Here is a 112415-nt window from a genome sequence, read left to right on the forward strand (position 1 = left end):
AGCCATCAGCGATATTCATGTCAGGAGAACGGTCTGGAAAGGCCGGCAGTAAAGGGTGACAGCCCCGTATCCGAAGGCGTGCGTATTGTGAGCTCGAAGAGTAGGGCGGGACACGTGGTATCCTGTCTGAATGTGGGGGGACCATCCTCCAAGGCTAAATACTCCTGACTGACCGATAGTGAACCAGTACCGTGAGGGAAAGGCGAAAAGAACCCCGGCGAGGGGAGTGAAAGAGAACCTGAAACCGTGTACGTACAAGCAGTGGGAGCCCTGATTTATCAGGGTGACTGCGTACCTTTTGTATAATGGGTCAGCGACTTATATTCTGTAGCAAGGTTAACCGTATAGGGGAGCCGGAGGGAAACCGAGTCTTAACTGGGCGTTAAGTTGCAGGGTATAGACCCGAAACCCGGTGAGCTAGCCATGGGCAGGTTGAAGGTTGGGTAACACTAACTGGAGGACCGAACCGACTAATGTTGAAAAATTAGCGGATGACTTGTGGCTGGGGGTGAAAGGCCAATCAAACCGGGAGATAGCTGGTTCTCCCCGAAAGCTATTTAGGTAGCGCCTCGTGAAGTCATCTCCGGGGGTAGAGCACTGTTTCGGCTAGGGGGTCATCCCGACTTACCAACCCGATGCAAACTGCGAATACCGGAGAATGTTATCACGGGAGACACACGGCGGGTGCTAACGTCCGTCGTGAAGAGGGAAACAACCCAGACCGCCAGCTAAGGTCCCCAAGTCATGGTTAAGTGGGAAACGAAGTGGGAAGGCTCAGACAGCCAGGATGTTGGCTTAGAAGCAGCCATCATTTAAAGAAAGCGTAATAGCTCACTGGTCGAGTCGGCCTGCGCGGAAGATGTAACGGGGCTAAACCATGCACCGAAGCTGCGGCAGCGACACTGCGGTGTTGCTGGGTAGGGGAGCGTTCTGTAAGCCGTCGAAGGCGGGCCGTGAGGTCTGCTGGAGGTATCAGAAGTGCGAATGCTGACATAAGTAACGATAAAGCGGGTGAAAAACCCGCTCGCCGGAAGACCAAGGGTTCCTGTCCAACGTTAATCGGGGCAGGGTGAGTCGACCCCTAAGGCGAGGCTGAAAAGCGTAGTCGATGGGAAACAGGTTAATATTTCTGTACTCGGTGTTACTGCGAAGGGGGGACGGAGAAGGCTATGTCATCCGGGCGACGGTCGTCCCGGTTTAAGCGGGTAGGTGGGATAACCCGGCAAATCCGGTTATCCGCAACACTGAGGCGTGATGACGAGGCACTACGGTGCTGAAGTGACAGATGCCCTGCTTCCAGGAAAAGCCTCTAAGCACCAGGTAACACGGAATCGTACCCCAAACCGACACAGGTGGTCAGGTAGAGAATACTCAGGCGCTTGAGAGAACTCGGGTGAAGGAACTAGGCAAAATGGTGCCGTAACTTCGGGAGAAGGCACGCTGGCGCCAGGTGAAAAGACATGCTCTTGGAGCCGAGGCCAGCCGCAGATACCAGCTGGCTGCAACTGTTTAATAAAAACACAGCACTGTGCAAACACGAAAGTGGACGTATACGGTGTGACGCCTGCCCGGTGCTGGAAGGTTAATTGATGGGGTCATCCTCAGGGAGAAGCTCTTGATCGAAGCCCCAGTAAACGGCGGCCGTAACTATAACGGTCCTAAGGTAGCGAAATTCCTTGTCGGGTAAGTTCCGACCTGCACGAATGGCGTAATGATGGCCAGGCTGTCTCCACCCGAGACTCAGTGAAATTGAACTCGCTGTGAAGATGCAGTGTACCCGCGGCAAGACGGAAAGACCCCGTGAACCTTTACTATAGCTTGACACTGAACCTTGAGCCTTGATGTGTAGGATAGGTGGGAGGCTGTGAAGTGCGGACGCCAGTCTGCACGGAGCCATCCTTGAAATACCACCCTTGAATGTTTGATGTTCTAACGTAGGCCCGTTATCCGGGTTGCGGACAGTGTCTGGCGGGTAGTTTGACTGGGGCGGTCTCCTCCCAAAGCGTAACGGAGGAGCACGAAGGTCAGCTAATCACGGTCGGACATCGTGAGGTTAGTGCAAAGGCATAAGCTGGCTTGACTGCGAGCGTGACGGCGCGAGCAGGTACGAAAGTAGGTCTTAGTGATCCGGTGGTTCTGCATGGAAGGGCCATCGCTCAACGGATAAAAGGTACTCCGGGGATAACAGGCTGATACCGCCCAAGAGTTCATATCGACGGCGGTGTTTGGCACCTCGATGTCGGCTCATCACATCCTGGGGCTGAAGTAGGTCCCAAGGGTATGGCTGTTCGCCATTTAAAGTGGTACGCGAGCTGGGTTTAGAACGTCGTGAGACAGTTCGGTCCCTATCTGCCGTGGGCGCTGGAAGATTGAAAGGGGCTGCTCCTAGTACGAGAGGACCGGAGTGGACGCACCACTGGTGTACGGGTTGTCATGCCAATGGCACTGCCCGGTAGCTAAGTGCGGCAGAGATAACCGCTGAAAGCATCTAAGCGGGAAACTTGCCTTGAGATGAGTCTTCCCTGACTCCTGGAGAGTCCTGAAGGGCCGTCCGAGACGAGGACGTGGATAGGCTGGGTGTGTAAGCGTTGCGAGACGTTGAGCTGACCAGTACTAATGCCCCGTGCGGCTTAACCTGACAACACCGAAGGGGTTTTGTGGGTTTGAGAGACGAGAGAAAGACAGGGTTTCAGGTATATTTTCGATAGACGCGGAAGCGGTGACGGACGAAAATAACAAGCAGCTTGTTCGGGATTGAATACAGGATTTGTCTGGCGGCAACAGCGCGGTGGTCCCACCTGACCCCATGCCGAACTCAGCAGTGAAACGCCGTAGCGCCGATGGTAGTGTGGGGTCTCCCCATGTGAGAGTAGGGCACTGCCAGACATCAATTCAGTCAGAGAAGCCATCCGTCCCCGGATGGCTTTTTTGCGTTATGAGAGTAGTTCATAAATATAATTATCAGACTACTTATGCAGGTCATTCTTTTTATGTAAATCGTAAGGCTCCGGTGATCTCACCTTGTTCCGTCTATTCGGCTCATGCACGCTACAGCGGCTCTGTCGCATTAAGAACAGATCGGTTAACATACTCGCTTTTGCAGAGTGAGCTGTCAGTGTCTTTAATCCGGAAACGCCTTCGAACGTCTACACTATCCTGTCGATATTATCGCGCAGTGTGTCCGGTGGTATCTCGCTTATGCCCTGAGCTTACGAAACCTGGAAGAGATGATGGCTGAGCGGGGAATAACCGTTGATCATTCCACGTTATCTCGCTGGATTCACCGTTTGGTTCCATTGCTCCTCAAACGTTATCGGCGCTACAAGCCTACAATTGGAGGCCGGTGGCGAATGGATGAAACTTATATCAAAATCAAAGGCCAATGGAAATATTTGTATCGAGCTGTGGACTCAGACGGCAAGACAGTGGATTTTTTGTTGACGGCTCGTCGGGATAAGTCGGCGGCCTTGCGTTTCTTCAAAAAAGCGATGCGTCAGCATGGCCAACCGGACGTGGTGACAATGGATAAAAGTGGCGCCAATAAAGCCGCAGTGGATGAATTAAATCAAGGAAAGCCAAAAGAGGAAGCCATTGTTATCCGGCAAAACAAATACCTCAATAATCTGATTGAACAGGATCACCGTAACATCAAACGGCGAATACATCCCATGCTGGAATTTAAACATTTCCGGCGAGCTCAAACGTTATTGAGCGGTATTGAATTGGTCAGTATGTTACGTAAAGGACAATATCCGCAAGAACCAGAGTGTTTCCTTTCACCCGCCGACTTTTTCTATCAATTGGCTGCATAAAAAACAATCACATCATTTTCTCTCGCTAGCGCTCTGTTAATGCGACAGAACCCTATATGCAGGTCATTCTTTTTATGTAAAAAGCCTGATTTTTCTTGAGATAGCTAGGCTTTTTTTGGCCTATGTTGTGATTAGTTTTATTTTGAAATTGCTACAGTTGGATAGGTAAAAGAGATAGAGTTTGTAGCGCATTTAAGGTTAGGGTATACTGCTTTCCCGTCCTGTTATATTCATCATCCTTTTAAACCTAAACTTTCAGGTTCAGCATGAAAACTAATTATATTTTTGTGACCGGCGGGGTCGTATCCTCTCTGGGTAAAGGCATTGCCGCAGCCTCTTTGGCGGCCATACTCGAAGCCCGTGGACTCAATGTCACCATTATGAAACTGGACCCGTATATCAACGTTGATCCAGGTACAATGAGCCCAACCCAACACGGGGAAGTTTTCGTTACCGAAGATGGCGCTGAAACTGATCTCGATTTAGGCCATTACGAACGGTTCATTCGAACCAAAATGACACGTCGCAATAATTTCACGACAGGTCGTGTTTACTCCGAAGTTTTGCGTAAAGAACGCCGTGGCGATTATCTGGGCGCAACCATTCAAGTTATTCCTCACATCACTAATGAAATCAAAGACCGTATCATCCGTGGCGCGGAAGGTTACGATGTTGTGCTGGTAGAAATTGGCGGTACTGTAGGTGATATTGAATCCCTGCCATTCCTTGAAGCTATCCGTCAGATGGCGGTAGAAGTAGGCCGTGAGAATACGCTGTTTATGCATCTGACTCTGGTACCTTATATGGCAGCAGCAGGCGAAGTGAAAACTAAACCTACCCAGCATTCTGTGAAAGAGCTGCTTTCCATTGGTATTCAGCCGGATGTTTTGATCTGCCGTTCAGATCGCACTATCCCCGCTAACGAGCGAGCAAAAATTGCACTTTTCTGTAACGTACCAGAGAAAGCCGTTATCTCTTTGAAAGATGTTGATTCTATTTATAAAATTCCTGGCCACTTGAAATCTCAGGGTTTAGATGATTATATTTGTAAACGATTCAGCCTAGAATGCTCAGAAGCTGACTTGTCTGAATGGGAACAGGTCATTTATGAAGAAGCAAATCCATCAGGCGAAGTGACCATCGGTATGGTGGGCAAATATATTGAGCTGCCGGATGCGTATAAATCAGTTATTGAAGCACTGAAACACGGTGGTTTGAAAAAACGTCTGACCGTCAACATCAAATTGATTGATTCTCAGGATGTGGAAACTCGCGGTGTTGAAGTATTGAAAGGTCTGGATGCGATTCTGGTGCCAGGTGGCTTCGGTGGTCGTGGCATCGAAGGCAAAATTATGACGGCACGCTACGCCCGTGAAAATAAAGTCCCTTACCTGGGAATTTGTCTGGGCATGCAGGTTGCCCTGATTGAATTTGCACGCAATGTTGCAGGTATAGAAAGGGCTAACTCTACTGAATTTGAGCCTGAATGTAAGTTACCAGTTGTAGGTCTGATCACTGAATGGCGTGATGAGAACGGCAACTTAGAAGTACGCAGTGAAGAGAGTGATCTCGGCGGAACGATGCGTGTTGGTGGCCAACAGTGTCATCTGACTGAAAACAGTCTGGTACGTAAACTTTATGGCCAGGACGATATTATTGAACGTCACCGCCATCGTTACGAAGTGAACAATCTATTGTTGAAACGCATTGAAGACGCGGGCTTACGTGTTGCCGGCCGCTCAATCGACAATAAATTGGTGGAAATTATTGAGAACCCGAACCATCCATGGTTTGTGGCATGTCAGTTCCACCCTGAATTTACTTCAACGCCTCGCGATGGTCATCCGTTATTTGCCGGTTTTGTTGAAGCCGCGCGCAAATACCAGAAAGGCCAGTGAAATAAGATATGGGATGATTGATGGGGTTTCACTTGATCCTTTGAGTGACCATCAATTGCCCGGAATTTAACTTGTACTGAGGAAAACCTAATGTCCAAAATCGTTAAAGTGCTCGGCCGTGAAATCATCGACTCCCGTGGTAATCCAACGGTAGAAGCGGAAGTACATCTGGAAGGCGGCTTTGTTGGTCTGGCTGCGGCACCATCAGGTGCATCAACGGGTTCTCGCGAAGCGCTGGAACTGCGTGATGGCGACAAATCCCGCTTTATGGGTAAAGGTGTACTGAAAGCAATTGCAGCGGTTAACGGCCCAATTGCTCAAGCTCTGGTTGGTCAGGATGCGAAAGATCAGGCCAATATCGATAAGATCATGATTGAGTTGGATGGTACTGAAAACAAATCTAACTTCGGTGCTAACGCGATTTTGGCCGTTTCTCTTGCGAACGCCAAAGCGGCGGCGGCGGCAAAAGGCATGCCTCTGTACGAGCACATTGCTGAACTGAACGGTACTCCGGGTAAATTCTCCATGCCTCTGCCAATGATGAACATCATCAACGGTGGTGAACATGCTGACAACAACGTAGATATTCAGGAATTCATGATCCAGCCAGTAGGTGCGGGCACGCTGAAAGAAGCGGTACGTATGGGTTCTGAAGTTTTCCATAATCTGGCAAAAGTACTGAAAGCAAAAGGCATGAGTACTGCGGTGGGCGATGAAGGTGGTTATGCACCAAATTTAGAATCTAACGCAGCAGCACTGGCAGCTATTAAAGAAGCCGTAGAAAAAGCAGGTTATGTGTTGGGTAAAGATATCACTCTGGCGATGGACTGTGCTGCTTCTGAATTCTATAACGAAGAAACTGGTAACTATGAACTGAAAGGCGAAGGCAAAACTTTTACTTCTCAGGAATTCACTCACTATCTGGAAGAACTGACTAAAGAATACCCAATTGTTTCTATCGAAGATGGCCTGAATGAATCTGATTGGGACGGTTTTGCTTACCAGACCAAGGTACTGGGCGATAAAATCCAATTGGTTGGTGACGATCTGTTCGTAACCAATACCAAGATCCTGAAAGAAGGTATCGAAAAAGGTATTGCTAACTCCATCCTGATCAAATTTAACCAGATTGGCTCTCTGACTGAAACGCTGGCTGCAATCAAGATGGCGAAAGATGCAGGTTACACTGCGGTTATCTCTCACCGTTCTGGTGAAACTGAGGACGCAACCATTGCTGACCTGGCAGTAGGTACTGCGGCAGGTCAAATCAAGACTGGTTCTATGAGCCGTTCTGACCGTGTTGCTAAATACAACCAGCTGATCCGTATCGAAGAAGCATTGGGTAACCGTGCTCCTTTCAATGGCTTGAGAGAAGTGAAAGGTCAGGCATAATCGCTGACTGGCTTCGATAAAAAATAAATATTATTTATATTTTGGCGGAAGAGTAATACTCTTTCGCCTTTCTTAAAAAGGTAATTTTAGCTATGTGCTTTTTTTCTTTATTGCATAATAGAGGATTATTTAACCATTCGTAAAATAAGAAATGTGACATAACCTATTAAAATATGCTCTTTTTTTACTCCTTTAATTAATAATTAAGCAAATCTCGCGTGGCAGATCCCAAAATCTCACACCTTGTATTTTATTTATCGTTCAGACTCCTTATTATTTCATATGTAATGTAATTCATTAACATTTAGAGCAATGATTCATCAATTATTATTTTTACATTACAGGGTTATGTTTCATTGTTGTATGGAGTCTTCATGGATGCTTCAGAATCTTTAACCCCAGCGGTTGGGCCAATACCCTCAAGTAAAAGAGGCTTAATTATTCTCGCGCTGGATATCATTTTGCTAATTGCTTTGCTGAAGTTTTTGCCTTATAGCGAAAAAGCAAATGCCGGTTTGGCATTAATGGCATTTATCGGGGTGTTATGGCTGACTGAAGCCATTCACGTCATTATTACTGCACTTTGTGTTCCAATTCTGGCGGTCGGAATGGGATTGATGAATACAGGTGACGCGCTGAAATCTTTTGCAAACCCGATTATCTTTTTGTTCTTTGGTGGCTTTGCACTGGCGACAGCACTACATATTCAAGGTCTGGATAGACTGATAGCTAACCGTCTTCTGATGATTGCCCGCGGGCGTTTATCAGTGGCGGTCATGCTGATATTTGGTATCACGGCTCTACTTTCGATGTGGATCAGCAATACAGCGACCGCAGCGATGATGTTGCCACTGGTTCTGGGTATTCTGGCTAATCTGGATGTCCGTACTGAACGTAATACATTTGTTTTTGTGTTGCTGGGTGTGGCATATAGCGCCAGTATTGGTGGTTTGGGCACGTTGGTAGGTAGCCCACCCAATGCAATTGCAGCAGCACAGTTAGGTATGGATTTCATTACATGGATGAAGTACGGCGTACCAATGGTGATCATCCTGTTGCCAGTTATGGTAATGCTGATGTATATCATGTTGCGTCCGAATCTGAATCATAAATTTGATCTGGAACTGGAACATCTGGAATGGAATAGTAAACGTGTTATCGCCATGTTTATTTTCCTGCTGGCTGTTGTGTGCTGGATTTTCAGTTCCTTCATCAGTGACGCTCTTGGCGGTATCAAAGACTTAGATACTCTCATTGCTGTGAGTGCAGCTATTCTGATTGGCATTACTGGTATATCAACATGGTCACAGATCCAAAATAACACTGAATGGGGCGTGTTGATGCTGTTTGGTGGTGGTCTGACACTGAGCGCTGTTCTGAAAAACTCCGGTGCAAGTGAAGTTATGGCGAATGGCATGGCTGCAACATTTGGCTCAAGTTCGTGGTTTGTGGTTATTGTTGCTATTGCTACATTCATTATCTTCCTGACCGAATTTACCAGTAATACAGCCAGTGCCGCGTTACTTGTGCCTATTTTTGCCACAGTTGCAGAAGCTCTGGGAATGCCAGTTATCGTGTTGACCATGATCATCGGTATTGGTGCATCTTGTGCATTTATGCTACCTGTAGCCACACCACCGAATGCCATTGTTTATGGTACTGGCTATATCAAGCAGATTGAAATGGTGCGGGTGGGTCTTGTGCTGAACTTGGCATGTATTGCGATTATTTCTGTAATTGCCTGGTTCTTCTGGATGTAATTTGTATCAATAAATAAATTATAAATGAAATCGCTACCTAAAAGGTGACGATTTCATTTCAGACTAAGGGGCCACTAATTCACGGATGAATTCAAAATCAATGGCTGCCTCTAATTTGCGAACCGGATGATTTTTAGGCACGAGTTCGTCAAGCGAGAGAGAAAAATCTGGGGAGGGGAAGTTCTTGACATAGTGGTAAGCGCCGTTTGGTGAACGGAACTTGATTAAAGCAAAGTGCCGGATAAAAAACCGCACTTTGTCAATAACCGAAAACCGCCCCATATGTGGGCGGCTTGTTTTACTACAGCAATATATTATGTAATGTTTTAATCACAGTAATGTTTGTAGTGATATTATTTTTTATAACCAAATTTATTTGATAAATAAAGCAGATTATTTTATTGATTCGTATTTAAATATTTAGGATAGAAAGCACTTCCCGAGTGATAAGTGACTTTTCCTGAAGAAGTATCTCGTTTTATAGAAATAAAAGAAGAATGACTCAGATGTTCTGGTATTTGATGCTTACTATCACTGGAATCGAGATTCAGAAGAGAAATAGTCACTCTGCGTTTAGATTTACTTAACTTATGAGACATGCCCAACAACCTTCTTGCAGCTCTATTACTAAACATAATCAACTCCTTTTCAGTTGTAAGTGAGTCTCTCAGTATAGCAACTTATTAGAAAACCAAAATATTGTCGGCATGATTATTTATTAAGATATCGTTAATATCACATATCTCTGTAGAGAAACCAGATTAATTTGTATTAAAAAAATGAAATCTGTTTATAAATAAAAAACTGCACCTTAAATGCGTAGAAAATATAAGGTACAGTTTTTCCGAAGGATATTATCGGAGACTTAATGCTACTGAGCTACCCTTCAACACGCACAGACTCACCGTTAAAGGTAACAACTTTCCCAGAGACGATTTTGCAGCGTTTGCGGGTTTCCACCTGAGAATCAACTTCTACTAAACCCTCTGCAATCACAGTCTTCGCAGCAGCACCACTTTCACACCACCCTTGAAACTTCAGCAGATCACACAGTTCTACATAAGGGTGACTATCTAAATAAAAAATTTCCATCAGTATCCTTCAGTTGTATTTACATCATGGTATTCCTCACATGCCTGCAAGGTATTTTGAATTAATGTCGCAACTGTCATCGGGCCGACACCACCCGGCACAGGAGAAATCCAACTTGCGCATTCAGATGCCTTATCGAAATCGACATCCCCAATGACTTTACCATTTTCCAGACGGTTGATGCCGACATCAACCACAATTGCCCCGGGTTTAATCCATTCACCAGGAATGAAGTTGGGTTTACCAACAGCCACGACTAATAAATCGGCCTGTTCAACATGCTGGCGCAGATTCTTGGTAAAACGATGCGTTACTGTAGTGGTACAGCCTGCTAACAGTAATTCAAGGCTCATTGGACGCCCGACAATATTGGAAGCACCAATGATAACGGCATTCAGCCCATAGGTATTGATATTACAGCGCTCCAGTAACGTCACAATACCTCGTGGAGTACAAGGGCGCAGCTTTGGTGCACGTTGACACAATCGGCCGATATTGTAAGGGTGAAACCCATCAACATCTTTATCGGGATGAATACGTTCCAGTACCTTAACATTATCAATACCGGCAGGGAGGGGAAGTTGAACTAAGATACCGTCGATTTCTGTATCTTTGTTCAGGTTATCTATCAAAGTGAGTAATTCGGCTTCGCTGGTGGTGTCTGGTAAGTCATAAGAGCGGGAAGTAAAACCAACTTCCTCACAAGCGCGGCGTTTGCTCGCGACATAAATCTGGGAGGCGGGATTTTCTCCTACTAAAACGACGGCAAGTCCGGGGGCACGTTTTCCAGTAGCAACACGCTGTCTGACTTTTTCTGCAACTTCTTTTCTGATTGTCTGCGCAATCGTTTTCCCATCAATAATTTTTGCTGGCATATATTTAAGATTCCATCATCGGGTATAGGAACAGGAGCTATTTTGTCAGAACATGAACCGCCTGTCAGTTATTAATAATTAATCATAAAATGAGCATATGAGCTAAAAGGTCATTGACTCAAGCCATTATGCCCGTATAATCCACCACTGCATTAATTGTGCTTCTTATTTCACATCCCAATGCGCCCTTAGCTCAGCTGGATAGAGCAACGGCCTTCTAAGCCGTAGGTCACAGGTTCGAATCCTGTAGGGCGTACCATTTAAAATCAATGTGTTACGCGATTCTAAGCCCTGCCTGATTTTTCCCTTGTGTCGTATTTGTGTCGTTATCTTCAAAAAGTACATCAATTTTGCAGGCGTGTTCGCTTAAATGGTTAGGCGCTAAGTGTGCATATCTTCTAACCATTTCGATTGACTCCCAACCGCCCATTTCTTGTAGTGCAGAAAGTGGAACGCCTGATTGTATCAACCAGCTTGCCCATGTGTGGCGTAGGTCGTGAAAACGAAAATCTTCTATGCCTGCTTTCTTAAGGCCAATATTCCAAGCACTATTATCATCAACCCTCATCTTTCTTACTGCCGGAGTTAATGTTCCATCTGGTCGGTGCTTGGCTTTGGTATGCACAAATACCCATCTTGAGTGCTTACCTATCTGATCCCTTAACACTCGGCATGCGGTATCATTCAGAGCTACACCTATTGCTTTCCCGGCTTTTGCGTTCTCTGGATTTATCCATGCCACTTTCCTTTGCATATCGACCTGTTGCCACTCCAGATCGATGATGTTAGAACGTCGGAGTCCTGTTGCTAACGCAAAGATGACAATCGGCTTTATACTTTCAGGCATACATTCAATGAGTCTTGCAGCTTCATCTCTTGTCAGCCATCTTATGCGCTTACTGACCGGTTTCTTGGTTTTGATAACAGGCGCTGATTTAATCCAGTTCCACTCATTAGCGGCTGCCCTTAATAGCGATCTGATGAATGATAAGTGCTGGCTTTTTGTTGCCTGACTAACCGGAACAGCCTCATATACAGGAGGCTTTTTCCCTTTTTTCAGCGCTGCGTCTCTTTTACTCTCCCAGACTTGATAATGTTTACGATTCTTCATGCCTGAAACAGCATTGTAAATTTCATCTGCCGTGATTGTTGAAACATCTCGACCTGAAAAGTGTTGTAGGAAAAACTCAATCTTCGTTTTGTCGTCATCAAGTGACCTTTTATGCTCTTTTTCCCTAAGCCAGCGAATGCAACACTCTTCAAATGTACGAGTTGGCAGATCATCAAGTTGGTCAACTCTCCAAGCCTCAGCTCTTAGTTTGTCATACAGCTCCTGCGCTTGCTTTTTGTCCCTCGTGCCAAGAGATTTCCTAACTCTCTTTCCTGACGGTGTAAAGAAATGACAGTGCCATATTCCGTTTCTTTGGGTGATTGACATGATTTATCTCCATTACGATCACCCTTGCTCGCTCCATGAGTTTGCATCGGGCTTTTAATATAAGCAAGAACAGCGGATTTAGTTGTTTTATATCCTTTGCCGATCCGTTTACCGTCTATAACACCTGTAGCTATTAAACTGGCAACAGTTCTTGATGAGACTTTAAGCTCTTCCGCTGCCTTTTTTGTATCCCAAATGTCATCTTCAATATCCATTTCCAACTCCTTTTATTGAGCTTGATTGAAATTTTTAATTCTTATTTGAGGCAATCCCTTGCCACCTTCCTCCTTGCGTTCTAGAATTCACTACTCATAGATGCGACACGTAATATTGCCTTTATGTGACTCTCTGATGCACCCTGATCGCCTCGTATTTGTATAAAAAGGGATAGTTTGATTTATTTCCCTATCTTTTGATTTTAAGTAGTCCTGAACCGCGCCTATAGCCAAAGGAATATCTTTGCTATCTGATACATCTATTGTTATTTTCACGCTATCTTCCTCAATAGTTCGAGACCGACATTAATTAAATAATCTCGGTCAACGGTTGTTATTATTTTTCGGGGATTAGTTATTTGTTTGGGTGACGGTAGAGAGGGAATATATCGTCAGCAATATTTGGGTTAGATTTATTAACCTCATCAATCCATTCTGATACTATTATTGGTAGGGTTGTAGTATGCATAATACGAAACATACCAGTAATACGCGCCCACGCCACAGGCTCCATATTTTCATATTCGGCAAGTTTCGATTGCAGCTTGATAATTCCATCAACTAACGCAATATGGCTGAACCATTTATGTCAGCTAATTTATGTCAGTCCGCATCATCCTGATGGTACGCATTAATAATAATCTCATAATCAGCGAGGCGTTTTAATAATTCCAACAACTCTTTACCTTCTGATTCAGTAAATCTAATTTCTTCAAAATTACTCAATTGTTTTTTTATTCGGTTTTGTAACCGCTCAATCACATCATTGCTCATTATTAATTCTCCGAAATTCAATTACCCAGACCCACGGATTAATATCCCATCCATATCCTTTTTCTCGGTATATGGATGACCAAGCAACATAAAAATCCTTTAGGCTATCAAATCCTTCTTTTTTTACATCTGATATTGAAGTGTTATTCACTCGATGAATCCAGATATCAGTAATCTTAAGCAATCCTTTGATATTGCCGTTTTTATCGGTGAAGTTAATAATGTCGCCAAACTGACCATACGGGCAGTCAACATCGATAAAGCCACTTTGCCATGCGCCATTAACTACTTCTTCGAGAGTAAATCCTTCTGCTATCGAGCCCATTTGACTTAGCTTTTGTTCATCCAACTGAGGCTGTGGTTTAATTGGCCTTCGCGTCAGCGTCTTAGTTCCTGTCAAAATAGCGTCTATCATCTCAGTATTAAATTTCAGAGGTTTCACCTAAACCTCCTGCATAAATATAAATTACTCATCATCTGCTATTACCTCAATAAATCCACCACACCCATTACATTCATATTCATTTATAAATCTACCGTTTTCATTCCAATCATTTGAGCCGCATAAGCATGTTATAAATCTGACGTTTCCCCGTTTGGTATACCTCTCATAAAATGCATCTTTATGTATCATTGGTCTGCCTTCATATTTCACTGAATACACTTTGAAACTTCTGGTTTTACCGTTGTCATCTTCATATCTAAAATAACGGTCACTGGTTATATATTCATCGTCGTCGTCATAAATAATATCTGAGTTGGTTATCACTTAATCCCCCTGCATATATGCTTTTATAAATTCTTCCGCGACTGGCGCAACAATGGCATTTCCATAGGCGCGGAGGCGTCCCACTCGATTGGCAGTCCCATTAGCCAGCGGGAATGTGCGGGGTTCAATCGGCCTTTGCTTTCCATCCCGACACGCGATCCAGTCAGCATCTCGCCAGCTATTCCCTGTTCCGTTGCATAATCCAGCCTGTCGAACATCCTGTTTCTGCCATCCTGGCGAATTACAGTTGGGCCGCTTCCTTTGTAATCGTTCGCTGTTGGCGTTGGCCACCCAATAGAGCCGCTGCCTGATATGCGGCGCGCCGATGCCCGCAGCGCAGATATCGACCGCTGCTGAGGTGTAACCCGTTCCTTCCAAATCAGTTTGTACAAGGTCGAGCCAGTCGAGACCGTCTTTGCTCGCAACCTGTTCACCAAAGACAACGCGAGGTCGGCACTGTTCGATGAGGTAGTGGAAATGTGGCCATAAGTGCCGCTCGTCAGTAAACCCATTTCCTTTGCCTGCCGCGCTGAAAGGCTGGCATGGGCAACTACCTGTCCAGACCGGTTTATCGTCCGGCCATCCCGCACACCGGAGGGCATAACTCCAGACTCCGATTCCTGCAAAAAAGTGGCACTGTTTATATCCTTGTAAATCACTTGGTCTGACATCCTCGATACTCCTTTCATCAACATCGCCAGGTGCTATATGACCTGCGGCAATTAAATTCCTGAGCCATTGAACGGCGTAAGGGTCTATTTCGTTGTAATAGGCCGTCACTTAAACCCCCTGCATATATTCGCTGCCTTCTCGCACATTTCAGTATCGAACCAGCCGAAGTGGCACTTGTTGAAACTGATACCCAGTTGCCATGCTAACCATCGGTACGCATCCGCGCGTTCCCAGTTTATGATTTGTCGCATTCGTTCAAATTTTTCCTTACTGTCTTTCCTTGCTATACGTGTCTGCTTATCTGCCAAATAGCCCAATGGGATATCGGTGTAAGGGTGCATACCGACTCGCGCACCGCATGAGGCACACAGATATAACCAGGGCCATTTGTTGTTGTTATGGATACGCCCAAACACTTCTTCGTGATGGGCTATGGTGACTAATCCGTGACAGTAGTGGCATTTAGTCGGGATTGGCAGTTGATCATTGACCCGCTGTATTGCTTTGGGGTTGGGGTTCCATGGGGTGTATTGCATGAACAGCCTCCTTTGAGTCAGGAACTATTGCTGCATATTTGCCCTCTGACCATGACAAGGGATTGCTATTACGAATAACTGCATTCAGGGTATCGAAGGCCTGCTGTAATTCATGTGGCAATTCGCCATCTTCTGGCAAAATGTCATGAAAATAGTCCTCACCATTTATTTCATTGGGGTAATTAGGTTCACAGATAACGAGCTGTAATGCTAAGGGGGTTATTTCAAGCTCATCGCAATATTCATAGAGGTCATCTTGATGCCAGAAATATTGGTCAGTGTCGAAAATAACAAGAGGTGTTTCCCAATCCCACTGTTTACGCTCCATCGCAGTAAACTTTGCTTTCCGATCTTCCTCACGGCAGAGTCCGCAATAATCCCCTTTGTGAACAGCGGGGTGTTCTGGATTGTTTTTGCATTTGTGATGAGTGGAGCCAGAATGACGAGCCATGTGTTCATCATTAGCCCAAAACTTACCATCGCGAGATACCCAACCAGTAACGGTTTTAATTTGAGCCGCTTCTGGTGAGTCGTACATAACTATTTTTTCAGACACAATAATCCTCCCGGCGCATAGCCGCGTAGTGATAGGGGTATGGGGTTAAAATAGACTGAGCTGGCATTCACACATCACATTTTGCATTGCAGCATGAATGTATTGTTTTTGTGATGGCATCCGGGCGGCTAATTCAGCCCTGCTATCGTCAGAAAACATTTGTATAATGCCGTCGAATGAGTTTTTACCACGGTACATAATGAGGTCAGTTCCGTTGCGATTTTCCATTTTTCGCACTTCATTTGAGGCCAATATATCCAAAAATTGACGGGTTAATTCCGGCTCATCTTTGGCAGCCAGAGCAATTTTTTGAATGCTCTTCTTGATGCAAAAACAGCAGTTCCCAAGATGTTCTGGTATCTGTAAATCGAAAGGTTGGTGGCTCCACCAATCGATAACAGCGCACTTATCAATGTCAGAGATATCCGCCAGATAACGGGTGCGTTCCTTGCGCTTTATCCGCTTGGGTTCGTCAGCCCGAATACCAATCCATGTGTGGTACGCTTTCTTTCCAATGTGATCATCGCAGTATTTTTTGAATGGTCCTAGTTTCATCCGGTCAGTGCAGAATTCTCCACCGACATAGGGTGTACCATATTTCTTTAGCATTGCTTTCCACGGTTTGAGGTCATTCGTAATTTCATCCAGTCCCAGAATTTTATAGCTATTGCCTTTACCCAGTTCTGGATTAATCACAACCCGAAGGCAGACCAAATCAATTTTCCAGTATTGAACCAAGTCACGAATGAACTGGTATGTTTTGGGGTGTTCAGCCCCTGTATCCATAAACACATAGCGAACATCCTCACCTTGTTTGCGGCGCTGCTCCATCAGATATACGAGATAAGCCGATGTTCTGCCGCCAGAGAAACTGACAACATTGATCATGGTGGTATCCTAAAAGGGGTAGAGCTAGAAGGTTCTGTTTGGATTGCCGAGCGGCGTTAGAATGGGGAGCCAAACTCGTCATAATCAGCAGACGGGATATTCTGCTGAACGTAGAATTGAGAACCAGAACTGGCTGATTTCCGTTCATCTCTATCTTTCAGATTTGCAACCATTTTATCGATGGCGGTAGCCGTTTTCCCCTCTACTTTTTCGGCGATGGTCTGGCGAGTATCAGGATAGAACGGGATGCGGATATCCATGCCGTAAGTATCGTCACCGTTATTTTTCGTCCTGAGTACCTTTTGTAGCACCAATCCCACTCGCTTGCCTGTGAATTCGGGTGCAATCATATTGTTGACTGAAACCATGTGGCTTGTGATCTGACGAACGCCACAACATCCCATAATGGCCTGCACCATACTGTAACCAAATGTATTGACTGAACCATCTTTTTTCTTGCAGCAGATACTGAGGTAGCTTACTTTGCGTCCGTCATCCGCCTCACCAGAAAACTCGATAAACTCTGCACCGTGCTGGCTTTTGGTCAGTTTCGCTTCGCTGATGGTAATGACATAAGCCCCATTTTCATTGATAAAGCCGCCCTGACCGGCGCTCATGGCTGATTCTTGGTCATAAGTGAAAATTACATTGTTCATGCTGCTGCTTCCTCTATGTGGGGTTCAAGGCCGTAGTATTCGCAAATCGCGTTATCTATGGTGTTAAGGTCGTTTTCGATTTCCAATAAGTCAAATAAGCCCATTGGGGATTTCACGGTGTCGAATCCGTTATTTTGTGTGGTGAAGAGATATTGTCCGTCCTTCACCAGTGTTTTCAGTACGATAGTGAACATACCTTCGACCGTGATTTTCTCATCCAACATCTTGCCGATGGTTTTCATCTTTACTTTCCCTATCTGGGTTTCTTCCGTGTGTGAGAGAAAATAAATCCGTAAATCATCCGGTGTTTTGCTGATTGCCGTGTTGATCACGTTCCATGTGTGAGAACCAATCTCTGTGAATTTATCGAAAGATTTCTCTTCTGAACGGCGCATGAATTCGTTAGCCATCAAATACTGGAAGTCATCAATGACGATGATTTTCTTTCCATAGTTAGCGGCTGATTCAATGGCTTTGATGATGTATTGCCAGGTATCTGAAACAAAAATTGAGGTCTTAGTATTGTTTTTGTTCCACGGCTTCCATGCTGAGGAACGAAACGGTAATGGTTTCCTGATTGTCTGTATTAGCAAGGTTTCTTCAGCATTAAGATTACGCAGGCTGGTACTTTTCCCTGTGCCAGATTCGCCAAGAATGAGTGTTGCGGTTCCCATATCTGGCTACCTCGCTAGCCAATAATTGATGGTGAACTCAATATCAGGATCAATGTCAGGCTGCTTTAATAGCCATGCAAAATAGCTGGGATTAGTTTTCTTAACCTCTTCAAATGTCATGCCTTTGTGCTTGCCAAACCTGAACTTATGCAGTAATGAGGGCTGGTGACTAATTTCCAACATTTCCTCATCAGACCAACCTGATTCATCCTTGATGCGTTTAAATAGTGCGGCCGTGACTATGCAGTCATACAGCGCCCTGTGTGCATGTAGCCCATCCGGTACGAAAACATCCAGTTTTAGTGCATACCGTAAATATTGGTTACTGTGACTTTCCATGTCTGGCCACAAACGCTTGGCTAATTTCAATGTGCAGATAAACGGGGCGTCCATTTCCGGCATCATGCGTGAATCGAAAGCGGCATTATGTGCGACCAGAAAATCAGCGCCTTTGTATCTCTCAATGACATCATCAATTAACGGAGAATGAGCGACCATTTCATCCGTAATATGATGAATAGCCATTGCCCCGATTGAGATGGGTTTTTGAGGGTTGACGAAATGAGATTGTTTTTCGATGTAATTGATAATGTTACCCACAATATCAATACTGGCTATCTCAACAATCCCGCTCTCCATATCACAGGTTTCTGTGTCTACTACTCTGTAAATTGTCAAAATTAATCTCCTGTCCAGATGCCACCATGACGGTGGCGAGGTGAATCACCACGGTAGTGATCGTGTTCTTTACGATGTGTTGACCAGTAATTCCGCCATGCCTGACGTTCCTGTTCGATACGCTGTTCTTGCATGTGTTGAGGTAGAGGTGGGTTGAATGCAGCTTTGTGGTTGAGTTGCCCTATCCGCTCGTTGTTGACTCGTTCCGATGCTTTTTTACTTGCGGGGTGGGGGGCGTTATTGATCATGACCGCGAAGACCAGTTCTTTCAGATACGGCTCTTGCTCTTTCGGGTCTTTCGGCACATAACATCCGGGTGAGCGCCAATAATCATTGGTCATGTGAAGTCTCCCCTAAAGTCTATATCACTGGCTGGCAATCCTTCTCTGCCTAATACCTCACTTAGATATTGCAGCTCTTTGTGTCTGGTTATTTGTTCTTCCGTATATTGTTGCTGCTGAGATTTTTTGTCTGGATTGATGTGAGTGTTGTAATCGAAATTTCTCATGCGGCCTCTCTGTGCATATACTGGGCGATAGCCATAATTTCCCGATAGCTAAATCCTGCCTTTACCATCTCTTCAGCGATCCGCTCTTCATCACAATGTACTCTGGCATAAGCAAACATGTCACTAACATCGATATCCGTTCTGCTGGCATATTCTTTGAATGGGATATCAATTGTCATATCACCCATATCTGTATATGTGATATAGGTTCTACCTTTATTTACGCGCTCTTTACTTTCTACGAAGCTGTAGCTGATTGATGAATACATAATTACCTCCCAACGATTAAACGGGAATAAATACAGTTAATGAGATGAGGAAAAGTGCAATTCGGCGCTTCCATGTGCGCCTGTTCCTGATAGCTTGTGGTTTTGCGGGGACAACCGCGCATCCATCGTGCATGTTATTACGCATGTAAAAACCCCTCGTTAGTGAAAACGATTAATAAGATCCCTGGTGTTGGATTTATTTTTTAGGCTAGCGAATTAATTTAGGTAATGAAAAGCCCCGTATTCGCGAGGCTAGTGTTTGACTGTGGTTATTATTTAAAATCGATTATTCCGTTATCCAGTGCGCTGTAAATCTTCGTTCAATGCAGATGGGATATAAGACTCGCGGAACAAGAGTTCTAAATTAAAGGGAAGAGCGTGTGTCTAATGAGTGATACGAGGCCTTTGCTTCAAGGGGGAGGATATATGTCAGATATTGGGAACCAATCCGAATCTAAATAATACATTAGATACCTCGCCAAGAGGCATATTGAGCTGTCGCGCAATTATGGGTAAAGTACACCCTTCAGACGACAAGGCTTGAAGTAATTTATCTATAATAATGGATCTCTCTCTTTCCATAACTCTGTCCTCTTTCGTGCGGAATCCCCTAGCGGAAGCCTCCCTGACAAGATTGTTATACTGCCATGTCGTTAATGCTCCCACTTGCCTCATCCTATAAATTAAAGCGAACGTTGATACCTTCCAGTTATCTCTAAGCTGTGAAATTCCATCAACAGAGGGGTGTTGCATTTTGGCAGCTAAAACATTCTCTTTTGGCATGAGAAATGCTGAGGCAAATTCGTTAGCTTCAGCTTCAACATCTTTACCTTGTGGTGTTCCGTGTTTATGTAACACTAAATGCCCAAGCTCATGGGCTGCATCAAAGCGACTTCTTTCAGCGGTTTTTTGGTTATTTAAAAATACGTATGCTTTTTCATCCTTCCAAAAAGAATAAGCATCAACTTCCACTGCATTTTCAGATAACGAGAAAACTTTTATACCATTCATTTCTAACAAATGAACCATGTTTGATATGCTTTTATTACCAAGCCGCCAATATTCTCGTAATGTTCTGGCGGCCAATTCTGGCGTTTCCCCCCTCAAATCAATAAGATTTAATTCTGGTAATTTAAATTTACTCTCAAAATAATCACTGAGAATTAAACCTATCTGCCCCGCTCCAATTGCTGCACCTTCCTGCGCTGCCGTCATTTTTTTTAAGGAGCGGAAGGAAACAGTAGATGGATTAATCAATTCTATATCATCACCAAAGAAAAATTCTGCTGGATACTTTAAGGCATCAACAAGAGCAGACACTGTTTTTTCCGATGGTTCATAAAGGCAATAGTCTTTCTCATATTCAACAACTATACGGTGAGATATGCCTGCTTTTTTCGCCAGAGCAGTCATTGTTAACCCTCTTCTGACTCTGGCAAGATTAAGGCGAGAGGGATTAAATTTTGCCATTTTCTACTCAATATTATTTTCTAATAACTTCAAAATGAGGTTCTTCTGTAAACTCTTCTTTAACCTGAATAACCTTTTGGATAAAGGGGATTGCTTGAAAAATATTTCGTTCTTTCCATGCTGCAATGCGGGTTTTTCCTGCTGATTCAGTCATTCCAATCGGAATTGACAGCTCGTATCTGACTTCTTTGTTCCCAAAATCAAAAAAGTATAAAAGGACATAATTAATTGTGGAGTCTATATCACTAATCTGAACAACCGTGTCCTGTTCATAAAATAAATCGTAGTTTTCCCCCACAAGAGTTCCTGTAGCAGCGCCTTTGGGGTTTTTGCTTTTAGGACTTCTATCAGGCAATCCTGTATATTTATCACCACTCATGACAATAATATTCAACCCCTTCGCTTTGTTATGCGTTAGGTTGAGGCCTCGCACGAATGAGAAAGACCACTCATTGTTATCAGCCAGCAATTCACGTCGTAAGCCACGGATTACAGCTCCCCAAGCCCGAGAACCCGGGTCTGTTTTAGCGTCCAGATCAGTACTTTTACGTATTTCCAGAAGCCCGTCATCAATTGCAGCACGTAATGCCACATCTGTAATGCCTGATTTAGTTACATTTGTAACTGATTCGTCACCAAAGAAAACTGCTTTCTCTGCTACATTACCCATTTCACTTTTATCCTATACGCTGCACTTCTTGTTTTTATACCTAATTTTAGGTCGCAAATCAAGAAGTGGCAATGTCAGGTTATTCTTTTCCAATAATTACCCCGCCATAGCTATCAACTCACCACAGCCCACTCGGAAATGGGCTGGAGTTAGTTACTTGAATAATATGTCACTAGCTGCACCTTGTAATTCACTACGATGCTCGCTAACTGCATTCATCAATTGAGTGAACAATTCTCTAACGCTATCTGGCATATGAGATCCTGAAGCAATTTCATAAGCCATTGACAGCGCTTTCTCTGTATTTATTGCTGATTCTAATTTCTGATACGCTAATGCTATTTCTTTGGAATCCATAACTCACACCCTCGCAGTAACCCCGCCTGACTCCAGTCTACGGCGGGATTTGGTTTTGGTTGAAACTGGTTTTTTAGATGGAACGCCATTAACTGTCGTAATGAAGCTGGTTAATGCGTCAACAGTGTCGCGTTCCTGTTTGGTCATGCGTTGTTTGGGTTCACGGTTAGACCAGAATGCTTCTTTTCGTTGCTTCCGCGCCTGATTAAGAACGTCATTGAGAGCATCATCAATTGCGCTTTCCAGTTTATCGAAATTCCCATACTTGTAATTTTCGTACATAAAACTTCTCCCGTTAATTGGCTTTGATGCTATGGCGATTATCACCACACCTCAAAGCCAACTGCACTTTGAACCACACTCTCGCAGTGGTCGCGCTCATGCCCTTGAGTGCCTTCTTTCAGCCATAACCGATGCAAGACTGGCTTTCTTGCTGCTTATCGGAGCTATTTGTAATCTATGAACCTTGACCCGTCGCTACACAGGCTCACCCACTTGGTGACTCAGGGCTGCGTCACTACCGCAGCATTTGCGCTATCCGCTTTGCTAAACCATGATTGGTTCTCCTATTGTTGATAAATACACCTAACACTGTCCGCCGCTTGCCTGAGATGCCATATACCCCGTGAGGTCTGGAGATGTCAGGGAACTGAGTTGCGCAGATCTCTCCGCTCAGCATTAGATGTAATTCTAAATTGTTAAAGAGCATACTGATTTATCTTTCGGCTGTGTGCCTTGGATGAATTAAATATAACTTTGGTTATGGGTTATTGCAATAACTTATTTCATTATAAATATGAAATAAGTTATAAACAATTGAGCGGGAAAGGAATTTTTTGAAAAAAAGTTATGGAGATGAGAAGGGAGGATGATAAAAAGGCCGCATTATGCGACCTTATGGTGAGGTGATTAATCTAAAAAGGATGCCACCCAGAAGACTTTACCCAATATTTCTACGTTATCCATTGAGACTTCCTCATCTGGATACTCTTCTTTTTTGAGGCTTCTAATGGTGATTTTATCGTGCGATGATCTGATTAAAATCTTTATCCTTTTCCATCCATTTTGATTAATTGCGTAGACTTTACCGTCTATAACTTTTTTGTCATCGCAATTAATGGCGACAGTAGCATCATTGGGTATCAAAGGTGCCATACTATCACCTTTGGCGGGGAAACATAGCACTCCCGCCCCACCGGGATCGGCTCCAACCCTTCTGAATGTAGGCTTAGAAAATCTCAGCTTAAACCCTTTATAATCCGGCTTACTGTATTCACCATTACCATAGACATAATCGATATCTGTTAAAAATGGAACTTCTACTTCATCGAGTTCTAAAGGCGCTGGTTTGTCCCATTGTTTGATATTTTCCCACTTTTCAAAAGGGTGAGAATTAGGATTAGCAATCTCACCTTTGCCACTGACCAACCATGTAGGATTCACACCCAAAGCTAGGGCAATTTCAAGTGACTTTCTGGAGGATTTAGCTTTCCCTGAAACGAGCTTAGCTATAGCTGGCTGCGAGATACCAACCCTTTGAGCTAACTGTTCTTGCGACATTTTTGCCGCTTCTAATGCTACTTTCAGGCGTTCAGATAACGTTTTCATGTGTGGAATATATAACCTCAGTTATGCAAAATCAAAGAACCAAAGTTATTGCGTTTTTCCATAACATTGGTTATATTTCATTTCAATTATTACTGTCAGAGGCATAACCATGAATATAGTTATTCAACGTGCTATTAAGATCGTTGGTAGCCAAGAAAAGTTGGCTCTCCTCTGTGATGTTAGCCAGCCAGCAGTACATAAATGGTTGAAAGGAGGGCGAGTATCTCCACAGCGAGTACTTGCCATCGTTAACGCCACGGATGGATTAATCAAGGCACACGAAATTCGCCCTGATTTGCCACTTTTATTCCCTCGTGTGGAACACGCAGCATAACTGCATAGCTCTTTAACAATCTATCTTCACGACAAGCTATTGGTGAACCCTAGCAAATCGAAATAGCGCCGAGTAAGAACTCAGGCAATCGGGATGCAGATCCCGTAAAGGCTTACTCACCAAGAGGCTAAGTCGTGTTAACCACTATCTATATCAGGATAGTGGATTCATTCGTTTAACACTTAAACCAAATTTAACTCTGGATAATTTAACTTATGGAACACGCAAGTGCACGCAATACACTCAATACGAGTAAAAAATTTATAAGTAATCATTTACTCTCTTCGGTATTACAGCCCATCAGAGATGTTACGCAAAAGGTTATCGCTGATAACTTAGGTGTTGCTGAGTCAACCATTACCCGAAGAATTATTCATTTCCAGCACGCGACTGAAATCATGGCTCACGCTGGAATAATCGATGTTGTGAAAGACAGTGAACGAAAGATTAGCGAGGAAGAATATCGATACTGGCTTATCCGAATGATACAAGCCTCTGTTCAGAACCTTGAATTTAATTTCAATGGAGAGGTGAAAATATCTTACGAGGAATATCGGTATTTGCTTAAACAGCAGATTGAATTATCAGAAATGAAACTCAGGACTTTATATGAAAAAGCCTCAACTATTAGCGGTAGCTGAGGCTAGATGTAAAAAATCCATGGAGTGGAAAAATTTACGAGGCAATTATACATGAAAACCAAATTTAATCACATAGCCGTGCATAAAAATAACATGCGCGATCAGGAAGCTCGTTCTGTTTCCAAGGAAGGAGTTAAAAAACTTCGTGATCTTCTGGAAGACGCGAAATTACGGAAAGAATTTCGAAAAGAGCTGACTGGAGATGATCGCCATGAGTAACATTGCAAGAATGACTGATTACCGTCAGCCAATAACAAAAGTGAAAGAGGAAAGTGTGAATGGTGATATCGAGTTCATTAAAACTCCTCGTAGCCCAAAGCTAGTTTTAATGGCACACAGTAACGACGAGATAACATACCGGCAATACAGGATTATTGATGCAATTATTGAAAAAACGTTCGGCTGGCATAAACGCTTTGACAGAGCAACCAACACTCAAATAGGGGTGCTGATTAAACTTCATCCTACTCATGTTAGTACTGAAATTAAGGGGTTGATACAAAGAAAAATACTTATTAAACAAGATGGTATGATTGGTTTGAATATCAATACCTCTGAGTGGATTTTGGAGGTTAGCCAAAATAGCAAACCATTAGCTAAAACAGCTAATAAAAGTTTAGCTAAAACAGCTAAAAACAATAAGCCGATTCAGCTAAACACAAAAGATACTATTACAAAAGAAAAGAAAGATAATAAAAACATATTGTCCGAACAAGTTCAGACTGAATGTGAAAAACCCTCTCCTGAACCAGCAAAACAAGATCAGATTCAATCAGTATTCGAAAATATCTTCTGGCTTGCAGGAATGAAAAAGATTGGCAAGCCCAAGGCACTGTCTGCTTTCAAATCTCAATTCAAAGCGTGGCGGAAAGAAACCGGAGGAACGCCGGAGCAGTTTGCAGCGTTTCTGGTTGGAGACATCCGGTCACGTTTGCAGGCAAAGATATTCGGATTTGAAAATCTCCACCCTACCACCTACCTGAACCAGAAGCGCTGGGAAGATGAAAAACCAGCGACAAGCACTCCAGCCAAACCAACTTCGGGACAGTCCGGAATTACCGTCAGTAAATCCGGGTTGGTGTTTCTGGATTAGCCATGAAATCAAAAATCAAGGCGATGCTTATGTTTGATGATAACCACGGGCTGATGGGTGATGACGTGGTGGCTTATTGGTTCAAGAAATTAGATTTGAAGGGGGAGTGGTGACTATCACAGAACTTTCAGACCGTCTTTGGTCTGACGTGGAGAGAGTAGCGAAGTACTTGCTGCCGAACGGCAAGAGAGAGAATCACGAATGGGTGACTGGCTCAGTAAATGGTGAGTCAGGAAAGAGCCTGAAAGTTAATCTTACCGGGAAGAAAGTGTGGTCAGACTTTGCTGAGGGAACCGGCGGGGATTTACTGGATTTATGGATTCAGGTGAGAGATTGCAGTCTGCATCAGGCGATGACCGAAGCTAAGCAATTTCTTGGGATCAACGATGATGATCATCACTTCGAAGCGAAGCGGCAGAAGAAATTTAGCCGACCGAAAAGCGAATCACTGAAAAAAAATATCCGCAAAACTGAAAACTGTTACACCTACCTTGAGAGCCGGGGGATTAGCCGGGAAACAGCCGAAGCATTCAAAGTTTGTGATGCGGTGATCTGGTTGCACGATGAAAATCGGGAGTTGCCTGCTATCGCATTTCCCTACAAGCGAGATGGTGAGTTATTGCAGGTTAAGCGGATCAGCACTGAACGGCCCAATGGCAAGAAGGTCATCTCCGTTGAGGCAGACTGCGAGCCTTGCTTGTTCGGTTGGGATACCGTACCGAAAAACATCAGAGTGGTGATTATCTGCGAAGGTGAAATCGACAGCATGAGTTATCACCAGTACGGGTTACCCGCGCTTTCCGTCCCGTTCGGCGGCGGCAAAGGGGCAAAGCAGCAATGGATTGAATTTGAATATCACAACCTAGACCGTTTCGAAGAAATCTGGATATCGATGGATAACGACGAAGTGGGCCATGAGGCGGCAAAAGAAATTGCAAACCGTCTTGGTGAGCATCGATGCAGGCTGGTCAAACTTCCGCACAAAGATATCAACGAGTGTCTGCAAGCTGGCATGACTCAGGATGAAATTGTTCGCTGTCTTGAAACTGCCGCTTTTTTCGACCCTGAGGAGCTTTGTAGCGCCAGAGAATACTATCAAGACACCATTCAGGCATTTTACGGTAAGGAACAATATCTGTTTTGCAGCCCGTGGGAGACACTGAATCACAATTTTAAATTCAGAGAGGCGGAGTTAACCATACTCAACGGGGTTAACGGTCACGGGAAAAGTGAAATACTGGGCCATGTTCTTTGTGAAGCCATGAGGCAAGGTTCAAGGGCGTGTGTGGCATCGTTTGAGTTAAAGCCTTCCGTATTTCTCAAGAGGCTGACCCGGCAGGCAACATGTAGCATGTTGCCGCCAATGATTGAGATTGAGTCTGCATTTAATTTTTATGATGACCGCTTATGGCTATTCGGATTGACAGGCACCGCAAAAGCCGATCGTCTGTTAGATATTTTCCGCTATGCCAACAAACGTTATGGCATAAACCTGTTTATCATCGACAGCCTGATGAAGTGCGGAATTGCCGATGATGATTATAACGGGCAGAAGGATTTTCTTGATGCAGTCTGTGACTTCAAGAATAAAACCAACAGCCATGTCATCCTCGTCACTCACAGCAGGAAGTCTGATAGCGAAGATAAACCCACTGGGAAAATGGATGTCAAAGGCTCCGGTTCTATTACAGACCTGACTGATAACCTGTTTATCATCTGGCGAAACAAACGTCGGGAGAGGGCTTTGCAAAAGCTACAGGCAGGACAACAACTCAGTGATGAAGAACAGCGCCATGCCAACGAGCCTGCTTCCATTCTCTGCTTGGAGAAGCAACGGAACGGGGAAGGATGGGAGGGTAAAATCCCGTTATATCTTGAAGAGCAATCCCACCAATTTCTCATAATGGAAGGCGCTACGCCCTACAACTATATCGCAAACATGCCTAACGCCGACTATGACGATGCTTGGCGTGAAGCGCATGTGACTGAATATTAACACCACCAGAAGAACTTTAAATGACACAGCAAGAAAAACCAGACACCAAACAGCTAATCGAACGTACCAACCATGCATTATTGAAGGTGATATCAAAAATTTGTCTGATCATGACATTGGATGAATCGGACGAATCTGACCGACTGGAGGCATTGCGTCTGGCGAAACATCAAAATGCTGAAATCGAAAAATGGTTATTGGAAGAAAATGCGGGATGAAAATCAAAATAATCTCGTTGAATTGATTAATGCCGTTATTTCGCTGTGAGATTAATACAGGGAGGATTAAATACTATAAGTCATAACATTGGGTTAGTTGAAATTAGAATTCATCAGGATTCATTACAGGCTGTTTTATGGATATGATTGAACAATGGTCAGATTAATTTATTCAGGCATGAAATCAGAGGACAACATGGAGACCAAATGGAAATACAGATGGTCAAATCGCCGGGAGGTGTGTTTGTCCCCGCATTTGAACACGATTTACCCCGGTTAACAAAATTCAAAAATGGCGAGATGTACACCGCCGATATAAAACTCACCAGAAACCCCGCTTTTCACCGCAAAATGTTCACCTTTTTCAAGTTCTGCTTTGAGCACTGGTCTGCTGATAAGGCGGGATTGGATTGTATGGATGAACATAGCCAGTTTACCCGATTCAGAAAAGATTTAACCATTCTGGCAGGGTTCTACGAGCAGACCGTCAGGCTCAATGGAGAGATACGGACAGAGGCTAAGAGTCTGTCTTATGCCAACATGGAACCGGATGAATTTGAGCAGTGTTACAGCGCCATGATAAACGCAGCACTCAGACATATTTTCAGGGGCTGCAATCAGATAACTGAGAATCGATTGTTGTCATTTTTTTAATTCAAGCAGGAGCAAAACAGGTGAAACAACAAACTTACCGCAGCAGAAAATGGCTGGCAGCCGTTAGTCAGATTGAATACTGTGTCCGATGTGGACAATATGGCATTCAGGTCGCTCACAGAAACGAAGGGAAAGGCATGGGGCTAAAGGTTGATGATAGCCTCACAGCGGCTCTATGTCCTGAATGTCATTATGCGATCGATAATGGCCCAGAGATGAGTAAAGCAGAGCGCCGACACGAGATGGACAGGTCGATTGTGCTGACCGTTAAGGAGCTGACCAGGAGGGGATTGGTTGGGGCACTATGAATATTACCATCTAAAATTGCCGTGGCCACCGACAGTGAACCATTACTGGAAGCATTCAAAAAGGGGTCACTACATAACAGTAAAAGGCAAAGAGTACCGACAACAAATCATAGAACTCATTGAGCAGCAAAACTTAGATATCCTCACAGCATCCCGCATCAAAATAAAAATAATCGCCCATCCCCCAGATAGACGCCGAAGAGACATCGATAACCTGCCGAAAGCGGTCTTCGATTCGCTGACTCATGCCAATTTCTGGGTCGATGATAATCAGATTGATGATATGCAGATCATGCGGGGTGATCTGGTTAAGGGCGGCTGTCTCGATGTCCAGATATGGGAACTGGATTAATGGAATTCACAGACTTACACATAGCAATTGAAGAAGCACGGTACCTCCATTCAACAACAAGAAAAAATCATGTGGTTCTGCAGTGTGATCACGCCCGATTGAAAGTGATTCAGGCGCGTAAAACGAGAACAGCAGGCCGTTTAATCATGTTTTCAACCAAGTACGATAAACACCATTCAGTATTGCGGGGATAAGATGGGTTATAGAGGAGAAAGACAGCTCACCAAAGAGCAGCATAACTGGATTGATGGCTGGTTAAATTTGTGGGGTGCGTGGGTTCATTCTGGGAGATTGGATGTCAGTCATGTGAACATGATCTACAAGTTCATGGCAAGTGTGGAGCCTATTAGTGCTAAGAGCAGGCCCATGTGTAATGATGATGAAGGTATGTTGATTTCGCAGGTTGTCGATGCCGTCATCTCCATAGACAAAGAAGCATACTCAATATTGTTAAGTTACTATGCTCATGGGGCGTCAAAATTATCAATTTCTACTTATTTGCATGAGAAAGCAAAACCAAGATTAATGCAATCGAGGGGTGGGAATAAGTTAAGAAAACCATCCCTCATGTCTATTAGGAGAGAGGTTACTGAGAAATTAGAAGCTAGCCTTTATCTTTTGCATGAACCTCTTAAAAATGCGATGAATTCCTTAAAACGTGCGCCGATAATTAATGAAAAATATAGAAATGCGTTGACAAACTTGAACAACTAATTGATACTTTCTGATAAGGTCGCCTTAGTTACGTCTTAGGGTGTTCCAATAGATTGTATAGCCTCGCTCTTGCGAGGTTTTTTTATACCTGAAATAAACATAAGACTTGCTGTTGTGATTGGTCAGAGTTACATGTGTGTTCACGCCGAATAACTGACCAAAGGTTTAAAATTATCATGCTAAAACATGAAGATATGACAACAACAGCTTCCTGCGTTTTAGAAACAGTGCCTCTGTATGACTGGGCGTCTGTTTCAGACATTTCTACCTTAACGGGGCTAACAAGGCCGCGTTGCCAGTTGCTTTTAACTCAATTTTGTCTGGCTGGTCTGATGGAAAGCCGGGACAATGAGACGTTTTTCAAACGTTGCCCTTGATGGGGCAATGCCTTAAGCGGTGAAATGCAGGGCTGGTGATGCAATAATGCCAGCCTTCACCCTGTGGCTTTCCTGAGAAGCAGTCAGCGTCGAAGTATGGAATAGCCAGTGAATTTAAGTAGTACCACATTAATTAACGACGACTCTCTGAAATTTATCAAAACCCTGCCGGATAACAGTATTGACCTTATTGCGACTGACCCGCCTTACTTTCGGGTCAAAGACTGCAGTTGGGATAATCAGTGGAACGATGTGACGGCGTACCTTGCGTGGCTGGATAAACTTCTGGCTGAATTCTGGCGGGTGCTGAAACCCAATGGCAGCCTGTATATGTTTTGTGGTTCTCGTCTGGCCTCTGATACCGAGCTGCTCGTGCGTGAACGCTTTAATGTGTTGAACCATATTATTTGGGCGAAACCGTCTGGCCCGTGGCGCAGGCAGAATAAAGAAAGCCTGCGGATGTATTTTCCGGCCACGGAACGCATTATTTTTGCCGAACATTACCAAGGCCCCTATCACCCGAAAGGGGATGGCTATTCCCGCCAATGCCGGGAACTGAAACAGTCGGTATTTAAGCCGCTAATCGATTATTTTCGTGATGCCCGGAAAGCGTTAGATGTCACGGCAAAAGACATTCACAAAGCTACTGGAAAGCAGATGGCCAGTCACTGGTTCAGTGACAGCCAATGGCAGTTACCCAATGAAGCGGATTATCAAAAACTGCAGGTATTGTTTGACCGTATCGCCAAAGAAAAGCACCAGCGTGGCGAACTGGACAAGCCATACCCTGAGTTGGTTGAATCTCATCTTACCCTGTCGCGCCAGTATGACGAGTTGCGGCAGGAATACGGCTTAATGCGCCGTTCGTTCACAGTCACGGCTGATGTACCTTATACCGATGTCTGGCAGTTTGCGCCTGTGCAGTATTATCCGGGCAAACATCCCTGCGAAAAGCCTGCTGATTTAATGGCGCATATTATTCAGTCCAGCAGTCGGGAAGGGGATGTGGTAGCCGATTTCTTTATGGGTTCCGGGGCGACACTGAAAGCGGCGCTGAAACTCAATCGTCGTGTGTTGGGTGTTGAATTGGAAGAAGTTCGGTTTAAGCAGACTGAGAAAGAGATCAACGACCAGTTGTCAACTTAAAGTTTACAACTGAACTTACAAATTTAAGGTGCCATTTCATCGAGTCTTATATATAACCACTTTCCGTTTTTTCTCCCTAATTTGAGGAGCAAAAACAAGAAGTGACCATCAATTCATTAATCGAATTTGCCACCGCAATCACTTCCAGAACCTCAGTATCTCCTATTGCGGCTGGCAACCTATTAACTCACTAGCGAGGTGAGTAATGGAAAAGCGTATTGAAGAACTGGAGGAAAAAGTTGTCGAATTGGAAAAACAATTCGCTGACGCTCAAACGGTAACGAGCTGTGAATTACAAGATGTAAAATCTCAAATAGCAATGATTCAGTTTATGATTAAGCGCTAGTCGATTGAGCAATTAGAACGAATAAATAGGGCGATAATTCGCCCTACTGTTTTAATCTGGTTGCAATTCATGCCGGGCAGCTTCAGCAATAAAATGGCTGCGATCCCGGTATCGCATCGGCTCTTGTTTTACTCTGGTATCAATGCGTTTTATCAGGGTATCAGGCAAGGCAATGTTGATACGTTGCTGTTTGCCTTCAAATTCAGATAAATCGATATCAATCACAAACCAGCTATCAAAGTCCGCATATTCAGGGTTGGCCGCATAAACCAAATGCCCGGCATCGTGGAGTTGATCCACGGTGAAATCACTGCTGTAAATCATTTCCTCAATAGTGAGTAAAATAGCTTCCCGCACCATTGCAGGGATATCTGATTGAGTGTCAGCAGCAGAAAAACAACCACAGTCATGAGCAAAAAATGCCGGGACAACCATCCCATATGCAGTATTTTCATCTTTGGGTGTTTCAACACCGACTGAAAAAAACATAGTTACCTCCAGAAGAGGGCGGGGATTAGATCCCCGCCGATTTTTTAATGGATTTAACAGTACCTAGTGGTAAATCTTTTTTCGGATGCGGAACAGGAAAGGTTTTCCCTGTTATCGGAGACCACCATATTTGGTGGCTGGTTCCTTTATGCCGCCTTAATTCACACCCTGCTGCTGTTAGTTCCTTTATCAGGTCAGTTGATTTCATTTTCCCTCCTAACCTGAAAATCATTATACACACATATACACACAAATCAATATTTATTCATTAATAATAGGGGCGAACCTATTTCACCCCACGGACGCCCATTGTTCTAATGGGGTGGAATATGCGTATGGACAAATACACCAGCCCCTCAGCCTACGGATGGGGGGCATTTACTGCCATGCTTGGTGCGTTATCACTGAACGACTGGGCGATCATCATCGGCATCATCTGCACAGTAGGCACTTTTGCTGTGAACTGGTACTACAAGCATCGGGAATTCAGCAAACATGAAAAAGACGAGTAAGCTCACGGCTACGGTTATTGGTCTGATCATTTCCGGTGCAGGTGCGACAGCAATTCTGTCTCAGTTTTTGGACGAGAAAGAAGGTAACCGGTTATCAGCGTATCGGGATGCAGGCGGTATCTGGACAATCTGCCGCGGTGTGACCCGAATTGATGGCATTCGAGTTCAGCAAGGTATAAAACTGACAGAGAGTCAATGTAATGACCTCAACGCTAAAGAAGCGGAACAGGCTATTGCTTGGGTCAGAAGCAATATTAAAGTGCCACTGACTGAACCGCAAATCGCAGGTATTGCCAGCTTCTGCCCGTACAACATTGGCCCCGGTAAATGCTTTTCTTCCACGTTCTACCGGAAATTAAACGCGGGAGATACGAAAGGGGCTTGTCAGGAAATCAAACGCTGGATATTTGATGGTGGCAAAGATTGCAGGCAGACCAAAGGCCAAGCCAATGGCTGTTATGGTCAGGTAGAGCGGCGTGCTCAGGAATCGGAACTAACGTGTTGGGGGTTGGATGAATGAAGTTCAATCTCACCTACGGCGTTATTGTTGCGTTGATTATTACTTCCGGTGCTGCTTACCTCTATTGCTCTGGGTATAAGAAACAGCTCAGTATCAACAGTGACCAGGCAACCGAAATCCAGCAACTGACCGACACTATCAACTACCAGAACACGCACATTGATATGCTGCATGAGCTAGACAGCAAACACACTCAGGAACTCGCCAATGCCAAAACTGAAATTGACACTCTTCGGGCTGATGTTGCCACTGGTCGTCGCAAGCTGCGGATCAAAGCCACCTGTCCTGTGTCTGAAAACACTTCCTTCGGCGGCGTGGGCGATGCAGGAACCCCACAACTTACAGAAGCAGCTCGACAAGATTATTACCGTCTCAGAGAAATGATGGCAGAGAACGAACGGCAAACTAAGTATTTGCAGGATTACGTTAATACCGAGTGTAGGAGTGCGAAATGAAATATACCTCAGTGGGAATCGAGGAAATTGAAGGTGGTTGTTATGTTTATGCTGAATGGTCTAGTGATGGTTTGGAAAGCGGCGGCCTGCTCTGTACCGCCTATGATGTTGATGGCGGGGTAGTGTCTATTCCAATAAGCCTGTTCTGGTTCTGCCATCTATGAATGATTTCCGGCGATATATTGAGGATGAGACAGGCCTCAAGCTACCACCTCAGAGCAAATAATTCTGGGGTTGCAGGAGTAGGTTAAAGAGCAAATAACTCATTCCAAAGCGTCTAACTAAAGGCGCTTGATAATGACTTATTTACTTAACTAAGGAAATATAATGATTACTTTTGGTGAAGCGCTAGAGGCACTTAAAGACGGCAAAAAAGCAGCTCGCTCTGGTTGGAATGGTAAAGGTATGTGGCTAGCACTGGTGCAACCATTTCGAGATGCGGTATATACAGGAGAAACACCATGCTTCGTGTACCGCATGTTTGAATTGCCAGACGGGGCTACTGGAGAACCGAGTAAATCACCACCGCAATTACCATTCATTGCTATGAAAACAGCAGATGATCACATGGTTCCGTGGCTCGCAAGTCAAACTGATGTTCTTGCCGAAGATTGGTCAGTGATTGAGTAAAGAATACCCCGAGTGACTACAGCAACACCCCAAGCCATCACATCCGTGGTGGCATTTTTATTTCCGAAGCGCACTCACCGCGCACATCAATAAAACGCAGCCTTACAGAAAGTCGAACCTGAGAAAACCGTTAATGGGTATTTCTGCGGGCGGCTTTTCTGTGTGAGCAGGTTCGATTTTCTATAAGGAAAATACCCGATGAGTACAGCATTAACTTTCAGAGAACACGAAATCGTCCCATTTGACAATAAGGATGGGAAGATCTGGTTTACGGGTGAGCAGTTAGCTGGGTTACTTGGCTATGCTGACATGAAACAAGTGAACAAGATTTACCAGCGCCATAAGGATGAGTTTACCGATACGATGACAACTGTGGTCAAAGTGACGGCCTCGGATAAATCAATGACTTACGGTGAGTTATCCTCAGATGTAAGGCTTTTTTCTTCCAGAGGTGCTCATCTGATTGGGATGATGTCGAGAACAAAGGTCGCTAAGGAATTGCGAAAATGGTTGCTAGATCTCATTGAGAAAGAATCAAACATTGATATCGGTACACTTGATGTTACTGCGATAGCTCAGCTTACTGGACAAAAGATGCATGACTTAATAGCTGCTTTTGATAAAGCTTCTTTCCAACATCGAGGCCAAAAGGGTAGCGGTTTGATGGCTCAGCGCAAAAGGGATATTAAACGCATTAAGGATGCCACAAAATTAGCCTTGGAGCTTACCCAGTTTTCTATTCCTGATCTTGGTGACTTCCCTGATGAAGAGGGAGAACCCGTATGAACCCTGAACAATTTATCGAAAAGAACGTACAGGCCGAGTTAACCAAGCTCGGCTTTTCTTCATCTATCGCAGGGATGGCAAGTGACCGGGCAAAAGAACACTATCGCCGTTCTGGTTCAGCGAGCAGGAAGGGTAAGACGTTTGAGGATTGTCTGAGTATTGCCAAAGCATGGGCGGGTAAGTATTCGATTGAGAAGCCAAAGAACAAGAGAGTCTGATGATGAAATACATATGCTCAATCATTCTGGACGCAATTATCGCGTCCTTTTTATTTATTGGGATCACGCAAGATATAGACGGCTTTGTGAATGTGGGTTACTTCGCTGGCTGGCTCTTTGGCACGGTTAAGTTCTTGGCGTACTTATTTGGCAGGGACTCATTAGCCAAGGATTACAAGCATGTTCCAACGGCATACCGGTATTACGACCTGCTAACAGATACGGTGTTTGTCATTTTTGTTGTGTATCAGGGATGGTTCGTTTTGGGTGCTATCTATGCAATAGGGGCTATGGCGAAAGCCGAGTTCCGAAGCAAGCAAGAAGAACGATTGAGAGAGCAAGGATAGCAATTTACAAAATTCCACAAAGCATCCAGAAACGGGTGCTTGATAGAGGTTTGTGTAAGTTTTGGGCTGATGTGGTCTTGCTCAAGTAACGGGTTATATAAACCGAGGTAGTGATTTATTCTGAATGAGGGAAGGAAATGGCACTCACCGACAAACAAGAGATGTTTTGTCGCGAGTACCTCGTTGATTTGAACGCGACACAAGCGGCTATTCGTGCGGGGTACAGCGAGAAGACTGCAAACCGTACTGCATCTGAGAACTTGTCAAAACCTGATATTCAGGCACGTATTGCCGAACTCAAAGCAGACCGTAATGAAGAAGTCGGGATCAACGCGACTTATGTATTAAAGCGGCTGGTTGAAATTGACCAGATGGATGTGCTCGATATTCTCACGGATGGCGGCGAACTCAAGCCCGTCAAAGACTGGCCCAAAGTGTGGCGTACCACCTTATCTGGTCTGGAAGTCCTTGAAGTGGGCTCACAGGATACGGCTGCGTTACTCAAGAAAATCAAGTGGCCGGATAAGGTGAAGAACCTTGAGTTGCTTGGCAAGCATATCAGTGTTCAGGCTTTCCGTGAGCAGGTGAAAAAAGAGCACGATGTTGTTGGCACATTATCTGATCTGATGGACGAATTGTCTAAGGGATAATATGAAGCCGGAACATTTAGCGTTACTGCGCGATAAGCTCTGGCGACTCAACAATCTCTACTGGATAACGAACAAAGAAGGCCGTCCGGTCAGATTCAACATGACCCCAGAGCAGTTGGAGTACTTCGAAGGTATTCACACCCGTAACATCATTCTCAAAGCCCGTCAGTTGGGGTTTACTACTGAAGTCTGCATTATCCAGCTCGATGCCGCATTATTCGAATCAGCCCGATGCGCCCTGATTGCTCATACCTTAAATGATGCCAAGCGCCTGTTTAGGGAAAAGGTCAAATATGCCTACGACCGATTGCCTGGCGAGATTAAGGCGGCGAACCCTGCCAGTAATGACGCGGCGGGGGAATTAGTCTTTCAAAAAGGGGGATCGCTGTATGTCTCCACTTCATTCCGTGGCGGCACATTACGTTATCTGCATGTGTCCGAATTCGGCAAGATTTGCGCCAAGTTCCCCGACAAAGCGCGTGAGATTGTGACCGGGGCATTTGAAGCCGTCTCAACCGATTGTTTCACCACGATTGAGAGTACAGCAGAAGGGCGAGCGGGTTATTTCTTTGACTACTGCCAGACTGCCGAGAAAGCCCTGATACAAGGCAAACGACTCTCTAACCTAGACTGGAAGTTCTTTTTCTTTTCATGGTGGAAAAACCCACTGTATGCCATTGATCCGGTAGAACCCACACCGCAGCGATTGTCTGATTACTTTGCTGAACTGAGAGTAAAGCACGGTATCACTCTCACCGAACGCCAGCAGGCTTGGTATCTTGCCAAAGAGAAAACGCTGGGTGATGACATGAAGCGGGAATATCCCTCGATCCCCGCCGAAGCCTTCCAGCAATCGGTTGAAGGGGCTTACTACGCCAAACAGTTCCGATGGCTGTACGAAAACAAACGCATTGGCAAACTGCCGGATAACTCACATCTGCCTGTCCATACGTTTTGGGATATCGGTGTGGGGGATTCAACGGCTATCTGGTTTGTGCGTGAGGTGGGCGAAGAGTTTCACGTTATCGACTACTACGAGAACTCAGGCGAAGGGCTGCGGCACTATATGAAGGTGCTGAAAGACAAAGGTTACACCTACGGCGAACACTGGGGGCCACATGATATCGATAACCGGGAATTTGGTTCAGATGCGAAATCACGCCGGGAACTGGCGCGAGAAGGGTATGAAATTGACGGTCAGCGTTATTCGCTTATCTTCAAGGTCGTACCGAAAGTGGCGGTAGATACCGGTATCGAATCTGTGCGTGAAATACTGCCTAAGTGTGTCTTTGACGAGGAAAAATGCGGTGAAGGCATTTCCCATCTGGAAAGCTACCGCAAAGAGTGGGATGACAAACGCGGCTGCTGGAAAGATAAGCCCTTGCATGACTTCACGTCACACGGTGCTGATGGTTTCCGTTATTTTGCTGTGGCTAAGAATAACCGCAAGGCAGTCGGTGCATTTTTCTTTTAAGGAGCGTCTTTCGTGAGTGAAAGCAAAACAGAATTTCTGGTAAACAGTCTGGCGGATACGTTGGCCAAGCGGATGCTGTATGTATCAGGCGGTGTCAGTGGCAATACCAAACGCACCAATATCTACGCGGAGTTCGGTTATCCCGAACGGCTCACCTTTCGTGAATATTACAACGCCTATGAACGTAATGCCGTGGCACATGCGGCGGTGCATCGTTTGCTGGAGGGTTGCTGGCAGGATAACCCGACCCTGATTGACGGTGAAGAGCAGAAAGAATCTATCGTCACCAGTGCATGGGAAAGGGAGGTCACGAAGCTGCTCAAACCGTTCTGGGCGAAAATCAAAGATGCTGACCGCCGTAACATGATTGGGCATTACTCAGCCCTGCTGATTCAGGTTAAAGACAACCAGACATGGCGTGAGCCGATTGATACCGCAGTGGTGTCGCGGTTAAAAAATGAAGCACTAGTGAACTTAATCCCGGTTTGGGAACAGCAACTCACGGTGGCGGAATGGGATTCTGATATCAACTCAGACACCTACGGGCAACCGACGATGTTCAATTTTGATGAACGTCCGGTGGGGCAGGTTGACGTTCAGGGGCCCGCAAAGCAACTCTCTATTCATCCCTCACGCGTCATTATCTTGTGTGAAGGGGCAGAGGATGGCGATATTTTCTCAGGCACGCCGCTACTGAGGGCGGGTTATAACAAACTATTGGATATTGAAAAGGTATCCGGTGGCAGCTCAGAAGGCTTCCTGAAGAATGCGTCCCGTCAGATAGGCGTGGAGTTTGATAAAGAAACCAACCTACACGATATCACCACTGCGGCGATTCAGGCTGGCTATCCGGACTTAGGTGCCGCGCTGGAAGATAAAATCAGTAAGCTCAACCGGGGGACGGATTCCGCCGCTGTGATGCAGGCCGGCAAGCTGAATGTGTTGTCAGTGACACCGGGCGACCCAACACCAACATGGGAAGTGACGACCCGTGAGTTTTGCGCGTCTGTGCAAGTGCCGTTTACCGTGTTGTTTGGTACGCAAACCGGAAAGCTAGCCGGTGATAAAGACGATGCCACATGGAAAGTCCGCCTGAACGGTCGTCGCTGGGGATTCTTAACGCAATATGTTACCCGGCTGATAAAACGTTTGTGGGAAATTGGCATTATTGACCCGCCACAATCGGGTGAGGTCACGATTGCCTGGTCTGATATGCTCGCCGTCAGTGAGCAGGAGAAGATCGACAACATGATTAAGATGGCAGAAGCGGCACTGAAAACCCAGCAGGCATTCGGCACACCGATATTCACGCCAAATGAAATTCGTACCGTGGGCGAGCTGGAGCCGTTGGAAGACGAACCGGAGCCACAAGGGGCAACAGGAGATCCGCTGACTGATGACCAAGAACAGAATCGGCACCCCGGTCATACCGAGAAATAAACGCGACCCGACTCAGTCATACCGACCCGTTAATAAGATGTTCCGGGATATCGAACAGCGGTATTACGGCATCAAAAAAGCCCTCAGACAGCTCTTTGATCTGCAATTAACCGGCAGAACGCAGGCAGGCAATGCCGGGCTATCGCATACCCTGCACGGTAACACACTCTATCAGGTCAATGCGGGGAGTTTTATCTATGACCTGTCAGCTCCTGAGCTGGCCTTACTGCTTGAGCGGATACAAAGCATTCTGGACGAATACCTGCTGGCAGGGGGTAAAGACCAGCTATGGGCTTTCGGCTATGTGGCGGAGGAGTACCAGCGCGGAACCGTAAACGCTTATACCAACCTATCGGTACAATCCGCCGTCTATGCCCAGCACACCACGCTTTCAGCTCTGCTATCCATGCCTGCTTATCAGAATCAGGTGGCGGCGGCGCTCGCATCCACTTACAGCGACTGGAAAGGGTTGTCTGATGCGGCAAGGGCAGATTTATCCCATGTCATAGCTGAGGCTATCGCTCGCGGAATTAATCCCAGAGAGACGGCGGCGATTATCAGCAAGCGCCTTGATGTGTCGATGAGTCGAGCGAAAAACATCGCCCAGACGGAGCAGGTCGGGGCATTGCGGCGAGCCAACTGGAACGAAATGGCATGGGCCAGCGAGCGGTTAGGGTTAAATACCCGGCTGCTTTGGTTATCAGCCCTGAAACCCACGACCCGGCAATGGCACGCAGTACGGCACGGGAAGCTCTACACCAAACAGGAAGTAGAGGAATTCTATGCTAAAAACGGCAACCGCTACCGCTGCTACTGTGCGCAACAGCCGGTGGTGCTGGCTGATGACGACAAACTGTATAACACTGGCCTGACAGCGCGGCTGGACGAAGAGCGCCAAGGCTGGCAGGGCAATTCATCTAAGTAACAATTCAAAGAGGTGACAGCATGGGATTCTTTGGAATTCATGTTAAGTCACTGGCCTTAAACTCCGCCAATATCTCAACAGAATCCCTTGATGGTGATGCGCATATCGTCATTCGTGGCGTGGTGCCTGTCGTGGATGATGTTGTGATGAATGGAGGGTTATATCCCGCCAGTGAGATTAACAAAAGCTATCAGTCAATGGAGGGGAAACAGGTGCCTTACGGACACCCCAAAATTGACGGTCAGTATATTTCGGCTGATATGCCCAGGGCGGTGAATCAGTTTCATATCGGTGCCTGGGCGGAGAACGTCCGCAAAGACGGTGACCGGGTGATGATGGATGTGAAGGTCAACCGGCGATTTGCCGAATCCTCCGAGAAAGGAAAAGAGTTTCTGGCTCGTGTGGATGACATTATCGCCGGGAACAGTGCCGATCCTATCCATGTTTCCACCGGATTACTGCTCCAGCGGGAACAAAATAAGGGGAAGTCAAAAGGCAAGGCGTATAGCTGGATTGCCCGGAATATGCACTTTGACCATATCGCCGTCCTCCCCGCCAGTGAGCCGGGTGCGGCGACACCGGAGGAAGGTGTGGGGATGTTTGTGAACGCTGACGGTGAGCAAGTTGAAGTCGAACAGGTCAATCTGTCTGATGCAGCCAATTGCACCCAAGAGAGGCTGATTGATAAGACGAAGTTCTTCTTTAGCAACGCCGCCAATTTCTCCTTTGACGACATTTATTCTGCCCTGAGAGCGAAGTTAAAAGCCATCGACACCGAAGATGACTGGCCTTATCCGGAGACAGTCTGGCCTGACAAATTCATTTACTACCACTCCGGTAAAACCTACCGGCAAAAATACCTCATGAACGATGACGGCACAGCCGAACTCGTGGGTGAGCCTGTGGAAGTGGTACGCAAACCCACTGAATACGAAGAAGTGAAGACCAATAAGGAACATAACCCGATGAAAGACATGATTATCAATGCCCTGAAAGCCGCCAACCAAGCCACGGACGGCAAATCTGACGCGGAATTGCTGACGGCCTATAACGCGCTCAAGGAGAAAGAGAAGCAGGATCAAGACAGCAAAAAGAAAGCAGAAGACCAGAAGGCGAGGCAAGCCGCCAATAACGCTTCTCAGCCCCCGGAATGGTTTAAGCCTTTCGTAGAGAAACTCACTGCGATTGAGTCTGGTCTGACTGCCAATGCGGATAAAGCAAAAGCAGACAAACGCGCGGCAGTCAAAGCGAAATTCGGTCTGGATGACATGGCAGTTAATGCGCTGGATGGCGCGGCACTTGATGGGCTGTATGCACAGTGCCAGACCTCAATGGGGCTGAATTCAGCTTTTACCCATAACCCTTCTGAATCATTCACCTCAATGCCGGAGTAATAAACATGGCGAAAAACGGAAAACGCGTTATTCATGCAGGTGGTTTATTTCCTAACCCGATGCTGAACAGGGAAGGTGCGGCAGCGGCAGATACCCTGCCCGGCACCATGGGTTATTTTGACAAAGGCAAATTCAAGGCCGCTGTCGATGGCAAAGAGGCAGCCATGCTCTATGTCGCCAATATCGACTATCTCCGCTGCCAGACCGTGGACGATCCCATTAAGGCGGGCGGTGTGGTTGTTGCTATGCAACCCATAGCGGGGATGTTCCTGAACCTCCGTGCGGCTGCCGGAACGTACAAAAAGGGGCAACCTGTGGCCGTGGCTAACGGTCAGATCACGGCGGCAGGTGAAGGTGCTGCCGTCTTTGCCTATATCGAAGAAAACAACATCACAGCCAAAGCGGGCGATCTGGTTCGCGTCGTATTCAAGTAAGGAGACAACATGCTGGTATTTTCAACCAAAAGGGCAACCGAGACCGGAAACCTTGAAGCCAACCAAATGCAGTTTGGTGAACTCGAAGCGGCCCGTAATGCTTCGGCACAGGCCGTGGCTGACTTTTTTGCCCGTACCCGCTGGCGAGGGGATGCCGCTAACACGCCGGAGCTGAATGCGGTCAATGCCATTGACGATATTCGCCGTCTGTATCGCACGTATGATCAGACCGTACTGGCAGAGTTTGAGCCGAATACGGAATTCACTTTGTTGAATGACCTGATGCCACTGTCTCGTTCGGTACGTCTGGAAGAGTCGGTGTATGAGTATGCGCGTACCGGTGGCAAAGGCTGGGCGCATACCTCCATGAGCGGCCAGATTGGTGCGGCACTGGATGCGCGTACTTATAGCTTTGATGGCACGATGGTGCCGATCCACGACTCTGGCTTCAAATTCCAGTGGCGTGACCCGATTTTTAACAAAGGTTCGGCACTGGCCTCACTGGCCGATGCGCAACGCGGTTCAGTTGATAACGTGCGCCGCCAGTACATGGATTACATCTTTAACGGCTTCCGTGATGAGGAAGGCAACTACATCCAGTTTGACGGCAAGACGTGGAAGGGCCTGAAAGCCGATGAACGTGTTGGCATGGTGGATTTAGGCGCAGGTGGCCTGAATATTGATTTCACCCAAGCGGTGGCAAAATCGATCCGTGAAGGAGCCATCGCCCTGCGTGACACCTTGCGCCTGAAAAACAATATGTATGCGGAACAGACGTGGTATGTCTCCGGTAACATCCTGTCCCACTGGGAGAAGATTTACTTTGATGTGAATTCGACCCGTACCGTACTGGAGGAAGTACAGAAACTGACCGGTATCAAAGCTATCAAAGAAGATTTCGAGCTGAAAGGCAATGAAATCATGGTCGTGCCGTTGGGGGCGGGTGTTATCGCGCCTATAGTGGGGCAGGCATTTGGGACGGTTGCCGATCCGCGTCCGTTCTACAACTCAGACTATGTGTGGCGTACATGGGGTGCGGCTGGCCTGATGGTCAAGACCGACATCAACAATAAACACGGCATCTTGTTCGCAAAAGGGTAAGGAATCGTTATGGCATTGGTGAAAGTGATTGCAGGTAATCTGTTTTCGGGGGCCAGTCTCCAAAAACTGGCGGTGGGTGATATGGTGGAAGTGGATCAGGCTACGGCGCAGCGGTGGGCACGCATTGGCTTGGCTGCGCTGATTGAAGACCGGGTGTTTTACGTCGCTACACCGGCACAGGATACTCCTGATTCTGAAAAACCACCCAAAGGCAAAGGGAAAAAGGATAAACCCGATGATGCAGATAACACTGAATGACATCAAGCCGATGATCGCCGAACAGGGGTTTACCTTGCCTGATCCCGTACTGGAACTGCTGTTAAATCAGGTCAATGAAACTGCCAGGTGCATGGCGGATCAGGGCTATGCCGAAAAGCTGCAACAACTCTTGCTTATCTATGCCACCGTGCGTCTGGCCTCCCTGTCCGGGGCCAGAAAAATTGCCTCACAAAGTGCGCCTTCGGGCGCTTCCCGTTCATTTGCGTATGATTCTTCCGGTACGGATTACCTGCTCAAACAGATTAAAGCGTGGGATACATCTGGTTGTTTGTCTGGCTTACCGCTGGAAAGTCAATCGGTCGGCTTCTTTGATGTGGTGGGGTGATGATGAGCAGTATTGCTAACTGGGGCTATACGGCCCCTTGTACGTTCTGGAAGCGGCTGGAGACGGATGAATATGGACACTCACTGGGTTATGAAGCGCCGAAAATCATTCTGTGTGAATACCAAGGTGGACTCTCCAGCAAGCTATCCGGTGTCGGAACTGAACTGATCGCCAAAAACACCTTCTGGACGGAGTTTGCGGAGGCATCCATCGGGGATTATATCCTGATTGGTGAATCATCTCATCCAGACCCGATTGCAGCAGGGGCTAACGCAATTAAGTATGTCACTTTTGATGCAGACACCTTCGAGCGCTTTGCAGATGATTATATCTTAGTAACAGGAGCTTGATATGGGCGTCAAAGTCACCGGTATTCGTGAAGCACAATCCCGGCTCAATGCCTTAATTGGCGATATCCGGGGGCACAAAGTGGTTCGTGCTGTGTATAAGGCGCTGTATATCGGTAGTACGCAGGCGGCACTTTATACTCCGATTGATACCGCCACACTGATTAATTCCCAGTTCCGCGATGTGCGCTTTGAGGGTGTCCGGCTCACGGGGCGGGTGGGCTATTCGGCAAACTATGCCGTCTATGTCCATGATCCCAACGTGAAGCAGGATTTTCGCCGGGCAACCGCGAAGAAAGCGTTCCTGAAACAGGGCTTTGATGAGATGCGAAAACAGATAGATAACGCTGTCGCACAGGAACTGAAACTATGATGGCCTTTGAACAATTCCGCCATTATCTGGCAAAAGCGGGATTGGTTGACGGTTTTAAAATCCAGATGCTCAACTGGATTGAGCAAAAAGGGGATGACGGTCAGACACAATATATGGTCTTTCAGCCTGCTGGGGGAACAGGTCGGCTGGATGATTTAGGGGCTGACGACAATGTGCAGGTCATTCTGGTCAGCGGACAGAATAATCCCCAACCCGTTATCCAGCACGCCCAGAAGATACTCGATTATGTGGCGGTGCATCCTGATGATGACTGCCTGAACGCGGTCTTTAATCTGGGTGGCCTGCCCGTCCCTATTCCCACCCAAGAGAACCGGTACGTTATCCGGTTGCTCTTTCGCTGTACATCCTAATCAGGTCGCCTCCCGCGGCCTTTTTTATTTTTATCATAAGAGGTTATTCACATGGCAAATTGCCCGGTAGAAACCAATAAACTCATTGGTCGTCATGCCATTATTCGTATTGCTAAAGGGTGTCCTGACACCGCGCCGAAGCAAGCCGCTTTTTTACGGCTTGGGGCGCTGACCACCAAATCGTTCGACCTGTCACCTAATACTCTGACCTCCGAGGCGGATGACTCAAAAGGGCTGGTCGAAAGTGTCGTCACCAGTATGGACTTAACCATCAGCTTTGATGGGGAGTACCGCAAACAGGATAAAAAAGACGATTTCGGTCCCTTACGTCTGTTGAAGGAGATCCCGCAAGAAGTGCAGGCCGGTCGTCAGCCCGCTTACTGGGTGCAGATGGACTTCACCGGTGACAATGCCTTCGTGCTGCAGGGCTATATGGTGTTCACCTCCTGGTCATCGCAGTTCGGTGCGAATGAAATTGCCACCTATTCGGGTGAGTTAAAGGTCAGTGATGCTGATTCGGTGGACTGGCTGATTGAAGAAACGATCAAAAAACCACAAGTAGGCGGGTGATCGTCATTGCTGGTGATTACAAAGGGTGCTGATGCAGTACCCTTGATAATATTCAGGAGGCTTTATGACACCCATGCTTGAAATCGGGGAGATGGTGATCTCCACGGAGAGAAAAGATTTTTTACTGTGTCCCTCATTTGCTGCCATGACCCGTCTGGGCACACCCCGGCAGATTGTGGCGGCTTATACGTTGCTTAACGGAGCAGAAACACAGGCACTGATTCAGCGGGCGATGCTGGCTTACGGCACGATCCCCGACTGGCTGGTTGCGTTAATGCGTAAACCCGTCTTTGGTCGCGCCATCTTGTCAACCGCCATGAGGGTGATACAGGCCTGCTGTGACGAGGATATTGACGACTTGATTGGCGAGTGGCGACCCGGACAAAAAGGCGTGGTGTATCGTCCGGGGGGCCTGCCCGTTAAGAATATTATCCTGATTGCCAATGAACTGATCACTCACGGTGTGATGGGGAAGGTGAAACTGCGAAAACTCCAGCGTCATGAAGGAACTGAAACCTATTCCGACCAATTTAACGCGATTGAATATATCAATGCGGCGCGGACACATTTCAGTATGTCACGAGGGGAAGCGGAACGGTTAACCATGACCGAGTTTCAGATGATGCTGAAAGCCAAATTTCCGGATGAAAAAGGCTTCACCCGTGAAGAATACGATGCCGTGATGGAGGCGGATGATATGCGAACCCGTGATCTGCTCAGTGGCAAACGAAGATTAGTGAGTATAAAGCAGTCAAAAGCTGGAGTTACATAACAATTTGAAAAGTCAGAAATTGTTGCGGTGGTGAATGTCAATTTTCAGATAGAACTCATTGGCTTATGGGTTATTTTCGACATTAGAAAGAGGAAAATGACAACTATATGCGTATAAATAGTTGAATATTCTAGGTGCGTCCCAGTTTTAAATTGACGTTCTTTACAAAAAGTGACAGTTACGTAATTAATAGCGTCCTATTGAAATGATAAGGTCCCCGACTATAGCCGTAGTCAGGGACCTCTAAATTGCCCAGTATTTATTAGGAATCCAAGCGTGACCATTGTAGCAGTTAAGGAAGCCCGCCAAACAATCAACGTTCCATTTTATGGCGCAGATCTTTTTATCGTTTATTACAACAACAAGCCATATGTGCCGATGAAACTCATTACCGAAGGAATGGGCCTCAACTGGACTTCGCAATTCACGAAGCTGAAAACACGCTTTCAGGAAAGTATGGTGAAAATCACGATACCAACAAAACATGGGTTAAGGGCGATGAGCTGTCTTGCTCTGGATGAACTTGCTGGTTGGTTAATCACGATCAACCCCAATAAAGTGAAAGTCTCTGCCAGAGAGAGCGTCATCTGTTACCAAAAAGAATGTCACGATAGGCTTTGCGTTTACTGGGCGACTCATGAAGCAAAAAGGAAAGAACAGATAAAACAGCAGTCGCTGAATTTCAGGTATCTCATTAAGGTGGAAGTCTACGATCATCATTTCAAGAAAACGAATATCTTTACAGGCTGCGCGGAAACACCGGAAGGCATTGTTCATGGCGTTGCTCGGCAATACGGGTATTACATCGAAAATATGATTTCACTACCAGTGCGCATGCTTTGATTTCAAGCCAAGGATGGCTAAAGCCCGATACAAGTTGATACTTTTTAATGTAATCTGATGATTAAATAAACAATCTTGATATAGCCTCGGCTATTGAACCATAGTTTCAAACAGTCTAATATTACCGCAAGGAATATTTCTCAATGAGATAAATATTGATCGCCTGTTTTAGGTGACTGGGTTTGAGGGGGAACATATGCCACAAAGGTTGATACATCCTGAAAAGGTTAACGAAGTTTTCGCTCACTTGAACGAAAGCTCAGATAACCGTGCTCTGTACTCATCTTTGATGGTTGGGGAAGATATCACAAGTCAAATCAAAGGATTGTCTTTTTCTCCTGGCTATCGCATGGTTCGGGTTGATAATCGATTGACAGGCAAGATTAGCCAATCTCATTTTGAGTTAGCGCTAATAAACGATATATCAAAAGAGGTGGCTTATTACAATCGAGTGGTCATACAGCCTGACGTTGTATTGAATTGTCGCCCTGTAACTCAAATTCTTGTTTGGCGCATTAGAACACCTCAGCATCGAGCTGTTCTGCGTGATTTAGCTGGCAGAGTGTTCTTTGATTACCTACTGGAGCGCTACAATGTAATAGTATCTGATATGAATCAGACTAATGACGGCATGGCTTTTTGGCAAGACCGAATGTATGACGCTCTGATGTATAATTTGCATGTTTACGCCTATGACATGATAACTTGCGAATTGCGCAAGGTTGAGACTCAAGATGATGTTAGCCGACAAGAAATGTGGCTATGGGGTGATCCAGAACACCATCAAAACAGACTGGCTATTATTTCTAAAAATGAATTACCCATAGAAGAATAAATAACCCGTCAGCGTATCTTTTTCATTCTTAATGCCACTTAACGTGGCATTTTGCGTTCTTTTGCTCTAATTGGTTGGTATCATGAGTAAAATTTAATAATGAGTGTTTGTTATGGTTAACATCAAAAAAGAAACAAATAATGATATTTTTGTGTGGGATCTTCCTCCTGACTTAGAAAATATTTATGGCACAGTTGTTCATTATTGTATGTCGGCAAGACGGTTTGATAAGAGAATGATATGCAAAGGGTTTAAACTTGAGGATGAAAAAGGTCAACTTATAATCGACAAAATGATTGAGCGAGGAGTGATTGGTCGTCAGGATGATAAAGGAGATTACTTTATTAGTGACATATATAATCATAGTGATTATTTACTGGAATTAGAACGCAAAGACGATGCAGAAAAAGCCAAAAAGAAAAAAGAGGAAGAGAGTCGAATTGATTTATCTAAACTTTTATTTTTTATAGCAATCATAGTTTTTATGGTTTCTCTGTATTTCCTTGTAAGGGAGCCAATGTCTTTGCTAATACTTTTACCATTCTCTCTAGCAGTTGGAGCTTATTCGGATAAACTTCCTAAAGGAATTCCACCTGTAATAGTTATTGTAATCTGTATCTCAACACTTTTGCTGGTTAACTCAATAGCACCAATATTTGGTGATAAGTATGATGATAAAATAGCAATTGAAAGTCCTAGTCATCAGGTAAGTGAAGATACTAACGTGGCTCAGGACTCGGTAAATACATCTTTAGATGAACCCTCTAGTTCTATTACCCACTCAGCAAAGAGTTACACGAAAGAACAGTTAAATGATATGGTCAATTCTGGTAATTATCCAGAGCAACTAAGCCCTGTGACCAGAAATTCTGGTTTGAGTTTTACTGCTTGTAAGAGTTCAGCGTTGGATATGTACAATCAAGTTATTGGTGAATATCCAGCAAAAATAGTAGTTGATTCATCCATCTTGTTTATTGTGAAATTATGGACAAATGATGGTGCTATTGTAATTACTTGTTCCGAACCAGACCAAAAGAGCACAATTACACAATCTCAGTATAAATAAATCAAAACAGAAATCCCCTTATTGTATTGAGAATATGATCTCGTTACCTGTTTGTTCTAAAAGTTATCAATAACCATATTAACTAATAATAACCTCGCTTCGGCGAGGTTTTCTTTTTTCAGGAGCTAGAAAATGGCAGAAGTTCGCGTAGGTAATATCGTTTATCAGGTGCAAATGGACGTAGCCCAACTGTTGACGGCGCAGCATCAGGTAAATAGCAGAATGAATGATCTGGAGCGCAGTATGGGGAGAGCGGATATAGCAACAAGAAGACTTAACTCTTCCATGTCATCATTATCTGCAGTAGCGGCAAGCTTAATTTCGGCACTTTATGTGCGTCAAATTGCAAGTTATGCCGATGCCTGGACTAGCGTTAATAACAAATTAGTTAACTCCAAGAAAGCACACGAAGAGCTTAATGAAGTGACTACGCGTGTTTTCGATATTGCCCAAAGAACTAGAACAAGTTTAGATGCGACTTCCACATTATACGGGCGCCTTGAAAAAGCGACCCGAACATTAAATATGAGCGCTAAAGAGCTGGGTGATATGACCGAAACGATGAACAAAGCACTCATTGTATCAGGAGCTACTGCGGCAGAATCATCAAGCGTATTGATTCAGTTATCACAGGCTTTGGCGGCGGGTGCATTGCGTGGAGAGGAATTCAATTCCGTTAGTGAAAACGGTATACGGATAATGCAAGCTATTGCGGATCATCTAGGTAAAGATATCGGTCAGTTAAAGGAAATGGCAGCGCAAGGTAAACTGACCTCCAAAATAGTCATTGCTGCAATGAAGGCGAGCGCAGATAAAATTTCCAAGGAATTCGCTAAAACCACTTCGACGATAGAACAAGCGTTCGTTGTTGCTAATAATAACGTGACTAAGTTCGTAGGTGAGTCTAGCAAGGTCAGCACAGCAGCGAATATATTCAATAAATCATTGGTAACACTGAGCGGCAATCTGGATACCTTTTCTACCGCTATCGGCATGGTAGCATTGGCGGCTGTCGCTAAGTTTAATGGTGCACTAGCAAATAAAGTTAAAGCGGTACAAGTATCGGTACAAGCCACAAATGCAGAGACTGCTGCTGCTCACACCAATGCTTTAGCGACAGAACATGCCGCCATTGCTGCCAATCGCAAAGCTATTGCCGACAGGGAACAAGCAATACTTGCTGTTCAGGTTGCTGAAGCTGAATTTGCTGCAGCTAAAGGAACTCAAGCTGAAATGATGGCAACGAATGCGCTTATTGAAAGGAAACAAGTTCTTGCGGCCACAAATCTTAGTGTTGCTACCACAGGCAAAACAGCCGCTGTTGCCACTGCTGCTGTGGGTGCTACCGCTGTAAAGGCATCCGTGGGATTACGGCTACTGAGTAATGCGTTTGCTTTTGTGGGGGGATGGTTTGGCCTTATCACTATCGCCGCAGGAGCTCTTTATTACATGTATGAAAAAACCAAACAAGCATCAGACGGTGCGAGGGAATACGCAAAGAGTTTAGGTAATGTTGAAGAAAAACTCAAAGATTTGAGCGCGGAAGAGGTTGCTGCTGAAGTTGATAAAATGAATAAATCTATCAAGCAGATGGAAACTGACGCCAAAAATGCAGCGCAAAAAGTTGATGAGTTGCAGAAGGAACTCGATAGACTCAAAAACCCTAAACAAAGAACCATCAGGATTGCCACTAACATGTATAACGGGCTTGATATGGATCAAGCTGAGAAAGCCGTTGCGGAAGAAGAGAAACAAGCACAAGAGGCGCTAACGCAAGCTAAGGCTGAAAATGTACGCACAACAAGAGAACTGAATAAAGCCAAAGCAGATTCGGCAATCATGTCCGACATTAGCAACAAAAAGATACAGGAAACCAACAAGCTCATTTATGAACAGGGTAAAAAAGAAATTCCCAATAATGTTAAAGAATGGGAAAACGCGGGGAAAACCTACGGGGAGGTCGTCGAGCTAATAAAAACTAAACTTGGTAGCCTTGGTATTGCGATTAAATCTGTTGGTGGCGATACAGAAGAGGTCAATAAGAAAATGGAGGCCATGATTAAAAAGGCCGAGCGTGAAGTGAGAATTGCCTCAATACCGGATGAAAAAGGCAAACTGAAGCAACAAGCTGAGTTTGATGCTGAAGATGCTGGTGCAAATCCTGAAAGCACCGAACAGCTCGTCAATTTGGTGGTTAAAAAATACGAAATTGAGGAAGAGGATGGCAAACGGAAAAAGGCTGAACAGGAGGCAGAATCTGCGGCTAAAAAGGCGGCGGAAGAGGCAAAAAATCGCTCTCAACAGGTTGAAGGTTCACTTAAACGCCAGCGCGAAGAACTTGAACGCCTCAATACGGGCTACGAAGAAAACAGCCTTGAGATGGCTAAATACGATGCTCGTCAGGCGATGCCTGAGGGCTCTAGTGAAGCCCAGATAAAAGTAGCGGAAGATCTTGCTGCAAAAATTTGGCTGGCTAACCAAGAGAAAAACGACAAAATCAAAGCCTCTGAACTCGATGTTGCAGCGCATTCCGCAGCGCTTCGCCAGAAAGAAGAAGATGACCTCACGAGGATGTACAAGGATCACCTTATCGGTGAAAAAATGTTCCAAGAACAGATGAAAGCGATTAAGGACAAAGCGGCAGAAGAGGAACGACAACGTAAAGTCAATGAGGCTGTATCACCTGCCATGAAAGAGCTTGGAGAATTCGACCCAGTACAAAACCTCATTAATGAGCATGACAGAAAGATAGAGGCTATCAAGCAGTTTGAGCAACAGCATACTGAGCTTAAGGAACAAGCTGAGGCCGCCAGAGCCGCTATTGAAAAGAAATACCAGGAAGACTTGACCAACGCTCGATGGGAACAATGGAAAGGTCAGAATGAAATGTATCAATTTCTGGGGGATTCGCTTGAAGCACTGGGCCAGCGTTCCGCCAATACCATCACCGGGCTGTTAACCGGCACCCAGACCGCCAATGAAGCCATGCGCAATCTGGCGTTAACCATCACCAATGAAGCGGTCTCCGCATTGGTTCAGATGGGAATGCAGCAAATCAAAAACATGATTATCGGCAAGGCGGCTAATACGGCGGCGGCGGCATCAGCAGTTGCCACAGGAGCGACAATTACTACGGCAATGGCCCCGGCTGCGGCTGCGAGTAGTGTCGCGACAATGGGCACAGCCGCGACTGTCGGGATGGCAGCCATGACAGCGGCTGTCCCTGCCATGATTGCCTTACTGGGGGCGCGTAAGAATGGTGGCCCAGTCAGTCCGAACGGGGCATACCGGATTGGTGAAAACAATAAGCCGGAGATATTCAAAGCCAATAACGGTCACCAGTACATGATACCGGGCGACAGGGGTAAGGTGGTCAGCAACCGGGAGATGGGCAAGGGCGGGGGTGGCACTTCTGTTGGCAGTATCAATATTGCCTTTAATGTCCAGACACAGGGTAACTTCTCTGAGCAGGATGCGCGGATGATGTCGGGCATGGTCAGAAAGACCATCTATGATGTATTGACAGATGAGAGCAGGCCGGGCGGCATGCTGAATCAATAACTCGCTTCGGCGGGTTTTTTTATGGGTGAAATATGACAAAACCAGAATTTACTTGGCGACCGCAGGATAACTATGAGGTCAGCCATGAACCGCGCGTCAAAGTGGTTAAGTTTGGCGATGGCTACGAGCAGCGTATCAAAGACGGCATCAATAACCAGTTAAAACGCTACCAGCTCAATTTTGCCGGGAGTGCAGAAACCGGACGCACGATTGATGAATTTCTACGGGCACGGGGCGCGGTGGAATCGTTTGTCTGGCGAAGTAGTGACGATAATCAATTGCGTACGTTTGTGTGCCGCTCGTGGACGGTCAACCGCCATCGTGTACGCTGGTCAGTTAGTTGTGTGTTTGAGGAGGTCGTGGCATGAGAGATATTCCCAAAGAAATGCGGGTTGCCGTCACTGAACTGGGCCAGAACGCGATTCTGAACCTGTATGAAATCGATTTAACGACCTTTGGTGGCGATGTCTACCGTTTCCATGATGGTATGAACGGCAAGTTACAGCCGGTGATTTGGCAGGGGCTGCGCTATGAGCCATATCCGGTGGAGGTGACCGGGTTTGAGATGAGTGGCAAAGGCCCCAGCTCCCGACCGAAAATGGTGTTTGCCAATATCAATGGCTTGCTGACGGCCATCAATCAGGATTTCAATGATGCACTGGGCGCGGTCGTCACTCGTCATCAGGTGCCGGAGTTGTATCTGGATGCGGTCAACTTTCCGAACGGCAACCCACAGGCCGATCCGACCCGTGAGGCGGTGAGCAAATACCTGATAGAACAGAAGCAGGATGCCAACGCGGATTTCGTGACGTATATCTTGGCCTTACCCAGTGAAACAGACGGGGCGCTCATTCCGGCACGGGTGATCCAGGCGGATATCTGTTGCTGGCAATACCGCTCCGCCGATTGTGGCTATGATGGCCCGCCTGTGGCGGATGAAAAAGACCAGCCCACCACTCATCCACAGAAAGACCGGTGCTCAAAGAAATACAGCGGTTGCACTCTGCGCTATCCCCGTCCTTTGTCTATGCCCTTTGGCGGTTTTTTAGGCGCTAACAAGTTAGGTTAATCATGATTGAACAAGACATTATCGCCCACGCGAAAGCGGAAGGGGTGCGGGAATCGTGCGGTCTGATTTCCGGTGGTCGTTATTTCCCGTGCCGCAATATTTCACCGGATCCTGAGCATTATTTTGACATTAACCCCGATGACTGGATAACGGCAGAGTGCTTTGCCGATATCGAGGCCATTGCGCACAGTCATCCCAATGGCAAGCCCCGATTAAGTACCGCCGACCGCACGCAGCAACTCAAGACCGGTTTGCCGTGGTGGTTGGCTTGTGGTGATCGGGTGCATCAATTTCGCCCGGTGCCGCGTTTATTAGGCCGGGAATTTATCCACGGGACACAGGATTGCTATTCGCTGATCCGGGATGCTTATCATCTGGCAGGCATCGAATTAGATGATATCGAGCGTGACGATGCGTGGTGGAATCACGGGCAAAACCTTTATCTCGATAACAGCTTGAGTCAGGGATTTGAGCAGGTGGATGAGATTCAGCCCGGCGACATCATTCTGATTTGTCTGGGGAGTCAAACCCCCTGTCACGGGGCGATTTACCTCGGCAATCAGCAAATTCTGCATCACAGGCCAGATCGCATCAGCAAGCGCGATGTTTATGGCGGTTACTGGCTCAAATACACACATTCAGTCTGGAGACATCCACAATGGTCAAGTTACAGCTTGGAGGCCATCTCAGAAGATTTGGCCGTCGTTATGAGTTAGAGGTGCGTGACGCGGCAGAAGCGGTCAGGTGCCTGTGTTATCAGTTAAAAGGGTTTCAGCAGGCCCTCGCTGACGGGCAGTTCCGTATTCGTATTGCCGGGCGGGATATGACAGAACACTCCATTCCGGCAGGCATGAACCACCCGCTGAATGACGGTGATACGGTCACGATTGTGCCGGTGGTCAGGGGGGCAGGCGGAAATAGCGCGGGGATAGGCATGGCGGTGTTGGGGGTGGTGGCGATTGCTGCCGCCTTCTGGACGGGCGGTGCGTCGATTGGCATGTGGAGTGCTTACACGGCGGGGCTGGCGATGGCGGGGGTTGCACTACTGGCGGCAGGGATGGCGACCATGCTGACCAAAATGCCGGATAGCCCGGAAATGGGTTCCAGCAAAACCGAGGGCAACCGCTATTTTAGTTCACTGGAAAACCGTATCGGGCAGGGTTATCCGGTGCCGATTGCTTACGGTGAGTTGGTGGTGGGGTCGAACGTGATTTCTCAGGGGCTGGAGACAGAATAATGGCAAAAGGTGGTGGCAAGGGCAGTACCCCGAAACTGTTGGATGATAATCTGAAAAATAAGCAGTTTCTGAACATTGTTGATCTGATTAGTGAGGGACAGATTGAAGGGCCGGTCGGTGGCCTGCAGGGGTTCAGAATTAACGGAACGCCTGTTGTAGATAAAAGCGGTCATCCCAATATCCACGGGGTCACTGTTCAGTGGCGGGCGGGGACGCAATCTCAGGAGCCGTTAAGCGATTATCCGTTTGTCGAAAGTGAAATTCCGGTCAGTGTCGAAGTCAAGAAAGACATGCCGATACTCCGATCGGTATCGAACCGCGATGTAGACAGGGTCAGGTTTACCGTGGGCGTCAGCCAGCTCGTTAAAACCGATGATAAGGGCAATCAGGAAAACAGCTCTGTGCAATTGTCTATCGATGTGAATGATGGCTCTGGCTGGTATAACGCCAAATTTGTGCATATTGGCCCGGCAAAAATCAGCGGACAATATCTGGAATCCCACACCATTGAGGCCCCCAAGAAAAAGCCGTTCCAGATCCGGGTGTCCCGCTTAACAGAAGACAGCAAAAGCGACCGGCTGCGTAATGGCACGGTTTGGGCCAGTTATACTGAAATTACCGATACTCTGATGAGTTACCCCAACAGTGCTGTGGCGGGGATGCGTATTGACCGCTCACTGTTTGCTGATACCCCTAAGCGTACCTATCACATCAAGGGCATGATTGTTCAGGTGCCGGATAATTATGCCCCTGAGACGCGGGAATATAAAGGGGTCTGGACAGGGCGTTTCAAGCCTGCTTACACCAATAATCCGGCCTGGATATTCTACGATCTGGTGACCAACACCCGTTATGGTATTGGGAAGTTAATGGGGTCTTTTGGCTGTGACAAATTCGCCCTGTATGCCATCGCGCAATATTGTGATCAGCTTGTGCCGGATGGCTTTGGGGGGATGGAACCCCGATTTACCTGTAATGCCTATATTGCAAATCAACGTAAGGCACGGGATGTGCTGGATGATCTGGCTTCGGTCTTTCGGGGTATGCAGGTCTGGAACGGGCTGCAACTGACCTGTTTTCAGGACAGGCCCACGGATCCGGTCTGGACATTTACCAATGCCAACGTGGTCGAGGGAAAATTTAACTACAGTGCGGCGGCAAAGAAAGCCCGGCATACGATTATTGAAGTCACCTGGGTTAACCCGGATAACGGCTGGAAAGAAGAGCGGGAGCTGATTCAGGATGATGCACTGATTGACCGTCTGGGCCTGAATGTCAAAAAGGTGACGGCTTTTGGTTGTACCAGCCGGGGGCAGGCGCATCGGGTCGGCAGATGGATCATCGAAACCGAAAAGCTCGAAACGGATTCCGTGACATTCAGTACCGGTCGCGAAGGGATTAACTGCATACCGGGTGACATTGTGGAAATAGCCGATAACACGTTCGCCGCCGCGCGTATCGGTGGGCGGGTGCTGGCGTTCTCCGGTAAGGAAGTGCGTCTTGATGCACCAGCCGAGTTTGCCTCCGGTGAGTCCGGTTATTTCTCTTATATGGGCAGTGAAGGGAAGTTTGTCCGGGTGGAGATTGAATCCGTCAGTGGCGATGTGGTCACCCTGAAAGACGTGCCTGCGGGATTACGGCAATGGGGCGTGTTCTCCATCTCCAAGCGATCACTGGTCACTCGCTTGTTCCGGGTCATGAGCATTGCCGAAGACACCAAAACAGGCCATTACAATTTTACCTGTATTCAGCATGAACCCCAGAAAGAAGCCATTGTTGAGAACGGGGTTGATTTTCAGGGTACGCCCGCCACGCAGAATGTGATCCGTATTCCTAATATTGAACGCCTGAGCATGGCTTATATTCAGGACAGTACGCAGGTGCAGGCCCGTGCGATGTGGGCGACTACGACGTTCAACCGCACGATCACCTTTGATATTAGGGTCTATCGTGACAATAAAGTAGTTTCACACGGTAATACTCAAGAGCTGGAATACTACTTCAGTGGGTTAGAAGCGGGTGTGTATACGGTCGGTGTCCGTGCCCGTGACGACAACGGCATGTTGGGTGATGAAGCCAAAACTCAGATGGTGATTGGTGCCCCGGCTGCCCCGTCTGTCATCAATATTGAACCCGGTTTTTTTGAGCTGAAAGCCATTCCACATATCAGCGCCCCTAAGACACTGGAGACGCAATTTGAATTCTGGTTTTCAGAAAAGCCGATCACCAATATCAATGACGTCGAATCCAGTGCTGATTTTCTTGGTATTGCCAAATTCTGGACAAAAGGGAGACTTAAAGCCGGAACAGCTTACTGGTTCTATGTCCGCAGTATCAATGAATTCGGTAAATCGCATTTTGTCGAAGCGGAGGGCAAGCCCGATGATAATGCAAAAGAAATATTAGAAATTACGGGTAAGCAGTTTTTGTCCACGGAAACCGGAAAACGCCTGGCGGAAAAAATTGATTTCAATACCGAGAAATCGATTGAACTGGAGCAGGATGCCCGTGAACTGAGTAACAAGGCCCTTAACCTTGAGCAGCAGATTGGCGATGTCGCTGAAGGGGTGATGACCAACACCCATTTCAGCACCCAGATAAGCCACCATCTGCAAGAAGAGGTACGTGACCGTAAAGCGGATATCACCCGTCTTGAACAGGTGCAGGCCGATGAGCATAAGGCACACGCCAAGTTTCAGGAACAAATCAGTGCTGAAGTGGCAGATAACCGGGCCGCAGTACTGGATGTCCGTGAATCTCAGTCCACACAGGAAAAGGCCTTTGCGAAAGCAGTCAATCAGGTTAAGGCCAGCCTGCAAACAACTGACGATAATCTACAGGATGTGGTTGGGCGAGTCACCCAGAACACCGGTGCGATTGCTAGCGCAACCGATGCTCAGGCGCAGTTTGAACAGACTACCCGTGCTCAGTTTGAAGCGCAACGCAGTAACATCAGTAAGATGGAAAAGACCGTCACGGAGGCTGAAAGTGCAATAGCAGAAGCCCTGATGCAGACCTCAGCCCAGTTCAATTCGCTCAATAACCGACAGCTCGGATCAGAAGCCCGGATTGTACATGTCGAGAAAGCCGTGGCCACTGAGACGAACGCCCGTGCCGAAATGGGTAACCAGATAAACACCCGACTGAAAGACGCAGAATCTGCCCTTGTCGAGGTCAAAAAGACTCAGACCGAAACGGATAAGGCGTTGGTAGACAGTCAGACACAATTGCGGGCCGAAATCCAGAAAGGGGATGCGCGGCTACAGGCAGGCATTGATCAGCAGGCGAATCAGTTATCTGCCATCAACAGCACATTCAATGAACAGAAAACCGCGATTGCTGACCTTGAGAAAACCTCGACATCATTACGGCAAACTCAGCAAAGCCAGTCTGCATCGCAACAAGCCCAGATTACCCACCTGAATGACACGCTGAGTCATCAGGTGCGTTCACAGGCTGAAGCTACCCTGCAACTGGCGGCACAGACCAGTGAATCCGCCGGGGAGCAGCGGCAGATAAGGGCGGCAATCAGCCGGATAGATAAGGTACTGACGGATGAGCGTCAGGCGTTTGCCCAGTCCATTGAAACCTTGACGGCGCAGGTGGGCGAAAACGTCGCTGCCCTGGAAGAGAAAGCGACGGCGGTCTTTGATATCGACGGTAATGGGTATGCCATCAGGGATATTGGGGCGGGGGTGAAATATAAAGGACAGCTCTATAAAGCCGGAATGGTGATTGGTGCGGAAGTGAAAAATGGTCAGGTCATCACCAATATTGGTTTTACTGCGGAGAATTTCGGTTGGTTTAATCCGGCCAGTGGAAAGATGGAGCCGTTCATGATGTCGAAAAACGGTCAGTTGTTTATCCGTGATGCTTTTATAGACACAGCAACAATCCAGAGCCTGATGGTAGGCCTGAATATCCAATCAACCAACTACGTACCGAACCAAAGCGGGTTCAAAGTGGATGCAACTACCGGATTCTTTGAGATGAACGGAGGCAATGGGCAAGCAGGCATTAATATCAAACCTAACGGTATCCAGCTCAAGGATAGTCAGGGCCGGGTCAGAATAGAAATGGTGGTGGAATAATGAGCGGAGTTAAATTTAAGGTCTATCACGATCACGGCGGTTATATAGACCTGCTGGCGGGGATCGGCGTGTTTATCGGCTCCGTGACAGTGGACAGTTTTTTCAACTCGTGGCGTATTCCCGATGAGTATCTTTCTCAGCGACAGAATATCGCGCCTGTTGCGACGATAACATCCAATTACCCGGAAAGTGTGGGCGGGCGTTATCCTGCCCCGCTCAACATTCGGGTATCGGGGGATAAGGTCATATGGGATTTTGAACCCAGCTACAGTACTCATGTCGCCACGACAATTAACGTGTTTATGAGGTACTAATATGCGAGGCATACTGCGGGTGGACGGCAAGGAGTTAGGCGTTTCAAATAGCCAGTGTATGGTGTTGGAAGCGGTCATCGAAGCTGACACATCAGTGAGAGACCAATGGGGGATGTGTATGATGAAAAATCGCCTCTCATCCCCAAAGGGCGCGGATTATGTTTTTTTCTGCACCCCTAAAAACCAAGAGGATTATTGTATGGCCGAAGTTTTTTATCATGACGGCGTGCTGATGTGCGATGAGTACTGCAAAATCTACGCCTACAGAAGGATAAATCACCATGACAAGGTCAGGGGAACGGGGGTGAATATCTATAACGATCAGGGAGGCTTATTTTATTCCTCTTCCGTCCTCCCGCTCCAGATAACGCAAATTATCGACGTCAGCGGTGAGGTGATGAAAATGGACCCTGACTGGGTAGACGGTGGGCCAGTCTACTCTCATGCGGTAGTCCATCCCGTTGAACCCGGGTCAATGGTTTCGGCGACAACGTGTGCCCAACATAGAATCGATCTGTACAACATGGTTTTTTGTCCCAACATATCCAACCGATACAACTATGTAAAAGTTCTTCCTCATTTTCACGGTCAGTCCGCTCACGGCGGGGATACCTACACGAATTATTGGGTCAGGATATGTCATCACATCATCATCGCGAAAGACCCATTTTACAAACAATAAGGAAATTACAATGCTCTATTCACAAGGCACCATCTCTACCGTGTCCGGCTCGGCTATTGTTCGTGGCACGGATATGAAGTTTAAAGACAACCTAAACGGCATTGCGCCAGGGCAGGTAATCATCATCCAGTCCGGCAGCAGCAATTTATTGCATATGATACAGGCGGTGAACTCCGATACGGAACTGGTACTGGCGGATAAGGCTACCGTGACTCTGAATAACGCGACCTACCAAATTCAGACTACGGTGCCGAATTCCATCTCCGATGGCGTGCGGCATATGTGTGCCATTAACAGCAATATCATCCAGTTTCTCCAGAATATGGATCAGTGGATGACCCAGAACGGAACGGTGGCGGTGACGCTGCCGAATGGACAAACCGTGTCACTGCAATCGGTAAAAGCGATGAACGAAGCCATTGCGGGGAAAGTGCCTATTGATCGCAAAATTAACGGTAAATCACTGTCCTCTGATATTCAGTTAATCGCAAAGGATGTTGCAGCCATCAGTGCTAATTCCTTGGGAACAGTGGGAGAGGGGATTCGTTTTCAGGATTTTTTATCAACAGGATTCGCTGTCGTTAACATTCCGCGTATTGACAGGGTTCCTGATTTTCCGGTTGGTTTGTATAACTTCGGCATATTGGAAGTGCAGAGTGAATACTCGGTTGTCTCCCAACGTTATACATCCCATAACGGACATATCGCGACACGGCAGTCGTGGGATAGTGGTGATAATTGGAGTGGTTGGTATACAAATTGGACAACAGCTAATACCCATGTAGACAATGGCGGTATTATCAGGAAAGCTTCCCCCATCATCGAAATCTTTCCTTTAGGTAAGTTCACCACCAACGATGAATCCGAAGGTGCTACCGTCTCTAAATCCGGCCTCGGTCATTATCAGGTTACGGGTGTTTTGGGCTATAACGCGGATGGCGCCTGGGGTGTGCATGGTGGTATTTCCTCGCCGAAGAACAACAACGGACTGGAGCTTATCTACATTGATGACAAGGTGAACAAGGACGGCAGTATCACGATTGAAACCTTCCACCGTCAGCATTCTCATTTACCGGAACGCTTTCAGAACAAGCGGATAAAAGCCCTTGTGAACGGGGAAAAGGTGTACTATCAGGACGGTGAGCCGTGTGATATTCCGGAAGGCTGTCGGTTAGATGTGCGTGTCCAGATGCCGGCGGATTCGGTGTGGAATTTGAAGCAGAGGGAGGTAGGAGTTGTGACTGATATTGATCAGACTGAACCGGTGGAGTAAAGGAGTGATTAACCCGCAGATAATTGCGGGTTAAATGGTTACTCAGAATTAAGCGGCTCTGACTATGTAATTGAAAGCTACGTTACGGGGGCGGGTTTCGTCCGCAACAGAAAATCCACCATAGACACTTGTGCTATAGGTTCTAAAATAATTATAATTCCACAATCCAGCGTTATTTCCGACTGGACCTGTTGTCGTTTCTATATTCACAGCGAAATTATTCGCTTTTCCATCGTCAAAAACAGTTGTGATCCCTTTTTCCACTATGCCATTATCACCATTACTTGTTGGTAATGCATGAAAATGGTTCTGAAATGCAAAATTTTGGTGGCTAAGGAGAGAGCGATTGGGATCAATCTGACCGCTATCATCCCACCCACGAATAAATTCCCCTCTCAAATCAGGCAATACGCCAGATGGATAAGCAAAAGCAAGTTTCGGATATCTTCCTTTATCAAATGAATCACCATTGCAGATAAGCCAGCCCTCAGGTGGTGTTTCCGTCGGCCAAGGAACGGGAACACCAACAGGCAAGGATAGTCCTTCCATTATTGGCTCTAATCCGAGGTTCTTAACAAACTCTTCCTTATTAGGAATATCGGCTCCATTTTGGTCTTTTGCTAAGCGAGTATTGGCATTATCATTTGCGTTATTAGCGTTTTGATTAGCTGTATTAGCTAAGTCATTTACTGCTTTTACTGCTTTAGATGTTGCTGCATGAGTTTCACTATCACTACAAGCATCATTACTGAGAGTAACAAATCCTCTATCATTCAATGTTGCATATGGATGATTACGGCTCGCAGCGTGTTCTGCAATGGCTTCTTTGATTGAATCTTTGACATATTCTGGCGTTGTAACAATCACGAGATTGCCATATTCTGAGACAGGTACATCTGGCTTTTTGTCTTGCATAGTCATTCCCTCATCTAATCAACAATACACATTGCTAAATAACATGAAGGCGGTGGGAAACTTCTCCGCCAGTGAACATCAATAACATGGTTCATCGATACTGAAACAACTGTCTTAAACGATATTTGATAGGTTGCATGTTTTGTTGCAGGATGACATACAATGACAGGCGGGTAATTAATGAAATTTATCAAATAACTAATGAGGCTTGGTGGAAATTTGATCTTTGGTTGATTGATGTTTTTTATTTTTGGCAGCGTGTTAGGTTATAAATTAGTTATGACGGTGGCTTAATTTATGGATCGTAATGAAGATTATGTCAGTATTCCTTACACCAAAGGTGATAATGACGATGAAACCATTCCTCATGAAGTCATCAGCATTATGGTTGATGAAGAAGTCATACTTCATACTGCATGGCGTATATATCGGGGTTGTCACAAACAGACGTGGCTGAAAAATTGGGAGTAAAGCAAGCTGCAGTTTCTCAATTTGAAAAAGCAGTCCGCCCCCGCCAGACAACATTAGAAAAATTGGCGGCACTTTATGGATGCAGACCGACACAATTGATATTGGATTAAAACCAATCAATTCAGATAAGCCGCTTAATGCGGCTTTTTTTAACTGTTGCGTCGATAGCTGAAATCAAGCTGGAAACCACAGGCTTTTGCATAATTTACCAGTGTGCTTAAAGTTGGGTTGCTTTTTCCTTTTTCCAGCCGAGAAATGTTACTTTCTTTAGTTCCCATTCGATCAGCCACTTGTTGTTGGGTTAACTTCGCCTCAGTACGCATACTCAGCAATGTGTTGATGAATTCAAACTCATCATTTAACTCATCATAAGCCTGTTTAACTTCTGGATTTTGTAATGCTTTAGCTTTAAGGGCTTGCAGTTGACTCATTTTTTCACCTCTTTCATACGGCTTTTGGCTAAGTCTAAATCTTTCTTAGGTGTTTTTTGGCTCTTCTTAACAAAAGCATGGAGAATGTAGATATGCGAGCCATCAAGGTAACAGAATAAGCCTCGACCAATTCCTTCCTGCGCTTTTGCTCGTACCTCAAACAAGCCATTACCCATAGGTTCAGTATGTGGAGACCCAAGGTTAGCACCATGCTGTTCCATTAATTCGAGCAGTTTTAGCATTCTTGCTTGAATCTTAGGGGGCATATCCAGAATGCTATCCATTACGCCGTGGTAAAAATCAATATTCCAGCTCATGTCTGCCTTTTGTATTTATCATATATGATAGATGTTCAGGGTTCAATATCAGCTTATCATTTATGATAAGATTTAGCTTATCGTATATGATAGATTGCGTTGAGTCAACTGAGTGATGAAAACACTTGGCATGAAAAGAGGGGCCACTGCATTATGTTGTTTATAGACTGGCTTAAATCACTGTGTCGTTTTTGTGTCTCTGCTGACGACACACGAACGACAACCAAAAACACTGAAAGGCGATGAACGACACAAAACACTATGCGAGCAAGGATAAATCTTTATATTTCAAGGTGATATTTAGTGGTCTACTTTCTTCTAAGCCGTAGGTCACAGGTTCGAATCCTGTAGGGCGTACCATTTAAAATCAATGAGTTACCTCTATTTTGTAACCGCTATTTTTCCTGATTGGGACGAATTTGGGACACCTCCACCAAAAAGCAGATCAATTTGCCGCGCATGTTCGGTCAGATGATTCGGTGCTAAGTGTGCATAACGCCTTACCATTTCGATTGACTCCCAGCCGCCCATTTCCTGTAAAATTGATAATGGAACACCTGATTGCACTAACCAGCTAGCCCAAGTGTGTCTCAAATCATGAAAACGAAAATCTTCGATTCCTGCTCGTCTTAACGCTGCATTCCATGCTGTATTATCATCAACACGCATCTTTCTCACATTAGGCAGTGCTATTCCGTTTGGACTGATTGATGATTTCGTATGAACGAAAACCCATTTGTTGTGGCTTCCTATCTGATCCCGTAACACCCTGCAAGCTGTTTCATTTAGGGCTATCCCTATAGCCCTGGATGATTTGCTTTGATCTGGATGTATCCATGCAACCTGTCTTTGCATATCAATTTGTGACCACTCCAGATTAATAATATTTGAGCGTCTCAACCCTGTAGCCAGCGCAAACTTAACGACTGACTGAAGTGGTTCGGGACATTCATCAACTAATCTCTGCGCTTCATGAGGCTCCAACCATCTGACTCGTTTTTCCCTGACGGTTGGGACTTTAATCACAGGGGCTTTCTCTAACCATTTCCAATCTCTTTCGGCGGCTCTTAATAGAGCCTTAATCAAAGCTAAGTGCTTTGCCTTGGTCGCTACCGATACTGAGACTTCTTTATAGGCTGGGATCTCGTGTCCTTTTTTCTTGGCTGCCTGAACCTGACTTTCCCAGCGCTCCTTGGCCTTGCGGTTTTTCATCTTGCTAACCGCCGTGTAAATGCTGGCTTCGGTAATATCTTTTAATCTCACTCCGCTGAAGTATTCCAGCCAGAACGCCATACGCCCTTTATCATCATCCAGTGATTTTTTATCGGCCTTTTCCTCAATCCAACGTAAACAGGCTTCATCAAAAGTCACATCAGGAAAATCACCCAGCCGTTCTATGCGCCATAATTCGGCCTTTCTTCGATCGTGCAATTCCTGAGCTTGCCTCTTGTCCGTTGTTCCAAGCGATTCCTTAATTCTTTTGCCGCTTGGTGTCGTGTAGTTCCCGTACCATGTATTTCCTCTACGGAAGATTGACATTTTTTATCTCCTTTTTCTGCCACATCTACCGTGCTCACAGGCACAGTTTGGATCGAATTGTTAAGGGCTGCAATACATGCCGCGTATGTAAATAAATAAGGGGATCGGGGTCTGGCGGGATCTTTCTTGTTGTAGGCTATTTTACCTATAGCGCACCAATGGGATAATGTATCGACATTAATGCCGATAAAGTCAGCCGCCTGCTTTCTGGTAAGACTGGCTTTTTTCTTATTCTTATGATTAGCAACGAGCCTCATTTTATTTTTCTCCGAATAATTTACACATTTTGCATACAATAAACCTGCACAATTTAAGCGATTAATTTCATGATTAAGTCGTTTGTTTTTATTTCAGGCAATCCATTGCTGTTATTTTCCTTGCATTCATGAATGTGTTAATTATCAATGATGGTAGTTTTTATTTCCGGGGCTGAAAATTGAGTAAAAGGCAATATATCCACTAAATTCATATACCGTCCTCGCCGCTGATAGAGTGCATAACCGTAATCGACAATCAGTTCTAAATGATAGTAAGGCACAGGCTCGGTATGTTTTGGGCTGACCCGATACGTCGCTAAAATATGATGTTTAAATTCATCGTTATTCTTTATATCCATGCCGTGATGCTGGGTTTTGCCCTGATGATATTGATCTGCCAAAAAGGTGATATGTGTTGTTTCTGCATGCAGGCTGTTTTTTTGTGCGATATTGGCAACAATGCCTTTAATGTTGATAGCCTTTTTTTGTTGTGTTGCCGGTTTTTTGATGATGGCAGAAATGAAGGTACGCATAAATCCTCTCGCTTATTAGGGTAGTGATTATTCCTATCACTTTGATGCCACTAACATTATCACTTAAATTTCATTGAATCCATACCTAAAGTGATATAAATCAAATTTTTTAATTATCTTATTGATATCTAATAATTTTAATTTGATATTATTTGAATGATTTTAGATCTTGATGGGGATTATTATTTCAGTGAAAAGGAAGATACTGCATTAAAAACAGTATCTTATTGCAGATAGAGGCAGGGGTTGGTGGTGTTTAAAGTCGGGAGAGGAAGGTTATCGTTTTCGCTTCATGTGACGAAATAAATACACAATCACACCGACGATTTCCATGTCGGGAGAAAGAGTTATCAAGGGGATACGTGAGTCATCCACAGATAAAAAGCTGACCGCACCCCCTTGTTTATAACGATAAACGGAATAGTGTTCTCCTATCCGTGCATAGACTAAATCATCATTGGCGATCTCTTCCTGTGTATCTACCACGATCACTGTCCCTTCCGGCGCTTCAGCACAGCCGGTATTTTGGGTGATGCGATAAGCCCGACAGGATTCAAAGGCGGTTTGCTGTTCAGAAAAGGCCGGTACCATGAAGCACTCCGGGGTATCTTGTTCTGCTTCATAAATTTTTACCGGTGCATAACGGTTGTCATTCCTGACAGCAAAATCAGTATCACCGGACTGTGATTTATGACCACTGCCATCACTCAGCCACTCCGGGCGAACGTCAAGCGCCTTGGCTAAATCAACTAGCCGGCCTGTTTTGGTTGCGTTCCCGGAAAGTAATTTCCATATCATGGATTGCGCCATGCCGGCTTTTTTTGCCAGCGCAGATTGGGTTAGCCCCTTATCTGCCATAGCTTCTTTTAATCTATCAGCAAGAGTCATAAGTGCCTCATGAGTGGTTCCCGCATTTACGTCGAATACCGGGGATAAACCCAAGAACCGCTGTCTTGGAACATTTTTTTCTTATTCTATCTCTAGAGTGATATCTTTACAAACACTCCGATAGTGATTTATATTGACCTTTAGTGATATTGTTATTGCCGTGGTGTTGGAGAAAGGGAAGAATGAAAAACAGTGTGATAAAAAAAGTGATAGATATCGCAGGCAGTCAGGCCAAATTAGCTCAGGTGCTGGGGTGTGCGCAATCGCTCATCAGTGCATGGCTGTACGGAAAAAAACGGGTTTCGGTATCACGGGTCCCGGATATTGTGGTGTTTTCAAACGGGGCGGTTCAGGCGTATGAATTACGTCCTGATCTGCCTACCGTTTTTCCGCCGCCTGAAGCGAAAACCCCGCAATAAATTACTGGGGGTGACGGATGATGCAAGGGGAGCATGGGGATAGGGTAGGGTAATAGGGAGAAATGGCATGAGTATGAGTCTGATGGCGAAGGCAATGAGTATCCGGGTGGGCAATCCTCTGAGGAAACTGGTGCTAATTAAACTGGCCGATAATGCAAACGACAAAGGGGAGTGCTGGCCCTCGTATCAGCATATTGCAGATCACTGTGAATGCAGCAAAAGCGCTGTGCGAAGTCACATTGGTGCCCTGATTAAGATGGGTTTGCTGACCAAGGAAAACCGGCTGGGTAATCACAACGGGAAAGGGAATGCCTCGAATGTTTATTACCTGAATTTATCCGCTGGCCCTGTGTCACCCAAAAGCATACCCCCTGTGCCACCGGTTGGCAGCCCTATGCCATTTGCTGACACCCCTGTGCCGCCCAATGGCAGACCCCCTATGCCGTCAGATGGCACCAGAATCAGTCACTCTTTTGAACCCGTCAAGGAACCAGTCAAAGAACCTATAAAACCCCAAGGGGCTGGGCAGGAAAAACAGGCAAAAAAAACCGTATTCGATCCCCTGACAGCCAAACCCGAGAACGTCAGTGCCGAAACGTGGGCGGACTGGGTGACGTTCCGGCAGGAAATCAGGAAACCCCTGACCGAAACCAGTTGCCGCCAGCAGGCCAAACAACTGGCAGCCTGTCTCAATCCTGACGCGGTAATTTGCACCTCCATTGCCAACAGCTGGCAAGGGTTATTTCCTGACAAGCAGAAATCCGGTCGGCAGCCCCAAGTCAACACCCATAGCGGATTTGAGCACAAGCGTTATGAATCACACGGCGCGAGCTGGACAAAAAATCTTTAAGGAGCAGCAGACGTGATGGAAACAACGGAACCGGGAATATTGAACATCGTCCCCCGCTTTGCGCAGGCCAGTTTTGCCACCTACCAGCCACAGAATGGCAGGGCAGAAATCAATCTGAAAACCTGTCAGGGCTACGTCCAGACATGGGCGGAACGCAAGCGAGCAGGGGAAGGCATGATCCTGTGCGGGCGTCAGGGCACAGGCAAAACTCACCTTGCTGTCGCTTTGTGCCGGGAAATTGCCGCAGGCGGGGATGAAGCCGTGTTTATCACCACCGCATCGCGCATCATCCGGGCATTTCGTCGCTCATGGAATAGTGAGGGGGAAATGAGTGAATTTGATACCCTGAAATTTTACAGCGAGCGGGATTTGCTGGTGATTGACGAAATCGGCGTGCAGTACGGCACGGAGTCTGAACGCCATATTCTGTTTGAGGTGCTGAATAATCGCTATGAAGATCTGCTGCCCACCATTCTGATCAGTAACTTGCCCGTGACTGAGTTGGCGCAGTTTTTGGGTGATCGGACGCTGGACCGAGTGCTTCAGGGCGGCACGGTACTGGCCTTTGACTGGGAAAGCTACCGGAGGGAAATCGCATGAATGTCTATGATTTGGAAATGGCCGTCATCAGTGGCTTGTTATCCGGTGGGGCGACACCGGATGCCTACGACGTATTAGCGGTGTTACCGGATGAGGCGTTCAGTTCCGTTCATCTGCGCCGGGTGTACGGCGAAATCAAAAAGCAGGCCCTGAGCAGTGCGATTATCGATCCCTTTTTCATTGCGGATGCGATGGGCGAAGAACGGGGTATTCTGGCTAACTTACTGGAATTAGCCAAAACGCCGGTCTGGCGGGCCAATTTAAAAGGCTATGCGGAAAAGGTTATGCGTTACTGGCGGGTACGTCAGGTCACTAATCTGATTAACCGTTACCAGCAAGAGATCCAGGCCTGTGGCAATCACACGCAAGCAGAAGCACTGATTGAGGCGTTTGCCTCCCGGTTTAATGGGATATCCCAGAGCGAGAGTAGCTTACAGCCCGTGGTCATCGGTACCTTACTGGACAGGTACGTTGAAACACTGGAGGCGCGGAATCAGGGCAAGACCGGCATGATCCTGACGGGTATTGAGCCGCTGGACGAGCTGACCGGCGGATTTAACCCGACTGACCTGATTTTACTGGGCGGACGTCCGGGCATGGGAAAAACGGAACTAGCCCTGTGCATGATTGAAGGCATGACCCGCGACGGGGGCGGGGCGTTGTTGTTTTCCATGGAAATGGCAGCGCAACAAATTGCCGAGCGCATGGTGGCAGGTTCGGCGGCGATGCCGGTGTCTAAACTCCGAAACTGTGAACTGTATGATGAAGACTGGGGGCGTATTGGCAATGCGCTGGGTTCGCTTATCGACCGGGATATTCATGTGCTGGATGCCAGCGATCTGAGTGTCGAACAAATTTGCGCTATCAGTGAAACCCATAAGCGTCGTCACCCGAACTTAAAGGGGATTTTCGTCGACTACCTTGGGTTGATTAGAAAACCCCGGGCTGACCGTCATGACTTGGCGGTGGCAGAAATATCGAAGGCACTGAAAGGCTTGGCAAAACGGCTTCATACCCCGGTCACGGCCTTGAGCCAGCTCTCAAGGGAGGTGGATAAACGCCCCTTGCATCAGCGTCGCCCGATAGCGGCAGACTTACGTGATTCCGGCTCACTGGAGCAGGATGCGGATCGCATCCTTTTTACCTACCGAGATGGGGTGTATAACCCACTCAGTCCCGCCAGTCAGTACGCGGAAATTATTCTGGAGAAGAACCGCCACGGACAAACCGGTACGGTTTATCAGGCATTCCGGCACGGTCATTACCTGCCGACGGATCAGATATCGGCAGCCGAAATTTGCCGCAGGTCGCAACAAACCCAACAAAAACAACGTCGTTATGCCGACAGGGCGCTTTAATCACAGGGGAGGGTATGAATGCGTGATATTCAGTTAGTGATGGAGCGCTGGGGGGCATGGGCGGCAGATAATCGTGACGGAGTTTACTGGTCCTCCATTGCGGTGGGCTTCAAAGGACTCATCCCGAACCGGGTGAAATCCCGTGTACAGTGTTGTGATGATGATGCCCTGATTATCGCCGGTTGCATGGCAAAACTGAATCAGCAGTGTAACGATGCGCACGATCTGCTCTTTGATTATTACGTGTTCGGTAAAACGTTGATGCAACTTGCCCATGATCATCATTGTTCGGATACGCACATCGGGAAGCGATTACAAAAGGCTGAAGGCGTGATCGAAGGGATGTTAATGATGCTGGATATCGCACTGGATATGGATAAAGACATCCCATTATGTGCGGCATATAAAAATAACGCTTTACGATCGTAAAAACACTGCTATTGTGATAAACGTGATAGCAAAGTCACAAGGCATTATTAACGCCAGATATTTTAAACCTTGCCCAGTGTAAGGTTTTTTTACGCCTGAAATAAACATAAGACTTGCTGTTGTCTTTGGTCAGAGTTACATGTGTGTTCATGCATAAAAACTGCCCGGAGGGTTAAATTTATCATGCTAAAACATGAAGATATGACAATAACAGCCGCCTGTGTTTTAGATGCCGTGCCTTTGCATACGTGGTTTTCTGTTTCTGAAGTGTCTAAATTAATGGGGCTGCCTGAACCCCGTTGCCAACTATTGTTAACCCAATTTCGTCTGGCGGGTTTAATGGAAAGCCGGGACGATGACACGTTTTTCAAACGTTCTCCCTGATGGGGTTATTTCCCAGAACGTGAAAGCGCAGCCGGTGAATGCCGGCTTTTCGTGTTGTCGTTTTCCTGAGAACAGTCAGCGTCGAGAGGAAAAAAGCGGATGGATTTACGCCCTGTCACCTTAGTCAACGATGACTCCCTGAAATTTATCAAAACCCTGCCGGATAACTGCATTGACTTAATTGCCACGGACCCGCCGTACTTTCGCGTGAAAGACTGTCACTGGGATAACCAGTGGGAAGACGTCACGGCCTACCTTGCGTGGCTGGATGAGCTGCTGGCAGAGTTCTGGCGGGTACTGAAACCGAACGGTAGCCTGTATATATTCTGTGGTTCGCGTCTGGCCTCGGATACGGAGCTACTGGTGCGGGAACGGTTTAACGTGCTGAACCAGATTATCTGGGCGAAACCGTCAGGCCCGTGGCGCAGGCAGCATAAAGAAAGTCTGCGTATGTATTTTCCGGCCACTGAACGTATTATTTTTGCCGAACATTACCAAGGGCCATACCAACCGAAAGGCGATGGCTATTTCAAACAGTGCCGGGAACTGAAACAGTCGGTATTTAAACCGCTGGTGGATTATTTTCGTGATGCCCGCAAAGCGTTAGGCATCACGGCAAAAGCCATACACAAAGCCACCGGAAAGCAGATGGCCAGTCACTGGTTCTGCGACAGCCAGTGGCAGTTACCCAGTGAAACGGACTATCAAAAGTTGCAGGGACTGTTTGACCGTATCGCCAAAGAAAAGCACCAGCGTGGCGAACTGAACAAGTCCTATGATGAATTGGTAGCGTCTCATTTAACTCTGTCGCGCCAATATGACGAATTGCGGCAGGAATACGGTTTAATGCGCCGCTCGTTCACGGTGACGGCAGACGTGCCTTATACCGATGTCTGGCAGTTTGCCCCGGTACAGTATTATCCGGGCAAGCACCCGTGCGAAAAGCCGGCTGATTTAATGGCCCATATTATCCAGTCCAGCAGCCGGGAAGGGGATCTGGTGGCCGATTTCTTTATGGGTTCTGGAGCAACATTGAAAGCCGCATTAAAACTCAATCGTCGTGTATTAGGGGTTGAGCTGGAAGAAGAACGGTTTAAACAGACGGAACAGGAAATCAAATTATTTACAAATAAATGAAATGGATTTCAGTGGATTGTAGAAATGACCACACAAGGCGAATCGATATATTCAATCATAAGAATTTATTAATATATTCATCCTGTTTAACAGCAGGCGGAAATTAAATATTAAATTTAACTTCCCATTATTTATAAATATAAGGAAATAATATGTCTGAATTTATTAAGCCTGAACATGAATGCCCTTTTGATCCAAAACAATATCACTGTGATTGTTTTATTGCACCGGTAGGTTCTTTTTCTTGGGCTTTGATTCAATTAAAACTACGCAAGCGCGTTACCCGTTCTGTTTGGGTGAATTGCCAAGGAAATAATGAGATGTATCTGGCTATCACTCCACGTGTAAATAATTTAGCCGTGGAAAAAGATAGTGCTTATGCCGTTGATGGCGTTGCTGTTGGGACTAAATATGATTATTTGACGCATATTGATCTGCGCAATGAACACGGCAATTTTGTGCCATGGCAGCCAACGCAGGAAGATATGATGGCGTGTGATTGGCAGTTTGTGGAAGAAAAAGAAGGTGAATCAGAAAAACCTAAACCACCATCTAATCTTACACACCAATTGAAAGCAAAGTTGATTGTTGGTGAGCATACTGATTCTTCAAGCGAAACTCAATTTTGGGGTTATGCCAATGTTATGGGAGAATGGGAAGAAATTAGTAATAACACGCCATTCTCAAAAGGAATTAGTCAATTTAGCGTGATTAAGTTTAAGTCTTCTTCTAATTATGATTTTCTTCTTAATAGTGTTGGTAGTTCTAGCGAAGATAGAATACAGCTTGGCTCGGAAAGATTGATCGTTAGATGCCTAAACAAAGAATATGATTTAGGGAAAGCTGAAATAGATAGCGTTGCTAATCTAGTGTATAAACAAAGTGAAGACCTATTTGCACTAGAAGAAATAATTATTTCTTCCGTCGGTAAAACATTAGAAATTGAATTGAATTTTTTTACTGAGTAATTCTCTATATTTCTGTTATGAGAATTTTGAGGTTGTGCAGCTGTGCGGCCTTTTCAATTTATGCCACCGCAATAACTACCAGGATCTCAGTTTCCCTATTGCGGTTGGTAACCTACTCACTACAACTCATATGAGCTAACCTATTTTCCCCATGGATGCCCATTGTTTGGATAGAGTGGAATATAAAGATGAAAGAAAATCCTGATATTTGGGCACACTTCGGTGACTGGCTTATCTCGATAAAAGAACAAGGCATTGGGGCAACTCTCGCCGGGATAATGGCCTTTCTCCGAGGTCGTTATAATGGTGTCGGCTGGTTAAAAGTCTCTATCGATGCCTTTATATGTGCCATGTTCGCTTGGTTCATTCGTGATGTATTAAATCTGTTTGGTCTGAATCCTGATTTAGCCTACATCGGCAGTGTGGTGATTGGTTATCTGGGCACAGATTTTATCGGCCAATTGTTGCGTAAGGTGGCAAAGAAAAGAGCAGGAGCTTCTTCTGATGGAAATCAGCAATAAAGGCCTTGAGTGTATCAAACGGTACGAAGGTCTGAAACGAAAAGCCTACCCTGATCCCGTAACTGGCGGTATGCCGTGGACCATTGGTTATGGTCATACAAAAGGAGTTAAAAAAGGGGATGCGATTACAGAACAACAAGCCGAAGCATTTCTGCATGATGACCTCCAACCTATATACACCACCTTAAGAAGATTGGTTAAAGTTCCTTTGAGTCAAAGCCAGTTCGATGCCTTGTGCTCGTTTATCTTCAATTGTGGCAGCGGGAACTTTTCGGGTTCCACTTTATTGAAAAAACTCAATCAAAGTGATTACACCGGCGCAGCAGCAGAGTTTTCCCGCTGGAATAAAGCAGCAGGCAAGGTTATGCGTGGATTGGATAATCGTCGGGCATCTGAGCGCCAGATGTTTTTATCATGAAGCTCAATGTTACCTCCGGCGTTGTTATTGCCTTGATTATTGCTTCAGCCACAGCCTTCTTATACCGCTCTGGCTATAAGAAACAGCTCGGTATTAATAGCGAGCAGATAACGGAAATTCAGCAACTGACTGACACTATCGACTATCAGAGCACGCATATTGACATGCTGCATGAACTGGATAACAAACACACACAGGAACTCGCCAATGCCAAGACTGAAATTGACAGGCTTCGGGCTGATGTTTCCGCTGGTCGTCGCAAGCTGCGCATCCAAGCCACCTGTCCTGTGCGTGAGGCCACTTCCTCCGGCAGCGTGGGCACTCCAACCTCCGTCGAGCTCACTGGAGAAACTGGATCAACTGTTCTCGATATCCGAGAAAGCATCATCAACGACCGGGCAAAATTAAGCTATTTGCAGGAATATGTGAGAACACTGTGTTTGTGAGATGTGACTAGTGTAATCTGCATTTAAAGTTAGGGTAGCGGTACATAATGAGGTAAAGCAGCTGACAACAATATGCACGTAAAGTAGACTGAAACTCCAATGATATTAATCAATAAAGGGAGTTTGGGTTATGCTCAAAGGGATATTCGTGATGCTTTGCATGTCTTTCTTACCCATCGTTACTCTTATGACGATAGCGCTGTTGTATGTATTGATAACAGGTATTAGCGATTACAAAATAAAAAACTACTCACTTAATGACTGGGAAGGTTTTGCGATATTAGGCGTGGTCGTTGTCTTATTATTCTGTTTGTCTTGTTTTCTTTGGTCTCAATTTCCAGCATTTATCGAATTAATGGGGAAGCCTACTTATAGGTCACGCGTTCAAATGTAATGATTGAGGTACGACTTCGTATTATATAACCAACCGTCTTATGATAACCACCTTCGGGTGGTTTTTTGCCATATGGAGACCAGAACATGCCACCCCGCATTCCTCGCGCCTGCCGCAAGTCAGGTTGCCCGAAGACCACCACCGATCGCAGCGGCTACTGCACTGACCACCTGCACATGGGCTGGCAATATCACCAACAAGGCAAGAGCCGACACCAACGTGGCTACGGCAGTCAATGGGATAAGCTAAAGACGCGGGTCAAACAGCGGGATAATTCTCTGTGCCAGCACTGCTTACGGCAGGGGCTGGTGGTCACAGGCATCACCGTTGACCATATCCAACCCAAAGCCCACGGTGGTACCGATGTGTTAAGCAACCTGAAATTGTTATGTGAAGCCTGTCATCGACAGAAGACTGCGACGGAGCGATTACGCAGAGATTAATTTCTGAGTGTAACCATTGCTCATGTCATCGTTATAGCGGAAGGGCGGGTCAAATCGCTGCCCCTCTCGCACCTAAGGACCGCCACCGTGGGTCTTTTTTTATCCCCGCGAAAAATGAAATTTAAATCACGCGTTTTTCACTGTTTTTAAGCACGGGAGGTGCTGTGTATGGCCGGAACGGCGGGCAAGTCAGGTCGTCGCCCCAAGCCGACGGCACGCAAAGCACTGGCAGGCAACCCGGGCAAACGCAAGCTGAACCGGGATGAACCGACTTTTACCCCGTTGACAAGTGTTTCACCGCCGGACTGGTTTGCTGAGAGTAAAATGTCGCTGGCTGGGGTGATGTGGGAGCTAACCAGCAAGGAGTTATGCGCACAGGGGTTACTGTGCGTGACTGACCTCGCGGTGCTCGAACGCTGGTGTGTGGCTTACCAATTCTGGCGCAACGCTGTGGTGAATATTGCCCAGCAGGGCAATACCGTGACCGGGGCAACTGGCGGCCCGATTAAAAATCCAGAGCTGACCGCCAAAAAAGAGCAACAGTCTGAAATGGATACCACTGGTTCCATGCTAGGTTTAGATCCCAGCAGCCGCCAGCGCCTGATTGGGGCGGCCGGACAGGCCAAAACGGACAACCCGTTTATGAGGATGATTTCATCATGAGCCGCAAAGCTTATCTGAATGTCAATGCCGCGAACCAGTACGCCCGTGATGTGGTACGCGGCAAGATTGAGGCCGGGCGTTATGTCAAAGAGGCCTGCCAGCGCCATCTGGACAACGTGAGTCAGGAAAAGACAAAAGCATTTAAGTATCGGTTCGATAAAGATTTGGCCGAACGTGCCGCAAAATTTATTCAGCTGCTGCCGCATACCAAGGGAGAATGGGCGTTTAAGCGTATGCCGATCACGCTGGAGCCGTGGCAGTTATTTATTGTCTGCTCGGCCTTTGGCTGGGTGCATAAAGGCAGCCGGTTACGCCGCTTTCGGGAAGTCTATACCGAAATTCCGCGTAAAAATGGCAAATCCGCAATTTCAGCCGGGGTGGCACTCTATTGCTTTACTTGTGATGACGAATTCGGCGCGGAAGTCTATTCCGGCGCGACTACGGAGAAACAGGCGTGGGAAGTGTTCCGGCCTGCCCGCCTGATGTGCAAGCGGACTCCGCTGCTACTTGAGGCATTCGGCATTGAAGTGAATGCTTCCAATATGAACCGCCCGGCAGACGGTGCCCGGTTTGAGCCGCTGATCGGCAATCCCGGAGATGGGCAGTCACCCAGTTGTGCGATTGTGGACGAATATCATGAACACGATACTGATGATCTTTATACCACCATGCTGACGGGGATGGGGGCACGGCGTCAGCCGCTGATGTGGGCGATCACCACGGCAGGTTACAACATTGAAGGCCCTTGTTATGACAAGCGGCGCGAAGTGATTGAAATGCTGTCTGGCAATGTGCCCAATGAGGAGTTATTCGGGGTGATCTATACCGTGGACGAAGGCGATGACTGGACCTCACCGGCGGTGTTACGCAAAGCCAATCCCAATATGGGTGTCTCGGTGTATGCCGATTTCCTGTTGAGCCAGCAACAACGCGCCCTGAATAACCCACGTTTAGCCAGCATATTCAAGACCAAGCACCTGAATATCTGGGTGTCTGCGCGGGAGGCTTACTTCAATATGGTGAGTTGGAAGCAGTGCGAAGATACTTCACTGACGCTGGAGCAATTCGAGGGTCAGCCCTGTTTTCTGGCCTTTGACCTCGCCCGCAAGCTGGATATGAACAGCATGGCGCGGCTTTTTTCGCGTGAAATTAACGGCAAACGGCATTTCTACAGTATTGCCCCACGTTTCTGGGTGCCGTATGACACTGTCTACAGTGTGGAGCAGAACGAAAATCGGCGCAGCGCCGAGCGTTTTCAGAAGTGGGTGGAAATGGATATGCTGACTGTCACAGAAGGCGCTGAAGTCGATTACCGTTACATTCTTGAAGAAGCCAAGCTCGCCTGTCACCTGAACCCGGTTAATGAAGCCCCGATTGATCCCTTTGGGGCAACCGGCTTATCTCACGCACTGGCGGACGAGGGTATTAATCCCATCATCATTACTCAGAATTTTACTCATATGAGCGATCCGATGAAAGAGCTGGAGGCCGCCATCCAGTCCGGGCGTTTCCATCATGACGGTAACCCGATCATGTCGTGGTGTATCGGTAATGTCGTCGGGAAAACGATGGGAGGTAATGATGATATCGTGCGCCCGATTAAAGAGCATAAAGACAGCAAAATTGATGGCGCGGTAGCGCTGATTATGGCGATGGGGCGGGCTATTTTGCACGAAGAACCCAGTCTCTCAGATCATTTGATCTCCCACGGTGTTCGCTCACTCTGAGGTTTTTTCATGAAAGGATTAATGATTACTGCCCTGCTGGTTGGACTAGCGGGCGGAGCTTTGCTGTCTTACGGCGCATGGCTGCTGTTACCGGCAGCGGGGTTTATGGTTGCCGGCTGCCTGTGCCTCGGCTGGTCGTATCTGGTCTCACGCATGTTGAGCCACAAACCCGATAAGGAGGACTGATGTTTTTTCCCGGATTATTTTACAAATCCGCCGACCCCATGACCTCCCGTGACTTAAGTGAGCTGATCGGCCTGTCTTATGACTCTTACAGTGGACGGCGGGTCAGTCCGCAGTTAGCCATGCAGCTAACCGCCGTGTTCAGTTGTGTGCGGGTGTTGGCGGAATCGGTCGGCATGCTGCCCTGTTCGCTGTATGAGCAACTGGATCGCGGCAATAAACGGGCAACCCGTGAACGGCTGCATAAGCTGCTGTCGGTAAAACCCAATAACTACATGACTCCGCAGGAGTTCTGGGAACTGCTGATTGCCTGTCTGTGTCTGCGGGGAAATTTCTACGCTTACAAAATAAAAGTACTTGGGGAAGTGGTGGAGTTACTGCCCCTCGATCCGGGCTGCGTCACCTCAAAACTCAATAAGGACTGGCAGCCGGACTATCAGGTGACCTTCCCGAGCGGTGAAAACCGAACACTAACGCAGGATGAACTCTGGCATGTGCGCATTTTTACACTGGATGGTCTGACCGGGTTAAGCCCGATTACTTACGCCCGGCAAGCGATAGGGTTGGGGCTGGCCACTGAAGAGCACGGTTCACGGTTGTTTGGTAACGGGGCCGTGACCAGCGGTGTCCTGCAAACGGATCAAGCCTTGAAAGAGGAAGCCTATCAGCGTCTGAAAACGGATTTTGAAGCCCGTCATCAGGGGTTGGTTAACGCCCATAAGCCGATGATCCTGGAAATGGGGCTGAAATGGCATCAAATCAGTTTATCGGCAGAAGATGCGCAATTTCTGGAAACCCGCACGTTTCAGCTTGAGGAGATCTGCCGCATCTTCCGGGTACCGTTGCATATGGTGCAGAACACTGACCGTGCCACCTTTAACAATATCGAAAATCTGGGGATCGGGTTTATTAATTACTCGCTGGTGCCCTACCTCACCCGGATTGAACAACGTATCAATGCCGGGCTGGTCAGAAGCAACAAGCAGGGACGGTTTTACGCCAAGTTTAACACGGGAGCCTTATTGCGTGGGGATATGAAATCTCGCTTTGAAGCCTACGCCACCGGCATTAACTGGGGCATTTACGCCCCGAACGAATGCCGGGAGCTGGAAGAACTCAATCCCCGTGAGGGCGGCGATATTTATCTCACACCGATGAACATGACCACGCAACCTGAACCAGCGCCGAAAAAAGAGGAAGAACCCCATGCCGATAATAACCCAACAACGGCTTGATATGCCGCTGAAAATCAAATCGGTCAGCGATGCCGGCGAGTTTGAGGGCTACGGCTCAGTGTTCGGACTCAAAGACAGCGCTAACGACATCGTTTTACCCGGCGCTTTTGCCAATACGCTGAAGCAATGGGGCGAAAAAGGCGGCCTGCCTGCGCTGCTCTGGCAGCACCGAATGGATGAACCCATCGGTATCTATACCGAAATGAAAGAAGACGAGACAGGGCTGTATCTCAAAGGGCGACTGTTGATTGATGACGATCCGCTGGCAAAACGTGCCCATGCCCATATGAAAGCAGGATCACTCTCCGGTCTGTCTATCGGCTACATCCTGAAAGACTGGGAATATGACCGGACAAAAGAGGCTTTTTTACTGAAAGATCTCGATTTATGGGAAGTGAGCCTAGTGACCTTTCCCGCCAACGAGGATGCCCGGGTGAGCAACGTGAAATCGGCCTTTGCCCGAGGTGATATCCCCAATCCCAGTCGTATTGAACGGGTCCTGCGCGATGTTGGACTCTCCCGCTCTCAGGCCAGGGTCTTTATGGAGGAGGGCTACGGAGCCTTGTCTTTGCGTGATGCTGAGACCGTCTCGGCATTAACTGCACTGGAATCATTACATTTTAACTAACCGGAGTTTTTGATGGCGATTGAAGTCAAAGATGTACAACAGGTTGCGCAGGAAATTCAGCAGCGTTTCGATGAATTCAGACAGAAGAACGATCAGCGTATTGAGGCAATCGAAGCTCAGAAAGGTAAGTTGTCCGAGCAGGTGGATACCCTGAATGGCAAACTGTCTGAGCTGGACAGCTTGAAATCCGCGCTGGAAGAGGAGCTGGCGGGGCTGAAACGTCCGGCAGGCGGCAGCAATACGCCAGCGGTGAGCGAGCACAAAGCGGCGTTTGCCCAGTTTATCCGCAAGGGCAAAGAAGACGGTTTGTCAGAGTTGGAGCAAAAAGCGATGCAGACCACTGCCGATCCTGAAGGAGGCTATGCCGTCCCGGAGGCGTTGGATCGCAATATTATCAGCGCGTTGAAAGAGGAAGTGGTGATGCGGGCGGAGTGTAACGTGGTCTCCGTAGGCAGCCCGAACTTCAAGCGGCTGGTGAATCAGGGTGGTGCTAACAGCGGCTGGGTGGGCGAAACCGATGAGCGCCCGGAAACTAAAACGCCGAAGCTGACGCCAATCGAACCGACATGGGGCGAGATTTACGGCAATCCTGCCGCGACCCAGACCATGCTGGATGATGCCTTTTTCGATGTGGACGCCTTTATCTCATCTGAACTGACACAAGAGTTTGCTGAGCAGGAGGAGAGTGCGTTTACCCACGGTGACGGCAAAAACAAACCGAAAGGTTTGCTGGCCTACGGCAGTGATGCGCAGGAAGACAAAGATCGCAAATGGGGCACGTTGCAGCATCGGTTGCTGAAAAAGCCGACCGAGATCACCGCCGACGACATACTGCAGCTGATCTACACGCTGCGTAAACCGTATCGCACCGGCGCAAAGTTCATGATGAACAACAACATGCTGTTTCAGGTGCGCACCCTGAAAGACAGTCAGGGCAACTACCTGTGGCAGCCGGGCCTACAAGTGGGGCAACCTTCCGCCTTGCTCGGTTACGGTATTGCCGAGAATGAGCAGTTCGCCGATTTGGGGGCAGGTACGGTGCCGATGGCGTTCGGGAGCTTCAAACGCTGCTATACCATTTTGGATCGTCTTGGGGTACGTATGCTGCGCGATCCCTACACGCACAAGCCGTTTATTCACTTCTATACCACCAAACGGGTGGGTGCGCTGCTGGTGGACAGCAACGCCGTGAAATTGCTGAAAGTGGCAGAAGGTAAAGCGTAATTATCAGGAGTTCATATGCCATTCCCTACTCTTGATCTGCTTCGGCAACAGTGCCGACTCGACAGTGATAACCGCGCCGACGATGATTTATTAAACACCTATTCCCGTGCCGCCATCAAACGGGCGGAAAGCTACCTGAACCGTCGCCTGTATGAGAGCGTGGTACCGGAGGATGATCCCGATGGCTTGCTCGTGACCGATGATGTGGCACTGGCGATTATGCTGACCGTGGGGTTCTGGTACGACAATCGGGAGGCTCAGTCATTGCCACTGGGCTTTCAGGCTTTGCTGGAACCCTACCGTTTTATTCCGTTATAGGAGAATACCGATGAAAGCAGGAGAACTGCGTCATTACATCCGGTTACTTCGCCCGGTTATCCATCGGGACGAACTGGGTGCAGAAACGTTCAGCCACAGTTTTATCGCCACTGTCTGGGCGAAAGCCGAGGCCGTGTCTAACCGAAAGATCCGTACTGCCGAGCAACAGCAGGTGATCGAGGTCCAGCAATTTACCGTCAGACCCCGGCGTGATATCCAGCCGGGCTGGCTGATTGAACATCAGGATCGGCGGTTCACGGTATGCACTGTTGACCGTAATCGTGCCGATCGCACGATCCTTATCACAGAGGCCGATGTCCGTCATGATTGAACCTGAACTGAAAGCCGATTTAGAACGAATAACGGGCCTGCCGGTTTATCCGCTGATCTTGCCCTCGACAGTATTAGAAGGCGTGACCTATCAGCGCATCAGCGATCCCCGATTCACTCTCGGGTTGGTGGCCTCACCGTTAATCGAAGCACGTTTCCAAATCAGTATTATGGTGCTGAACGATTACACCCAGGCCCTGCGACTGGAAGCGAAAATCCGTTCAGCATGGGAATCCGTCCAGCATGGCTTGCTCGGTGGTTATCCGGTACAAACCATTTCACGCGGGATTTTGCAGCAGGAGGCGGAAGAGCTGACCGAAAATCGCAAGCGTTACCGTATCACACGGGACTTTATCATCACTTACACGGAGAAGCTGGCATGATCACTGCACAAACGACGGGATGGGCAGCGCTGGGACGTCAATTGCAGGCACTGGATACTGCTCTACAGACCGACATCATGCGAAAAGCCGGTAAAAAGGCGATGCAGATTGTACAGGAAGATATGCAGGCCCATGCCGGTTATAACAAGCAAAGCCATGCCGCGCATCTGCGGGACAATATCCTTATTCGTACAACACAATCCAAGAAGTATCAGGGTGGCGTGATGGTCACGGTTGGCCCGGCAAAAACACACCGAATAAAAGCCCTGGCGCAGGAAATGGGGACGATCAAACAGGTGCCGAATCCCTTTATTCGTCCGGCGCTGGATTACAACAAACGGGCCATTTTAACCGTGCTGGCGCGAGAAATCCGTGATGCATTGGACGGTTACAACCCATAAGACTGGAGTAAAACATCATGGCAACCTCCCCTGAATACGCGGTATTACCGGTCGGTACTTTGGTGAAGTTCGGCAAACCCGGCGATAGCGTGGAACAGATGAAAACCCTCATCAACTGTAAGGCACTGGGCGCAACCGGGCTGACCGGCAGCTTTGTCGACTGTACCACCTTGATGGATACCAATAAGCAGTTTATCTCCGATATGCCGGAAGGCCCGGAAAAATCCCTCGGTTTTATTGATGATCCGGCGAACGAAAATTTCGTCTCTTTCCTGAACGCGGCTGAAAAGCGCGAAACCGTGCAGTTTTACATCGCTCTGCCGAATAAACGTACTGCCACGATGGTACTGGCGCTTTCCGGCTGGGAAATGAACGACATTAACGCCCCGGCGAATGAAGTGATCCAGATGACCGTCAAAGGCAAACAAAACAACCTTGTTTGGGGTATCGCAGACATCAAAACAGGAGTGACCCAATGAAAGCACTGAAAGCGGCCTTACTCACTCCGCGTCCGCAGATTAAAGTGGTGGAACTGTTCGGTACTCAAATCAACCTGCGCCGGATGACGGCACTAGAACTGCTGGAGCTGGAAGAAAAAGCTGAAAAGCTGAGTGAAGCGGGAGACGGGCGTGGGGCCTCCCGCCTGAATGTTCAGATGGTATTGGATTGTCTGGTGGATGATAAGGGTAAATCTATTCCCGCCGATTATCTGCCCACCGCAGAGGAATTGATGATCGTCCATGATAACGCCACCCTGATTGAAGCCATCCAGACCGTGAAGCGTCATTCCATCGGCACACTGGAGGAGGCCGAAAAAAACTAATCTACTCGCCGTGGCTGCATTTTGCCTTCACGTTAGCTGAACAGCTCGGTGAAATCGACCCTTATCGTATCTTGTCCTTGCCTGCGTCCACGCTCAACGAGTGGCAAGCCTATTACCGACTGAAAAACCGCCAACAGCCAGACAGTCCGCCTGCTGCATCCGTATCTGCTCCGTGTGATACGGTCCGGGCACAGTGTGATGCTGTCATGAAATTATTGGGTTAAGTTATGGCTAATTTATCGACATTGACGGTCGGCTTGCTGGTTAATGCCACCGCGTTTAAATCCCGGATCATGGATGCCTATCGTTATGCCGGGCGGGAATCAGAACGTTTTACGGATAAGGCGGGATTGGATGCCAAGAAACTGAAAAAGACCTACAGTTCACTGGCATCACATATTAAATCCGTTTCCGGGCAACTGGCGTTACTGGCAGGTACGGGTTTTTCATTGAGCACCCTTATTTCCCATACCCGTAAATACGGGCAGGCGTTATCTGACCTGTCCGCCATTACTGGTGCAACAGGCGAGCAGTTAAAGAAACTGGATGAAAACGCCCAACGGATTGGACGTACCACGGAATTCGGCGCAACCCGCATTGCTGAGGCGTTTAAGCTGATGGCCTCAGCAAAGCCAGAACTGCTGAAAAGTACCGAGGCACTGACGTTGGCAACCGAGAAAGCGGTGATACTGGCGCAGGCATCCGGTATTGATTTACCGGATGCGACTCGTGCATTGGCGTTATCGCTTAATCAGTTCGGTGCCAGTGCAGAACAGGCTGACCGCTTTATTAACATACTGGCGGCTGGGGCGAAATACGGTTCTTCCGAAATTAACGAAACGGCGCAGGCCATTAAAAATGGTGGCACCGCAGCGGCACAGGCAGGGATCAGCTTTGAAGAGTTAGGCGCAGCTATCCAGATACTGGCGGAACGCGGCATTAAAGGCGGCGAGGCAGGCACTGCCATTCGTAACGTGATACTGGCGCTGGAACGCTCGACAGACAAAAATCTGAAACCTTCGGTTGTTGGTCTGTCGTCGGCATTGGGATCCCTGACGGGTAAAAACCTCTCGACCGCACAGGCGGTGAAATTATTCGGGCGGGCGAATGTCAGTGCGGCGTCTAATTTAGTCACCGGGCGGGAAAAACTGGAAGAACTGACCCAAGCCCTGACCGGAACGCAGGTCGCTTATGAACAGGTCAGTGCGCGTGCTAATAACCTTGGGGCTGATCTGGATGTGCTGATGAGTGCCTTTGAAGGCATGGCTTTGAAAATCGGACAGAGTGCTGACGGCTCATTACGTACCGGGGTGCAGGGGGCAACCAATGCGATTAATGCGTTGTCCGAAAACTTTAATCTGGTTGCCAGTGTGGCATTGCATACGTTAATTCCTGTGATGGCGACTAAGCTGACTGCGGGATTACGTGAAAATATTACGGCATGGCGCGCCACCGAAAAAGCAGCTCGTGATGCTGCTAAACAGCAGGCAGAAACCGCAAAACGGACAATTGAACAGGCCAATGCCACGCTGCGTTCAACGGAAGCACAAGGCAGGCACATTCAATATCTGGAAAGAACAAACCGTTTGCACGGTCTTTCCGTCAATTACGCAAAAGAAAAAAGAACCCTGATCCGGCAGGAAACTGAAGCTCTCAAATTGCAAACACAGGCAACCGGGCAATTTGAAGCGGCTAACCGCCGGCTTTCTTATTCCTATCGGGCATTATCTGCCGCCGGGGGAGTTACCCGTGGCGCACTTGCCATGATTGGTGGGCCATTTGGTGCAGCGATGTTGGCGGGTTCAGCCTTGTATGGATTATATAACCATAGCGTTCAAGCCAGAGAGGGGTTGCGGCACTTAAAGGATGAAACCGTTGATACGGTGGCTGAACTGCAACGGCTTTCCAGCATTAAGGTGGCGGTCGAGCTGGATAAAACGGACGATGAACTCAAGCGCCTGAAAGCAGAACTCAGGCAGATTGATAGCCAACTGGAACGGTATTCTCAAACCCGTATCAAGCACTTAGAAAATCGTCAAAAAGGGTTCTTAAGTTTTCTTTATGAAGACCCGAAAGAAGTTGAAAAGCAAGGTCGGGTCTTACTCAGTCGACGAGAAGATATCCTCAAAGGGATAGAAAAGAAAACGGCCAGAAAGAAAAACCTACAGGCAACCTCGGTCGCGGGGATTTTTGACCAGCCACTGCCTGAGCCGCCAAAACCCGAAGAGAACGGCACGGGTAATCCGTGGACAGGTCAGGATCTCATCAAAGCAGAGAAACAAGGCAGACAATCACTTCACCTTTATCAGCAGTTACGCAAGGACATTGAACAGACCCATGCCACCAGCCTGGATCGCATCCGATTCAGCGAGAAAGCAATGCGGGGTAAAATCCATGAAGTTGGCAAATCGGGTATCGCTTCGGACAGTGAGCTGCAACGCTTAAACCTCCTCAATGCCGAAAATCACCAAAAACAGCGGCTGGAACTGGCAGAAAAATATGCTCCGGCAGCCGCATTGATCCGGCAGGAAAGAGACGCCAGTGCAGAACTGAAAGCGCTGTATAACGAACGGTTATTAACCGAACAGGAATACCTGTCCGCCAGTAAAACGCTGTATCAAACGTCGATGAAAGACAAATTAGCGGAACAGGCAAAGCAAATTGCCGCCCCGTATCTGGATAGGGCGGGGGAGGTCGATCCGGTTGTGCAACTGCAAAATCAGCTGACTGAGCAACAAGCGCTCTATGACAGCTATTACCGCAATGGCCTTATCAGCAAGGAACGTCATGAACAGTTAATGACTGCTGCCGCTTATCGTTCTAACGGCGCGCAATTGGCTGTCGCTAAAGATTTATACGCCTCGCAAGGGGATTTCCAGAAAATGCAGATGGATCTGCTGGATGTGGTCGAGCAACGTACGGGGAGTGCGTTAACCGGCATGTTGACGGGCACAAAATCCTTTTCAGAATCCATGCGGGAACTGTCGGCCTCACTGGCGCAATCTATTATTCAGGATCTGGTTCGTATTGCAGTACAGGCATTGATCACCAAAGCCCTCTTCGGTTTCTTTGGGGGTGCTATGGGAAGCATGGGTGCCAGCGCATTGTCTTCGGCGGGAGGCGGCCTGTCTTTGATGGGTTCTGGCACAACAATGACCCCGGATGTCTGGAAGAGTCCCATCATGAATGCGAAAGGCGGCGTTTATCAATCTGAGGATTTAAGTCAGTACAGCGGGCAGATTGTCAGTCAACCGACTCTGTTTGCTTTTGCCAAAGGCGGTGGGGTGATGGGGGAAGCCGGCCCAGAAGCGATCTTACCTTTAAAACGGGGTGCTGACGGCAAGCTGGGGGTTCAGGCCACAGGTAGTACGGGCAACCAGACCTTTAACTCCGTCCATATTGTGATCCATTCCGAGGGGACTCATGACACGAAAACATCGAGTGGTGCCGAGTCTGCGGGGCAGGACATCGCGAAATTTGTCGATCAGCGATTCAAATTTTTGCTGCATAAAAGTCTGAGTCAAGGTGGTGAACTCAGTGCTGCGATTAAAGGAGGCCGATGATGATAAAAACCTTTGATTTTCCTGTAAGGATAGGCGCGAGTGGCGAGTTTGAGCCGATTGTACGTGCTGTCCAGTTCGGGGATGGCTATAAACAAACATCAGGCGATGGGATCAACACGCAGCGCGAAAGCTGGCCGTTGTCTTTTGTCGGGACACTGTCTGATATTCAGCCGATTATCGCTTTTCTGCGTGAGCATCAGGGCTGGCGCTCATTCAAATGGCGTAATCCGCTATCTGAATTGGGACTGTATCAGGCAGGAAAATTCACTGTTCAGGCCAATGGCGCTTATTTCACGCTCTCTGTGACCTTCACCCGTATCTATCATCCGTAAGAGATTTCATAATGACCATCAATGCTACACTTCAGCGGCTTGAGCCGGGGAGTAAAATCGTCTTATTTGCTGTCGATGGCTCGGCATTTGGCGGGCCTGTATTGTACTTTCATAATCATCCGATCCCTTATGCCGGAGCCGAGCTGGAAAATACCGGGAATTTACCGGTGAAATCCCTCTGGTGGCAGGGCGTCGAATACAAACCTTGGCCCGTCAGCATCGAAGGGCTGGAAGTCACCGGCGATGGACGGGCAGTGACACCCACTCTCAATGTGGCCAATCTGGACGGCACGCTCAGTGCATTGTGTTTGGCTTACCAAAACATGGTGCAAGCGCGTGTCACGATCCGCATGACCTTTACGCATTATCTGGATGCCCGTAATTTCCCCGACGGCAACCCGCAAGCTGATCCGACGCAGGAAAAAATCGATGTTTTCTACATCGACAGCAAAACTCAGGAAGATAACGAAAGTATCCAGTTTTCCCTCTCTTCTCCGGCCGATTTACAGGGGATTAAAATCCCGACCCGGCAAATTCACAGCCTGTGTACATGGTGCATCCGTGGGCAGTATCGCCAGTCACCGTGTGGCTATACCGGCACCCGTTATTTTAATGAAAGAGGCAAGCCGACTGATGATCCGGCCTCTGATGCCTGTGGGGGATTAATGAGCGATTGTAAAAAACGTTTTGGTGACACAGAGCAATTGCCCTTTGGCGGGTTTCCCGGTTCGGCTTTACTGAGGCGCTAACTATGACAATACTGAGAAAATCGACCACCCGCGCCATTATGGCGCATGCCCAAGCCGCCTACCCGGATGAATGCTGCGGGCTGATCATTCAGCAGCGTCGCCGACAGCACTATCTTCCCTGTCGCAATACCGCACCGTCATCCACGGAACAGTTCCGTATTCACCCGGAGGATTATACTGTTGCCGAAGACCAAGGCACGATTGTTGCCATTGTCCACAGCCACCCCGATGCGACGACACAACCGAGCCAGTTGGATATCGCCCAATGTGATCTGTCACAAACGCCATGGGTGATTGTTTCATGGCCGGAAGGGGATATCCGTACTCTGATGCCCATGGCAGGCATTAAGCCATTAATAGGTCGCCCGTTCGTGCACGGTATTTGGGATTGTTATGCCATCGTGAGTGATTGGTACAAACTGGAACGAACTCTTGAACTCCCTGATTTTGAACGTACCGATGGCTGGTGGGATCGGGGAGAAAATCTGTATATGAAACAGTATGCCGCTGCCGGATTTGTCGCGTGTAGCGGTGAATTACAGGCAGGGGATGTGATCATTATGCAGGTACAGGCCAATGAACCCAACCATGCCGGTGTTTATCTGGGTGACGGCCTGATGTTACACCATCTGTACGGGCAGCTCAGTAAGCGCGAACCCTATCATGGCTACTGGCAGGAACGCACCATCATAACCTTGCGTCACGCATCCGTTTCGGCGGATTTTTTGTTTAGGGGAGTCACATCATGAACACATTACGCACCGTGCGGCTTTACGGTGTACTGGGGACTCAGTTCGGCCGAGTGCATCAACTGGCTGTCTCTACCCCGCAGGAAGCAATCCGGGCATTATCCGTGCTGATGAAAGGGTTTGAACGCTTCCTGCTGACTGCCAAAGAGCAGGGGCTGACCTTTGCCGTGTTTAACGGAAAACGTAATATCAGCCGGGAAGAGCTGGTGTTTTCCGGACAGGACGATATCCGCATTGCCCCGATGATTATCGGCAGCAAAAATGCCGGTGTTTTTCAGACCATTCTGGGCGCGGTCATGGTGGTGGCCGGTGCGTTCTTGTGGGCAACCCCGTTTGGTGCGCCGATGGTTATGTCCGGGGTTGGCATGATGTTAGGTGGCGTGGTACAGATGCTCTCGCCGATGCCGGGCGGGCTGGCCCGGCGCGAAGATCCCGATAACAAACCATCCTATGCTTTCGGGGGACCGGTGAACACCGTTGCGCAGGGAAATCCCGTGCCTATTGGCTACGGCAGACGCCGCATTGGTGGCGCCATCATTTCAGCCGGTATCTATGCTGAAGACCAACAATAACGTGTGGAGGATGAAAGATGGAAAAGCAGCTCATTCAGGGTAACAAAGGCGGCAGACAGCAGCCGCGCACGCCGGTGGAAGCACCGGACTCCCTGCAATCCACCGCCTATACTAAGATCCTCCTCGCTCTCGGTGAGGGAGAATTTTCGGGCGAGCTGGATGGCCGACGTATTTTTCTGGATAACACCCCGCTTATCGGTGCCGACGGCACGCCCAATTTTGAAGGGGTCAAATGGGAATTCCGTCCCGGTACGCCCCATCAGGCATATATCCCCGGTATGCCTGCGATCGAAAATGCCCGAACGGTGAGCGCTGAACTGGTCAGCTCGTGGATAACCACGGTCACCAATACTCAACTGTCAGCGGTTCGCCTGCGGTTATCGTGGCCCCAGTTGCAGAGGCAAAAAGATAACGGAGATACCGTTGGTTATCGCATTGACTATGCCATTGATCTCGCGACAGATGGCGGTGCTTTCAAGGAGATCCTGAAAACTGCCGTAGATGGTAAAACTACCACCCAATATGAACGCTCCCATCGTCTGGATTTACCCACCGCCCATTCGGGCTGGCAGGTGCGCCTTCGGCGGTTGACGCCAAAACAGAACAGCAATCGGATCGCGGATGCCATGGTAGTGGAAGCCATTACTGAGGTGATCGATGCCAAATTAAGCTACCCGGAAACAGCCCTGTTATTCGTTCAGTTTGATGCCAAACAGTTCCGCAATATCCCGCAAATCACCTGTGAGCCGAAGATGCGCATCATCCGTGTGCCCGGCAATTATCATCCCGATAGCCGCCGTTATTATGGCAGTTGGGACGGCACCTTCAAATGGGCATGGAGTGACAATCCGGCATGGGTGCTGTATGACTTGATGATAAATGACCGGTTCAGCATCGGCACCCGGGTGAAAACGGAAAACCTGACTCTGGCAAAATGGGATCTGTATAGCATCGCACAATATTGTGATCAGATGGTGTCGGATGGTGAAGGTGGCGAAGAGCCCCGTTTTACCTGCAATGTGTATATTCAGTCACAGGAAGACGCCTGGGTTGTGTTGCGTGATATTGCGGGGATCTTCCGGGGGATGACGTTCTGGGCCAATAATAACATGAACGTGCTGGCGGATATGCCCCGTGACAGGGATTATCTCTTTACGGGGGCCAATGTACGTGACGGTAAATTCACCTATGCCAGTGCCAGTGAGAAAACCCATTATTCTACGGCGATGGTGAGTTGGTCTGATCCGCAGAACGGCTATCAGGATGCGATCGAACCGGTGTTTGAGCATCGCCTGATACGTCGCTATGGTATCCGGCAGGCCGATATTACCGCCATTGGTTGTACCCGCCAGAGTGAAGCTATCCGGCGTGGCAAATGGGTACTGTATACCAATGAACACGACCGGACCGCACCTTCACTGTTGGACTGGAGGGGCGTATTCCTCTGCCGGGTTACCTTATCGGCATATCGGATAATCTGCTGTCAGGAGCCGGCAGAAGTGGGCGTATTCAGGCTGTGCCGAGGCGATATATGCTCACGTTGGATCGGGTGCCATCAGCAAAATCGGGGGACTGGTTGGTCGTCAACCTGCCTTCCGGTAAAACAGGAAAGGATCTCATTACCGCGATCAACGGACAGGACGTTTCCGTGAGTAGCGGTGGCTATGCTTATTCAGATCTCCCGGAGGCGGGGGCCGTCTGGTCCATTGAATCCAGCTATAGCGTGGAACACCCTTTCCGGGTGATGGGTATCAAAGCAGGGGAAGACGGTGTCTCGTTTGAGATTACGGCAGTTGAGCATAACCCAGACAAGTATGCGCTTATCGACAGGAACACCCGTATTGACGAACGCCCCGTGGCTACTCTTCCACCCAGTGTTCAGCCCGCGCCGAAGCATGTCCGTATCGACAGTGATACGGCAATCAATCAGGGTATAATCACTGCAACGTTGCAAATCACATGGGATGCCGCCGACAGTGCCGTGGCCTATGACGTCGAATGGCGTAAAGACAACGGCAACTGGATAACCGCGCCCCGGACGACCGCCCGGCGTCTTGAGGTGCCGAACGTCGATGAGGGTCGTTATGAGGCACGGGTCAGGGCGATGAATGCCGCGGCAATCTCCAGTCTTTGGACGACCACACGGGATACCCTGCTGGAAAGATACACAAGGCCGCCATCGGCACCACAGTCCTTCCAAACCACGCCGCTACTTTTTGGTATTCGGTTGGACTGGGATTTTGCTAATCCGGCCGATATTCTGCTGAAAACGGAAATTGGCTACAACAAAAGCGGAGAAGATGATGACACGTTGCAGTTCGCTGATATTGCCTATCCGCAACGCACCCACACGTTGCAGGGGCTGACAGCCGGGGAGAAACTGTACTTTCGGGCACGGCTGGTGGACAAATCAGGTCATGCTTCAGCGTGGACGTCTCTGGTCAGTGGCCACGCATCCAATGATACCGGCTGGATAGTGGAAGCCAGTCGGGATCATTTTCTGGATGCCGAAACCGGGCGGTGCTTGCAGGAACAGCTTGCTGAACAGGCCAGAGTCGATACGCGTCACAAGCAATCCGCTGCAGAGAATGCGCAGGCCATTGAGAAATTGCATGACATGCTGAAAGATCTTCAGCAACGCACACGGTAATCTGCTAACGATAGTCTCCGAGTATCATTATGGGTTCGGCTCCCATGGGTTGAGGAGCGTCACCCCTGAGGACTGAAAATCGGCTACGTTACGCGTGACTACCGTCATACCATGCACGAGCGCTGTCGCCGCAATCAGCGCATCACGCTCGCTGCATCTGTCTGGTACGTGCAATCGGGCGCAGCGTTGTGCTACGGCTGTATCGACAGGCAAGGTTCGTTCAGAGAACTCCGGTAAGACATGTTGCTCCAGCCACGCCCGCAGTATAGCCCCCTGTGTGGCGTCCTTACGCTCAATTAATAAAATGCCAAGTGCTAATTCCATGATGGTGATGGCGGACACAAAGAGATCGGCGGCATCAACTTTTTCAGCCCATGCCGCTACGTTCGGATCAGCTTTCCCTGCCCGAATTTTTCGTAGCTCGGACACGACATTGGTATCGAGTACATACATCATGAGAAATCAGCCGGACGAGTGTCGATAGTCACGGGCTGGGGTTCAAACTCAATGTCTGCAACACCCGGCATCGCCAGCGAATCGGCAATATTGCGATGCTGCTTTGTCAGCAGCCGGTATTCCTCAATGCTCAACAGCACATGCGCAGGCTTGCCGCGATCAGTGATGAATACCGGGCCATTTTTGGTTGCTTTCTTCGCGCGGGTCACATCCTGATTCAGCTCCCGGCTGGAGAGCGTTGTAATAGTCATGGCTGTAGCTCCTGCTTAAATTCACTATATAGGTACATTACTACATTATGAATAGTAGTGCAAAGTTTGTTCGTTTTTCTATTTGTCGAAATAGTTGTGGATAACACGACTGTTGAGTTTACCTCTCTCTGAATCGGGCATGAGTCTACTATCTTGCTTGAGCCGATAGTCAATAGAAATGGAATACATTCGCTGTCGTTATTTTGCGAGCCGTTTTGCAAAGGTCATTTTTGTCAGTGGCATGTTATTTGGGCGGGGGATAGAGTGGCGGTGAAAATTTAGACGCGGCTTTAACGTGCTGGAAACACGCTAAAACCGCTAACCACAACAACTAAGGACCTAGTTATTATGGCTGACGCGCATTCTACTGCAGGCATCTGCATTTACAAAATTTCCCAACCGGAACGTTATCAGAAAGTGGTTTACCGCCCCAATGGGGTGAACCGTACGATCCCTGCCATCAATTTAAGCGGAAAATGGCTGCTGGAAGCCGGGTTCTCCATTAACGATCCATTAAAAATCAGAGTGATGCCCTGTTGTTTGATCATTACGGCTCAAAATTTTCATGAACTGTGGCACTGCTTAAAAAGCCTGAATGAAGGCGAATGGGATGATATCGCTGTGGCGCACTGGCTGCGACAATTTCCTGGAAAATTAAGTAAAAAGCTACCAGGATAAACTCATAATGCCATGTTTTATCAATTAAAATACAATATTGAACGCTCCTGCGTTAGTTGCGTTTTGCACTGAAATGGCAAAATTTTTCTTTTGCGAAGTAGCTCGCATTTTATTTTATTAATCAACAAAGAAGGAACCTATGGAACTTAAATTTTCTACTGAAGACGCTGCAAAACCGGAATGTGTATTACGTGGTGATGATATACAGCAGATGGGATTTATGCCCAATACTTTGTTTCATATCCAGCAATATCACAACGGATTGATGTTGACATTGGCGAAGCCGGACGATGATCCGGCAACCCTGTTCCACGCCGTGGAAAATGATCCGAAGCAGGGCATCGATTGGGTGCGTGATAGTGGAGAACTGTATCTGGCGGGCGACTGGTTAACGGAAACCGGTTTGTTGGATAAGCCTGTTCAAGTTGCTTTCGGTTACGGCAAAATTATGTTGATGACAGAATCTGACCTGCCTGAGTCGTATAAAACTTTTTAATTGCTGATTGTATTGGTGTGTTAACTATGGTTGACACATCGTATTGTTTATATACAATAATGATATTCGCTTTAGAGGTGAGCATGATAACCATTGAAAGGACTCAAGATTTTGAAAAATGGTTAAAATCCTTAAAAGACCGAATAGCCAAAGCCAAGATCTTAATCCGAGTTGAAAGAATGGAAGAGGGCAACCCATCGTTTAATGCGGTATATAAAATATCAAAAGCACTGGGCTTGAAACTGCATTTTACCGGGACTGAATTCCCCTCTCGTTAACGTGAATAAGTGCTGTTCCGAAAGGAAAATAGCATATTGATTGTCTCTATTGATAAATTACATCATTAATTCAGTCTGCATTACATTATAAAAATGCAATGCAGGTTTGGATTATTTAGATAGTTCCTTCTTGAAGAAATTTGTTTTTTTCTCCACCCCATGGATCATCTAACATATATTTAGCATCAACCTTAATTTCAGATGGAACAAAAGTTAATTTATAAAAAACTTCATCTCCTTCACATACTTCATAGTATAAGCTATAAAGCGTTTCTTTAAGGTCTAAATCAATCTTAAATTTTTCAGTCGCTGACGCTATCTCCAGTTTATTTTTATCTGTGACATAAAAAGGAACAACCATACACCGCTGAACTAGAGGGTCCATATTAAAATTTACTTCAAAAGTTAAGTGTATATTCGCGCCAAAAGCGTCATCTGGTAAAGGATCGAATACAACATAATCTTTGTGAAGAATAGCTCCTTGTTTGATATTCTCATTTCCCCATTGACATAGTATTTCATCAAATGGTCTTGAGCGAACCTGAATTTGGCTATGTGATATCAATAAATCTACTACTTGTTCATTACTTTTCATTCTGTTACCTATTTTTAATTATAATATAAACCATGTTATCAATCATTGAGTATTCATCAAGGTAAGAATGAACAAAGCCGGAAAATTACGGGATTTTTCTGGCTTAATCTAAGCTAATAAATCAGTTACTTTTCCCTAATGATTCAAACCATTGATAATGAAATTTTGCTTGCTCTTCTGGGGTGACATCAACATCTTTATCCTCAAAATCAAATATATGAACCTGATTTTCAGGTAAGCCATACTGACCTAATTTAGTTTCATAAGCTGTTATACCTAAACCCATATCCCTCTGCATTGCCGATGGGAATACATTTATTTTTGCTCCTTTGCAAAGAAAAACGATATCTTTTAATTGGTTTCTTAAATCTATAAAGCATGAAAAATAATCAATGCCGTTTGATTCTGCCAACTGATTGTTATTATGAAATATTCTTAAGCAACAATGCCTATCAGGAGAATCAATCAAATGCAATTTAGCTTCTTCCATTTCACCATTTATTATTATTTTTATTTTTCTTTCATTGACGCATATCATTTTTCATACCTTTTCAGATCTAAACTATTATAGTTACCCATATTATCACTGGCGCTAACTGGTATTGCACTTAATCTTTTTAGATTTACTCCCCAAGCATACCAGAGTCAATCTAAATATTATTAGATCCACTTCTATTAGAGGTGTTACTCTTTCTTCAATTATCAAAAAAAGTACCAGTGCAGTTTGAGTTTAAATAAAAATTAGCCAGTTACTATTTATTAACAAGTTCAAAGAACTTCAACTACGGCAACAAATTTAGGGCCTTCATATACATTTAAAGTAAATCCTTGAGTAAGTAAAAAATCAGGAGCATTATCAGCTAGAAAATAAGCTTTTCCTAAACCTATTCTCTCATTTCTTTCTTCATCATAAGAGTTGCTTTTTATGTCTAATACTAAGCTCCAATATGTTGTTTCACCAATCTTACTTTTTATTGGCTCAGTAATGACATAATATAATGTATTGATTGGTAAATTATTTTTACCACCTTGGTTTTCAGAAATCCAATTAATTTGGACATTAATGATTAATCTTTCCATAAAAGTATTTTCAAATTTTTACATGATGAGAGAGATATAAACTTATTCCATTTGGGTTTGATTTTGGTTTTATTCAGAACAGACTCTTCAATATATCGAGCATTACCTGTATTATACAGGTTTTCACGTGCATAGGCAGAATTTGCTACGTGGTCTGGTACATGGATTTGAACAACTTGGAATATCATGGAATCTTCCCAGTTTTATAGTGTTAATTTCAATTCATTTCAGAATATTTAAAAATGCCTAATAAAATTACCTGATATCTTGCTGGTTGCCGTTCGCCAACTGCAAGAATGGCTAATAATTTTACGTTTTTCATCTTGCAGTCATATATGTCATACATGACTGATAAATCATCATAGTTGTGAGTCATGATTGTTGATAACGGAAACTCTTTGATACCTTTAATTCTATCTTTTATTGCTACTCGCAAATGTTCATCTAATTTATTTAAGTTCTTTAGACTTGAAACGCTGATAGTTATTTTTTCATCACAGCATGGGGACTTAATGGTATGATTTAGTTTATAAAATTCGTCTTCGAACCCATCATAAATCATCTCTTTTTTCTTCAAATTTTTCATTTTTAAGCTCATGACAACCTCTTAAGAGCGCCATCTGTTACTAATTGTTCAATTTTACCAGAAAATTTATATTGAGTACCCATACTGGGCTGTTCAAATCATGGAATAGCTGGCTAAGATCTTCCGGGATTTTGAGGTTTTTAGCCAGCTCAAATTGATGTAGTTCAATGATTTTGGTCACCATGATAGGCTCTTAAAAGAACAAAGCCGGAAGATCACAGTGATCTTTCCGGCTAATTCATTATGTTAGATATTATTAATCTAAATATGGTGATCTATATTTTTGTACTGTAAGTAAAGTATTTATTTTATCTATACATTCTTTTGGATCTATTTTTGATACAAAATACATATAAAAATCATATCCAAAATGAAATTCGCATGTATCTGATATGAGTTTACACCACATATCTTCTCTCAAAATTGATTTAATTCCGTTTTTTAATTGATTGATATCTATAGACTCACCTTCAATATATGAAATTTCATCAACACTTACTTCTAGTGCTTGGATTTTAAGAGACTTGATACCTAAACAGTTACATAAATTAATAATATAATCTATATATTGATTTTCAATCCGTTCGTATTCATCTTTTTTTACTTTTTGACCAATATCAAAAAAGCTAGTCCATTCATCAGGATCAGAATAAATATCGCCATTTTCATTGATATTAGTATATTTTGTTATTCTATATGAATATTTCATTAGTCACCTATCCTATTCAGATCAGCATCATATGTTCCCGATCTTGTTTTCCTGCTACCTAAATTTTTCACACTATCAGCAGCCTTCCATACACCTCCATTATGTTGATCAACATCAGGAGTAATATATTTCATTTTGTTCGATGCTTTCTTATTCATATAAATAGGTTGTCCATGAGAACGCTCGTTAATTTTTGTATATCCGAGCTTTTTAGCCATTTCGGCAAAGTTACATTTTGCTAATCCAAATGGATCAACAAAATTAACCGGATTATCGACATACCCATACGGATTCAGCCCACCCAATAACCCAATGGGGTCAGGCGATATGTACTGCGCGGTTTCCGGTAAGTAATACCGATAGCGATTGTAGTAAAGCCCGCTTTCGTCGTCCTCAAATTGCCCTAAGAATCGGAAATTGCAGTTAACATGATAATCGGCATGACCGGAGCTAACCACCTGAAAACTATCTGCCTGCCCCCACGTTTTTAGCCGCTGTGCCCAGACTAGTACTCCTTGTTCGTCTAGCATCTCGCGCGGTGTGCCCTGATGGTCGCTCACGATATAGTGTAGCTTGTATTTCTCAAAACGGGCTGACGGCGTTAATGAGTAGGGTTCATATAACCAACGGATACGTTGACCTTCCGCCGGCGTGCCGTCAGCGTAAATTGGCGTTTCCTCGATAAGTTGATCGCCGCTCCACAGGTAATCCTGCCCCATAATTGCATCGCTTCTCGGCTCTACATCTGGTCTACCAGCCAACCACAACTGTAAATTAGTCGCGGCCAGTTTTCCATCGTGAATTTTGAGTTTTTGGAGACGTCTGCCAAAAGGATCATATTTATACTGCCAACGCGAGCCATCCGGGGTTTCACAGTGGGTGAGCTGGTTTTGGGTATCCCAGCGATAGCGCCAGATTTGCGGGCGGAAGCCATCATGGTGTTCGGTTTTTTCGATCAAACGCCCATTGTCATCATAGCGATAACGATTATTTCCGTGCTGCACGACGCGCCCGGCTTGCTGACGTTGGTTGATTTGTGCCACCGCTCCCTGCGCATCGGTCGGGAGATGTTGGCTCAGGTTGCCGTTGGCGTCATAACTGAACTGCTCTTCATGCGGACGCGCGCCCTCGAACAGCGTATGCAGTATCTGGTCGTTGGTATTGTAACGGTAGCGGGTTTGCCCCCAGCGGCTGTCGTCAATCACCCGCACATTATGGGCACGGTCGTATTGCCAGCTCCGGTTGACCGCGGTCGCTTGTGGCGGGAAGTGTGGATCGTTTTGTGCCAGAGTTTCCCGGAAAAATTGCGTTGCCTGTCCTGCCGATTGATGCGCCAGCAGGCCGGTTGCGGTGTAGCGACTGGCAAGGATAAACCCGTTGGCACTTTCGCGCACCGTTTCCCGCCCCAGTGCATCATGCTGGAAGGTCAGTGGTGCATGCTGGTTAAGCTGAAAGTGATTAAGACTTCCCGATAGGTTATAACCGAAATGCAGGGTATTGCCATCCACACTTTCGCTGACTGGGCGTCCGGTCAGGCTATCCCACTCACGGGTAATTTCCCGACCATTGATGCGTTCGCAGGTTGGCAAGCCAGTGGTCTTATCATACTCATATTCGACGACAGCATCGGCATTCGTGGCTTTCACCAGTTGATGCCGTTTATTGTATTCGTAAGTGGTGGTGTCTTTCAGTACCCACTGGTTTTCTTCCAGCTGCCAGCTTTCCTGTTTGATCAGTGAACCGGCAGCAGAGTAATGCCAGCGAAGTTGTTGTCCATCCGGATATTGCGTTTGAATGCGGCGCCCCAGTTTATCGTACTGATAATCGAGGGTGCGTCCGGTAAAATCGGTTTCCCGGATAATCTGGCCAGCGGCATCCCGTTCATAGCGATAGATTTCACCAGTGGAGGCGGTGACAGAATTCAATCGGGTCAGGCGGTCATAACCAAAGCGTAATACTGTGCCATCGGGCCGGGCCACTTGATTGAGCAGGTCAAATGCGCCGTAAGTATAGCGGGTGGTACGGCCTTCGCCGTCAGTTACTGCCACCACACGCCGTTCACTGTCATAGGCCAGTTGCTGCGTAGTGCCATCCGGCAGTTCAACATTGGTCAGGCTGCCGTTAAGGCTGGCATGGTCATCGCTATAGCGATAGTAGGTTTGTTGTTTGAGCGCATTGGTGAGTTGGCGCAGGCGACCCAGTTCATCCAGTTGTAGGCCGGTGGTCTGACCGTCCGGTGTCATCACTGCAGCCAGCCGTTGCTGCTCGTCGTAGGCGTAATGCCATTGGCGACCATCTGGCAGCAGGCGTTGGCGTAATTCACCGTGGAGACCGTATTGGTATTCTTCTTTGTGCCCCAACGGATTAGTCAGTGCGGTCAGGTTGCCCTGCTCATCATAGTGAAATTGCCAGCGATCGCCCGTTGGCAGGACACTTTCAATCAGTTGCCCGTGTTCGTCATAACCGTAATAAAAGGTGTCGCCAGTCGGTAGTTTTACTTCGGTCAATGCACCGTCAGGATTGTAATCGAATGAGGTTATTCCACCCTCTGCATCAGCTTCCCAGACAATTTGGCTGTGGTGCCACTGGCGGCGGGTGATGCGCCCCAGCGGGTCAACTTCGCGGATCACCAGACAGTTGTTATCGTAGTGATACTGGGTTTCACCGCCTTCCGCATCAATATACGTGGTGATACGAGCATTATCGTCATAGTGGAAACTATCGAACCAGTAGCCACTGGTGGTGGAGGTTGTGAGTACTCGTCCACGATCATCGTAAGTAAGGGTAACATCGGTCTGATCGGTATCGTGCCAGCGGATCATCTGCCCCTGTGCATCATATTCATGCCACAGGTGGTTATGCTGGAACGCTTCGCATTCGCTTAGATAGTCTTGTGAGTCATAGTGACAAGTGACTAATCGCTGCTGTTTTTTCTGTTCAAGATAATCTAGTGTTTGGAGTTGCTGATCCTGATAACCCAGGATCAGCCGGAAACCGTCGGTGCGAGTGACTTCGATCAATTGTGAGTGTTTATCGTAGATAAACCGAATCGCGTTCTGACGTCGATCGGTGATCGCGGATAATTTACGGATAGATCCAACGGCATGATTGAAGTGGTAGGTAAGCTGGGATTGACGATCAATCATCTTCAATTCATTGTTCAATTCGCCGGTCAGCAGGTAATGGGGGATATGCTGGTTACGGGCGAGCACCGTGTTACCCGGTGTGCTGAAATCGTAGATCACGCCGTCGGCATCGGTGAAATTTACCTTACCATTGACCAGTTCCAACTGACGTGACCAGTCATCCGCCCATTTAGGGCCAAACAGGCCGTTGAAATTAGCGGTGGAGCGATAAGTGCGAGTCAGGGTAATCGGCAATAATCCGGGAATAGCAATAACCGGCCAGATTTGTAGAAAATCACCAGTCGCAACATCAACGGGTTCTCCTTTTTTTATGCAGGTTCCGTTACAACTTCCCTCTTTGTTGGTTGATGAGGTCGCGTCATCATTATGTTGCTGAGTTTCCTTTTTCGGACTAGCACCTTTTTGTTGTGCTTTTTTGAGTTTTGGCCCCACCTTGGCTCCTATTTTAGCAGCTCCTTTGAGGAGTCCACCAATGCCTGTAGCAGAAGAAGCTCCAGTGAAGATTAAGGCCCCACCTTTCTCGGCATCACTTTTCATTTCCATCTTAATCGCATCAGCATTGACCATATCAACGGCCTTTTGCTGAAGGTCAGAAATTCCGACGGGAGCGACGCCCATATATCCTAATGCTTGTTCGACTGCAACGGCGGGAGTCGTTGCGACTATAATCGCACCTTTCCCGAACAATTCGCCAATTTCAGGAACGGTATTCCAGAGCGCTTTTCCTGCCCCGATAGCGGCTGCTCCCGGATTATCCCAGGCGGCATTCAACTCTTCTTTGGCTTCCTCTCCCCACTTTTGCACGTCTTCCTTGGTCTCATCCCACCATTCTCCCGCCTTGTCAAAAAATCCTTTTTCTTGCTCAGTTTCCGGTGTGACGGCCGCATTCGCTTCATGTGGCGGATTTGCCCCCTGTGGTGCCTGCCCGACGATTTTACCTACCGTGTTACCCGTACCGCTCGGGCTGTCATCGCGGACTTTGGTTGGCAAAGATTCGTTAGGTTCAGGAGGAGGTAACTTCCATTCTTCCAACGGAAATTCACCACTTTTGAATTTATCAACAGCATCCTGCACAACCTGCTTGAATCCATCAGGGGTCCATACTGAATTTTCCCCTCCGACTTCGCTGTGAGGGAACAGGTCTTCCGCATATTTGAGAGCCATTTCGGCTCTTTCTTGCGTGTGGATGGTAAAGTTTTCACAAAATTGTTTGGCACCATATCCTGTAATTTCAATTCTGACTGTCATTGCGTTTTCCTTAGGCTCCATTCATCCAGAATTCATCTCCATGGCGCAGTACCAGCTTGTTACCTGCTCGGACAGTTTGGGTATGTGCTTTTGGATGGCATTTACCCCCCACAGTCCCGCTTTTGACACCATTTGCCACACCCGGTTGGTCACCCAGTGTCGTGGGCACAAAACTGCGGGCAAACACCACCACGGGTTGACCATTAGCCCGCACGGTTTTTTCCGGTGCCGAACTGTCTGCCAGTTTCGCGACCACCGGATAGGGGATGGGCGGTGTGGCAGGCCCTATCGGGGTTTTGCACACGTCCGGCAACATACCGATAATCATCCATGTGCCGGCGGTACGGGCGATGTAGTTATCAGCCATGCGTTTTCTCCTCTTCCAGTGGTGCCAGTTTGAGTAACGGCGCATCCGGGTTAATTTCAAACCGGGCTTCGGCGACCCGCACGGGCAGGGCGGCTTTGAAATTCAGGCGGCAGGTCAGATGCAGTGTTCTGGCCTCGCTGTCGACAATGAGCGTATCGAGGCGCATCGGCACAGGTAACAGAATGCCGTTTTGCATGCGCAACAAAATGAACGGACGATGTCCGGGCAGTTTGACATGCAGGTCACTGTGGGGTGTCAGGCCACTTAGCGTGATGGCGATATCCGTGTCTGGCCAGTCAATCTGCTGGTCAGCCGGTGCGCCGTTCCAGTAACCGAAGTCAAAATCTTTCGGCAGGTAAGGGTGGCGATGCTCTAACCAGTCGGCATCGTAAGTACCGGCCAATTGGCGGCGGGGCAACCACGGGCGACCGATAAATCCCATGCCTTGTGGCTGGCAGGCGGGCGTATCGGGTGGCAACGCTCCCGCCAGTTGCGCTGTAAAATGCTCGGCAGTAAAAGGTGCCTCTGACCGGATGATGCGCGGGGCAGGGTAGCGAGTGAGTTGTTTGGCGTTGGCGTACCACGGGGTGATAAATCCCGTTCCCAGCGGGTTGGTTTCACAAACCGCATGGGCCACTGGCGCATTTTTCCCGTCCGGGTGTTGCTCACGCTGCTCCGGTGTCAGACAATCACGTTCATTAAGCAGTTTGCCCGCTTTATCGTCTGCCTGAATTTTGCACTCACCCCCGAAAGCGTAGCGATAATCCAGTGGCAGTGTGGTAAAGGTTTTTGGCTCCGTCAGTTGCCAGTTGCCGCTGGCATCACGGATAAATTCCCGCTCGCCAGTGATGGTCAGGGTTTTGTCGAGCAGGGGCTGTCCCTGTCGGGTTTTGACCTGCAACCGTACGGGAAATTCGCTACAGGGACGGTTATCCGGCGCGTAGGCTGTGCCGTTAACAATCACATCGCAGCGCGGTTTAAACGGCGCAAGGTCACTCTCCTGCAACACCTGCGAGACATTCATTTGCCCGCGATATTCATCCTGTAAACACAAAGGTGGCGCGGGCAACAGTTCGGCAACGTATTCACCCTGTCCGGCAGGCATCAGTTGGTAGCCAATTTTCATCACCGCCACATGATGTTCGGTATCGTCGACATCGAGCATCGAGTAGTTCATCACCGCAAAAGGGGTGAGGTTACGAAATTCCATCTCAGTCTGTCCTTAGTTAGTTCAGGTCGATGTCTTTACCGCTAATTTGCACCGGGCCACTGGCCTCAAATTTGAATTCACTGCCCTGTATAGTGATTTTGCCCGAGCTGTCCATCCGTAGAACGCTGGCACCGCATTTCAGCTCAATCACATCACCGGCATTAATGGACAGGGTATTGCCGACTGCAATGGATTTATGGTTGCCGACCTGTTCAGTCTGGCTGGCCCCGACGGTGGTATTCATGCTGGTGCCGACAGTCAATGCGTAGACCATGCCGATGGTTTCCGTGCTGGTCATTTTCACCATTTCATTTTTGTGCTCATTCACCTTGATGGTCTGGTTTTTCTCCACGGTTTCGCTGTGGTTGGCCAGCACATGGGTATCGCGGTTATTGAGCACTTTGGTGTTCATGTCTTTTTGTGCGTGCAAATCCAGCCGTTCACTGCCCTTGGCATCTTCAAACAGCAGCTCGTTATAGCCTTGCCCTTTGTGGGTTTTGGAGCGGAATGCCATCTGAGTTTTGCTGCCCGGTAAGCTGCCCGGCGGGATATTGCTGGCATGGTAAGTACGCCCGGTGACGATAGGCTGGTCCGGGTCGCCGTGCAGGAAATCCACCACGACTTCCTGTCCGATACGTGGAATAGCCAGCATGCCCCAGCCCTGACCCGCCCACGGCTGACTGACCCGTATCCAGCAGGAGCTTTGGTCGTCGCTCTTACCGTATCTGTCCCACGGGAATTGCAGACGCACACGCCCGTACTGGTCACAGAAAATTTCTTCTCCTGCCGGACCGACCACTTTGGCGATTTGTGGGCCATCAATCACCGGTTTGGGGCGCGGTGCCGGACGCCAGTTCTGGTTCTGGCGGATGAAGGTGAAGTGACTGTTCAGTGTTGTGCCGGAGCCTGAGCTGGCGCTTTCCAGTGCCTGCGGCTGGCTGCCGTTGTGGCTGGCGGAAACGGTCTGCCATGATTGATTCAGGTCTAACCGGGGATGGTTATCAAGAATGAATAGTTTGCCCGGTTGCAGAGCGATGGCATTGCCGCTGCCTTGCCCGGTCTCCGCGTCGCTGCGCAGAGCCTCCAGTCGGTAACGGGTGAAGTCCTTGCCATGTGCCTCATCTTTGAAGCGACCCGGATAGTCGTAGTGCTCGTAATACAGTTGTTGCAGGTTTTCATCCCGCATCTGCTGCTGAAATTCCGCTGGCCAGGCCGGGTTCTTGAAGGTGTAATCCTTCAACTGTACCTGCGCTGGTCGCACTTGCGCACTGCTGGTCAGGCTGCTGACCGCCGGTTCGCCCAATGTGCTGACTTCACCGGGCTGATAGGGCAGGCGTATACCCGGTGGCACAGAGCCACAGTCATCGGCAAACACCAGAGTGTTGCGTCCGTTACTGCATTCGAAGAAGTAGAAAATACCTTCTTCCGCCGTCAACCGTTGCAGGAAATCGAAGTCACTTTCCTGATACTGTACGCAGAATTCGCGCTCCGGGTGCGGGTGGCGCAGGTTGAATACGACATCGCGGATACTGTGCTCTTTGAGGATGGTGGTGATGATATTGGCAATGTTGAGTTGCTGGAAGATGCGCGAGTTCTGCCGTAAGGTGGTGCGCCACAGGTCAGGGCGGATACTCATCCGGTAAGTGGTCTGGTGCAGGCCGGTGTTGCCCTGCTCAAAGCGGGTGACGATGCCGGTGATGCTGCGCTGTTCGATGCCGTTTTGCAGAATAGTCAGTGTTGCTGTGCGGTCAAGTACCAGCGGGAAACTAATGGCGGGAATAGCGCTTGCCAACCCCACTTCCAGTGCAAAGGGGTGCGAGAAGTGTTCGTTCAGGCTGAAGTCGGTGACAACAAAGGTCTGTGCAGGCAAACCGCCTGCCGTTAGGGTGAATAACAGGCCACTGGGGTCAGCACCACCCAGTAATCCCAATACCTGACCGGCTTGCTGTAACAGCTTGCCGGCCGATGAGTTACCCGCGGCAGCCTGAGCTGTCATTCCGGCTTTTTGTCCCGCACCACCGGCAAAGCCGCCACCACTGATGAGGCTACCGGCACCGACAGCAGGACTCCCGCCTGCACCCGTCAACAGGTTTTTGGCCTGCTTTGCCATCTGTGCAGTTTGCTGTCCTTGTCCTAACAGCGATTTTCCTTTCTTCAATGTTGTGGCGTGTTTTTTCACTGACATCTATTCTGTCTCCCTGAGATGATGGAATGTTATGCAATAGGCTATCCCGCCTGATAACAACGCAGGCCATAACATTCGGGCACAAGAGTTAAATTTAACTCAGATTGTCTCCGGCAAATGGGTTAATTAAGGACGCAATATGCGGTTTTACGATAATTTGAAGAGACGTTGTTGTCCGAATATATCGGTTGAACCGTGATAAATAAAATAGGAACAATAATAAATAACGAATGGGTAAAGTCCAAATCAAATCAAGTGAAATAAAAAACGGCATCCAGCAATGACAGTGTAAAAAGTTAAAATAATTGCCGTTTTAGAATAACATTCTCAATTAACGTATATAGTTAGCGCATCAGGCTATTGGTTATTTATCCGTAAAAGAAAGGATTTTCTTAATATTATGAAATAAAAATAAAAAATTAATAATATATTTGACAAGGCCATGATCATTTCTATTTCGTGAAATAGATCAAAAAAATTCCTTGATAAATGAGTTTTTATTTGCTGTTTTTTTTAAAAGGCAGCAATCAAAAAGGATTGATATTAAATATATAAATGCCAGTCATTCAAATAAACAGAAAGTTAAATCTTGCGATAAAATCATTCCTAAACGGAAATAAACTGAGTAATATTTTCTACATTTACCACGATGTTAATTTAGCATGGATAGAGGCTTCTTTTTGTGGGAATTCCCCGCTCCTGCTCGTTATATCGGCTATCCGAAAACTTCGGCTGTCGGACAAGACGGCATTGAACAGGTGTCTAATAAATAGCCATGATACATCATATGTGCTAATGTGGGTTTGTGGGAAACCTATGAGGAATGAATGATGAGTCGTTTAACTATTGATATAACCGATCAGCAACACAAGAGTTTGAAAGCATTGGCAGCGTTGCAAGGCAAGACAATCAAGCAATATACGCTTGAACGTTTGTTCCCTGACATGACTAATGATGATCAAGCATGGCAAGAGTTAAAAGCCTTGTTGAAGACACGAATCAATGAGGGGACAGAAGGCAAGTTATCTGGGAAAAGCATTGATGAAATCCTTAATGAAGAACTTGCTGAGAACGGACGCGATTAATGAATTATATACTGACGGAAGCTGCAGAAGCTGATTTACGCGCAATTATTCGTTACACACGTAAACAATGGGGTAATGTACAGACGCGCCGCTACATCACTACCCTTAAGCAAGGTATTGAGCGTCTCGCTTGCGGAAACGGATCTTTCAAGGACATGAGCGAACTCTACCCGGCATTGCGCATGGCACGTTGTGAATATCATTATGTTTTTTGTTTGCCACGCGAAAGTGCTCTGGCATTAATCGTGGCAATTTTTCATGAGAAGATGGATTTATTGACACGCCTTGCTGATAGACTTTTGTAATTTTGTTGTTTTTTAAGCCACGATCATTATCAGGCGTTAATCAGTGTCAACGTATATCCGGGCTAGACACCGTTATCAAATTAAGTGGGACGGATTTGGGACAGGTATCGAAAGGCAACCGCACGTAACTACGGGTAACTTTCGGTAAGGTGGGACGTGTGAGCACTGATAAATGCGGTAATTCGTTGATTTAAAAGATGGGCTTACTCTCTTCTAAGCCGTAGGTCACAGGTTCGAATCCTGTAGGGTCCATCCTTTAATATCTTACCGTCTTCCAAAGTCCACAAAACTCCAGTAAATACGCAGTATTAGCCATTTTTCGTTCTCCCGTAGTCTAGTAAGGTATGTTGAAATCTACGATCTTATGGGGGTATATTTAGGGGTATGTTCAGGTTCAATGAAGTGAGATACCCCCATGAAGCTAACAGCCCGACAGGTGGACACTGCAAAGCCGAAAGAAAAACCCTACAAACTTGCAGATGGTGGCGGACTATATCTATTGATTAACCCTAATGGCTCTCGTTATTGGCGGTTAAAGTACCGGATCGCAGGTAAAGAAAAATTGCTCGCATTAGGGGTATACCCTGAAATCTCCCTTGCCGAAGCGCGAACCAAGAGAAATGATGCGCGGCGGACATTATCGGGTGGTAATGATCCGATAGAGGAAAAGAAAGCGGAGAAGGCAGCCAAAGTATTTGCGGTCAACAATAGTTTTGAATCTATAGCTATTGAGTGGCACGAGTATAAACGCCCAAACTGGTCACAAGGGTATGCCGAAGACATTCTAGAATATCTGAAAAAAGACATCTTCCCGTATATTGGTAAACGTGCTGTTACCGAGATTAAACCTGCTGAAATGCTGGCTGTGCTGCGAAAAATGGAGCAACGCGGTGTTTTGGATAAATTGAAGAAAACCAGACAGGCCTGTCGGCAAATTTTCACCTATGCTGTTATTAGCGGACGGGCAGAATTCAATCCCGTTACTGATCTTGCCAGCGCACTGAAAGCGCCCAAGCAAAAACACTTCCCACACCTTTTAGCCGACCAGATGAATGATTTCCTCATTGCCTTGAGTGGTTATAGTGGCAGCCAAGTGACGCAATCAGCGACACGTATGCTGATGCTGACCGGAGTACGTACTATTGAGCTGAGAGAATCGGAATGGACTGAATTCAATTTCGATAACGATCTCTGGCAAATTCCCGCCGAGCGGATGAAAATGCGCCGCCCTCACATCGTTCCATTATCAAATCAGGTTAAAGCCATTCTTATTAAGCTGCACGAAATTACAGGGAGCGGGAAATACGTTTTCCCCGGGCGCAACGATGCTGGTAAACCGATGAGCGAGGCTGCTATCAATCAGGTTATTAAGCGTATTGGCTATGATGGACGGGCAACAGGCCACGGCTTCCGCCATACCATGAGTACCATCCTGCATGAACAAGGCTATAACACAGCTTGGATTGAAACCCAGCTTGCTCATGTTGACAAGAACAGCATCCGTGGTACTTACAACCACGCTCAATATCTGGATGGTCGCCGGGAAATGCTGCAATGGTATGCGGACCATATGGAGATGCTAGAACGAGGCGAAAATGTGCTGATTGGAAAATTTGGCAAAAGGGCGTAAATATATGATGATTTTTTGCGCAAGTGTGCTCGTAGCACACGAGCTTGTTTTTTATACATAATGCCAATTAAAAGCCAAAATTTCCTGAAAAAATAAATTCAACAAATTGGAAAAACAATTAACGCTGTTCATTTCGTCTTGCTTTTTAAATAATCCGCCTGTCATCAAACAACGTCCACGATGAGCGCTCAAGGACTCGGTAACAGGAGAAAAAATATGACAATGACAGCACCGAAGGAAAACCTTATTCGTTTGCCGGAAGTTCAACGCAGAACGGGTTATAGCAAAGCGTGGATCTACAAACTGATTAGTGCCGGAGAATTTCCGAAACAAGTCAAACTCGGCTCCCGCTCCGTTGCCTTTATTGAATCAGAAATTGATAACTGGATTGCCCAGCGAATCGCGGAGTCACGAGCGGAATAACATAAGAACGTAACATAAAAAAACAACGCCCCAGTGTGCTGGTACACATCTGAGGCGTCTGACCAACAACCGTTATACGGAGTAACGATGATGGCTGACATACAGCATACCCAAACTCGCCCTAAATTTACATCTTCAGATATCACAGGCAACCAAAAACCGCTTGACCTGATCCAGACCGTGAAAAAATCCGCTATGTATCATTGGGAAAACTTATTGCCTGCCTGTGGCATCGATATCCCAGCAAAGGGTAAACATGGTGCTTGTCCTGTCTGCGGCGGTACTGACCGCTTTCACTTTATCGATGATCACCATCATGGCAACTGGCATTGCCGCCAGTGTGATACCCCGAACTATGGTGATGGACTGGATTTAGTGGCAAGAACCAAAGGAATTTCCATCACTGAGGCAGCAAAAATCATTGCAGGCGTACTGGCATTGCCTTTGCCAGAACCCAAGCCCGCCAGAGAAATCATTCAAACTACGCAGTCAATTGCCGAAAAAGTGGTATCACTAATGGCGCAAACTGTCGCTGGTCAATCGCCCTATCTGGCTGCAAAAGGGCTGGATTTTCCTAATCAGCGGCTATTGCTCAATAATTCGACTTTGTTGGCACTGACAACACTGGATAAAAAAGTAACAGGTGCACAAATTATCGAACCCGATGGAGAAAAAAAATTATTGTCTGGCAGCCAGAAAAAAGGCGCATTTATTGCCCTGTCAGAGCCGGAAGAGTTCCCCGACACAGTGATTATTACCGAAGGCTACGCTACGGCACTTACAGTTAGCCGGCTTTATAAAGGCACTGTTCTGGCAGCATTGGATGCAGGTAATTTGTATTCTGTTGCTAAAGCGATTCGGGAACGTTGGTCAGACACAAAAATTATTATTGCAGCAGATAACGACTGGCATCATCCCGACGAACTGGATAAGCACGGCAAACCGAAAGTGAATATCGGTAAGATCTCAGCAGAAAAAGCAGCGCTGGCGGTTAATAGTTGGGTTACGTTACCACCGACAGAGCACAAAGCCGACTGGGATGATTACCGACAACAAAACGGTGTGGAAAAGGCAAAGCTGGCCTTTTCTCAGGGGTTTTATCAACCCGCACCAACAAAGAAAAAAGCAACCACTCAGCCCAATGATACCGAATCTTCCAAGCTGACATTATGCCAAATGGGAGCCAGCCAGCGCGGAGAAGTATTACTGGCACGTTATGACGGGGATTTAGCACTGGATGGGTCTTCGGAAACTGTTCATCACTATGACGGTATTGTCTGGCGTCCGGTCAGTGACCGCGATTTAAAACGGGAAATGGTCGCTGCTTTCATGGAAGAGAAACTGCCGTATTCACCGCATGGTATCAGCTCTGCCGTGGATGCTCTTAAATTACAGCTTCCCATGATGCAGCTGCCAGAACGCCACTTAATTGGATTCAGCAACGGCGTGTTTGACCTGAAAACGTGCCAATTCCGGCCTCATCGCAAACATGACTGGTTGCTACTGGCGAATGACGTTGAATTCAATTCCCCTGCTTCGGGGGAAACTCTGAAAAATCATGCCCCGCAGTTCTGGCGCTGGCTCAATCGAGCAACAGCCAATTGTGAGAATAAGTTTGAGCGGGTACTGGCAGCCCTGTTTATGGTTCTGGCAAACCGTTACGACTGGCAGTTGTTTCTGGAAATCACCGGCGCTGGAGGCAGTGGCAAAAGCATCCTTGCTGAAATCTGTTCAATGCTGGCCGGCAAAGGTAACACTGTTTCTGCGAGTATGGCTGCACTGGAAAACCCACGGGAACGGGCACTGATTGTGGGATATTCGTTGATTATCCTGCCAGATCAAACTCGCTATGTGGGCGATGGCTCCGGCATCAAAGCCATTACAGGCGGGGATGAAGTCGCTATCGACCCGAAGCATAAACAACCTTATTCAACCCGCATTCCTGCGGTGGTCTTGGCGGTAAACAATAATGCCATGAGTTTCAGTGATCGCAGTGGTGGCGTATCACGGCGTCGGGTAATCTTCAATTTTTCCGAAGTTGTGCCGGAAAATGAACGTGATCCACTTCTACGGGATAAAATCGCAGCAGAATTGCCTGTGATTATCCGGCATCTGTTGTATCGGTTCACTGATCCACAGGCTGCAAGGCGTTTACTGGCTGAGCAACAGAAGTCAGAAGAAGCACTGGATATCAAACGTGGCACAGATCCACTGGTCGATTTTTGCGGCTACCTGATTGCATCCGATGAAGCTGACGGCCTGTTAATCGGTAATGCAGAGATTGTGCCGTTCAATCCCTGCAAGTACCTTTATCATGCCTACCTTGCCTATATGAAAGGTAATAACCTGAATAAACCTGTTTCCGTGACCCGTTTTGGTATGGATATGCCGGGCGCACTGGCGGAATACAGTCAGCATTACCTGCGCAAGAAAAGCAAATACGGCATTCGTAGCAATCTGAACCTGAATATTGATACTGCTATTGAGTGGATGCCAAAACTGACAAGGAATGACCAGCCAGAAGAATAAATTATTCTTATTGGAGACATTTTTCGAAGAAATATAAAAAAGTGTTCACCACTGTTCACTCTATAGTTTAAATCAGATATATCAATATATTATAGGGTGAATGGTTATTTTTAAACTGTTCACAAGTATTCACCATTGTTCACCTTTTTCTGGTTTGAGGTGAACGGTTGGTGAAGAGTGGTGATGAGTCTGATTTCAAGTCATCACCATTTAACAATATGAATTTAAATAAAAATATTTAGAAGTGAACAGGGTGAACAGTTTTATCCCTAATTCTTTAATAGGGTGGGACTGTGAAAATGTTTTTTCTGGCAGGCAGGGTGTTTTCAGATTCTCTGGTTTGTCTGGTTAATGTATTAGCCGGACAAATCAGAGAAGACAAGCGCAGCGCGTCAGAATGATTTTAATCTGTCGCACTACGTGAAATTTAAAAGAGGTAATTATCTGATTTTATTTAGTCAGAGAAGTTAATCACAATTTTCCTGATGTATTTTTATTATTACTGAAACATATAAATAATTTTATTATATCCTGCTCCCTTAATGTACCTAAAATACATCATGGTAAGTTTATTGCTAAATTATTTTTACCATTCAGGCAGTAAATAAGGATTGATACACCAAAAAATTATGGAGAGTACAAATGAGCAGGGTAATGGATAAAATCAATCAACTACTTGATCGCTCAGGTTTAATATTCACACTGATTACAGAAAATTTACCCGAACAAACATTCGCAGTCGTAGATTTTTCACTTCATGAGTCACTCTCTTCCCCCTTTCGGCTGGAAGCCACACTGACCTGTAAAACCCCTGATATTGACTTTGCCGATGTCCTCGACAGAAATGCCGCTTTTGCCGTACACAGTAATGGGCAGGTTGAACGCCAAGTGACCGGTATGGTGACACATTTTTCACTGCAATCAACCGGGCGCCATCAAAGCCACTACCATATCACTATTCAGCCCCCTTTATGGCGCGCATCCTTACGGGTTAATAGCCGGATTTTCCAAAATCAGTCTGTCATGGATATTGTGGAAAGCCTGCTCAGAGAAAATGGGGTGCGGAATTTTTTCTTTGCTCTCGGTTACAAGCATCCGCCGAGGGAATTTTGTGTTCAGTACGATGAAAGCGATTTGGCCTTTATCCAGCGCTTACTGGCTGATGAGGGCATTTTTTACTATTTCACATTCGATCAGGATCAGCACGAGCAACGCATTGTATTTCACGACTCCTGCCTGTCTCTTAATCAGGTAATTACCGTCCCCTATCGCCCAGAAAGTGATGTGACTGGTGAAACAACTTGTATCCGCCAATTTAGCTGGTCAGAACGCGTTGGTGTTGCCAATATCACGACCAAAGACAGGACTTTTAAAAACCCTCGCTGGAATCGGGAATTCTGGTATGAAGGGCGCAATCTTGACAATCAGCGAATACTGAACAGCTATCACTATTACGATTTTCCCAGCCGCTATAAAGATGATGAGTTAGGACAACGGGCAAGTCAGTATCGTCTGGAATACCTGCGGCGGGACACTCAGCTTGGTAACGGGCATGGTGACTGTTTTGCCATGTGGCCGGGGCAGTTATTTAACCTGATGGATCATCCCAGAGAGGTTTTTAATGACCAATGGCAATTAATTCAGAAACCCATTCAGGTCAACAGCCACAAGCCGATGAAACCCAGTCAGGCGGTAGCGGTACGTGGCTGTCTAATCAATTTACCTTCACCACCCGAAAAAACTCTTACCGATCTTCCCCCTACCCGAAACCCCAAATGGAA

General features: G+C 47.0%; 133 protein-coding genes, 1 tRNA gene, 2 rRNA genes and 2 pseudogenes (2 of these 138 cut by a window edge). 95 read left to right on the plus strand and 43 right to left on the minus strand.

The features are described from left to right. From HGO23_RS03905 to HGO23_RS03930, 6 genes are all read left to right on the plus strand, one after another. A 23S ribosomal RNA gene (locus HGO23_RS03905) occupies positions 1 to 2638 on the plus strand; it begins 271 nt to the left of the window's first position. Between the two features lie 132 nt (positions 2639 to 2770). Continuing rightward, positions 2771 to 2886 (plus strand): 5S ribosomal RNA (gene rrf / locus HGO23_RS03910). Between the two features lie 229 nt (positions 2887 to 3115). Further along, positions 3116 to 3812, plus strand: a protein-coding gene (locus HGO23_RS03915; protein WP_244967942.1) for an IS6 family transposase whose coding sequence is annotated in 2 segments (ribosomal slippage) — positions 3116 to 3133 and positions 3135 to 3812 — 696 coding nt in all. Because the reading frame shifts where the segments join, the coding sequence is not laid out codon by codon here. 266 nt (positions 3813 to 4078) lie between these two features. After that, positions 4079 to 5710: a glutamine hydrolyzing CTP synthase gene (pyrG, locus tag HGO23_RS03920; RefSeq protein WP_099136620.1), complete on the plus strand. Its 1632-nt coding sequence runs from the start codon at positions 4079 to 4081 to the stop codon at positions 5708 to 5710. A gap of 90 nt (positions 5711 to 5800) precedes the next feature. Further along, positions 5801 to 7102 carry a phosphopyruvate hydratase gene (gene eno, locus HGO23_RS03925; protein WP_099136621.1) on the plus strand — a complete coding sequence of 434 codons (1302 nt, stop codon included), beginning with the start codon at positions 5801 to 5803 and terminating at the stop codon, positions 7100 to 7102. 374 nt (positions 7103 to 7476) lie between these two features. Next, positions 7477 to 8862, plus strand: a complete 1386-nt coding sequence (locus HGO23_RS03930) for an SLC13 family permease (protein WP_209028021.1) — start codon at positions 7477 to 7479, stop codon at positions 8860 to 8862. 63 nt (positions 8863 to 8925) lie between these two features. Here HGO23_RS03930 and HGO23_RS03935 read toward each other — a convergent pair whose 3' ends face one another. From HGO23_RS03935 to folD, 4 genes are all read right to left on the minus strand, one after another. Then, on the minus strand, positions 8926 to 9144 hold the full coding sequence (locus HGO23_RS03935; RefSeq protein ID WP_209028843.1) for a hypothetical protein: 219 nt from the start codon (positions 9142 to 9144) through the stop codon (positions 8926 to 8928). Positions 9145 to 9260: 116 nt separating this feature from the next. Beyond that, positions 9261 to 9497, minus strand: coding sequence for a stationary-phase-induced ribosome-associated protein (gene sra / locus HGO23_RS03940; RefSeq protein WP_099136624.1), 237 nt, complete (start codon positions 9495 to 9497; stop codon positions 9261 to 9263). A gap of 244 nt (positions 9498 to 9741) precedes the next feature. Further along, complete coding sequence (gene ybcJ, locus HGO23_RS03945; RefSeq protein WP_099136625.1) at positions 9742 to 9954, minus strand: ribosome-associated protein YbcJ; 213 nt, start codon at positions 9952 to 9954, stop codon at positions 9742 to 9744. Continuing rightward, entirely contained in the window at positions 9954 to 10829 is an 876-nt protein-coding gene (gene folD, locus HGO23_RS03950; protein WP_209028022.1) for a bifunctional methylenetetrahydrofolate dehydrogenase/methenyltetrahydrofolate cyclohydrolase FolD, read from the minus strand. The genes ybcJ and folD overlap by 1 nt, the downstream gene beginning before the upstream one ends. Positions 10830 to 11011: 182 nt before the next feature. On the opposite strand from folD, the gene HGO23_RS03955 reads away from it, so the two are divergent. Then, positions 11012 to 11088 (plus strand) — tRNA-Arg (locus HGO23_RS03955). Between the two features lie 15 nt (positions 11089 to 11103). Here the strand turns inward: HGO23_RS03955 and HGO23_RS03960 are convergent. The 19 genes from HGO23_RS03960 to HGO23_RS04045 form a co-directional block, all read right to left on the minus strand. After that, complete coding sequence (locus HGO23_RS03960; RefSeq protein WP_244967944.1) at positions 11104 to 12261, minus strand: tyrosine-type recombinase/integrase; 1158 nt, start codon at positions 12259 to 12261, stop codon at positions 11104 to 11106. Further along, positions 12144 to 12482, minus strand: a complete 339-nt coding sequence (locus HGO23_RS19560) for a helix-turn-helix domain-containing protein (protein ID WP_244967875.1) — start codon at positions 12480 to 12482, stop codon at positions 12144 to 12146. Before HGO23_RS19560 ends, HGO23_RS03960 begins: the two co-directional genes overlap by 118 nt. A 603-nt stretch (positions 12483 to 13085) precedes the next feature. Further along, the gene (locus HGO23_RS03965) at positions 13086 to 13256 is read right to left on the minus strand and encodes a hypothetical protein (protein WP_209028024.1); all 171 of its coding nucleotides are present in this window, start codon (positions 13254 to 13256) and stop codon (positions 13086 to 13088) included. Then, entirely contained in the window at positions 13246 to 13698 is a 453-nt protein-coding gene (locus HGO23_RS03970) for an ASCH domain-containing protein (RefSeq protein ID WP_209028025.1), read from the minus strand. The genes HGO23_RS03965 and HGO23_RS03970 overlap by 11 nt, the downstream gene beginning before the upstream one ends. A gap of 24 nt (positions 13699 to 13722) precedes the next feature. After that, entirely contained in the window at positions 13723 to 14025 is a 303-nt protein-coding gene (locus HGO23_RS03975) for a hypothetical protein (protein ID WP_209028026.1), read from the minus strand. After that, positions 14026 to 14805, minus strand: a complete 780-nt coding sequence (locus HGO23_RS03980; protein ID WP_209028027.1) for a DNA cytosine methyltransferase — start codon at positions 14803 to 14805, stop codon at positions 14026 to 14028. After that, positions 14802 to 15233 carry a zinc-finger-containing protein gene (locus tag HGO23_RS03985; protein WP_209028028.1) on the minus strand — a complete coding sequence of 144 codons (432 nt, stop codon included), beginning with the start codon at positions 15231 to 15233 and terminating at the stop codon, positions 14802 to 14804. Before HGO23_RS03985 ends, HGO23_RS03980 begins: the two co-directional genes overlap by 4 nt. Beyond that, positions 15181 to 15789, minus strand: a complete 609-nt coding sequence (locus HGO23_RS03990) for a hypothetical protein (RefSeq protein WP_209028029.1) — start codon at positions 15787 to 15789, stop codon at positions 15181 to 15183. Before HGO23_RS03990 ends, HGO23_RS03985 begins: the two co-directional genes overlap by 53 nt. Positions 15790 to 15834: 45 nt before the next feature. After that, complete coding sequence (locus tag HGO23_RS03995) at positions 15835 to 16677, minus strand: phosphoadenosine phosphosulfate reductase domain-containing protein (RefSeq protein WP_209028030.1); 843 nt, start codon at positions 16675 to 16677, stop codon at positions 15835 to 15837. A 56-nt stretch (positions 16678 to 16733) separates the two neighbouring features. Continuing rightward, entirely contained in the window at positions 16734 to 17333 is a 600-nt protein-coding gene (locus tag HGO23_RS04000; RefSeq protein WP_209028031.1) for a DUF669 domain-containing protein, read from the minus strand. Beyond that, entirely contained in the window at positions 17330 to 18007 is a 678-nt protein-coding gene (locus HGO23_RS04005; RefSeq protein ID WP_209028032.1) for a DEAD/DEAH box helicase family protein, read from the minus strand. Before HGO23_RS04005 ends, HGO23_RS04000 begins: the two co-directional genes overlap by 4 nt. Before the next feature lie 6 nt (positions 18008 to 18013). Further along, positions 18014 to 18679, minus strand: coding sequence for an exodeoxyribonuclease X (gene exoX / locus HGO23_RS04010; RefSeq protein ID WP_425330512.1), 666 nt, complete (start codon positions 18677 to 18679; stop codon positions 18014 to 18016). A gap of 8 nt (positions 18680 to 18687) precedes the next feature. Next, positions 18688 to 19026 carry a hypothetical protein gene (locus tag HGO23_RS04015; protein ID WP_209028033.1) on the minus strand — a complete coding sequence of 113 codons (339 nt, stop codon included), beginning with the start codon at positions 19024 to 19026 and terminating at the stop codon, positions 18688 to 18690. Between the two features lie 163 nt (positions 19027 to 19189). Further along, positions 19190 to 19462, minus strand: coding sequence for a hypothetical protein (locus HGO23_RS04020; RefSeq protein ID WP_209028034.1), 273 nt, complete (start codon positions 19460 to 19462; stop codon positions 19190 to 19192). 429 nt (positions 19463 to 19891) lie between these two features. Further along, the gene (locus HGO23_RS04025; protein WP_209028035.1) at positions 19892 to 20932 is read right to left on the minus strand and encodes an ImmA/IrrE family metallo-endopeptidase; all 1041 of its coding nucleotides are present in this window, start codon (positions 20930 to 20932) and stop codon (positions 19892 to 19894) included. 13 nt (positions 20933 to 20945) lie between these two features. After that, complete coding sequence (locus tag HGO23_RS04030) at positions 20946 to 21602, minus strand: hypothetical protein (protein WP_209028036.1); 657 nt, start codon at positions 21600 to 21602, stop codon at positions 20946 to 20948. 153 nt (positions 21603 to 21755) lie between these two features. Continuing rightward, entirely contained in the window at positions 21756 to 21959 is a 204-nt protein-coding gene (locus HGO23_RS04035) for a hypothetical protein (RefSeq protein WP_209028037.1), read from the minus strand. A 3-nt stretch (positions 21960 to 21962) separates the two neighbouring features. Beyond that, positions 21963 to 22241 carry a hypothetical protein gene (locus HGO23_RS04040; RefSeq protein WP_209028038.1) on the minus strand — a complete coding sequence of 93 codons (279 nt, stop codon included), beginning with the start codon at positions 22239 to 22241 and terminating at the stop codon, positions 21963 to 21965. 627 nt (positions 22242 to 22868) lie between these two features. Next, positions 22869 to 23567, minus strand: a complete 699-nt coding sequence (locus tag HGO23_RS04045) for an XRE family transcriptional regulator (RefSeq protein ID WP_209028039.1) — start codon at positions 23565 to 23567, stop codon at positions 22869 to 22871. A gap of 109 nt (positions 23568 to 23676) precedes the next feature. On the opposite strand from HGO23_RS04045, the gene HGO23_RS04050 reads away from it, so the two are divergent. The 13 genes from HGO23_RS04050 (at position 23677) to HGO23_RS04110 (ending at position 31746) form a co-directional block, all read left to right on the plus strand. Next, entirely contained in the window at positions 23677 to 23901 is a 225-nt protein-coding gene (locus HGO23_RS04050) for a transcriptional regulator (protein WP_187650554.1), read from the plus strand. 215 nt (positions 23902 to 24116) lie between these two features. Next, a complete protein-coding gene (locus tag HGO23_RS04055) occupies positions 24117 to 24542 on the plus strand; it encodes a hypothetical protein (protein ID WP_209028040.1) in 426 nt (141 codons plus the stop codon). Between the two features lie 51 nt (positions 24543 to 24593). Continuing rightward, on the plus strand, positions 24594 to 24761 hold the full coding sequence (locus HGO23_RS04060; protein WP_209028041.1) for a hypothetical protein: 168 nt from the start codon (positions 24594 to 24596) through the stop codon (positions 24759 to 24761). Positions 24762 to 24816: 55 nt separating this feature from the next. Continuing rightward, entirely contained in the window at positions 24817 to 25635 is an 819-nt protein-coding gene (locus tag HGO23_RS04065) for a replication protein (protein ID WP_209028042.1), read from the plus strand. Positions 25636 to 25744: 109 nt separating this feature from the next. Then, positions 25745 to 27631 carry a toprim domain-containing protein gene (locus tag HGO23_RS04070; protein ID WP_209028043.1) on the plus strand — a complete coding sequence of 629 codons (1887 nt, stop codon included), beginning with the start codon at positions 25745 to 25747 and terminating at the stop codon, positions 27629 to 27631. A 20-nt stretch (positions 27632 to 27651) separates the two neighbouring features. Further along, entirely contained in the window at positions 27652 to 27849 is a 198-nt protein-coding gene (locus HGO23_RS04075; protein WP_209028044.1) for a hypothetical protein, read from the plus strand. A 207-nt stretch (positions 27850 to 28056) separates the two neighbouring features. Further along, a complete protein-coding gene (locus tag HGO23_RS04080) occupies positions 28057 to 28503 on the plus strand; it encodes a DUF1367 family protein (protein WP_209028045.1) in 447 nt (148 codons plus the stop codon). 20 nt (positions 28504 to 28523) lie between these two features. Beyond that, on the plus strand, positions 28524 to 28811 hold the full coding sequence (locus HGO23_RS04085) for a hypothetical protein (protein WP_209028046.1): 288 nt from the start codon (positions 28524 to 28526) through the stop codon (positions 28809 to 28811). Further along, a complete protein-coding gene (locus tag HGO23_RS04090; RefSeq protein ID WP_209028047.1) occupies positions 28798 to 29163 on the plus strand; it encodes a RusA family crossover junction endodeoxyribonuclease in 366 nt (121 codons plus the stop codon). Before HGO23_RS04085 ends, HGO23_RS04090 begins: the two co-directional genes overlap by 14 nt. 195 nt (positions 29164 to 29358) lie before the next feature. Next, positions 29359 to 29877, plus strand: coding sequence for an antiterminator Q family protein (locus HGO23_RS04095; protein WP_209028048.1), 519 nt, complete (start codon positions 29359 to 29361; stop codon positions 29875 to 29877). Between the two features lie 176 nt (positions 29878 to 30053). Then, a complete protein-coding gene (locus HGO23_RS04100; RefSeq protein ID WP_099125736.1) occupies positions 30054 to 30254 on the plus strand; it encodes a hypothetical protein in 201 nt (66 codons plus the stop codon). Positions 30255 to 30362: 108 nt separating this feature from the next. Continuing rightward, positions 30363 to 31400 (plus strand): DNA-methyltransferase, encoded by a 1038-nt coding sequence (locus HGO23_RS04105; protein ID WP_209028049.1) that lies wholly within the window; start codon positions 30363 to 30365, stop codon positions 31398 to 31400. A 205-nt stretch (positions 31401 to 31605) separates the two neighbouring features. After that, positions 31606 to 31746 (plus strand): hypothetical protein, encoded by a 141-nt coding sequence (locus HGO23_RS04110; RefSeq protein WP_209028050.1) that lies wholly within the window; start codon positions 31606 to 31608, stop codon positions 31744 to 31746. Positions 31747 to 31797: 51 nt separating this feature from the next. Here the strand turns inward: HGO23_RS04110 and HGO23_RS04115 are convergent, their stop codons facing one another. Next, a complete protein-coding gene (locus HGO23_RS04115) occupies positions 31798 to 32235 on the minus strand; it encodes a type II toxin-antitoxin system HicB family antitoxin (RefSeq protein ID WP_209028051.1) in 438 nt (145 codons plus the stop codon). 25 nt (positions 32236 to 32260) lie between these two features. Then, a complete protein-coding gene (locus HGO23_RS04120; RefSeq protein ID WP_099126171.1) occupies positions 32261 to 32443 on the minus strand; it encodes a type II toxin-antitoxin system HicA family toxin in 183 nt (60 codons plus the stop codon). Positions 32444 to 32564: 121 nt separating this feature from the next. Here HGO23_RS04120 and HGO23_RS04125 point away from each other — a divergent pair, with 121 nt between their 5' ends. The 34 genes and pseudogenes from HGO23_RS04125 (at position 32565) to HGO23_RS04290 (ending at position 61129) form a co-directional block, all read left to right on the plus strand. After that, entirely contained in the window at positions 32565 to 32747 is a 183-nt protein-coding gene (locus HGO23_RS04125; RefSeq protein WP_209028052.1) for a phage holin family protein, read from the plus strand. Further along, the gene (locus tag HGO23_RS04130) at positions 32731 to 33267 is read left to right on the plus strand and encodes a lysozyme (RefSeq protein WP_209028053.1); all 537 of its coding nucleotides are present in this window, start codon (positions 32731 to 32733) and stop codon (positions 33265 to 33267) included. The genes HGO23_RS04125 and HGO23_RS04130 overlap by 17 nt, the downstream gene beginning before the upstream one ends. After that, positions 33264 to 33722 (plus strand): lysis protein, encoded by a 459-nt coding sequence (locus tag HGO23_RS04135; RefSeq protein WP_209028054.1) that lies wholly within the window; start codon positions 33264 to 33266, stop codon positions 33720 to 33722. The genes HGO23_RS04130 and HGO23_RS04135 overlap by 4 nt, the downstream gene beginning before the upstream one ends. Continuing rightward, entirely contained in the window at positions 33719 to 33886 is a 168-nt protein-coding gene (locus tag HGO23_RS04140; protein ID WP_209028055.1) for a hypothetical protein, read from the plus strand. Before HGO23_RS04135 ends, HGO23_RS04140 begins: the two co-directional genes overlap by 4 nt. A gap of 166 nt (positions 33887 to 34052) precedes the next feature. Next, positions 34053 to 34352, plus strand: a pseudogene (locus tag HGO23_RS04145) (DUF2829 domain-containing protein); the annotation flags it as partial. A gap of 198 nt (positions 34353 to 34550) precedes the next feature. Then, on the plus strand, positions 34551 to 35138 hold the full coding sequence (locus tag HGO23_RS04150) for a BRO-N domain-containing protein (RefSeq protein WP_209028057.1): 588 nt from the start codon (positions 34551 to 34553) through the stop codon (positions 35136 to 35138). Further along, positions 35135 to 35356, plus strand: coding sequence for a hypothetical protein (locus HGO23_RS04155; RefSeq protein ID WP_209028058.1), 222 nt, complete (start codon positions 35135 to 35137; stop codon positions 35354 to 35356). The genes HGO23_RS04150 and HGO23_RS04155 overlap by 4 nt, the downstream gene beginning before the upstream one ends. Then, positions 35356 to 35703, plus strand: coding sequence for a hypothetical protein (locus tag HGO23_RS04160; protein ID WP_209028059.1), 348 nt, complete (start codon positions 35356 to 35358; stop codon positions 35701 to 35703). The genes HGO23_RS04155 and HGO23_RS04160 overlap by 1 nt, the downstream gene beginning before the upstream one ends. Positions 35704 to 35840: 137 nt before the next feature. After that, positions 35841 to 36353 carry a terminase small subunit gene (locus tag HGO23_RS04165; RefSeq protein WP_099122572.1) on the plus strand — a complete coding sequence of 171 codons (513 nt, stop codon included), beginning with the start codon at positions 35841 to 35843 and terminating at the stop codon, positions 36351 to 36353. A gap of 1 nt (position 36354) precedes the next feature. Next, positions 36355 to 37827: a terminase gene (locus tag HGO23_RS04170; RefSeq protein ID WP_209028060.1), complete on the plus strand. Its 1473-nt coding sequence runs from the start codon at positions 36355 to 36357 to the stop codon at positions 37825 to 37827. A gap of 12 nt (positions 37828 to 37839) precedes the next feature. Then, the gene (locus HGO23_RS04175; RefSeq protein ID WP_209028061.1) at positions 37840 to 39267 is read left to right on the plus strand and encodes an anti-CBASS protein Acb1 family protein; all 1428 of its coding nucleotides are present in this window, start codon (positions 37840 to 37842) and stop codon (positions 39265 to 39267) included. Then, complete coding sequence (locus tag HGO23_RS04180; RefSeq protein ID WP_244967876.1) at positions 39224 to 40192, plus strand: phage minor head protein; 969 nt, start codon at positions 39224 to 39226, stop codon at positions 40190 to 40192. The genes HGO23_RS04175 and HGO23_RS04180 overlap by 44 nt, the downstream gene beginning before the upstream one ends. A 20-nt stretch (positions 40193 to 40212) precedes the next feature. Next, positions 40213 to 41586, plus strand: a complete 1374-nt coding sequence (locus HGO23_RS04185) for a DUF2213 domain-containing protein (protein WP_209028062.1) — start codon at positions 40213 to 40215, stop codon at positions 41584 to 41586. A 5-nt stretch (positions 41587 to 41591) separates the two neighbouring features. Beyond that, positions 41592 to 42020 carry a hypothetical protein gene (locus HGO23_RS04190; RefSeq protein WP_209028063.1) on the plus strand — a complete coding sequence of 143 codons (429 nt, stop codon included), beginning with the start codon at positions 41592 to 41594 and terminating at the stop codon, positions 42018 to 42020. 9 nt (positions 42021 to 42029) lie between these two features. After that, a complete protein-coding gene (locus HGO23_RS04195) occupies positions 42030 to 43121 on the plus strand; it encodes a major capsid protein (RefSeq protein WP_209028064.1) in 1092 nt (363 codons plus the stop codon). Between the two features lie 9 nt (positions 43122 to 43130). Next, positions 43131 to 43379, plus strand: coding sequence for a hypothetical protein (locus HGO23_RS04200; RefSeq protein ID WP_209028065.1), 249 nt, complete (start codon positions 43131 to 43133; stop codon positions 43377 to 43379). After that, the gene (locus tag HGO23_RS04205; protein WP_244967877.1) at positions 43357 to 43725 is read left to right on the plus strand and encodes a DUF7370 family protein; all 369 of its coding nucleotides are present in this window, start codon (positions 43357 to 43359) and stop codon (positions 43723 to 43725) included. The genes HGO23_RS04200 and HGO23_RS04205 overlap by 23 nt, the downstream gene beginning before the upstream one ends. A 2-nt stretch (positions 43726 to 43727) precedes the next feature. Continuing rightward, on the plus strand, positions 43728 to 44075 hold the full coding sequence (locus HGO23_RS04210; RefSeq protein WP_209028695.1) for a hypothetical protein: 348 nt from the start codon (positions 43728 to 43730) through the stop codon (positions 44073 to 44075). A 1-nt stretch (position 44076) separates the two neighbouring features. Then, positions 44077 to 44445, plus strand: a complete 369-nt coding sequence (locus tag HGO23_RS04215) for an HK97 gp10 family phage protein (RefSeq protein WP_209028066.1) — start codon at positions 44077 to 44079, stop codon at positions 44443 to 44445. After that, positions 44442 to 44816, plus strand: a complete 375-nt coding sequence (locus tag HGO23_RS04220) for a phage tail termination protein (RefSeq protein ID WP_209028067.1) — start codon at positions 44442 to 44444, stop codon at positions 44814 to 44816. The genes HGO23_RS04215 and HGO23_RS04220 overlap by 4 nt, the downstream gene beginning before the upstream one ends. 51 nt (positions 44817 to 44867) lie before the next feature. After that, positions 44868 to 45386, plus strand: a complete 519-nt coding sequence (locus HGO23_RS04225; RefSeq protein WP_244967878.1) for a hypothetical protein — start codon at positions 44868 to 44870, stop codon at positions 45384 to 45386. 64 nt (positions 45387 to 45450) lie between these two features. Beyond that, positions 45451 to 46158, plus strand: coding sequence for a DUF6246 family protein (locus HGO23_RS04230; protein WP_209028068.1), 708 nt, complete (start codon positions 45451 to 45453; stop codon positions 46156 to 46158). A 276-nt stretch (positions 46159 to 46434) separates the two neighbouring features. Beyond that, a complete protein-coding gene (locus tag HGO23_RS04235) occupies positions 46435 to 47001 on the plus strand; it encodes a phage antirepressor N-terminal domain-containing protein (protein WP_209028069.1) in 567 nt (188 codons plus the stop codon). 196 nt (positions 47002 to 47197) lie between these two features. Then, on the plus strand, positions 47198 to 47836 hold the full coding sequence (locus HGO23_RS04240; protein ID WP_209028070.1) for a hypothetical protein: 639 nt from the start codon (positions 47198 to 47200) through the stop codon (positions 47834 to 47836). A 112-nt stretch (positions 47837 to 47948) separates the two neighbouring features. Beyond that, on the plus strand, positions 47949 to 48902 hold the full coding sequence (locus tag HGO23_RS19565) for a hypothetical protein (protein ID WP_244967879.1): 954 nt from the start codon (positions 47949 to 47951) through the stop codon (positions 48900 to 48902). A 132-nt stretch (positions 48903 to 49034) separates the two neighbouring features. After that, positions 49035 to 52463 (plus strand): tape measure protein, encoded by a 3429-nt coding sequence (locus tag HGO23_RS04250; protein ID WP_209028071.1) that lies wholly within the window; start codon positions 49035 to 49037, stop codon positions 52461 to 52463. Between the two features lie 32 nt (positions 52464 to 52495). After that, complete coding sequence (locus HGO23_RS04255; protein ID WP_209028072.1) at positions 52496 to 52831, plus strand: phage tail protein; 336 nt, start codon at positions 52496 to 52498, stop codon at positions 52829 to 52831. Then, a complete protein-coding gene (locus tag HGO23_RS04260) occupies positions 52828 to 53532 on the plus strand; it encodes a phage minor tail protein L (RefSeq protein ID WP_209028073.1) in 705 nt (234 codons plus the stop codon). Before HGO23_RS04255 ends, HGO23_RS04260 begins: the two co-directional genes overlap by 4 nt. A 2-nt stretch (positions 53533 to 53534) precedes the next feature. After that, positions 53535 to 54248, plus strand: a complete 714-nt coding sequence (locus HGO23_RS04265) for a C40 family peptidase (protein ID WP_209028074.1) — start codon at positions 53535 to 53537, stop codon at positions 54246 to 54248. Beyond that, on the plus strand, positions 54191 to 54769 hold the full coding sequence (locus HGO23_RS04270) for a tail assembly protein (protein ID WP_209028075.1): 579 nt from the start codon (positions 54191 to 54193) through the stop codon (positions 54767 to 54769). The genes HGO23_RS04265 and HGO23_RS04270 overlap by 58 nt, the downstream gene beginning before the upstream one ends. Then, positions 54769 to 58860: a TipJ family phage tail tip protein gene (locus HGO23_RS04275; RefSeq protein ID WP_209028076.1), complete on the plus strand. Its 4092-nt coding sequence runs from the start codon at positions 54769 to 54771 to the stop codon at positions 58858 to 58860. The genes HGO23_RS04270 and HGO23_RS04275 overlap by 1 nt, the downstream gene beginning before the upstream one ends. Beyond that, positions 58860 to 59174, plus strand: coding sequence for a hypothetical protein (locus HGO23_RS04280; protein ID WP_209028077.1), 315 nt, complete (start codon positions 58860 to 58862; stop codon positions 59172 to 59174). The genes HGO23_RS04275 and HGO23_RS04280 overlap by 1 nt, the downstream gene beginning before the upstream one ends. Position 59175: 1 nt before the next feature. Further along, a complete protein-coding gene (locus tag HGO23_RS04285; RefSeq protein ID WP_209028078.1) occupies positions 59176 to 59856 on the plus strand; it encodes a hypothetical protein in 681 nt (226 codons plus the stop codon). Positions 59857 to 60010: 154 nt separating this feature from the next. Then, positions 60011 to 61129 (plus strand): phage tail fiber protein, encoded by a 1119-nt coding sequence (locus HGO23_RS04290; protein ID WP_244967946.1) that lies wholly within the window; start codon positions 60011 to 60013, stop codon positions 61127 to 61129. Positions 61130 to 61177: 48 nt separating this feature from the next. Here the strand turns inward: HGO23_RS04290 and HGO23_RS04295 are convergent, their stop codons facing one another. Then, the gene (locus tag HGO23_RS04295; protein WP_209028080.1) at positions 61178 to 62044 is read right to left on the minus strand and encodes a phage tail protein; all 867 of its coding nucleotides are present in this window, start codon (positions 62042 to 62044) and stop codon (positions 61178 to 61180) included. Between the two features lie 297 nt (positions 62045 to 62341). On the opposite strand from HGO23_RS04295, the gene HGO23_RS20025 reads away from it, so the two are divergent. Both HGO23_RS20025 and HGO23_RS20030 read left to right on the plus strand, forming a co-directional pair. Beyond that, complete coding sequence (locus HGO23_RS20025; protein WP_425330526.1) at positions 62342 to 62515, plus strand: hypothetical protein; 174 nt, start codon at positions 62342 to 62344, stop codon at positions 62513 to 62515. Continuing rightward, a complete protein-coding gene (locus HGO23_RS20030; RefSeq protein WP_425330508.1) occupies positions 62461 to 62625 on the plus strand; it encodes a helix-turn-helix domain-containing protein in 165 nt (54 codons plus the stop codon). Before HGO23_RS20025 ends, HGO23_RS20030 begins: the two co-directional genes overlap by 55 nt. 39 nt (positions 62626 to 62664) lie before the next feature. On the opposite strand, the gene HGO23_RS04305 is transcribed toward HGO23_RS20030, so the two are convergent. The 5 genes from HGO23_RS04305 to HGO23_RS04325 form a co-directional block, all read right to left on the minus strand. Further along, on the minus strand, positions 62665 to 62946 hold the full coding sequence (locus tag HGO23_RS04305; RefSeq protein ID WP_209028081.1) for a helix-turn-helix domain-containing protein: 282 nt from the start codon (positions 62944 to 62946) through the stop codon (positions 62665 to 62667). After that, positions 62943 to 63263, minus strand: a complete 321-nt coding sequence (locus HGO23_RS04310) for a type II toxin-antitoxin system RelE/ParE family toxin (protein WP_187650600.1) — start codon at positions 63261 to 63263, stop codon at positions 62943 to 62945. The genes HGO23_RS04305 and HGO23_RS04310 overlap by 4 nt, the downstream gene beginning before the upstream one ends. Before the next feature lie 381 nt (positions 63264 to 63644). Further along, positions 63645 to 64802 (minus strand): tyrosine-type recombinase/integrase, encoded by a 1158-nt coding sequence (locus HGO23_RS04315; RefSeq protein ID WP_209028082.1) that lies wholly within the window; start codon positions 64800 to 64802, stop codon positions 63645 to 63647. 394 nt (positions 64803 to 65196) lie between these two features. Further along, the gene (locus tag HGO23_RS04320; protein ID WP_209028083.1) at positions 65197 to 65592 is read right to left on the minus strand and encodes a hypothetical protein; all 396 of its coding nucleotides are present in this window, start codon (positions 65590 to 65592) and stop codon (positions 65197 to 65199) included. A gap of 276 nt (positions 65593 to 65868) precedes the next feature. Beyond that, positions 65869 to 66480 (minus strand): helix-turn-helix domain-containing protein, encoded by a 612-nt coding sequence (locus HGO23_RS04325; RefSeq protein WP_209028084.1) that lies wholly within the window; start codon positions 66478 to 66480, stop codon positions 65869 to 65871. Positions 66481 to 66662: 182 nt separating this feature from the next. Between HGO23_RS04325 and HGO23_RS04330 the strand changes: the two genes are divergently transcribed. From HGO23_RS04330 to HGO23_RS19580, 30 genes are all read left to right on the plus strand, one after another. Further along, positions 66663 to 66899: a YdaS family helix-turn-helix protein gene (locus HGO23_RS04330; RefSeq protein ID WP_209028087.1), complete on the plus strand. Its 237-nt coding sequence runs from the start codon at positions 66663 to 66665 to the stop codon at positions 66897 to 66899. A 67-nt stretch (positions 66900 to 66966) separates the two neighbouring features. Further along, positions 66967 to 67749 carry a helix-turn-helix domain-containing protein gene (locus tag HGO23_RS04335; RefSeq protein WP_209028089.1) on the plus strand — a complete coding sequence of 261 codons (783 nt, stop codon included), beginning with the start codon at positions 66967 to 66969 and terminating at the stop codon, positions 67747 to 67749. Positions 67750 to 67764: 15 nt separating this feature from the next. Next, positions 67765 to 68349 carry an ATP-binding protein gene (locus HGO23_RS04340; protein WP_209028697.1) on the plus strand — a complete coding sequence of 195 codons (585 nt, stop codon included), beginning with the start codon at positions 67765 to 67767 and terminating at the stop codon, positions 68347 to 68349. Then, positions 68346 to 69707, plus strand: a complete 1362-nt coding sequence (locus HGO23_RS04345; protein ID WP_209028090.1) for a replicative DNA helicase — start codon at positions 68346 to 68348, stop codon at positions 69705 to 69707. The genes HGO23_RS04340 and HGO23_RS04345 overlap by 4 nt, the downstream gene beginning before the upstream one ends. An 18-nt stretch (positions 69708 to 69725) precedes the next feature. Beyond that, the gene (locus HGO23_RS04350) at positions 69726 to 70136 is read left to right on the plus strand and encodes an antiterminator Q family protein (RefSeq protein WP_209028092.1); all 411 of its coding nucleotides are present in this window, start codon (positions 69726 to 69728) and stop codon (positions 70134 to 70136) included. 183 nt (positions 70137 to 70319) lie between these two features. After that, on the plus strand, positions 70320 to 70520 hold the full coding sequence (locus HGO23_RS04355; RefSeq protein ID WP_069318274.1) for a hypothetical protein: 201 nt from the start codon (positions 70320 to 70322) through the stop codon (positions 70518 to 70520). Between the two features lie 99 nt (positions 70521 to 70619). Then, positions 70620 to 71657 (plus strand): DNA-methyltransferase, encoded by a 1038-nt coding sequence (locus HGO23_RS04360; protein WP_209028093.1) that lies wholly within the window; start codon positions 70620 to 70622, stop codon positions 71655 to 71657. 152 nt (positions 71658 to 71809) lie between these two features. Then, positions 71810 to 72625 (plus strand): DUF2829 domain-containing protein, encoded by an 816-nt coding sequence (locus HGO23_RS04365; protein WP_209028094.1) that lies wholly within the window; start codon positions 71810 to 71812, stop codon positions 72623 to 72625. A 188-nt stretch (positions 72626 to 72813) separates the two neighbouring features. Further along, the gene (locus tag HGO23_RS04370) at positions 72814 to 73146 is read left to right on the plus strand and encodes a phage holin, lambda family (protein WP_209028096.1); all 333 of its coding nucleotides are present in this window, start codon (positions 72814 to 72816) and stop codon (positions 73144 to 73146) included. Then, positions 73130 to 73564, plus strand: coding sequence for a lysozyme (locus HGO23_RS04375; protein WP_209028097.1), 435 nt, complete (start codon positions 73130 to 73132; stop codon positions 73562 to 73564). Before HGO23_RS04370 ends, HGO23_RS04375 begins: the two co-directional genes overlap by 17 nt. After that, a complete protein-coding gene (locus HGO23_RS04380; protein ID WP_209028098.1) occupies positions 73561 to 74010 on the plus strand; it encodes a lysis protein in 450 nt (149 codons plus the stop codon). The genes HGO23_RS04375 and HGO23_RS04380 overlap by 4 nt, the downstream gene beginning before the upstream one ends. 480 nt (positions 74011 to 74490) lie before the next feature. After that, the gene (locus HGO23_RS04385) at positions 74491 to 74847 is read left to right on the plus strand and encodes an HNH endonuclease (protein WP_209028099.1); all 357 of its coding nucleotides are present in this window, start codon (positions 74491 to 74493) and stop codon (positions 74845 to 74847) included. 168 nt (positions 74848 to 75015) lie between these two features. Continuing rightward, the gene (locus tag HGO23_RS04390; RefSeq protein WP_209028698.1) at positions 75016 to 75510 is read left to right on the plus strand and encodes a phage terminase small subunit P27 family; all 495 of its coding nucleotides are present in this window, start codon (positions 75016 to 75018) and stop codon (positions 75508 to 75510) included. Then, a complete protein-coding gene (locus HGO23_RS04395; RefSeq protein ID WP_209028100.1) occupies positions 75507 to 77237 on the plus strand; it encodes a terminase large subunit in 1731 nt (576 codons plus the stop codon). The genes HGO23_RS04390 and HGO23_RS04395 overlap by 4 nt, the downstream gene beginning before the upstream one ends. A 185-nt stretch (positions 77238 to 77422) precedes the next feature. Further along, on the plus strand, positions 77423 to 78655 hold the full coding sequence (locus HGO23_RS04400) for a phage portal protein (protein WP_209028101.1): 1233 nt from the start codon (positions 77423 to 77425) through the stop codon (positions 78653 to 78655). After that, a complete protein-coding gene (locus tag HGO23_RS04405) occupies positions 78633 to 79283 on the plus strand; it encodes an HK97 family phage prohead protease (protein ID WP_209028699.1) in 651 nt (216 codons plus the stop codon). The genes HGO23_RS04400 and HGO23_RS04405 overlap by 23 nt, the downstream gene beginning before the upstream one ends. A gap of 12 nt (positions 79284 to 79295) precedes the next feature. Continuing rightward, a complete protein-coding gene (locus tag HGO23_RS04410) occupies positions 79296 to 80507 on the plus strand; it encodes a phage major capsid protein (protein ID WP_209028102.1) in 1212 nt (403 codons plus the stop codon). A 15-nt stretch (positions 80508 to 80522) separates the two neighbouring features. Further along, positions 80523 to 80825 (plus strand): head-tail connector protein, encoded by a 303-nt coding sequence (locus tag HGO23_RS04415; protein WP_209028103.1) that lies wholly within the window; start codon positions 80523 to 80525, stop codon positions 80823 to 80825. A 10-nt stretch (positions 80826 to 80835) separates the two neighbouring features. Then, positions 80836 to 81156, plus strand: coding sequence for a phage head closure protein (locus HGO23_RS04420; protein WP_209028104.1), 321 nt, complete (start codon positions 80836 to 80838; stop codon positions 81154 to 81156). Next, a complete protein-coding gene (locus HGO23_RS04425) occupies positions 81140 to 81538 on the plus strand; it encodes a hypothetical protein (protein WP_342355496.1) in 399 nt (132 codons plus the stop codon). Before HGO23_RS04420 ends, HGO23_RS04425 begins: the two co-directional genes overlap by 17 nt. Next, positions 81535 to 81939: an HK97-gp10 family putative phage morphogenesis protein gene (locus tag HGO23_RS04430; protein WP_209028105.1), complete on the plus strand. Its 405-nt coding sequence runs from the start codon at positions 81535 to 81537 to the stop codon at positions 81937 to 81939. The genes HGO23_RS04425 and HGO23_RS04430 overlap by 4 nt, the downstream gene beginning before the upstream one ends. Before the next feature lie 17 nt (positions 81940 to 81956). Next, positions 81957 to 82418, plus strand: a complete 462-nt coding sequence (locus tag HGO23_RS04435) for a phage tail protein (RefSeq protein WP_209028106.1) — start codon at positions 81957 to 81959, stop codon at positions 82416 to 82418. Then, a complete protein-coding gene (locus HGO23_RS04440; protein ID WP_099136649.1) occupies positions 82415 to 82762 on the plus strand; it encodes a phage tail protein in 348 nt (115 codons plus the stop codon). The genes HGO23_RS04435 and HGO23_RS04440 overlap by 4 nt, the downstream gene beginning before the upstream one ends. Before the next feature lie 227 nt (positions 82763 to 82989). After that, positions 82990 to 86325, plus strand: a complete 3336-nt coding sequence (locus HGO23_RS04445; RefSeq protein WP_209028107.1) for a phage tail tape measure protein — start codon at positions 82990 to 82992, stop codon at positions 86323 to 86325. Continuing rightward, positions 86322 to 86657 (plus strand): phage tail protein, encoded by a 336-nt coding sequence (locus HGO23_RS04450; protein ID WP_425330509.1) that lies wholly within the window; start codon positions 86322 to 86324, stop codon positions 86655 to 86657. Before HGO23_RS04445 ends, HGO23_RS04450 begins: the two co-directional genes overlap by 4 nt. A gap of 11 nt (positions 86658 to 86668) precedes the next feature. After that, a complete protein-coding gene (locus HGO23_RS04455; RefSeq protein WP_209028108.1) occupies positions 86669 to 87406 on the plus strand; it encodes a phage minor tail protein L in 738 nt (245 codons plus the stop codon). A gap of 2 nt (positions 87407 to 87408) precedes the next feature. Then, complete coding sequence (locus HGO23_RS04460) at positions 87409 to 88155, plus strand: C40 family peptidase (protein WP_209028109.1); 747 nt, start codon at positions 87409 to 87411, stop codon at positions 88153 to 88155. Next, positions 88152 to 88727 carry a tail assembly protein gene (locus HGO23_RS04465; protein WP_209028110.1) on the plus strand — a complete coding sequence of 192 codons (576 nt, stop codon included), beginning with the start codon at positions 88152 to 88154 and terminating at the stop codon, positions 88725 to 88727. The genes HGO23_RS04460 and HGO23_RS04465 overlap by 4 nt, the downstream gene beginning before the upstream one ends. A 17-nt stretch (positions 88728 to 88744) precedes the next feature. After that, positions 88745 to 90379 (plus strand): TipJ family phage tail tip protein, encoded by a 1635-nt coding sequence (locus HGO23_RS19575; RefSeq protein WP_244967882.1) that lies wholly within the window; start codon positions 88745 to 88747, stop codon positions 90377 to 90379. Continuing rightward, positions 90304 to 91377, plus strand: a complete 1074-nt coding sequence (locus HGO23_RS19580; protein ID WP_244967883.1) for a phage tail protein — start codon at positions 90304 to 90306, stop codon at positions 91375 to 91377. The genes HGO23_RS19575 and HGO23_RS19580 overlap by 76 nt, the downstream gene beginning before the upstream one ends. 27 nt (positions 91378 to 91404) lie before the next feature. Here HGO23_RS19580 and HGO23_RS04475 read toward each other — a convergent pair whose 3' ends face one another. Continuing rightward, positions 91405 to 91830, minus strand: a complete 426-nt coding sequence (locus HGO23_RS04475) for a type II toxin-antitoxin system VapC family toxin (protein ID WP_209028702.1) — start codon at positions 91828 to 91830, stop codon at positions 91405 to 91407. Beyond that, on the minus strand, positions 91830 to 92084 hold the full coding sequence (locus HGO23_RS04480; protein ID WP_209028111.1) for a type II toxin-antitoxin system Phd/YefM family antitoxin: 255 nt from the start codon (positions 92082 to 92084) through the stop codon (positions 91830 to 91832). Before HGO23_RS04480 ends, HGO23_RS04475 begins: the two co-directional genes overlap by 1 nt. 348 nt (positions 92085 to 92432) lie before the next feature. On the opposite strand from HGO23_RS04480, the gene HGO23_RS04485 reads away from it, so the two are divergent. The 3 genes from HGO23_RS04485 (at position 92433) to HGO23_RS19585 (ending at position 93536) form a co-directional block, all read left to right on the plus strand. Next, the gene (locus tag HGO23_RS04485; protein WP_209028112.1) at positions 92433 to 92762 is read left to right on the plus strand and encodes a SymE family type I addiction module toxin; all 330 of its coding nucleotides are present in this window, start codon (positions 92433 to 92435) and stop codon (positions 92760 to 92762) included. Positions 92763 to 92901: 139 nt separating this feature from the next. Then, positions 92902 to 93258 carry a SymE family type I addiction module toxin gene (locus HGO23_RS04490; RefSeq protein WP_209028113.1) on the plus strand — a complete coding sequence of 119 codons (357 nt, stop codon included), beginning with the start codon at positions 92902 to 92904 and terminating at the stop codon, positions 93256 to 93258. A gap of 83 nt (positions 93259 to 93341) precedes the next feature. After that, the gene (locus tag HGO23_RS19585; protein ID WP_244967884.1) at positions 93342 to 93536 is read left to right on the plus strand and encodes a hypothetical protein; all 195 of its coding nucleotides are present in this window, start codon (positions 93342 to 93344) and stop codon (positions 93534 to 93536) included. A gap of 115 nt (positions 93537 to 93651) precedes the next feature. On the opposite strand, the gene comJ is transcribed toward HGO23_RS19585, so the two are convergent. The 10 genes from comJ to HGO23_RS04545 all read right to left on the minus strand — a co-directional run bounded on the left by comJ (position 93652) and on the right by HGO23_RS04545 (position 104662). Next, positions 93652 to 94131 carry a competence protein ComJ gene (gene comJ / locus HGO23_RS04500; protein ID WP_209028114.1) on the minus strand — a complete coding sequence of 160 codons (480 nt, stop codon included), beginning with the start codon at positions 94129 to 94131 and terminating at the stop codon, positions 93652 to 93654. Positions 94132 to 94252: 121 nt separating this feature from the next. Then, positions 94253 to 94669 carry a hypothetical protein gene (locus HGO23_RS19590; protein ID WP_069318300.1) on the minus strand — a complete coding sequence of 139 codons (417 nt, stop codon included), beginning with the start codon at positions 94667 to 94669 and terminating at the stop codon, positions 94253 to 94255. A gap of 230 nt (positions 94670 to 94899) precedes the next feature. Continuing rightward, positions 94900 to 95211, minus strand: coding sequence for a hypothetical protein (locus tag HGO23_RS04510; protein ID WP_209028115.1), 312 nt, complete (start codon positions 95209 to 95211; stop codon positions 94900 to 94902). A 217-nt stretch (positions 95212 to 95428) separates the two neighbouring features. Beyond that, complete coding sequence (locus HGO23_RS04515) at positions 95429 to 95809, minus strand: type II toxin-antitoxin system RelE family toxin (RefSeq protein WP_209028116.1); 381 nt, start codon at positions 95807 to 95809, stop codon at positions 95429 to 95431. Between the two features lie 28 nt (positions 95810 to 95837). After that, positions 95838 to 95981, minus strand: coding sequence for a hypothetical protein (locus tag HGO23_RS04520; protein WP_157104635.1), 144 nt, complete (start codon positions 95979 to 95981; stop codon positions 95838 to 95840). 72 nt (positions 95982 to 96053) lie between these two features. Beyond that, positions 96054 to 96506, minus strand: a complete 453-nt coding sequence (locus HGO23_RS04525; protein ID WP_069318304.1) for a hypothetical protein — start codon at positions 96504 to 96506, stop codon at positions 96054 to 96056. Then, complete coding sequence (locus HGO23_RS04530; RefSeq protein WP_244967885.1) at positions 96506 to 100900, minus strand: toxin C-terminal domain-containing protein; 4395 nt, start codon at positions 100898 to 100900, stop codon at positions 96506 to 96508. The genes HGO23_RS04525 and HGO23_RS04530 overlap by 1 nt, the downstream gene beginning before the upstream one ends. Positions 100901 to 100910: 10 nt before the next feature. Then, positions 100911 to 101267, minus strand: coding sequence for a DUF4150 domain-containing protein (locus tag HGO23_RS04535; protein ID WP_069318305.1), 357 nt, complete (start codon positions 101265 to 101267; stop codon positions 100911 to 100913). After that, complete coding sequence (locus HGO23_RS04540) at positions 101260 to 102477, minus strand: DUF2169 family type VI secretion system accessory protein (RefSeq protein ID WP_209028117.1); 1218 nt, start codon at positions 102475 to 102477, stop codon at positions 101260 to 101262. Before HGO23_RS04540 ends, HGO23_RS04535 begins: the two co-directional genes overlap by 8 nt. Positions 102478 to 102493: 16 nt before the next feature. After that, the gene (locus tag HGO23_RS04545) at positions 102494 to 104662 is read right to left on the minus strand and encodes a type VI secretion system Vgr family protein (RefSeq protein ID WP_209028118.1); all 2169 of its coding nucleotides are present in this window, start codon (positions 104660 to 104662) and stop codon (positions 102494 to 102496) included. An 827-nt stretch (positions 104663 to 105489) separates the two neighbouring features. On the opposite strand from HGO23_RS04545, the gene HGO23_RS04550 reads away from it, so the two are divergent. The 6 genes and pseudogenes from HGO23_RS04550 to HGO23_RS04575 all read left to right on the plus strand — a co-directional run. After that, positions 105490 to 105747, plus strand: a complete 258-nt coding sequence (locus HGO23_RS04550) for an antitoxin (RefSeq protein WP_244967887.1) — start codon at positions 105490 to 105492, stop codon at positions 105745 to 105747. Further along, the gene (locus HGO23_RS04555) at positions 105747 to 106052 is read left to right on the plus strand and encodes a type II toxin-antitoxin system RelE/ParE family toxin (protein ID WP_209028119.1); all 306 of its coding nucleotides are present in this window, start codon (positions 105747 to 105749) and stop codon (positions 106050 to 106052) included. The genes HGO23_RS04550 and HGO23_RS04555 overlap by 1 nt, the downstream gene beginning before the upstream one ends. Positions 106053 to 106467: 415 nt before the next feature. After that, a complete protein-coding gene (locus HGO23_RS04560) occupies positions 106468 to 107682 on the plus strand; it encodes a tyrosine-type recombinase/integrase (RefSeq protein WP_209028120.1) in 1215 nt (404 codons plus the stop codon). A gap of 216 nt (positions 107683 to 107898) precedes the next feature. Further along, positions 107899 to 108105, plus strand: a complete 207-nt coding sequence (locus HGO23_RS04565) for a helix-turn-helix transcriptional regulator (RefSeq protein ID WP_209028121.1) — start codon at positions 107899 to 107901, stop codon at positions 108103 to 108105. A gap of 90 nt (positions 108106 to 108195) precedes the next feature. Then, positions 108196 to 110634 (plus strand): toprim domain-containing protein, encoded by a 2439-nt coding sequence (locus HGO23_RS04570; protein ID WP_209028705.1) that lies wholly within the window; start codon positions 108196 to 108198, stop codon positions 110632 to 110634. A 654-nt stretch (positions 110635 to 111288) separates the two neighbouring features. Beyond that, a pseudogene (locus HGO23_RS04575) lies at positions 111289 to 112415 on the plus strand (type VI secretion system Vgr family protein) (it continues 873 nt past the right edge of the window).

Source organism: Xenorhabdus budapestensis (assembly GCF_017743015.1).
In the GTDB taxonomy this organism is placed as follows: Bacteria; Pseudomonadota; Gammaproteobacteria; order Enterobacterales; family Enterobacteriaceae; genus Xenorhabdus; species Xenorhabdus budapestensis.

Excerpts from the sequence above, each read along its gene's own strand:
- pyrG (WP_099136620.1), top strand. The coding sequence starts at position 4,079 with ATGAAAACTAATTATATTTTTGTGACCGGCGGGGTCGTATCCTCTCTG.
- eno (WP_099136621.1), top strand. The coding sequence starts at position 5,801 with ATGTCCAAAATCGTTAAAGTGCTCGGCCGTGAAATCATCGACTCCCGT.
- HGO23_RS03930 (WP_209028021.1), top strand. The coding sequence starts at position 7,477 with ATGGATGCTTCAGAATCTTTAACCCCAGCGGTTGGGCCAATACCCTCA.
- HGO23_RS03935 (WP_209028843.1), bottom strand. The coding sequence starts at position 9,144 with ATGGGGCGGTTTTCGGTTATTGACAAAGTGCGGTTTTTTATCCGGCAC.
- sra (WP_099136624.1), bottom strand. The coding sequence starts at position 9,497 with ATGTTTAGTAATAGAGCTGCAAGAAGGTTGTTGGGCATGTCTCATAAG.
- ybcJ (WP_099136625.1), bottom strand. The coding sequence starts at position 9,954 with ATGGAAATTTTTTATTTAGATAGTCACCCTTATGTAGAACTGTGTGAT.
- folD (WP_209028022.1), bottom strand. The coding sequence starts at position 10,829 with ATGCCAGCAAAAATTATTGATGGGAAAACGATTGCGCAGACAATCAGA.
- HGO23_RS19560 (WP_244967875.1), bottom strand. The coding sequence starts at position 12,482 with ATGGATATTGAAGATGACATTTGGGATACAAAAAAGGCAGCGGAAGAG.
- HGO23_RS03965 (WP_209028024.1), bottom strand. The coding sequence starts at position 13,256 with ATGAGCAATGATGTGATTGAGCGGTTACAAAACCGAATAAAAAAACAA.
- HGO23_RS03985 (WP_209028028.1), bottom strand. The coding sequence starts at position 15,233 with ATGCAATACACCCCATGGAACCCCAACCCCAAAGCAATACAGCGGGTC.
- HGO23_RS03995 (WP_209028030.1), bottom strand. The coding sequence starts at position 16,677 with ATGATCAATGTTGTCAGTTTCTCTGGCGGCAGAACATCGGCTTATCTC.
- HGO23_RS04000 (WP_209028031.1), bottom strand. The coding sequence starts at position 17,333 with ATGAACAATGTAATTTTCACTTATGACCAAGAATCAGCCATGAGCGCC.
- HGO23_RS04005 (WP_209028032.1), bottom strand. The coding sequence starts at position 18,007 with ATGGGAACCGCAACACTCATTCTTGGCGAATCTGGCACAGGGAAAAGT.
- HGO23_RS04015 (WP_209028033.1), bottom strand. The coding sequence starts at position 19,026 with ATGACCAATGATTATTGGCGCTCACCCGGATGTTATGTGCCGAAAGAC.
- HGO23_RS04020 (WP_209028034.1), bottom strand. The coding sequence starts at position 19,462 with ATGTATTCATCAATCAGCTACAGCTTCGTAGAAAGTAAAGAGCGCGTA.
- HGO23_RS04025 (WP_209028035.1), bottom strand. The coding sequence starts at position 20,932 with ATGGCAAAATTTAATCCCTCTCGCCTTAATCTTGCCAGAGTCAGAAGA.
- HGO23_RS04030 (WP_209028036.1), bottom strand. The coding sequence starts at position 21,602 with ATGGGTAATGTAGCAGAGAAAGCAGTTTTCTTTGGTGACGAATCAGTT.
- HGO23_RS04035 (WP_209028037.1), bottom strand. The coding sequence starts at position 21,959 with ATGGATTCCAAAGAAATAGCATTAGCGTATCAGAAATTAGAATCAGCA.
- HGO23_RS04040 (WP_209028038.1), bottom strand. The coding sequence starts at position 22,241 with ATGTACGAAAATTACAAGTATGGGAATTTCGATAAACTGGAAAGCGCA.
- HGO23_RS04045 (WP_209028039.1), bottom strand. The coding sequence starts at position 23,567 with ATGAAAACGTTATCTGAACGCCTGAAAGTAGCATTAGAAGCGGCAAAA.
- HGO23_RS04050 (WP_187650554.1), top strand. The coding sequence starts at position 23,677 with ATGAATATAGTTATTCAACGTGCTATTAAGATCGTTGGTAGCCAAGAA.
- HGO23_RS04055 (WP_209028040.1), top strand. The coding sequence starts at position 24,117 with ATGGAACACGCAAGTGCACGCAATACACTCAATACGAGTAAAAAATTT.
- HGO23_RS04060 (WP_209028041.1), top strand. The coding sequence starts at position 24,594 with ATGAAAACCAAATTTAATCACATAGCCGTGCATAAAAATAACATGCGC.
- HGO23_RS04075 (WP_209028044.1), top strand. The coding sequence starts at position 27,652 with ATGACACAGCAAGAAAAACCAGACACCAAACAGCTAATCGAACGTACC.
- HGO23_RS04080 (WP_209028045.1), top strand. The coding sequence starts at position 28,057 with ATGGAAATACAGATGGTCAAATCGCCGGGAGGTGTGTTTGTCCCCGCA.
- HGO23_RS04095 (WP_209028048.1), top strand. The coding sequence starts at position 29,359 with ATGGGTTATAGAGGAGAAAGACAGCTCACCAAAGAGCAGCATAACTGG.
- HGO23_RS04100 (WP_099125736.1), top strand. The coding sequence starts at position 30,054 with ATGCTAAAACATGAAGATATGACAACAACAGCTTCCTGCGTTTTAGAA.
- HGO23_RS04110 (WP_209028050.1), top strand. The coding sequence starts at position 31,606 with ATGGAAAAGCGTATTGAAGAACTGGAGGAAAAAGTTGTCGAATTGGAA.
- HGO23_RS04115 (WP_209028051.1), bottom strand. The coding sequence starts at position 32,235 with ATGTTTTTTTCAGTCGGTGTTGAAACACCCAAAGATGAAAATACTGCA.
- HGO23_RS04120 (WP_099126171.1), bottom strand. The coding sequence starts at position 32,443 with ATGAAATCAACTGACCTGATAAAGGAACTAACAGCAGCAGGGTGTGAA.
- HGO23_RS04125 (WP_209028052.1), top strand. The coding sequence starts at position 32,565 with ATGCGTATGGACAAATACACCAGCCCCTCAGCCTACGGATGGGGGGCA.
- HGO23_RS04130 (WP_209028053.1), top strand. The coding sequence starts at position 32,731 with ATGAAAAAGACGAGTAAGCTCACGGCTACGGTTATTGGTCTGATCATT.
- HGO23_RS04135 (WP_209028054.1), top strand. The coding sequence starts at position 33,264 with ATGAAGTTCAATCTCACCTACGGCGTTATTGTTGCGTTGATTATTACT.
- HGO23_RS04140 (WP_209028055.1), top strand. The coding sequence starts at position 33,719 with ATGAAATATACCTCAGTGGGAATCGAGGAAATTGAAGGTGGTTGTTAT.
- HGO23_RS04150 (WP_209028057.1), top strand. The coding sequence starts at position 34,551 with ATGAGTACAGCATTAACTTTCAGAGAACACGAAATCGTCCCATTTGAC.
- HGO23_RS04155 (WP_209028058.1), top strand. The coding sequence starts at position 35,135 with ATGAACCCTGAACAATTTATCGAAAAGAACGTACAGGCCGAGTTAACC.
- HGO23_RS04160 (WP_209028059.1), top strand. The coding sequence starts at position 35,356 with ATGATGAAATACATATGCTCAATCATTCTGGACGCAATTATCGCGTCC.
- HGO23_RS04165 (WP_099122572.1), top strand. The coding sequence starts at position 35,841 with ATGGCACTCACCGACAAACAAGAGATGTTTTGTCGCGAGTACCTCGTT.
- HGO23_RS04170 (WP_209028060.1), top strand. The coding sequence starts at position 36,355 with ATGAAGCCGGAACATTTAGCGTTACTGCGCGATAAGCTCTGGCGACTC.
- HGO23_RS04180 (WP_244967876.1), top strand. The coding sequence starts at position 39,224 with ATGACCAAGAACAGAATCGGCACCCCGGTCATACCGAGAAATAAACGC.
- HGO23_RS04185 (WP_209028062.1), top strand. The coding sequence starts at position 40,213 with ATGGGATTCTTTGGAATTCATGTTAAGTCACTGGCCTTAAACTCCGCC.
- HGO23_RS04190 (WP_209028063.1), top strand. The coding sequence starts at position 41,592 with ATGGCGAAAAACGGAAAACGCGTTATTCATGCAGGTGGTTTATTTCCT.
- HGO23_RS04195 (WP_209028064.1), top strand. The coding sequence starts at position 42,030 with ATGCTGGTATTTTCAACCAAAAGGGCAACCGAGACCGGAAACCTTGAA.
- HGO23_RS04200 (WP_209028065.1), top strand. The coding sequence starts at position 43,131 with ATGGCATTGGTGAAAGTGATTGCAGGTAATCTGTTTTCGGGGGCCAGT.
- HGO23_RS04205 (WP_244967877.1), top strand. The coding sequence starts at position 43,357 with ATGATGCAGATAACACTGAATGACATCAAGCCGATGATCGCCGAACAG.
- HGO23_RS04210 (WP_209028695.1), top strand. The coding sequence starts at position 43,728 with ATGAGCAGTATTGCTAACTGGGGCTATACGGCCCCTTGTACGTTCTGG.
- HGO23_RS04215 (WP_209028066.1), top strand. The coding sequence starts at position 44,077 with ATGGGCGTCAAAGTCACCGGTATTCGTGAAGCACAATCCCGGCTCAAT.
- HGO23_RS04220 (WP_209028067.1), top strand. The coding sequence starts at position 44,442 with ATGATGGCCTTTGAACAATTCCGCCATTATCTGGCAAAAGCGGGATTG.
- HGO23_RS04225 (WP_244967878.1), top strand. The coding sequence starts at position 44,868 with ATGGCAAATTGCCCGGTAGAAACCAATAAACTCATTGGTCGTCATGCC.
- HGO23_RS04230 (WP_209028068.1), top strand. The coding sequence starts at position 45,451 with ATGACACCCATGCTTGAAATCGGGGAGATGGTGATCTCCACGGAGAGA.
- HGO23_RS04240 (WP_209028070.1), top strand. The coding sequence starts at position 47,198 with ATGCCACAAAGGTTGATACATCCTGAAAAGGTTAACGAAGTTTTCGCT.
- HGO23_RS19565 (WP_244967879.1), top strand. The coding sequence starts at position 47,949 with ATGGTTAACATCAAAAAAGAAACAAATAATGATATTTTTGTGTGGGAT.
- HGO23_RS04250 (WP_209028071.1), top strand. The coding sequence starts at position 49,035 with ATGGCAGAAGTTCGCGTAGGTAATATCGTTTATCAGGTGCAAATGGAC.
- HGO23_RS04255 (WP_209028072.1), top strand. The coding sequence starts at position 52,496 with ATGACAAAACCAGAATTTACTTGGCGACCGCAGGATAACTATGAGGTC.
- HGO23_RS04260 (WP_209028073.1), top strand. The coding sequence starts at position 52,828 with ATGAGAGATATTCCCAAAGAAATGCGGGTTGCCGTCACTGAACTGGGC.
- HGO23_RS04265 (WP_209028074.1), top strand. The coding sequence starts at position 53,535 with ATGATTGAACAAGACATTATCGCCCACGCGAAAGCGGAAGGGGTGCGG.
- HGO23_RS04270 (WP_209028075.1), top strand. The coding sequence starts at position 54,191 with ATGGTCAAGTTACAGCTTGGAGGCCATCTCAGAAGATTTGGCCGTCGT.
- HGO23_RS04275 (WP_209028076.1), top strand. The coding sequence starts at position 54,769 with ATGGCAAAAGGTGGTGGCAAGGGCAGTACCCCGAAACTGTTGGATGAT.
- HGO23_RS04280 (WP_209028077.1), top strand. The coding sequence starts at position 58,860 with ATGAGCGGAGTTAAATTTAAGGTCTATCACGATCACGGCGGTTATATA.
- HGO23_RS04285 (WP_209028078.1), top strand. The coding sequence starts at position 59,176 with ATGCGAGGCATACTGCGGGTGGACGGCAAGGAGTTAGGCGTTTCAAAT.
- HGO23_RS04290 (WP_244967946.1), top strand. The coding sequence starts at position 60,011 with ATGATACAGGCGGTGAACTCCGATACGGAACTGGTACTGGCGGATAAG.
- HGO23_RS04295 (WP_209028080.1), bottom strand. The coding sequence starts at position 62,044 with ATGCAAGACAAAAAGCCAGATGTACCTGTCTCAGAATATGGCAATCTC.
- HGO23_RS20025 (WP_425330526.1), top strand. The coding sequence starts at position 62,342 with ATGGATCGTAATGAAGATTATGTCAGTATTCCTTACACCAAAGGTGAT.
- HGO23_RS20030 (WP_425330508.1), top strand. The coding sequence starts at position 62,461 with ATGGCGTATATATCGGGGTTGTCACAAACAGACGTGGCTGAAAAATTG.
- HGO23_RS04305 (WP_209028081.1), bottom strand. The coding sequence starts at position 62,946 with ATGAGTCAACTGCAAGCCCTTAAAGCTAAAGCATTACAAAATCCAGAA.
- HGO23_RS04310 (WP_187650600.1), bottom strand. The coding sequence starts at position 63,263 with ATGAGCTGGAATATTGATTTTTACCACGGCGTAATGGATAGCATTCTG.
- HGO23_RS04315 (WP_209028082.1), bottom strand. The coding sequence starts at position 64,802 with ATGTCAATCTTCCGTAGAGGAAATACATGGTACGGGAACTACACGACA.
- HGO23_RS04320 (WP_209028083.1), bottom strand. The coding sequence starts at position 65,592 with ATGCGTACCTTCATTTCTGCCATCATCAAAAAACCGGCAACACAACAA.
- HGO23_RS04325 (WP_209028084.1), bottom strand. The coding sequence starts at position 66,480 with ATGACTCTTGCTGATAGATTAAAAGAAGCTATGGCAGATAAGGGGCTA.
- HGO23_RS04330 (WP_209028087.1), top strand. The coding sequence starts at position 66,663 with ATGAAAAACAGTGTGATAAAAAAAGTGATAGATATCGCAGGCAGTCAG.
- HGO23_RS04335 (WP_209028089.1), top strand. The coding sequence starts at position 66,967 with ATGAGTATGAGTCTGATGGCGAAGGCAATGAGTATCCGGGTGGGCAAT.
- HGO23_RS04340 (WP_209028697.1), top strand. The coding sequence starts at position 67,765 with ATGGAAACAACGGAACCGGGAATATTGAACATCGTCCCCCGCTTTGCG.
- HGO23_RS04345 (WP_209028090.1), top strand. The coding sequence starts at position 68,346 with ATGAATGTCTATGATTTGGAAATGGCCGTCATCAGTGGCTTGTTATCC.
- HGO23_RS04350 (WP_209028092.1), top strand. The coding sequence starts at position 69,726 with ATGCGTGATATTCAGTTAGTGATGGAGCGCTGGGGGGCATGGGCGGCA.
- HGO23_RS04355 (WP_069318274.1), top strand. The coding sequence starts at position 70,320 with ATGCTAAAACATGAAGATATGACAATAACAGCCGCCTGTGTTTTAGAT.
- HGO23_RS04360 (WP_209028093.1), top strand. The coding sequence starts at position 70,620 with ATGGATTTACGCCCTGTCACCTTAGTCAACGATGACTCCCTGAAATTT.
- HGO23_RS04365 (WP_209028094.1), top strand. The coding sequence starts at position 71,810 with ATGTCTGAATTTATTAAGCCTGAACATGAATGCCCTTTTGATCCAAAA.
- HGO23_RS04370 (WP_209028096.1), top strand. The coding sequence starts at position 72,814 with ATGAAAGAAAATCCTGATATTTGGGCACACTTCGGTGACTGGCTTATC.
- HGO23_RS04375 (WP_209028097.1), top strand. The coding sequence starts at position 73,130 with ATGGAAATCAGCAATAAAGGCCTTGAGTGTATCAAACGGTACGAAGGT.
- HGO23_RS04380 (WP_209028098.1), top strand. The coding sequence starts at position 73,561 with ATGAAGCTCAATGTTACCTCCGGCGTTGTTATTGCCTTGATTATTGCT.
- HGO23_RS04385 (WP_209028099.1), top strand. The coding sequence starts at position 74,491 with ATGCCACCCCGCATTCCTCGCGCCTGCCGCAAGTCAGGTTGCCCGAAG.
- HGO23_RS04390 (WP_209028698.1), top strand. The coding sequence starts at position 75,016 with ATGGCCGGAACGGCGGGCAAGTCAGGTCGTCGCCCCAAGCCGACGGCA.
- HGO23_RS04395 (WP_209028100.1), top strand. The coding sequence starts at position 75,507 with ATGAGCCGCAAAGCTTATCTGAATGTCAATGCCGCGAACCAGTACGCC.
- HGO23_RS04400 (WP_209028101.1), top strand. The coding sequence starts at position 77,423 with ATGTTTTTTCCCGGATTATTTTACAAATCCGCCGACCCCATGACCTCC.
- HGO23_RS04410 (WP_209028102.1), top strand. The coding sequence starts at position 79,296 with ATGGCGATTGAAGTCAAAGATGTACAACAGGTTGCGCAGGAAATTCAG.
- HGO23_RS04415 (WP_209028103.1), top strand. The coding sequence starts at position 80,523 with ATGCCATTCCCTACTCTTGATCTGCTTCGGCAACAGTGCCGACTCGAC.
- HGO23_RS04420 (WP_209028104.1), top strand. The coding sequence starts at position 80,836 with ATGAAAGCAGGAGAACTGCGTCATTACATCCGGTTACTTCGCCCGGTT.
- HGO23_RS04425 (WP_342355496.1), top strand. The coding sequence starts at position 81,140 with ATGTCCGTCATGATTGAACCTGAACTGAAAGCCGATTTAGAACGAATA.
- HGO23_RS04430 (WP_209028105.1), top strand. The coding sequence starts at position 81,535 with ATGATCACTGCACAAACGACGGGATGGGCAGCGCTGGGACGTCAATTG.
- HGO23_RS04435 (WP_209028106.1), top strand. The coding sequence starts at position 81,957 with ATGGCAACCTCCCCTGAATACGCGGTATTACCGGTCGGTACTTTGGTG.
- HGO23_RS04440 (WP_099136649.1), top strand. The coding sequence starts at position 82,415 with ATGAAAGCACTGAAAGCGGCCTTACTCACTCCGCGTCCGCAGATTAAA.
- HGO23_RS04445 (WP_209028107.1), top strand. The coding sequence starts at position 82,990 with ATGGCTAATTTATCGACATTGACGGTCGGCTTGCTGGTTAATGCCACC.
- HGO23_RS04450 (WP_425330509.1), top strand. The coding sequence starts at position 86,322 with ATGATGATAAAAACCTTTGATTTTCCTGTAAGGATAGGCGCGAGTGGC.
- HGO23_RS04455 (WP_209028108.1), top strand. The coding sequence starts at position 86,669 with ATGACCATCAATGCTACACTTCAGCGGCTTGAGCCGGGGAGTAAAATC.
- HGO23_RS04460 (WP_209028109.1), top strand. The coding sequence starts at position 87,409 with ATGACAATACTGAGAAAATCGACCACCCGCGCCATTATGGCGCATGCC.
- HGO23_RS04465 (WP_209028110.1), top strand. The coding sequence starts at position 88,152 with ATGAACACATTACGCACCGTGCGGCTTTACGGTGTACTGGGGACTCAG.
- HGO23_RS19575 (WP_244967882.1), top strand. The coding sequence starts at position 88,745 with ATGGAAAAGCAGCTCATTCAGGGTAACAAAGGCGGCAGACAGCAGCCG.
- HGO23_RS04475 (WP_209028702.1), bottom strand. The coding sequence starts at position 91,830 with ATGTATGTACTCGATACCAATGTCGTGTCCGAGCTACGAAAAATTCGG.
- HGO23_RS04480 (WP_209028111.1), bottom strand. The coding sequence starts at position 92,084 with ATGACTATTACAACGCTCTCCAGCCGGGAGCTGAATCAGGATGTGACC.
- HGO23_RS04485 (WP_209028112.1), top strand. The coding sequence starts at position 92,433 with ATGGCTGACGCGCATTCTACTGCAGGCATCTGCATTTACAAAATTTCC.
- HGO23_RS04490 (WP_209028113.1), top strand. The coding sequence starts at position 92,902 with ATGGAACTTAAATTTTCTACTGAAGACGCTGCAAAACCGGAATGTGTA.
- HGO23_RS19585 (WP_244967884.1), top strand. The coding sequence starts at position 93,342 with ATGATAACCATTGAAAGGACTCAAGATTTTGAAAAATGGTTAAAATCC.
- comJ (WP_209028114.1), bottom strand. The coding sequence starts at position 94,131 with ATGAAAAGTAATGAACAAGTAGTAGATTTATTGATATCACATAGCCAA.
- HGO23_RS19590 (WP_069318300.1), bottom strand. The coding sequence starts at position 94,669 with ATGATATGCGTCAATGAAAGAAAAATAAAAATAATAATAAATGGTGAA.
- HGO23_RS04510 (WP_209028115.1), bottom strand. The coding sequence starts at position 95,211 with ATGGAAAGATTAATCATTAATGTCCAAATTAATTGGATTTCTGAAAAC.
- HGO23_RS04515 (WP_209028116.1), bottom strand. The coding sequence starts at position 95,809 with ATGAGCTTAAAAATGAAAAATTTGAAGAAAAAAGAGATGATTTATGAT.
- HGO23_RS04520 (WP_157104635.1), bottom strand. The coding sequence starts at position 95,981 with ATGGTGACCAAAATCATTGAACTACATCAATTTGAGCTGGCTAAAAAC.
- HGO23_RS04525 (WP_069318304.1), bottom strand. The coding sequence starts at position 96,506 with ATGAAATATTCATATAGAATAACAAAATATACTAATATCAATGAAAAT.
- HGO23_RS04530 (WP_244967885.1), bottom strand. The coding sequence starts at position 100,900 with ATGACAGTCAGAATTGAAATTACAGGATATGGTGCCAAACAATTTTGT.
- HGO23_RS04535 (WP_069318305.1), bottom strand. The coding sequence starts at position 101,267 with ATGGCTGATAACTACATCGCCCGTACCGCCGGCACATGGATGATTATC.
- HGO23_RS04540 (WP_209028117.1), bottom strand. The coding sequence starts at position 102,477 with ATGGAATTTCGTAACCTCACCCCTTTTGCGGTGATGAACTACTCGATG.
- HGO23_RS04545 (WP_209028118.1), bottom strand. The coding sequence starts at position 104,662 with ATGTCAGTGAAAAAACACGCCACAACATTGAAGAAAGGAAAATCGCTG.
- HGO23_RS04550 (WP_244967887.1), top strand. The coding sequence starts at position 105,490 with ATGATGAGTCGTTTAACTATTGATATAACCGATCAGCAACACAAGAGT.
- HGO23_RS04555 (WP_209028119.1), top strand. The coding sequence starts at position 105,747 with ATGAATTATATACTGACGGAAGCTGCAGAAGCTGATTTACGCGCAATT.
- HGO23_RS04560 (WP_209028120.1), top strand. The coding sequence starts at position 106,468 with ATGAAGCTAACAGCCCGACAGGTGGACACTGCAAAGCCGAAAGAAAAA.
- HGO23_RS04565 (WP_209028121.1), top strand. The coding sequence starts at position 107,899 with ATGACAATGACAGCACCGAAGGAAAACCTTATTCGTTTGCCGGAAGTT.
- HGO23_RS04570 (WP_209028705.1), top strand. The coding sequence starts at position 108,196 with ATGGCTGACATACAGCATACCCAAACTCGCCCTAAATTTACATCTTCA.